Origin of the sequence: Pseudomonas asturiensis, assembly GCF_900143095.1 — a bacterium.
GTDB classification, from domain to species: domain Bacteria; phylum Pseudomonadota; class Gammaproteobacteria; order Pseudomonadales; family Pseudomonadaceae; genus Aquipseudomonas; species Aquipseudomonas asturiensis.
This window is the reverse complement of sequence record NZ_FRDA01000005.1, coordinates 1-115343: the sequence shown is the minus strand read 5'-3', so window position 1 is coordinate 115343 and position 115343 is coordinate 1. Positions and strand designations below refer to the sequence as shown.

At 59.6% G+C, this 115343-nt stretch carries 110 protein-coding genes, 1 pseudogene and 1 riboswitch; of the genes and pseudogenes, 42 read left to right on the top strand and 69 right to left on the bottom strand.

From position 1 onward, the window contains the following. Positions 1 to 87: 87 nt before the first annotated feature. The 12 genes from BUB69_RS10855 to mtnA all read right to left on the bottom strand — a co-directional run bounded on the left by BUB69_RS10855 (position 88) and on the right by mtnA (position 15694). Positions 88 to 1104, bottom strand: coding sequence for an MraY family glycosyltransferase (locus BUB69_RS10855; RefSeq protein WP_073166043.1), 1017 nt, complete (start codon positions 1102 to 1104; stop codon positions 88 to 90). Continuing rightward, positions 1097 to 2074, bottom strand: coding sequence for a UDP-glucose 4-epimerase family protein (locus BUB69_RS10850; protein ID WP_073166038.1), 978 nt, complete (start codon positions 2072 to 2074; stop codon positions 1097 to 1099). The genes BUB69_RS10855 and BUB69_RS10850 overlap by 8 nt, the downstream gene beginning before the upstream one ends. Positions 2075 to 2271: 197 nt before the next feature. Next, the gene (locus tag BUB69_RS10845; RefSeq protein ID WP_073166035.1) at positions 2272 to 3714 is read right to left on the bottom strand and encodes an MBL fold metallo-hydrolase; all 1443 of its coding nucleotides are present in this window, start codon (positions 3712 to 3714) and stop codon (positions 2272 to 2274) included. Between the two features lie 404 nt (positions 3715 to 4118). Continuing rightward, positions 4119 to 4370 (bottom strand): lipopolysaccharide assembly protein LapA domain-containing protein, encoded by a 252-nt coding sequence (locus BUB69_RS10840; RefSeq protein ID WP_073166031.1) that lies wholly within the window; start codon positions 4368 to 4370, stop codon positions 4119 to 4121. Positions 4371 to 4394: 24 nt separating this feature from the next. Then, positions 4395 to 4691 carry an integration host factor subunit beta gene (gene ihfB, locus BUB69_RS10835; RefSeq protein WP_003369729.1) on the bottom strand — a complete coding sequence of 99 codons (297 nt, stop codon included), beginning with the start codon at positions 4689 to 4691 and terminating at the stop codon, positions 4395 to 4397. A 295-nt stretch (positions 4692 to 4986) separates the two neighbouring features. After that, positions 4987 to 6672: a 30S ribosomal protein S1 gene (rpsA, locus tag BUB69_RS10830; protein ID WP_073166028.1), complete on the bottom strand. Its 1686-nt coding sequence runs from the start codon at positions 6670 to 6672 to the stop codon at positions 4987 to 4989. A 122-nt stretch (positions 6673 to 6794) separates the two neighbouring features. After that, positions 6795 to 7484: a (d)CMP kinase gene (gene cmk, locus BUB69_RS10825; protein ID WP_073166024.1), complete on the bottom strand. Its 690-nt coding sequence runs from the start codon at positions 7482 to 7484 to the stop codon at positions 6795 to 6797. Beyond that, on the bottom strand, positions 7481 to 9028 hold the full coding sequence (locus BUB69_RS10820; protein ID WP_425439364.1) for a prephenate dehydrogenase/arogenate dehydrogenase family protein: 1548 nt from the start codon (positions 9026 to 9028) through the stop codon (positions 7481 to 7483). Before BUB69_RS10820 ends, cmk begins: the two co-directional genes overlap by 4 nt. A gap of 123 nt (positions 9029 to 9151) precedes the next feature. Beyond that, on the bottom strand, positions 9152 to 10246 hold the full coding sequence (gene pheA, locus BUB69_RS10815; protein WP_024688997.1) for a prephenate dehydratase: 1095 nt from the start codon (positions 10244 to 10246) through the stop codon (positions 9152 to 9154). Beyond that, entirely contained in the window at positions 10246 to 11331 is a 1086-nt protein-coding gene (gene serC, locus BUB69_RS10810; RefSeq protein WP_024688996.1) for a 3-phosphoserine/phosphohydroxythreonine transaminase, read from the bottom strand. The genes pheA and serC overlap by 1 nt, the downstream gene beginning before the upstream one ends. Positions 11332 to 11530: 199 nt before the next feature. Beyond that, on the bottom strand, positions 11531 to 14314 hold the full coding sequence (gene gyrA / locus BUB69_RS10805) for a DNA gyrase subunit A (protein ID WP_073166021.1): 2784 nt from the start codon (positions 14312 to 14314) through the stop codon (positions 11531 to 11533). 303 nt (positions 14315 to 14617) lie between these two features. Continuing rightward, positions 14618 to 15694, bottom strand: coding sequence for an S-methyl-5-thioribose-1-phosphate isomerase (mtnA, locus tag BUB69_RS10800; RefSeq protein ID WP_073166017.1), 1077 nt, complete (start codon positions 15692 to 15694; stop codon positions 14618 to 14620). A gap of 118 nt (positions 15695 to 15812) precedes the next feature. Between mtnA and BUB69_RS10795 the strand changes: the two genes are divergently transcribed. The 5 genes from BUB69_RS10795 to BUB69_RS10775 all read left to right on the top strand — a co-directional run bounded on the left by BUB69_RS10795 (position 15813) and on the right by BUB69_RS10775 (position 20643). Continuing rightward, positions 15813 to 17165, top strand: a complete 1353-nt coding sequence (locus tag BUB69_RS10795) for a TRZ/ATZ family hydrolase (protein WP_073166014.1) — start codon at positions 15813 to 15815, stop codon at positions 17163 to 17165. A gap of 83 nt (positions 17166 to 17248) precedes the next feature. Further along, a complete protein-coding gene (gene ubiG / locus BUB69_RS10790; protein ID WP_073166011.1) occupies positions 17249 to 17947 on the top strand; it encodes a bifunctional 2-polyprenyl-6-hydroxyphenol methylase/3-demethylubiquinol 3-O-methyltransferase UbiG in 699 nt (232 codons plus the stop codon). 3 nt (positions 17948 to 17950) lie between these two features. Then, positions 17951 to 18622 carry an N-acetylmuramic acid 6-phosphate phosphatase MupP gene (gene mupP / locus BUB69_RS10785; RefSeq protein WP_073166007.1) on the top strand — a complete coding sequence of 224 codons (672 nt, stop codon included), beginning with the start codon at positions 17951 to 17953 and terminating at the stop codon, positions 18620 to 18622. Positions 18623 to 18649: 27 nt separating this feature from the next. Next, the gene (locus BUB69_RS10780) at positions 18650 to 19390 is read left to right on the top strand and encodes a YciK family oxidoreductase (protein ID WP_073166004.1); all 741 of its coding nucleotides are present in this window, start codon (positions 18650 to 18652) and stop codon (positions 19388 to 19390) included. Positions 19391 to 19716: 326 nt separating this feature from the next. Continuing rightward, positions 19717 to 20643, top strand: coding sequence for a GGDEF domain-containing protein (locus BUB69_RS10775; RefSeq protein WP_073166001.1), 927 nt, complete (start codon positions 19717 to 19719; stop codon positions 20641 to 20643). A gap of 27 nt (positions 20644 to 20670) precedes the next feature. Here BUB69_RS10775 and BUB69_RS10770 read toward each other — a convergent pair whose 3' ends face one another. The 7 genes from BUB69_RS10770 to BUB69_RS10740 all read right to left on the bottom strand — a co-directional run bounded on the left by BUB69_RS10770 (position 20671) and on the right by BUB69_RS10740 (position 28501). Further along, complete coding sequence (locus BUB69_RS10770) at positions 20671 to 21456, bottom strand: iron-containing redox enzyme family protein (RefSeq protein WP_073165998.1); 786 nt, start codon at positions 21454 to 21456, stop codon at positions 20671 to 20673. A gap of 29 nt (positions 21457 to 21485) precedes the next feature. Beyond that, entirely contained in the window at positions 21486 to 23948 is a 2463-nt protein-coding gene (locus BUB69_RS10765) for an EAL domain-containing protein (protein WP_073165994.1), read from the bottom strand. Positions 23949 to 24072: 124 nt separating this feature from the next. Continuing rightward, the gene (locus BUB69_RS10760; RefSeq protein ID WP_175561712.1) at positions 24073 to 25875 is read right to left on the bottom strand and encodes an ABC transporter ATP-binding protein; all 1803 of its coding nucleotides are present in this window, start codon (positions 25873 to 25875) and stop codon (positions 24073 to 24075) included. A gap of 16 nt (positions 25876 to 25891) precedes the next feature. Then, entirely contained in the window at positions 25892 to 26524 is a 633-nt protein-coding gene (locus tag BUB69_RS10755; protein WP_073165987.1) for a DsbA family protein, read from the bottom strand. Between the two features lie 3 nt (positions 26525 to 26527). Next, entirely contained in the window at positions 26528 to 27481 is a 954-nt protein-coding gene (gene trhO, locus BUB69_RS10750; RefSeq protein ID WP_073165982.1) for an oxygen-dependent tRNA uridine(34) hydroxylase TrhO, read from the bottom strand. A gap of 186 nt (positions 27482 to 27667) precedes the next feature. Continuing rightward, on the bottom strand, positions 27668 to 27961 hold the full coding sequence (locus BUB69_RS10745) for a BolA family protein (protein ID WP_024688983.1): 294 nt from the start codon (positions 27959 to 27961) through the stop codon (positions 27668 to 27670). Between the two features lie 12 nt (positions 27962 to 27973). Further along, positions 27974 to 28501, bottom strand: a complete 528-nt coding sequence (locus BUB69_RS10740) for a DUF2059 domain-containing protein (protein WP_024688982.1) — start codon at positions 28499 to 28501, stop codon at positions 27974 to 27976. A gap of 169 nt (positions 28502 to 28670) precedes the next feature. On the opposite strand from BUB69_RS10740, the gene BUB69_RS10735 reads away from it, so the two are divergent. Further along, entirely contained in the window at positions 28671 to 30065 is a 1395-nt protein-coding gene (locus BUB69_RS10735; protein ID WP_073165979.1) for a class II fumarate hydratase, read from the top strand. Continuing rightward, positions 30058 to 30672, top strand: a complete 615-nt coding sequence (locus BUB69_RS10730; protein WP_073165975.1) for an NAD(P)H-dependent oxidoreductase — start codon at positions 30058 to 30060, stop codon at positions 30670 to 30672. The genes BUB69_RS10735 and BUB69_RS10730 overlap by 8 nt, the downstream gene beginning before the upstream one ends. Positions 30673 to 30678: 6 nt before the next feature. Here BUB69_RS10730 and BUB69_RS10725 read toward each other — a convergent pair whose 3' ends face one another. Together BUB69_RS10725 and BUB69_RS10720 are read right to left on the bottom strand one after the other, a co-directional pair. Continuing rightward, the gene (locus BUB69_RS10725; protein ID WP_073165972.1) at positions 30679 to 31638 is read right to left on the bottom strand and encodes a DMT family transporter; all 960 of its coding nucleotides are present in this window, start codon (positions 31636 to 31638) and stop codon (positions 30679 to 30681) included. A 96-nt stretch (positions 31639 to 31734) separates the two neighbouring features. After that, the gene (locus tag BUB69_RS10720) at positions 31735 to 32340 is read right to left on the bottom strand and encodes a tRNA-uridine aminocarboxypropyltransferase (protein WP_073165969.1); all 606 of its coding nucleotides are present in this window, start codon (positions 32338 to 32340) and stop codon (positions 31735 to 31737) included. 209 nt (positions 32341 to 32549) lie between these two features. Here BUB69_RS10720 and BUB69_RS10715 point away from each other — a divergent pair, with 209 nt between their 5' ends. Beyond that, complete coding sequence (locus tag BUB69_RS10715; RefSeq protein WP_073165966.1) at positions 32550 to 32864, top strand: hypothetical protein; 315 nt, start codon at positions 32550 to 32552, stop codon at positions 32862 to 32864. An 86-nt stretch (positions 32865 to 32950) separates the two neighbouring features. Here BUB69_RS10715 and BUB69_RS29315 read toward each other — a convergent pair whose 3' ends face one another. Continuing rightward, on the bottom strand, positions 32951 to 33073 hold the full coding sequence (locus BUB69_RS29315) for a PA1414 family protein (RefSeq protein WP_122697649.1): 123 nt from the start codon (positions 33071 to 33073) through the stop codon (positions 32951 to 32953). 174 nt (positions 33074 to 33247) lie between these two features. Further along, positions 33248 to 34612, bottom strand: a complete 1365-nt coding sequence (locus BUB69_RS10710) for a DNA recombination protein RmuC (protein WP_175561710.1) — start codon at positions 34610 to 34612, stop codon at positions 33248 to 33250. 134 nt (positions 34613 to 34746) lie between these two features. On the opposite strand from BUB69_RS10710, the gene BUB69_RS28485 reads away from it, so the two are divergent. The 5 genes from BUB69_RS28485 to BUB69_RS10685 all read left to right on the top strand — a co-directional run bounded on the left by BUB69_RS28485 (position 34747) and on the right by BUB69_RS10685 (position 38606). Then, positions 34747 to 35043, top strand: a complete 297-nt coding sequence (locus BUB69_RS28485; protein ID WP_141121844.1) for a hypothetical protein — start codon at positions 34747 to 34749, stop codon at positions 35041 to 35043. Positions 35044 to 35411: 368 nt separating this feature from the next. Further along, positions 35412 to 35717 (top strand): hypothetical protein, encoded by a 306-nt coding sequence (locus BUB69_RS10700; RefSeq protein ID WP_073165956.1) that lies wholly within the window; start codon positions 35412 to 35414, stop codon positions 35715 to 35717. Between the two features lie 482 nt (positions 35718 to 36199). Further along, positions 36200 to 36424, top strand: coding sequence for a hypothetical protein (locus BUB69_RS28480; protein ID WP_024688973.1), 225 nt, complete (start codon positions 36200 to 36202; stop codon positions 36422 to 36424). Positions 36425 to 36691: 267 nt separating this feature from the next. Further along, entirely contained in the window at positions 36692 to 37171 is a 480-nt protein-coding gene (locus tag BUB69_RS10690; protein ID WP_073166729.1) for a hypothetical protein, read from the top strand. Between the two features lie 160 nt (positions 37172 to 37331). Beyond that, on the top strand, positions 37332 to 38606 hold the full coding sequence (locus tag BUB69_RS10685; RefSeq protein ID WP_163032217.1) for an OmpP1/FadL family transporter: 1275 nt from the start codon (positions 37332 to 37334) through the stop codon (positions 38604 to 38606). 125 nt (positions 38607 to 38731) lie between these two features. Here BUB69_RS10685 and BUB69_RS10680 read toward each other — a convergent pair whose 3' ends face one another. The 13 genes from BUB69_RS10680 to cobO form a co-directional block, all read right to left on the bottom strand. Next, a complete protein-coding gene (locus tag BUB69_RS10680) occupies positions 38732 to 39283 on the bottom strand; it encodes a glutathione peroxidase (protein ID WP_073165950.1) in 552 nt (183 codons plus the stop codon). 61 nt (positions 39284 to 39344) lie between these two features. Further along, a complete protein-coding gene (locus tag BUB69_RS29310) occupies positions 39345 to 39467 on the bottom strand; it encodes a hypothetical protein (RefSeq protein WP_275669787.1) in 123 nt (40 codons plus the stop codon). Next, on the bottom strand, positions 39464 to 40672 hold the full coding sequence (locus BUB69_RS10675; protein WP_073165947.1) for an MFS transporter: 1209 nt from the start codon (positions 40670 to 40672) through the stop codon (positions 39464 to 39466). Before BUB69_RS10675 ends, BUB69_RS29310 begins: the two co-directional genes overlap by 4 nt. A gap of 107 nt (positions 40673 to 40779) precedes the next feature. Next, positions 40780 to 41511, bottom strand: coding sequence for an adenosylcobinamide-GDP ribazoletransferase (locus tag BUB69_RS10670; RefSeq protein ID WP_073165944.1), 732 nt, complete (start codon positions 41509 to 41511; stop codon positions 40780 to 40782). Between the two features lies 1 nt (position 41512). Then, positions 41513 to 42085 (bottom strand): alpha-ribazole phosphatase family protein, encoded by a 573-nt coding sequence (cobC, locus tag BUB69_RS10665; protein WP_073165941.1) that lies wholly within the window; start codon positions 42083 to 42085, stop codon positions 41513 to 41515. Beyond that, the gene (gene cobT / locus BUB69_RS10660; protein WP_073165938.1) at positions 42082 to 43134 is read right to left on the bottom strand and encodes a nicotinate-nucleotide--dimethylbenzimidazole phosphoribosyltransferase; all 1053 of its coding nucleotides are present in this window, start codon (positions 43132 to 43134) and stop codon (positions 42082 to 42084) included. The genes cobC and cobT overlap by 4 nt, the downstream gene beginning before the upstream one ends. Continuing rightward, a complete protein-coding gene (gene cobU, locus BUB69_RS10655) occupies positions 43131 to 43652 on the bottom strand; it encodes a bifunctional adenosylcobinamide kinase/adenosylcobinamide-phosphate guanylyltransferase (protein ID WP_073165935.1) in 522 nt (173 codons plus the stop codon). Before cobU ends, cobT begins: the two co-directional genes overlap by 4 nt. Position 43653: 1 nt before the next feature. Next, complete coding sequence (locus BUB69_RS10650) at positions 43654 to 45114, bottom strand: cobyric acid synthase (RefSeq protein WP_073165932.1); 1461 nt, start codon at positions 45112 to 45114, stop codon at positions 43654 to 43656. Beyond that, positions 45102 to 46115 (bottom strand): threonine-phosphate decarboxylase CobD, encoded by a 1014-nt coding sequence (gene cobD, locus BUB69_RS10645; protein WP_073165929.1) that lies wholly within the window; start codon positions 46113 to 46115, stop codon positions 45102 to 45104. The genes BUB69_RS10650 and cobD overlap by 13 nt, the downstream gene beginning before the upstream one ends. Beyond that, positions 46108 to 47016: an adenosylcobinamide-phosphate synthase CbiB gene (gene cbiB / locus BUB69_RS10640; RefSeq protein ID WP_073165926.1), complete on the bottom strand. Its 909-nt coding sequence runs from the start codon at positions 47014 to 47016 to the stop codon at positions 46108 to 46110. Before cbiB ends, cobD begins: the two co-directional genes overlap by 8 nt. Beyond that, positions 47013 to 47663 (bottom strand): 5,6-dimethylbenzimidazole synthase, encoded by a 651-nt coding sequence (gene bluB, locus BUB69_RS10635; protein WP_073165922.1) that lies wholly within the window; start codon positions 47661 to 47663, stop codon positions 47013 to 47015. Before bluB ends, cbiB begins: the two co-directional genes overlap by 4 nt. Continuing rightward, on the bottom strand, positions 47660 to 48955 hold the full coding sequence (locus BUB69_RS10630; protein ID WP_073165919.1) for a cobyrinic acid a,c-diamide synthase CobB: 1296 nt from the start codon (positions 48953 to 48955) through the stop codon (positions 47660 to 47662). Before BUB69_RS10630 ends, bluB begins: the two co-directional genes overlap by 4 nt. A gap of 10 nt (positions 48956 to 48965) precedes the next feature. Beyond that, a complete protein-coding gene (gene cobO, locus BUB69_RS10625) occupies positions 48966 to 49577 on the bottom strand; it encodes a cob(I)yrinic acid a,c-diamide adenosyltransferase (RefSeq protein ID WP_073165916.1) in 612 nt (203 codons plus the stop codon). A 93-nt stretch (positions 49578 to 49670) separates the two neighbouring features. After that, positions 49671 to 49886: riboswitch (cobalamin riboswitch) on the bottom strand. 158 nt (positions 49887 to 50044) lie between these two features. Between cobO and BUB69_RS10620 the strand changes: the two genes are divergently transcribed. After that, positions 50045 to 51373: a PQQ-dependent sugar dehydrogenase gene (locus tag BUB69_RS10620; RefSeq protein WP_073165913.1), complete on the top strand. Its 1329-nt coding sequence runs from the start codon at positions 50045 to 50047 to the stop codon at positions 51371 to 51373. 171 nt (positions 51374 to 51544) lie between these two features. Here the strand turns inward: BUB69_RS10620 and BUB69_RS10615 are convergent, their stop codons facing one another. From BUB69_RS10615 to BUB69_RS10590, 6 genes are all read right to left on the bottom strand, one after another. Continuing rightward, positions 51545 to 52090, bottom strand: a complete 546-nt coding sequence (locus BUB69_RS10615; protein ID WP_073165909.1) for a C40 family peptidase — start codon at positions 52088 to 52090, stop codon at positions 51545 to 51547. An 86-nt stretch (positions 52091 to 52176) separates the two neighbouring features. Then, positions 52177 to 52899, bottom strand: a complete 723-nt coding sequence (locus BUB69_RS10610; protein ID WP_073165906.1) for a C40 family peptidase — start codon at positions 52897 to 52899, stop codon at positions 52177 to 52179. Positions 52900 to 52974: 75 nt separating this feature from the next. Beyond that, a complete protein-coding gene (locus BUB69_RS10605; protein ID WP_163032205.1) occupies positions 52975 to 53739 on the bottom strand; it encodes an NAD-dependent deacylase in 765 nt (254 codons plus the stop codon). Continuing rightward, a complete protein-coding gene (gene hda / locus BUB69_RS10600; protein ID WP_004884162.1) occupies positions 53733 to 54437 on the bottom strand; it encodes a DnaA regulatory inactivator Hda in 705 nt (234 codons plus the stop codon). Before hda ends, BUB69_RS10605 begins: the two co-directional genes overlap by 7 nt. 217 nt (positions 54438 to 54654) lie before the next feature. Further along, positions 54655 to 55728 (bottom strand): AI-2E family transporter, encoded by a 1074-nt coding sequence (locus tag BUB69_RS10595; protein WP_073165902.1) that lies wholly within the window; start codon positions 55726 to 55728, stop codon positions 54655 to 54657. 38 nt (positions 55729 to 55766) lie between these two features. Beyond that, the gene (locus tag BUB69_RS10590) at positions 55767 to 56855 is read right to left on the bottom strand and encodes a DUF2066 domain-containing protein (protein ID WP_073165899.1); all 1089 of its coding nucleotides are present in this window, start codon (positions 56853 to 56855) and stop codon (positions 55767 to 55769) included. A 495-nt stretch (positions 56856 to 57350) separates the two neighbouring features. Between BUB69_RS10590 and purM the strand changes: the two genes are divergently transcribed. The 4 genes from purM (at position 57351) to BUB69_RS10570 (ending at position 60352) form a co-directional block, all read left to right on the top strand. Then, on the top strand, positions 57351 to 58409 hold the full coding sequence (gene purM, locus BUB69_RS10585) for a phosphoribosylformylglycinamidine cyclo-ligase (RefSeq protein WP_073165895.1): 1059 nt from the start codon (positions 57351 to 57353) through the stop codon (positions 58407 to 58409). Then, entirely contained in the window at positions 58409 to 59059 is a 651-nt protein-coding gene (gene purN / locus BUB69_RS10580; protein WP_073165891.1) for a phosphoribosylglycinamide formyltransferase, read from the top strand. Before purM ends, purN begins: the two co-directional genes overlap by 1 nt. An 8-nt stretch (positions 59060 to 59067) precedes the next feature. Further along, a complete protein-coding gene (locus tag BUB69_RS10575) occupies positions 59068 to 59781 on the top strand; it encodes a DUF3108 domain-containing protein (RefSeq protein WP_073165888.1) in 714 nt (237 codons plus the stop codon). A 391-nt stretch (positions 59782 to 60172) separates the two neighbouring features. After that, the gene (locus BUB69_RS10570) at positions 60173 to 60352 is read left to right on the top strand and encodes a hypothetical protein (protein WP_024688949.1); all 180 of its coding nucleotides are present in this window, start codon (positions 60173 to 60175) and stop codon (positions 60350 to 60352) included. Between the two features lie 65 nt (positions 60353 to 60417). Here the strand turns inward: BUB69_RS10570 and BUB69_RS10565 are convergent, their stop codons facing one another. From BUB69_RS10565 to cysM, 5 genes are all read right to left on the bottom strand, one after another. Further along, positions 60418 to 60960, bottom strand: a complete 543-nt coding sequence (locus tag BUB69_RS10565) for a DUF2058 domain-containing protein (protein ID WP_073165884.1) — start codon at positions 60958 to 60960, stop codon at positions 60418 to 60420. A 26-nt stretch (positions 60961 to 60986) separates the two neighbouring features. Further along, the gene (mazG, locus tag BUB69_RS10560; protein WP_073165881.1) at positions 60987 to 61820 is read right to left on the bottom strand and encodes a nucleoside triphosphate pyrophosphohydrolase; all 834 of its coding nucleotides are present in this window, start codon (positions 61818 to 61820) and stop codon (positions 60987 to 60989) included. 76 nt (positions 61821 to 61896) lie between these two features. Continuing rightward, on the bottom strand, positions 61897 to 64140 hold the full coding sequence (gene relA / locus BUB69_RS10555; protein ID WP_073165878.1) for a GTP diphosphokinase: 2244 nt from the start codon (positions 64138 to 64140) through the stop codon (positions 61897 to 61899). A 157-nt stretch (positions 64141 to 64297) separates the two neighbouring features. Beyond that, the gene (gene rlmD, locus BUB69_RS10550) at positions 64298 to 65653 is read right to left on the bottom strand and encodes a 23S rRNA (uracil(1939)-C(5))-methyltransferase RlmD (RefSeq protein ID WP_073165874.1); all 1356 of its coding nucleotides are present in this window, start codon (positions 65651 to 65653) and stop codon (positions 64298 to 64300) included. Next, entirely contained in the window at positions 65653 to 66555 is a 903-nt protein-coding gene (cysM, locus tag BUB69_RS10545) for a cysteine synthase CysM (RefSeq protein ID WP_073165871.1), read from the bottom strand. The genes rlmD and cysM overlap by 1 nt, the downstream gene beginning before the upstream one ends. A gap of 248 nt (positions 66556 to 66803) precedes the next feature. On the opposite strand from cysM, the gene BUB69_RS10540 reads away from it, so the two are divergent. The 4 genes from BUB69_RS10540 to BUB69_RS10525 all read left to right on the top strand — a co-directional run bounded on the left by BUB69_RS10540 (position 66804) and on the right by BUB69_RS10525 (position 71671). Beyond that, positions 66804 to 69557, top strand: coding sequence for a response regulator (locus tag BUB69_RS10540; RefSeq protein WP_073165867.1), 2754 nt, complete (start codon positions 66804 to 66806; stop codon positions 69555 to 69557). Between the two features lie 237 nt (positions 69558 to 69794). Next, a complete protein-coding gene (locus tag BUB69_RS10535) occupies positions 69795 to 70784 on the top strand; it encodes a 2-hydroxyacid dehydrogenase (protein WP_073165862.1) in 990 nt (329 codons plus the stop codon). Positions 70785 to 70829: 45 nt separating this feature from the next. Then, on the top strand, positions 70830 to 71267 hold the full coding sequence (locus tag BUB69_RS10530) for a hypothetical protein (protein WP_073165859.1): 438 nt from the start codon (positions 70830 to 70832) through the stop codon (positions 71265 to 71267). Next, positions 71264 to 71671, top strand: coding sequence for an META domain-containing protein (locus BUB69_RS10525; RefSeq protein ID WP_073165856.1), 408 nt, complete (start codon positions 71264 to 71266; stop codon positions 71669 to 71671). The genes BUB69_RS10530 and BUB69_RS10525 overlap by 4 nt, the downstream gene beginning before the upstream one ends. 200 nt (positions 71672 to 71871) lie before the next feature. Here BUB69_RS10525 and BUB69_RS10520 read toward each other — a convergent pair whose 3' ends face one another. Continuing rightward, a complete protein-coding gene (locus BUB69_RS10520; protein WP_073165851.1) occupies positions 71872 to 72339 on the bottom strand; it encodes a TlpA disulfide reductase family protein in 468 nt (155 codons plus the stop codon). A 132-nt stretch (positions 72340 to 72471) separates the two neighbouring features. On the opposite strand from BUB69_RS10520, the gene arsC reads away from it, so the two are divergent. Genes arsC through BUB69_RS10500 form a run of 4 tightly spaced genes read left to right on the top strand, consistent with a single transcriptional unit; the run spans position 72472 to position 74546 of the window. Continuing rightward, on the top strand, positions 72472 to 72825 hold the full coding sequence (arsC, locus tag BUB69_RS10515) for an arsenate reductase (glutaredoxin) (protein ID WP_073165848.1): 354 nt from the start codon (positions 72472 to 72474) through the stop codon (positions 72823 to 72825). Further along, on the top strand, positions 72822 to 73427 hold the full coding sequence (wrbA, locus tag BUB69_RS10510) for an NAD(P)H:quinone oxidoreductase (protein WP_073165845.1): 606 nt from the start codon (positions 72822 to 72824) through the stop codon (positions 73425 to 73427). The genes arsC and wrbA overlap by 4 nt, the downstream gene beginning before the upstream one ends. Continuing rightward, positions 73420 to 73836, top strand: coding sequence for a DUF2069 domain-containing protein (locus BUB69_RS10505; RefSeq protein ID WP_073165842.1), 417 nt, complete (start codon positions 73420 to 73422; stop codon positions 73834 to 73836). The genes wrbA and BUB69_RS10505 overlap by 8 nt, the downstream gene beginning before the upstream one ends. Positions 73837 to 73874: 38 nt before the next feature. Further along, a complete protein-coding gene (locus BUB69_RS10500; RefSeq protein ID WP_073165838.1) occupies positions 73875 to 74546 on the top strand; it encodes a DNA-3-methyladenine glycosylase I in 672 nt (223 codons plus the stop codon). Positions 74547 to 74552: 6 nt separating this feature from the next. On the opposite strand, the gene ttcA is transcribed toward BUB69_RS10500, so the two are convergent. Next, positions 74553 to 75377, bottom strand: coding sequence for a tRNA 2-thiocytidine(32) synthetase TtcA (gene ttcA / locus BUB69_RS10495; protein WP_073165835.1), 825 nt, complete (start codon positions 75375 to 75377; stop codon positions 74553 to 74555). A 218-nt stretch (positions 75378 to 75595) separates the two neighbouring features. On the opposite strand from ttcA, the gene BUB69_RS10490 reads away from it, so the two are divergent. Then, a complete protein-coding gene (locus BUB69_RS10490; RefSeq protein ID WP_073165830.1) occupies positions 75596 to 76195 on the top strand; it encodes a Yip1 family protein in 600 nt (199 codons plus the stop codon). 121 nt (positions 76196 to 76316) lie between these two features. Beyond that, positions 76317 to 76811 (top strand): SprT family zinc-dependent metalloprotease, encoded by a 495-nt coding sequence (locus BUB69_RS10485; RefSeq protein WP_073165826.1) that lies wholly within the window; start codon positions 76317 to 76319, stop codon positions 76809 to 76811. A 67-nt stretch (positions 76812 to 76878) separates the two neighbouring features. Here the strand turns inward: BUB69_RS10485 and BUB69_RS10480 are convergent, their stop codons facing one another. From BUB69_RS10480 to BUB69_RS10465, 4 genes are all read right to left on the bottom strand, one after another. After that, positions 76879 to 78231, bottom strand: coding sequence for a dicarboxylate/amino acid:cation symporter (locus BUB69_RS10480; protein ID WP_073165821.1), 1353 nt, complete (start codon positions 78229 to 78231; stop codon positions 76879 to 76881). Positions 78232 to 78787: 556 nt separating this feature from the next. Further along, complete coding sequence (locus BUB69_RS10475; protein WP_073165818.1) at positions 78788 to 80134, bottom strand: ATP-binding protein; 1347 nt, start codon at positions 80132 to 80134, stop codon at positions 78788 to 78790. Beyond that, a complete protein-coding gene (locus BUB69_RS10470) occupies positions 80131 to 80808 on the bottom strand; it encodes a response regulator (RefSeq protein WP_024685585.1) in 678 nt (225 codons plus the stop codon). Before BUB69_RS10470 ends, BUB69_RS10475 begins: the two co-directional genes overlap by 4 nt. Before the next feature lie 27 nt (positions 80809 to 80835). Continuing rightward, positions 80836 to 81186: a hypothetical protein gene (locus BUB69_RS10465; RefSeq protein ID WP_073165815.1), complete on the bottom strand. Its 351-nt coding sequence runs from the start codon at positions 81184 to 81186 to the stop codon at positions 80836 to 80838. Positions 81187 to 81364: 178 nt separating this feature from the next. Between BUB69_RS10465 and BUB69_RS10460 the strand changes: the two genes are divergently transcribed. Together BUB69_RS10460 and BUB69_RS10455 are read left to right on the top strand one after the other, a co-directional pair. Then, positions 81365 to 82153 carry a dienelactone hydrolase family protein gene (locus BUB69_RS10460; RefSeq protein WP_073165812.1) on the top strand — a complete coding sequence of 263 codons (789 nt, stop codon included), beginning with the start codon at positions 81365 to 81367 and terminating at the stop codon, positions 82151 to 82153. Between the two features lie 298 nt (positions 82154 to 82451). Then, a complete protein-coding gene (locus BUB69_RS10455) occupies positions 82452 to 83177 on the top strand; it encodes a 4'-phosphopantetheinyl transferase family protein (protein WP_217654463.1) in 726 nt (241 codons plus the stop codon). Here the strand turns inward: BUB69_RS10455 and fhuF are convergent, their stop codons facing one another. From fhuF to BUB69_RS10440, 3 genes are all read right to left on the bottom strand, one after another. Further along, positions 83178 to 83810: a siderophore-iron reductase FhuF gene (fhuF, locus tag BUB69_RS10450; RefSeq protein ID WP_483878435.1), complete on the bottom strand. Its 633-nt coding sequence runs from the start codon at positions 83808 to 83810 to the stop codon at positions 83178 to 83180. A gap of 171 nt (positions 83811 to 83981) precedes the next feature. Continuing rightward, on the bottom strand, positions 83982 to 85592 hold the full coding sequence (locus BUB69_RS10445; protein WP_073165801.1) for an ATP-binding protein: 1611 nt from the start codon (positions 85590 to 85592) through the stop codon (positions 83982 to 83984). 5 nt (positions 85593 to 85597) lie between these two features. Continuing rightward, the gene (locus BUB69_RS10440) at positions 85598 to 86335 is read right to left on the bottom strand and encodes a response regulator (RefSeq protein ID WP_073165798.1); all 738 of its coding nucleotides are present in this window, start codon (positions 86333 to 86335) and stop codon (positions 85598 to 85600) included. 687 nt (positions 86336 to 87022) lie between these two features. On the opposite strand from BUB69_RS10440, the gene BUB69_RS10435 reads away from it, so the two are divergent. From BUB69_RS10435 to BUB69_RS10430, 3 genes are all read left to right on the top strand, one after another. Further along, positions 87023 to 89935 carry a ribonucleoside-diphosphate reductase subunit alpha gene (locus BUB69_RS10435; RefSeq protein WP_073165796.1) on the top strand — a complete coding sequence of 971 codons (2913 nt, stop codon included), beginning with the start codon at positions 87023 to 87025 and terminating at the stop codon, positions 89933 to 89935. A 309-nt stretch (positions 89936 to 90244) separates the two neighbouring features. Continuing rightward, entirely contained in the window at positions 90245 to 90415 is a 171-nt protein-coding gene (locus BUB69_RS28475; RefSeq protein ID WP_141121843.1) for a YhfG family protein, read from the top strand. Positions 90416 to 91147: 732 nt separating this feature from the next. Then, entirely contained in the window at positions 91148 to 92395 is a 1248-nt protein-coding gene (locus BUB69_RS10430) for a ribonucleotide-diphosphate reductase subunit beta (protein ID WP_024686806.1), read from the top strand. 105 nt (positions 92396 to 92500) lie between these two features. On the opposite strand, the gene BUB69_RS10425 is transcribed toward BUB69_RS10430, so the two are convergent. The 8 genes from BUB69_RS10425 to BUB69_RS10390 form a co-directional block, all read right to left on the bottom strand. After that, a complete protein-coding gene (locus BUB69_RS10425) occupies positions 92501 to 93772 on the bottom strand; it encodes an McrC family protein (RefSeq protein WP_073165784.1) in 1272 nt (423 codons plus the stop codon). Then, the gene (locus tag BUB69_RS10420; protein WP_073165777.1) at positions 93769 to 95322 is read right to left on the bottom strand and encodes an McrB family protein; all 1554 of its coding nucleotides are present in this window, start codon (positions 95320 to 95322) and stop codon (positions 93769 to 93771) included. Before BUB69_RS10420 ends, BUB69_RS10425 begins: the two co-directional genes overlap by 4 nt. A 287-nt stretch (positions 95323 to 95609) precedes the next feature. Next, positions 95610 to 96500, bottom strand: coding sequence for a phosphoenolpyruvate mutase (gene aepX / locus BUB69_RS10415; protein WP_073165771.1), 891 nt, complete (start codon positions 96498 to 96500; stop codon positions 95610 to 95612). Between the two features lie 59 nt (positions 96501 to 96559). Further along, positions 96560 to 97405, bottom strand: a complete 846-nt coding sequence (locus tag BUB69_RS10410) for a hypothetical protein (protein WP_073165769.1) — start codon at positions 97403 to 97405, stop codon at positions 96560 to 96562. Between the two features lie 117 nt (positions 97406 to 97522). Beyond that, positions 97523 to 98755, bottom strand: coding sequence for a pyridoxal phosphate-dependent aminotransferase (locus BUB69_RS10405; protein ID WP_073165757.1), 1233 nt, complete (start codon positions 98753 to 98755; stop codon positions 97523 to 97525). Positions 98756 to 98978: 223 nt separating this feature from the next. After that, positions 98979 to 100220 (bottom strand): MFS transporter, encoded by a 1242-nt coding sequence (locus BUB69_RS10400; protein ID WP_073165755.1) that lies wholly within the window; start codon positions 100218 to 100220, stop codon positions 98979 to 98981. Between the two features lie 64 nt (positions 100221 to 100284). Further along, the gene (locus BUB69_RS10395; RefSeq protein WP_073165750.1) at positions 100285 to 101109 is read right to left on the bottom strand and encodes a hypothetical protein; all 825 of its coding nucleotides are present in this window, start codon (positions 101107 to 101109) and stop codon (positions 100285 to 100287) included. 2 nt (positions 101110 to 101111) lie between these two features. Next, complete coding sequence (locus tag BUB69_RS10390; protein ID WP_073165749.1) at positions 101112 to 102356, bottom strand: MFS transporter; 1245 nt, start codon at positions 102354 to 102356, stop codon at positions 101112 to 101114. A gap of 95 nt (positions 102357 to 102451) precedes the next feature. Between BUB69_RS10390 and BUB69_RS10385 the strand changes: the two genes are divergently transcribed. From BUB69_RS10385 to BUB69_RS10365, 5 genes are all read left to right on the top strand, one after another. After that, positions 102452 to 103354, top strand: coding sequence for a LysR family transcriptional regulator (locus BUB69_RS10385; protein WP_073165748.1), 903 nt, complete (start codon positions 102452 to 102454; stop codon positions 103352 to 103354). Positions 103355 to 103538: 184 nt separating this feature from the next. Next, positions 103539 to 104882, top strand: coding sequence for a DUF7256 domain-containing protein (locus BUB69_RS10380; RefSeq protein WP_084537079.1), 1344 nt, complete (start codon positions 103539 to 103541; stop codon positions 104880 to 104882). Positions 104883 to 105040: 158 nt separating this feature from the next. Beyond that, a complete protein-coding gene (locus BUB69_RS10375; protein WP_073165747.1) occupies positions 105041 to 105526 on the top strand; it encodes an Hcp family type VI secretion system effector in 486 nt (161 codons plus the stop codon). Then, positions 105523 to 106242 (top strand): DUF4225 domain-containing protein, encoded by a 720-nt coding sequence (locus BUB69_RS10370; RefSeq protein ID WP_073165738.1) that lies wholly within the window; start codon positions 105523 to 105525, stop codon positions 106240 to 106242. The genes BUB69_RS10375 and BUB69_RS10370 overlap by 4 nt, the downstream gene beginning before the upstream one ends. After that, positions 106235 to 106570, top strand: a complete 336-nt coding sequence (locus BUB69_RS10365; protein ID WP_073165736.1) for a hypothetical protein — start codon at positions 106235 to 106237, stop codon at positions 106568 to 106570. Before BUB69_RS10370 ends, BUB69_RS10365 begins: the two co-directional genes overlap by 8 nt. 112 nt (positions 106571 to 106682) lie before the next feature. Here the strand turns inward: BUB69_RS10365 and BUB69_RS10360 are convergent, their stop codons facing one another. Both BUB69_RS10360 and BUB69_RS29580 read right to left on the bottom strand, forming a co-directional pair. Beyond that, the gene (locus BUB69_RS10360) at positions 106683 to 107717 is read right to left on the bottom strand and encodes a methyl-accepting chemotaxis protein (RefSeq protein WP_425439363.1); all 1035 of its coding nucleotides are present in this window, start codon (positions 107715 to 107717) and stop codon (positions 106683 to 106685) included. A gap of 249 nt (positions 107718 to 107966) precedes the next feature. Further along, positions 107967 to 108236 (bottom strand): annotated as a pseudogene (locus tag BUB69_RS29580) (PAS domain-containing protein); the annotation flags it as partial. Positions 108237 to 108539: 303 nt separating this feature from the next. Between BUB69_RS29580 and BUB69_RS10355 the strand changes: the two are divergent. Both BUB69_RS10355 and BUB69_RS10350 read left to right on the top strand, forming a co-directional pair. Further along, complete coding sequence (locus BUB69_RS10355) at positions 108540 to 108914, top strand: topoisomerase DNA-binding C4 zinc finger domain-containing protein (RefSeq protein WP_073165732.1); 375 nt, start codon at positions 108540 to 108542, stop codon at positions 108912 to 108914. An 88-nt stretch (positions 108915 to 109002) separates the two neighbouring features. Continuing rightward, positions 109003 to 109587 carry a DcrB/PsbP domain-containing protein gene (locus BUB69_RS10350; RefSeq protein WP_073165730.1) on the top strand — a complete coding sequence of 195 codons (585 nt, stop codon included), beginning with the start codon at positions 109003 to 109005 and terminating at the stop codon, positions 109585 to 109587. 210 nt (positions 109588 to 109797) lie between these two features. On the opposite strand, the gene BUB69_RS10345 is transcribed toward BUB69_RS10350, so the two are convergent. Then, positions 109798 to 110706, bottom strand: a complete 909-nt coding sequence (locus BUB69_RS10345; protein WP_073165729.1) for a LysR family transcriptional regulator — start codon at positions 110704 to 110706, stop codon at positions 109798 to 109800. Between the two features lie 112 nt (positions 110707 to 110818). On the opposite strand from BUB69_RS10345, the gene BUB69_RS10340 reads away from it, so the two are divergent. Both BUB69_RS10340 and BUB69_RS10335 read left to right on the top strand, forming a co-directional pair. Further along, complete coding sequence (locus BUB69_RS10340; protein WP_073165728.1) at positions 110819 to 112021, top strand: MFS transporter; 1203 nt, start codon at positions 110819 to 110821, stop codon at positions 112019 to 112021. A 255-nt stretch (positions 112022 to 112276) separates the two neighbouring features. Then, on the top strand, positions 112277 to 113347 hold the full coding sequence (locus tag BUB69_RS10335; RefSeq protein WP_073165727.1) for a diguanylate cyclase: 1071 nt from the start codon (positions 112277 to 112279) through the stop codon (positions 113345 to 113347). Positions 113348 to 113351: 4 nt separating this feature from the next. Here the strand turns inward: BUB69_RS10335 and BUB69_RS10330 are convergent, their stop codons facing one another. Both BUB69_RS10330 and BUB69_RS10320 read right to left on the bottom strand, forming a co-directional pair. Then, positions 113352 to 114224, bottom strand: a complete 873-nt coding sequence (locus BUB69_RS10330) for a hypothetical protein (protein WP_073165722.1) — start codon at positions 114222 to 114224, stop codon at positions 113352 to 113354. Between the two features lie 887 nt (positions 114225 to 115111). Beyond that, positions 115112 to 115343, bottom strand: a 232-nt coding sequence (locus tag BUB69_RS10320; RefSeq protein ID WP_141121842.1) for a transposase, incomplete at its 5' end; no start/stop codon positions are given.

Genomic DNA, 115343 nt, shown 5'->3' with positions numbered 1-115343 from the left:
AGCTCCTCTGCCCTGGCTGTAAATCAGCACCGAAATTCGGTCTCTATGTAGCGTTTCACGGTATAGGACAACCCATAGTCCATTTCGTTAACTGCGCTCGGGCTGACCGGCGTTGAATCGCAACGCAATTATCACCAGCGGCGCATAGGCCACCGTGACCCATGTCATGCCGTCTCCCCCCATCAAAGCCACCCACAAGGCAATGGGCAGCAGCCAGACGATGTTGATAAGACCAACGGCCAGCGTTACGGGAAGATGCCTGCCGTAGTGGCGTGACGCAAACTGATAGGCGTGGCTGCGATGAGCCTCGTAGACCTTGTCGCCACGAAAGAGACGACGCAGCAGCGTCACCGTCGCGTCCACCACAAACACGCCCAGCAGGATCAACCAGACCCAGAATAGCTGAGGTGCCGACCAGGAAGCCTGAACAGAAAGTATTCCGAGCACGATGCCGAGAAATCCACTGCCGGCGTCGCCCATGAATATCCGTGCTGGCGGGAAATTCCAGTACAGAAATCCGACGACCGAAGCAGCCAGGAGCAACGGCCCCCACAACAACTCATTAAAGCCGCTCAGGGCGTAGACAAGGCTGATGCCGCCACACACCGTGACCGCCTCGACACTCGCGATCCCGTCGATGCCATCCATGAAGTTGTACAGGTTGAGCATCCAGACCAGATAGAAGACAGCCAGAACATGGCCAACCACGCCCAGATCGAAGGTCATGCTCATCAGGCTGATCGGCGCCAGTCCGCCCGACCACAGTAATGCCCAGACAGCCGCCGCGAAGTGTCCCAGCAGGCGCCAGCGCGCAGCGATGTGACCATGATCGTCCATGAAACCGATAATCGCCACCAGACCACCTGCGCCAATCAGCGCGATCAACGCGTTAACAGATATCAGGCCTGCCTGCGACAAGGCCGCCAACGCCAGTACAAACGCTATTACAATCGAAACGCCGCCGCCTCTGGGGGTTGGAATGGAATGCGAGCTACGGGCATTAGGCACGTCCATAAGGCTCCTGGACAGCGCATACCTGCGAAGCAGGGCCGTCAAACACAGCGAAAGAAAAGCGACAGCCGCGATCGATAGCCACTCAAGCATGGGTGTGTTCCAGATAATACAGAGCAGTCTCTTTCATCGCGTCTTCGAACTTGAGGGGAGGAGCCCAATCGAGCAGGGTACGGGTTTTGTCGATATCGACCTGAAGAGAGCCGCACAGGCGCTCGGAAAAGCCCTTTTTTCCAAGCATTGCAGCGGCAACGTGCAACGCCTTCGCCGGAACAGGCAGCAAACGTGCAGGCTTGCCCAGCGCCCTCCCCATCTGCCTCAAGAGCTGGGTGGTGGAAACATCGTGCCCATCACTGACCAGAAACGTCTGATCGGCAGCTGCCGGATGACGGATACAGGTCACGACGAGATCCACCAGATTGCCCAGAGAGACCAGGCTTCGACGATTATCGATCGCCCCCAATGGCAACGGCACGCCCTTGGCTAGCCAGCGCATCATGTTCAGGAAATTGGCCTTTACGCCTGGCCCGTAGACCAGAACCGGGCGAATGATCACAACCTCCATCCCGGTACGCGTCGCCAGCTCACGCAGCCCCTTCTCAGCCTGGTGTTTGGACAAGCCGTAGGGATCCTCGGGATGACAGACGTCATCAGCACGGAATGGGCGGCCCGAAACGGTTGATTCGCCATTGACCTTGATCGAGCTGAGAAAAATGAAACGCCTGACACCTGCCGCCGCGGCTTGCTCGGCAAGATTGAGCGTTGCAGCAACGTTGGTACGAAAGTATTCCTGTTCGGGCGCTGCGGCTGAATCGTTCAACACATGAACCCGGGCAGCACAATGAATGACGGCATCAACCCCCGCCACAAATGAAGCCCATTGATTATCCGGGGCAAGCGACCCGACCGTTATCGCGTCGATGCGGTCGCTGCAGGGTTTATACGTCCCTCGAACCGCCACTCGCACGCGCGCGGCAGTGTGCTCGATCAGATGACGAACGACCGCACCGCCAATGAAGCCCGTTGCACCTGTTATCGCAACCCACCCGGCCTCATCAGCCATATCACAACGCCTGTTCAAAGCCTGTGAATATTACTTGGATGAGGCAATTTAGCAACCGTAATAACAGTCCGCACTTCGAGCCCTTGCGACGGTAAACAGGCAGAATGGCATTTATTACCAGCGGCTTCGGACTACGCACCGTGAACAAATGAGTAAGTTACATGAGCCGATACAGGCTCGCCTTATCATGGGTGCGTTCAAGGAATAAACAGTTTCAACGGACGTTTATCCAGCGAATATTTGCGTTGCAGTTTATGTCCCAGTGATCTCTTTGCAGCGGCCTCGCCATGAACCAAACGTATCTGTGCAGGCCACTGCTTCATGCCTGTAACAAACTCCACCAGACCCGCTTGATCAGCGTGCGCCGAATACCCGCTTACCGTTGAGACACCTGCACGAATGTCAAAGCGCTCTCGATCGAGTTCAACGTACCCGCCTTGCGGGCCGTACGCCTGAATCGCTGCACCTGGCGTGCCCTTGGCCTGATAACCGACAAACAGAACGTTATGACGCGTGTCACCCAGCATGGCCTTGAGGTAGTTGACGATACGTCCCCCTGCGCACATGCCGTTGCCGGCAATAACGATGGCCGGGCGTGCGGTGCTGGCCAGATAGTTGATCGTCTGCAGGTGCTGGCTGTGTGTATCGATCGTGACGAGTTGGGAGAAGCCCAGAGGCGCTCGGCCTTGCCCCAGACGCTCCCGTGCGTCTTCATCCCAATAGTCGGAGAACGACTGGTACACCTTGGTAAATCTGCTGGCCAGCGGCGAATCGAGGATGATCGGTAGTTGCGGCCAGTCCATGGCGACCGCCTCGCCGCTCCGTGGGTCGACAGTACTGCTGACCAGCCTATCACCTGCCAACGACTTGCGGCGAAGGATATCCTCCAGCTCGTACAGCAACTCCTGGGTGCGTCCGATACTGAATGCAGGAATCAGCACCGTGCCGTTATCTTCCAGCGCCTTGTCAATGAGCGCTTCGAGACGGTGTTGCCGGGTGCTTCGATCTTCGTGAAGACGATCGCCGTAAGTACTTTCCAGCACCAGAATATCGGCACACTCAGGCGATTCGGGAGCAGGCAGCATGGGGGTGTGGGACGCCCCCAGGTCGCCCGAAAACACCACACGCTGCGAGCGGCCCTCCAGCGGATAGGTGAGATCACATTCAATGTATGCCGACCCGAGGATATGACCGGCGCGCTGTAGACGCACCTTGCAGTGCAGCGACTCTGTGGCCACCAGATCGAACCAGGTATTGAAAGGCAACGCGATGATGCGCTTGCCAATGGCTTCCAGCTGACGATCGACCCGTACAGCGTCATGACCGGACTCCAGCTTCAGGATGTCCTCCATCACCAGCGGCAACAAGTGGGCACTGGGTTCGCTGCACAGAATCGGCCCCTTGTACCCACTCGCCAGCAACTCGGGAATACGCCCCACATGATCGTTGTGCACATGGGTGACCAGCAGCGCCTTGATGTCCGCCGGGGAAAACCCGAACGCCTCAACGCCATTGCGCTCCCGGACCTGTGTGGACCCACAATCAATCAACAGACTGTTTGCGGCGTCCATGCAAAGCTGATGGCAAGAACCCGTCACGGTCTCTACGGCACCATGGTGTATGAGTTGCGGATAAGACATTCAACGACCCTTCATGTAAAGACCAGACGCAGTGCCAGGTACGCACTCGCGCAATAAGCCGGGGGTATTCTGCATTTGAATAAGGGGCTTTCAAGTCTTGACATAGAGGATCAAAGCCAAAGAAAAATCAGCCTTGATTGGACGACAGACGGATGAGCCATATAAACACTGACCATTCCATTACTATGCATGTATTTCCTACAGCATATAAGAATAATCAAGCGTGAGAAGTTGAATATTCCTACAGCAATATAAGAACAATTAAATGAGCACACACGAGCTTCGCCGCCTGGATTGACACCGCGAGACATGCACTGAAAGAAGCAGAAAACGTTTTAAGGCAGCGAGGGAACGCAGGAGAAGAAGTACTTCAGGCAGCCGGACCTGCATCCGGCGACGCCTGTTTATTCGGACTTGATGGATCGAGTGTATAGCGTGCGTTTTTTGCGGAAACTGGCGAGCCATGCCAGAACCGGACCGATCAGCATGCCCAGCAAAAGCGCCAGGACCACCGGTACGGCAAAGGGGAGCGCTGGCGCTGACCAGCCAAAAAAGACCAACGCGACGGTTTGCTGGTTTTCAAGCACAAATACAGTGGTTGCCAGCACGACAAACAGCACAATGGCGATGACAACGACTCGTTTGAATATGCGCATCAGATGATCCTTTGTCTGGCGACCTCAGAGGCCCTCTTCTTCATCTTCATTCACCCGATCCCTCAATTCCTTGCCCGGCTTGAAGTGGGGAACAAATTTACCGTCCAGACTGACAGACTGGCCCGTCTTGGGGTTACGGCCTACACGCGGTGCGCGGTAATGCAAAGAGAAGCTGCCGAACCCACGAATCTCGATACGGTCGCCCGTTGCGAGGCACTGTGACATCTGTTCAAGCATGGTCTTGATAGCCAACTCGACATCCTTGGATGAGAGCAGCCCTTGATGGGTGACAATTCGTTCGATCAACTCCGACTTCGTCATATTTTTCCCTTCTTTTTCAAGCAGCTAGGTCAGCGCTCCGAAGGTTTTAGCATGGCCGGATGAATTTGAACAGCCCATCTCTTGACTTATGTGAAGCCGTGTCAACGGCTCACGAACGCATGACGTGCGTATGACACCTGACAGGTACAGCATAGGGATTGACGAGAACACAAGAAGGACGCGGCCTGAGAGGTCGCTGGAGACGTTTTTCGGGTTCAGCCGTGGGCTGGAAAGGCTTAAAAACAAGACGTAAAAAAGGGCGACCGAAGTCGCCCTTTTTATGGTCAAGCAGAACTTAGTTCTGTTTTTCCATCTGCGCGCGCAGCAGGTCACCAATGGTGGTAGGACCAGTGCTTTCAGCAGTTTCAGGCTTGCTACGCAGGCTCTGAATCGCTTCTTTCTCGTCTTCAACGTCTTTCGACTTGATGGACAAGCTGATTACGCGGCTCTTGCGGTCAACGCTGATGATCTTGGCTTCGATCTCTTCGCCTTCTTTCAGAACGTTACGCGCATCTTCAACGCGGTCACGGCTGATTTCGGAGGCTTTGAGGGTCGCTTCGATGTCGTCGGCCAGAGTGATGATGGCGCCTTTGGCGTCAACTTCTTTAACGATACCGCGGACGATTGCGCCTTTGTCATTGACAGTGACGTACTCGGAGAACGGATCGCTTTCCAGCTGCTTGATACCCAGCGAGATGCGCTCACGCTCTGGATCAACAGACAGGATCACAGTGTCGAGCTCGTCGCCCTTCTTGAAACGACGTACGGCTTCTTCGCCCACTTCGTTCCAGGAGATGTCGGACAGGTGAACCAGACCGTCGATGCCGCCGTCCAGACCAATGAAGATACCGAAATCGGTGATCGACTTGATGGTGCCGGAGATCTTGTCGCCCTTGTTGAACTGGCCAGAGAAATCTTCCCACGGGTTAGATTTGCACTGCTTGATGCCAAGGGAGATACGACGACGCTCTTCGTCGATGTCCAGAACCATGACTTCCACTTCATCGCCAACCTGAACGACTTTCGATGGGTGGATGTTCTTGTTGGTCCAGTCCATTTCGGAAACGTGTACCAGGCCTTCCACGCCTTCTTCCAGCTCTGCGAAGCAGCCGTAGTCGGTCAGGTTGGTAACACGCGCGGTGACGCGAGTGCCTTCCGGGTAACGAGCCTTGATAGCAACCCATGGGTCTTCGCCCAGTTGCTTCAGGCCCAGGGAAACACGATTGCGCTCGCGATCGTACTTCAGGACTTTTACATCAATCTCATCGCCAACGTTGACGATTTCCGATGGATGCTTGATGCGCTTCCAGGCCATGTCGGTGATGTGCAGCAGGCCATCGACGCCACCCAGATCGACGAATGCGCCGTAATCGGTGAGGTTCTTGACGATACCTTTGACTTGTTGACCTTCCTGCAGGGACTCGAGCAGAGCTTCGCGCTCGGCACTGTTCTCGGCTTCCAGGACACTGCGACGGGAAACGACAACGTTGTTGCGCTTCTGGTCCAGCTTGATGACCTTGAACTCGAGCTCTTTGCCTTCCAGGTGAGTCGTGTCGCGCACAGGGCGAACGTCAACCAGAGAACCAGGCAGGAACGCACGGATGCCGTTAACGTCGACAGTGAAGCCGCCTTTAACCTTACCGTTGATAACGCCCTTGACCACTTCTTCAGCTGCGAAAGCTGCTTCCAGAACAATCCAGCACTCAGCGCGCTTGGCTTTTTCGCGGGACAGCTTGGTTTCGCCAAAGCCGTCTTCGACCGCGTCGAGCGCAACGTGCACTTCGTCACCGACCTTGATGGTCAGCTCGCCAGCGTCGTTGTAGAACTGCTCGAGCGGGATGACGCCCTCGGACTTCAGGCCAGCGTGTACAGTTACCCAATCGCCGTCGATGTCGACAACGATACCGGTAATGATTGCGCCCGGCTGAAGGTTCAGGGTTTTTAGGCTTTCTTCAAAAAGTTCTGCAAAGCTTTCGCTCATTTTAATTCCTGTTGATCAAGGGCGAAGGATACGCCCATCTGCCACGCTCCAGACAACGTGGGTTTCGTTCATATAAAAGGAAGCTTGCAGGACGGGGTCTGGTCTCCTGCACAGCTCCTTGATCATCCGGCGATATCGCGCAGGGCGACTTCACTCAGGATGCGTTCCAGCACCTGCTCGATGGACAATTCGGTGGAATCCAGCTGTATGGCGTCGTGCGCCGGCTTGAGCGGGGCTACCGCTCGCTGGGTGTCACGCTCGTCGCGTGCACTTATCTCATCTAGCAGACTCGACAGACTAACATCATCGCCCTTGGCCTTCAACTGCAAGTAACGACGACGCGCACGCTCCTCGGCGCTGGCCGTCAGAAAAATCTTCAAGGGTGCATCAGGGAAAACCACGGTACCCATGTCGCGGCCATCCGCCACGAGGCCCGGTTCTTCCTGAAACGCGCGCTGGCGTTGCAGCAGCGCATCACGCACCGCTGGCAACGAAGCCACTTGCGAGGCGCCGCTGCCAACCTGCTCGTTGCGAATGGCGTGAGTCACGTCTTCGCCTTCAAGAACAATGCGCTGACCCTGCCCTGCCGCCGACGCTTCAAACTGCACGTCGAGGTGCGCAGCCAGGAGCTTGAGCGCCTCTTCATTGGTCAGATCGACGCCATGATTGCGCGCTGCAAATGCCAGCAGGCGATACAGCGCGCCCGAATCGAGCAGGCACCAGCCCAGCTTTCTGGCCAACAATCCGGCCACGGTGCCCTTCCCGGAGCCGCTGGGTCCGTCGATGGTTATAACAGGTGCTTTGATCTTCACTTTATGTCCTCTTGCGCTACATGCAGGCCGACTTGAGCGCACAGCGCCAGAAAATTGGAAAACGATGGAGCAAAATGCGCGTGATCGTGAACATGAACAGGAGCAGACGCCCGCAATGACGCCACGCCGAACGCCATGGCAATCCGCTGATTGCCACGCACATCAATGTTGCCACCACTCAGCACGCCGCCTTCGACGATGATGCCGTCCGGCGCAACTTCAACCTCGATACCCAGTGCCAGCAAGCCATCAGCCACCACCCGCACGACTTCAAGCTCCGTGCCGCGCAACTCCTGAGCCCCGCGCAGAATGGTACGCCCTTGCGCGCAGGCTGCTGCAATACAGAGCACCGGAAATTCATCAATGGCCAGTGGAACCAGCGCTTCGGGAATGTCGACACCCTTGAGCCGCGCGCTGCGTACCTGAACATCTGCAACAGGCCCACCGCCTTCTTCGCGAGCGGCATGCAACACGATATCGCCGCCCATCAGGCGCAGAATATCGATCACGCCCACGCACGCAGCGTCCATGCTGACGCCTTCGAGCAGCAGATCCGAATCTGCACTGATGGACGCCGCAACCATGAAAAGTGCCGCAGAAGCGATATCCACAGGCCCGCCAATGCGATGACTGACGTTGCCACCGACCGCCGCCTGGCCATTGGACGCGTCGACACCCCTGGGCTCGACGTGCGCCCTGAGCGCCAGGATGCGACCGAAATGTTCGCGCGCAGCGCGGGCACGGGTGAACACTTTCAGCAACTGAGCACCGTCACCCGCATCGACTGCGTCACGCAGGGCATCGAGGTCGCTGCGAAACGTATCGAGCGTGCGCAATACCGCCTCGCGATTGGCGAGAAAAATGTCATGCCACATGACCGGATCACTACCGGCAATACGCGTGAAATCACGGAAACCGCCGGCGGCGTACCTGAATATTTCCAGATTTTCATTACGTTTTGCCAACGAATCGACCAGACCGAATGCCAGCAGGTGCGGCAGGTGGCTGGTAGCGGCCAGTACCTCATCGTGACGCTCGACCTGCATGTGCTCGACATCAGCGCCCAGCTCCGACCACAGTCGATCAACCAGGGCCACAGCATCCGGGTCGGTTTCGGCCAAAGGCGTCAGAATGACCTTGTGCCTGCGAAACAGCGCAGCGTTGGAGGCTTCTACACCGCTCTGCTCCGAGCCCGCAATCGGATGCCCGGGAACGAAGCGCGACGGCATGCCGCCAAACGCCTGGCAAGCCGCGCGAACCACATTGCCCTTGGCGCTGCCGACATCGGTCAGTACCGCGTTACCCAGCTCAAGAGGTGCCAGCAATGCCAGCAGCTTTTCCATCGCCAGAATCGGGACCGCCAACTGAATCACATCGGCACCGCAGCACGCCGCCGCCAGATCCTCTTCACAGCGATCCACGACCCCCAACTCAACTGCCAGCTTGCGTGATTGAGGATCAAGGTCGACGCCGACCACTTCACGGCACAGGCCGCTCTCACGCACCCCTTTGGCAAAGGAGCCGCCGATCAGGCCGAGTCCCACGACCACCAGGCGTCCGACGATCGGGCCGCTCGCTTGCTTTGAGCTGACCTCAACCACGCGCAAAACCCTTCAAGCCTTCGCAGCCCATCAGGACGAAAAAATGACCACTCATGTAACGCCCCTTCAAAGAACCGCTTTCGGGTAGGAACCCAGCACCTTCAAGGCAACGGCTTCATGACTGATCTGCTCCAGCACCGCCTTGACCAGTGGGTCCTGGTGATGCCCTACGAAATCGATGAAAAACACGTAGGTCCACTTTCCGCTACGCGACGGACGGGTTTCGATACGCGTCAAATCCAGGCCGTTTTCGTGGAAAGGCACCAGCAGCTCGTGCAAGGCCCCCGGCTTGTTGCTCATCGACACGATGATCGAGGTCTTGTCGTCGCCGGTCGGCGGGACTTCCTGGTTGCCGATGATGAGAAAACGCGTGGAGTTGTCCGGGCGGTCTTCGATCTTTTCAGCCAGACGCGTCAGACCATAAAGACCGGCCGCCATGTCACCGGCAATGGCGGCGGAATTCCACTCACCCTTGACGCGCTTGGCGGCTTCGGCGTTGCTGGCAACAGCGACGCGCTCCACGTTCGGATAATGCGCATCCAGCCATTTGCGGCACTGGGCCAACGACTGCGCGTGGGAGTAAATGCGCGAGATACTTTCAGTCTTGGTGCTTTCACCGACCAGCAGGTGGTGGTGAATACGCAATTCGACTTCGCCACAGATGACCATGTCGTGTTCAAGAAAGCTGTCGAGCGTGTGGTTGACCGCACCTTCGGTGGAGTTTTCCACCGGCACGACACCAAAATTCACGGCACCGGCTACCACTTCCCGGAACACTTCATCGATAGCCGCCATGGGCAGACTGATGACCGCATGACCGAAGTGTTTCATGGCCGCGGCCTGGGTAAAGGTGCCTTCAGGCCCCAGGTAGGCGACTTTCAAGGGCTGCTCGAGCGCCAGGCAGGAAGACATGATTTCGCGAAACAGACGCGCCATCTCTTCGTTACTCAGGGGACCGCGATTACGCGCCATGACACGCTTGAGCACTGCCGCCTCACGCTCCGGGCGGTAGAACACAGGCGCTTCACCTTCCGCCAGGGAGGACATCTTGACCCGAGCGACTTCCTGCGCACAGCGGGCACGCTCGCTGATCAGCTCCAGAACCTTTTCGTCCAGGCTGTCGATGCGGACGCGCAGCGCCTTGAGTTCCTGTTCGGACATCAGCCGTGCTCCTTCTCGAAATCTTTCATGTAGGCCACCAATGCGTTGACCGCATTGATGTCCACTGCGTTATAGATGGACGCGCGCATGCCACCGACCGAACGATGGCCCTTGAGGTTGAGCAGACCGGCAGCGTCGGCACCCGCCAGGAATGGCTTGTCCAGACGATCATCGGCCAGGCGGAACGGCACGTTCATCCAGGAGCGGTCCGGCTTGTTGATCGGGTTGCTGTACAGCTCGCTGGCGTCAATGAAGTCGTACAGTGTGCGCTGCTTGATGTCATTGAGCTTGCCAATAGCCTCGACGCCGCCCTGCTCCTTGAGCCACTCGAAGACCAGACCCGACAGGTACCAGGCCAGCGTCGGCGGGGTGTTGTACATCGAGCCGTTATCGGCCGCGACCTTGTAGTTGAGCATGGTCGGGCACAGCGAGCGGGCGCGACCCAGCAGGTCTTCGCGGATGATCACCACGACCACGCCGCTCGGGCCAATGTTCTTCTGGGCACCGGCGTAGATCATGCCGAAACGGGAGATGTCCACAGGACGCGACAGGATGTCCGAGGACATGTCAGCGACCAGCGGCACATCACCGGTTTCCGGAATCCAGTTGAATTCCAGACCACCAATGGTTTCGTTCGGCGCGTAATGAACATAGGCCGCGTCTTTGGACAGCTTCCACTCGTTCTGACCAGGAATAGCGAAGTAATCGTAAGGCTTGGCGCTGGCCGCCACGTTGACCGTGCCGTAACGCGACGCCTCTTCAATCGCCTTCTGCGACCAGATACCCGTATCGATGTAGTCAGCCTTGCCGTTTTCAGGCAACAGGTTCAACGCAATCTGCGCGAACTGCTGACTGGCACCGCCCTGCAGGAACAGCACTTTGTAATTGGAGGGAATGGACAGCAGGTCGCGCAGATCCTGTTCGGCCTTGGTGGCGATGGAGACGAACTCATCGCTGCGATGGCTCATTTCCATGACCGACAGGCCCTTGCCGTGCCAGTCCAGGAGTTCGGCCTGGGCACGCAGCAGAACAGCTTCAGGAAGCGCAGCAGGACCTGCGCAGAAGTTAAAGGCTCGCTTGCTCATATCCACTCTCGTCAAATACGTTTGGGTCTGTACGCACTGTCTTGCCGAAACGTGCCTGGGACGTCTAGACGCCCGGCAGCTTGCGCGCAAATTCTGAATCGTCCGTAGCGCCGGCCGAATGTCGCAAGGGCTGGACTTGTCTGAAATGCATATGCACCCACAGACGAGCCAGCCCTTACCTGATTTACGTTACAGCTTATTAGTCCTGCGATTCATCGTCATCCGATGCAGCGTCGATTTGCAGCTCGTCACCGGCTTCGCCAGGTTCAGAGGCGTCAGCGATCAGAGCCTCTACGCCCTCTTCGCCTTCAAGCAGCTCTTCGCCTTCAACTTCAGATGGCTCCTGAACACGCTCCAGACCGACCAGCTTCTCGTCGCTGGCCAGCTTGATCAGGGTGACGCCTTGAGTGTTACGACCCAGGCTGGAGACCTCGCCGACGCGGGTCCGCACCAAGGTGCCCTGGTCGGAGATCAACATGATTTCCTCACCATCGAGCACCTGGACTGCACCGACCAGACGACCGTTACGCTCGTTGCTGACCATGGCGATCACGCCCTGACCGCCACGTTTGTACTCAGGGAACTCGGAAATGGCCGTTCGCTTGCCGTAGCCGCGCTCGGAGGCGGTCAGAATCTGGCTGCCCTCTTCCGGGATCAGCATGGAAATCAGCTTCTGGCCTTCCGGCAGACGCATGCCGCGAACACCGCGAGCGGTACGGCCCATGGCACGAACGTCGGACTCCTTGAAGCGCGTGACCTTGCCGCCGTCGGAGAACAGCATGATTTCCTGCTCGCCATCGGTGATGGCAGCGGAGATCAGGATATCGCCTTCGTCCAGTTCCAGCGCAATCAGGCCCGAGCTACGCTGACGGCTGAATGCCACCAGCGGGGTCTTCTTGACCGTACCGTTGGCCGTGGACATGAAGATGAACGGTGCCTTCTTCTTGTCGGCAGCCTTGATGCGTGCCTTGCGCTCTTCTTCGGTCTCGTCGCTGTTCTGCGCGTCGTCCAGCTCGCCCTCGAGGGCTTCGCCTTCTTCGTCAGCCCGCTTGCGCATGGCTTCCAGATCGACCGGCAACATGGTGGTGATGTATTCGCCGTCACTCAGCGGCAGCAGGTTGACCAGCGGACGACCACGGGCGGCGCGGGACGCTTCCGGAATCTCGTAGGTCTTGAGCCAGTACACCTTGCCCTTGCTGGAGAACATCAACAGCGTGGTGTGGCTGTTGGCAACCAGCAGGTGAGCAATGTAGTCCTCATCCTTGATACCGGTCGCCGACTTGCCTTTGCCGCCACGGCGCTGCGCCTGATAGACCGCCAGAGGTTGGGTCTTGGCATAGCCGCCGTGGGAAATGGTCACGACGCGCTCTTCTTCGGTGATCAGGTCACCCAGGGTCAGGTCCAGACGTGCATCGAGAATCTCGGTGCGACGGGCATCGCCGTATTCTGCGCGGATCAGTTCCAGCTCTTCACGGATGACTTCCATCAGGCGGACGGCGCTGTTCAGGATGCGGATCAGCTCGCCGATCTGAGTCAGGATTTCCTGATACTCGCCCAGCAGCTTCTCGTGCTCCAGACCGGTCAGACGGTGCAGACGCAGCTCCAGAATGGCCTGAGCCTGTTCCGGCGACAGGAAATACTTGCCGTCGCGCAGACCATACTGAGGATCGAGGTTCTCCGGACGGCACGAATCGGCCCCGGCGCGCTCGACCATCTCGACCACGGCGCTCGATTCCCAAGGCGTGCTGATCAGCGCTTCCTTGGCTTCGGCAGGCGTCGGCGAAGCCTTGATGAGGGCGATGACCGGATCAATGTTGGACAGCGCAACCGCCTGACCTTCAAGGATATGGCCGCGCTCGCGGGCCTTGCGCAGTTCGAATACGGTGCGACGGGTGACGACTTCGCGACGGTGGCGAACGAAAGCTTCCAGCAGGTCCTTAAGGTTCAGGATCCGCGGACGGCCGTCGATCAGCGCAACGATGTTGATGCCGAACACGCTCTGCAGCTGGGTCTGGGCGTAGAGGTTATTGAGGATGACCTCAGGCACTTCGCCACGACGCAGCTCGATGACCACACGCATACCGTCCTTGTCGGACTCGTCGCGCAGCTCGGTGATGCCTTCGAGCTTTTTCTCTTTTACCAGCTCGGCGATCTTTTCGATCAGACGCGCCTTGTTCAGCTGGTAAGGCAATTCGGTGATGACGATCTGCTGACGACCACCGACCTTGTCGATGTCTTCGACGATCGAGCGGGCACGCATATAAATGCGGCCACGGCCGGTGCGATAGGCTTCGATGATGCCGGCGCGACCGTTGATGATCGCGGCCGTCGGGAAGTCAGGGCCCGGGATGTACTGCATCAATTCGTCGACCGTCAACTCGGGGTTGTCGATCAGCGCCAGGCAACCGTCGATGACTTCGCCCAGGTTGTGCGGCGGAATGTTGGTCGCCATGCCCACGGCGATACCGCTGGAGCCGTTGACCAGCAGGTTGGGAATACGGGTCGGCATGACCGCGGGGATCATTTCGGTGCCGTCGTAGTTCGGCACCCAGTCAACGGTTTCCTTGTGCAGGTCGGCCAGCAGCTCGTGAGCCAGCTTGGTCATGCGCACTTCGGTGTATCGCATGGCCGCCGCGTTGTCGCCGTCGACCGAACCGAAGTTGCCCTGGCCGTCGACCAGCAGGTAACGCAGCGAGAATGGCTGAGCCATACGAACGATGGTGTCGTACACGGCCGTGTCGCCGTGCGGGTGGTACTTACCGATCACGTCACCAACCACACGGGCGGATTTCTTGTACGGCTTGTTCCAGTCGTTACCCAGTTCGCTCATCGCGAACAACACGCGCCGGTGCACGGGCTTCAAGCCATCGCGCGCATCGGGCAGTGCTCGACCGACGATAACGCTCATTGCGTAGTCGAGGTAGGACTGTTTCAGCTCGTCTTCGATATTGACCGGGAGGATTTCTTTGGCCAGTTCGCCCATGAGAAGCCTGATTCCTTTTTCTGGTGAAACCTCGCAAACCCATTCGGGGTAAACGAAGCTCGCCGTTGCCAGCAGGTGCGGGGCAACGACTTACGACAAATCAATGAGTTAAGCCTTGGATCTGCGCAGTGTGGGCACCTGTAAATAGCGCCTCTGGAAACCGCCGGATGTTACCACAATCGCCGAGGTGCTCACATCCTTTGCAAGCGCTGAAAACGAGCCATGTGCGCGCAGGACGCCTGAGAGGCGCTTACAGGCCCGTTCAGCCGCGACACATCACTAACCCCAAGCGAGCATAAAACCTCAGTGGAGGTGTTTGCGGCTCATCAACTGGGCCATCTTGGCGGTATCGGGACGCTCGACAATCCCCTTCTCGGTCACGATGGCATCGATCAGGTCCGCAGGCGTCACATCGAATACTGGATTGAACGCATCGATATCGGCACCGACCCGCTGGCCGCCCACCTCGAGCAGCTCACGACCGTCGCGCTCCTCAATGACGATGTCTTCGCCACTGGCCATTTCCATGTCGATGGTCGAACTCGGCGCGACCACCATGAAACGCACGCCGTGGTGCATGGCAGCGACCGCCAGTTGATACGTACCGATCTTGTTCGCCACGTCGCCATTGGCCGTGATGCGGTCGGCGCCAACGATGACCCAGGTGATGCCCTTGGTGCGCATCAGGTGGGCCGCAGCGGAGTCCGCGTTCAGGGTCACGGGAATGCCCTCGTTGGCCAGCTCCCAGGCGGTCAGCCGGGAACCCTGCAGCCAGGGCCGCGTTTCGTCGGCGTAGACCCGCTCGATCATGCCTTCCAGATGCGCGGCGCGAATCACACCCAATGCCGTACCAAAGCCGCCGGTGGCCAGCGCGCCTGTATTGCAGTGGGTCAGCACGGTCTGCAGGTTGCCTTGATGCTTGCGGATCAGGTCGGCACCGAGCTGCGCCATGGTCAGGTTGGCTTCGCGGTCACTGAGGTGAATGGCCACGGCTTCGGCTTGCAGAATCGCCAGCGGATCGTCAGTCGCCTTGATGCGCTTCAGGCGGTCACGCATCCGGTTCAGGGCCCAGAACAGGTTGACCGCCGTAGGGCGCGAATCCGCAAGCTGCGCGAAATCCACTTCCAGTGCCTGGCGCCAGTCACCGCCTGCCGCAATCCGTGCCCGGGCACCCAGCACCACGCCATACGCAGCACTGATACCGATGGCTGGCGCACCGCGCACGACCATCGAACGAATGGCCTCGGCCACGCCGGCCGCCGTGGTGTAGGCGTGCCAGGTTTCCTCGAACGGCAGCACCCGCTGATCCAGCAGGTACAGAGCGTCATCTCGCCAATCGATGGCCTTTACCTTCTCCGCAGCCAACAGTCGATCGCGCATCGCCCACTCCATCTTGAAATCCAAAGCCAGAATCAAAAGCGGCTGATTATAGCGAGCCGCCCGCCAAGACGCTCGGGTATACTTCGCCGTCACCGTAATAAGCTCTGGAAACCTTGTCATGCCGAACGCCACAGCCCCGCTCGACCTTTTGCTACTGCCCACCTGGCTGGTACCGGTCGAGCCTGCAGGGGTGGTCCTCAAGGAGCACGGCATCGGCATACGCGACGGGCTTATCGTCTATATCGGCCCCAGGGCCGAGGCACTGAAGCTGAGCGCATCGCAGGTTCAGGAGCTTCCACAGACGCTGCTTGCCCCCGGCCTGATCAATGCCCACGGCCACGCCGCCATGACCCTGTTTCGCGGGCTGGCAGACGACCTGCCATTGATGACCTGGCTGCAGGACCACATCTGGCCTGCCGAAGGCAAATGGGTCGATGAAGACTTCGTGCGTGATGGCACCGACCTGGCCATCGCCGAGCAGCTCAAGGGCGGCATCACCTGCTTCTCCGACATGTACTTTTACCCCAAGGTCGCCGCTGAGCGGGTGCATGTCAGTGGCATGCGCGCCCAGATCACGGTGCCGGTGCTGGACTTTCCGATTCCCGGTGCCCGCACCACCGACGAAGCGTTGCACGCCGGGATCGAGCTGTTCAACGACCTCGCTCACCATCCGCGGATCAAGATTGCCTTCGGCCCACACGCGCCTTATACCGTGGGTGACGAGAACCTGGAGAAGGTGCGGGTCATCGCCGATGAACTTGACGCCACCATCCAGATGCATGTCCATGAGACAGCGTTCGAGGTCGCGCAAGCCGTCGAGCAGCATCAGGAACGACCGCTGGCGCGCCTGCATCGCCTGGGCATGCTCGGACCGCGTTTTCAGGCCGTACACATGACCCAGATCAGCGATGACGACCTGGCCCTGCTGGTCGAGAGCAATACCCACATCATCCACTGCCCCGAGTCCAACCTGAAGCTGGCCAGCGGTTTCTGTCCGGTCGAGCGTCTGTGGCAGGCCGGCGTCAATGTGGCCGTCGGCACCGATGGCGCAGCCAGCAACAATGACCTGGACCTGCTGGGAGAAACCCGCACCGCCGCCCTGCTCGCCAAGGCCGTTGCCGGCTCGGCGACCGCCCTGGATGCCCACCGGGCGCTGCGCATGGCGACGCTCAATGGCGCACGGGCGCTGGGCATCCAGGCTGAAACCGGCTCGCTGGAGCTGGGCAAAGCCGCCGACATGGTCGCGTTCGACCTGTCCGGCCTGGCCCAGCAGCCCATCTACGACGCGGTTTCCCAGCTTATATATGCAACAGGCCGCGACTGTGTGAGCCACGTCTGGGTCGCCGGCAAACCCCTGCTCGAAGATCGCCGCCTGACCCGGATGGACGAACAGGCGCTGCGCGACACGGCCATGGCCTGGGGTCGGCGCATTAGCGGACAAACGTCCGGGCACGGCAAAGAAGCGCGCTGACCGATCAAACCGAACAGAAGACTGTCTGGTTATCTATAGCCGGACAGATGAAAACCGAATTTCAAGTTCAAGAGGCATACCCCATGAGCAACGTCGACCGCGCAGAAATCGCCAAATTCGAGGCCCTGGCCCATCGCTGGTGGGACCGCGAGAGCGAATTCAAGCCGCTGCACGATATCAATCCGCTGCGCGTCAACTGGATCGACGAACGCGTCAATCTGGCGGGCAAGAAGGTCCTCGACGTCGGCTGCGGCGGCGGCATCCTCAGTGAAGCCATGGCGCTGCGGGGCGCAACCGTGACCGGTATCGACATGGGCGAAGCGCCATTGGCCGTTGCCCAGTTGCACCAGCTGGAGTCGGGTGTCAGCGTCGAGTATCGGCAGATCACCGCCGAAGACATGGCCGAGGAAATGCCCGAGCAATTCGACGTGGTGACCTGCCTGGAAATGCTGGAACACGTGCCGGACCCATCCTCGGTGATTCGCGCCTGCTACCGCATGGTCAAGCCGGGCGGCCAGGTCTTCTTCTCGACCATCAACCGCAACCCGAAGGCCTACCTGTTCGCCGTAGTCGGTGCCGAGTACATTCTGGGCCTGCTGCCGCGCGGCACGCACGACTTCAAGAAGTTCATCCGCCCCTCCGAGCTGGGTGCCTGGAGCCGCGATGCCGGCCTGCAGGTCAAGGATATCATCGGCCTGACCTACAACCCGCTGACCAAACACTACAAGCTGGCCTCGGATGTCGACGTCAACTACATGATCCAGACCCTTCGGGAGGCCTAAGGCATGCGCTTGAGAGCGGTTTTATTCGACATGGACGGCACACTGCTCGACACCGCACCGGACTTCATCGCCATTTCCCAGGCGATGCTGGCTGATCGCGGTTTTCCGGCAGTGTCGGACAAGCTGATTCGCGATGAAATATCAGGCGGCGCCAAAGCCATGGTCGCAGCGACCTTCGCGATGTCACCGAACGAGCCGGAATTCGAGGCCCTGCGCCTGGAGTTTCTGGAGCGCTATCAACGCGACTGCGCCGTGCACAGCAAGCTGTTCGACGGCATGGCCGAGCTGCTGGCCGATATCGAGAAGGCCGGACTGATCTGGGGCGTGGTCACCAACAAGCCGGTACGGTTTGCCGAACCGATCATGCAGCAGCTCGGCCTGGCCGAACGCTCGGCGCTGCTGATCTGCCCGGATCACGTCACACACAGCAAGCCCCATCCTGAGCCGTTGATCCTGGCGTGCAAAAGGCTGGAGCTGGATCCCGCCAGCGTCCTGTTCGTCGGCGACGATCTGCGCGACATCGAATCCGGTCGCGACGCAGGCACCCGAACGGCCGCCGTGCGCTACGGTTATATCCACCCTAACGACAATCCCGATCACTGGGGCGCTGACGTCGTGGTCGATCACCCGCTGGAACTGCGCAAGGTGCTGGATAACGCCCTGTGCAGTTGCTGAGCCGCAAACAATCGTTCGAGGTCTTTCATGTTTGACTATTCCGCTCGCCCGGGCCTGCTCAAGGACCGGGTGATTCTGGTGACCGGCGCTGGCCGCGGCATTGGTGCTGCCGCAGCAAAAACCTACGCAGCACACGGTGCCACCGTCCTGCTGCTGGGCAAAACCGAAGCCAACCTCACGCAGGTCTACGACGAGATCGAAGCCTGCGATCAGCCGCAGCCTGTGGTTATCCCGTTCGATCTCGAGACTGCCCTGCCGCAACAGTATGCAGAGCTGGCGATGATGATCGAAACCGAGTTCGGCCATCTCCACGGCCTGCTGCACAACGCCTCGATCATCGGTCCGCGCACCCCGCTGGAGCAGCTATCCAGCGAGGAGTTCGCACGCGTGATGCACGTCAACGTCAATGCGACGTTCATGCTCACTCAGGCGTTGCTGCCACTGCTCAAGCGTGCAGAAGACGCCTCGGTGGTGTTCACCTCCAGCAGCGTCGGCCGCAAGGGCCGTGCCCACTGGGGCGCCTATGGCGTGTCGAAGTTCGCCACCGAAGGCCTGATGCAGACCCTGGCCGACGAGCTGGAAGGCGTTACTGGCGTGCGCGCCAACAGCATCAACCCCGGCGGCACCCGCACCCGCATGCGCGCCCAGGCCTACCCGGCGGAAAACCCGCTGAACAATCCCGCCCCGGAAGAAATCATGCCGGTGTATCTGTACCTGATGGGACCGGACAGCAACAACGTCAATGGACAGGCATTGAACGCGCAGTAAGGCTCGTCAAACAGCCGATAAAGCACCTTCGGCGTTGAACTGCCTCGCAGCGGATACACGACCATGGGAGGCAACTTGCCGGTGATCGCGTCAGTTCAGCCACTGACGCATCGCCGCAAGAGACGAATCGCCAGTCAGCCGCCTTCCAACCGTTGCACTGCTGCGCCACGAAGCTCCGTCAAGAAGTCGCCGTCCCCAGGATCACCTGCTGCCTGCGCACTACGCTAACCCACTGATTTTAAATATCCCGGCCGATAAATGAACCGAATGGCACGACTTTCGCTCTAACCCTGCCAAGCCAGTCATACGTGCTGAGGAGCGAAGAGATGATTTCTCTTACCCAGACCCATGCAATCGATTTCGATACTGCCAGGTTGCAGCGCCTGGGGTTTCAACATCGTCCCAATGCCGTACTGCCGCCCGTTACTCTGCCTGAGCTGATCAAACAGCTAGGCCTGCAACTGCAGACCAGCCTTGAAGCAGAACGCATACTGACACTGTTCTTCCAGGGCATTCAGCGACTGCTGCCGCTGAGCGGTGTTGTGTATCGGCATGCAGAAAGCGACCTGCACCTGAGGCTGGGCGAGGACGCGTCGTTCATCACTCACTTTCATTTGCGTCATGAAGGCGAAGACATCGGGCAACTGGAGTTCCAGACGGCCGAACCCTTCGACGCGCAGCAGATGAGCGACGTTGAAAGCCTGCTCGCCTGCCTGCTGTATCCATTGCTCAATGCCCTGCTGTATCGAATCGCCACGCAAAGCGCATTGCGCGATCCGCTGACCAGTACCGGCAATCGCATATCGATGGATCAGAACCTGCCGCGCGAAGTGGACATCGCGCGTCGCCACAAGCAACCGTTGTCCGTGCTGATGCTCGACATTGATCATTTCAAGAAAGTGAACGACCGTTACGGCCATCAAATGGGCGATGAAGTGCTCCGAACCATCGCCGTCACGCTCAAGACACAGTTGCGTAACGTAGACCGGATATTTCGCTATGGCGGGGAAGAGTTCGTCGTGATTCTGTCCAACACTGACGGCGATGGCGCTGCATTGGTAGGCGAGCGCCTGCGTCAGGCCGTTCTGGACCTGGAGTTTGACCAGACGGCTCCCGACCTCGCGATGACCATGAGCCTGGGCTGCTCGACACTGCTGTCGGCAGAAACCGCCGACAGCCTGTTACGACGGGCAGACGACGCCCTCTACGTTGCAAAACGTCAGGGTCGCAACCGCCTGGCAATCGCCAGCTGACGGCGGGGACAGCCCCTGACGGCGTGTTCAGGCCTCCACGGCCGTTGCACGCTCACGCGCTGGCTTGACCTTCTCCAGCTGCATACAGCGTTCCAGAAACAGGTACATGTAGTCATAGCTCTTGGTAACCGCCTGACGCAGCTCGGCCTGCAACTGCACGCTGGCCTCATTACCGACCAGTGTACAAATGATCTCCAGCGCCTCCCAAGGGTGCGCATCATCATATTGAGCATGCATCTTGAGCCATTTCATGGCTTTCTTGCGCGTGTCTTCAGGAAATGCGTCGGCATAGGCACCGGTCGAACACACCACCGCCGACCACTCGCCGGTTGCCCCCTCGATGGCGTAGTTAGTGGCAGCCATGGCCACCGCCAATGAGTCCGAAGAACTGGTCTGCCAGCACCAGTGACTGAGTGCGTGCAGCTCTGGCGAAACCTGCTGGTCATGCAGGTTCTCAAGTGTCACGTCGTGGGCAGCGCACCAGTTGACCCAATAGTCGGCATGATTGAGTTCGACACGGATGTTACGCATCAACCAGCGGCGCGCCATGTCTTCACCAGGATGACGACCAAAGCGGGTCTTGGTCAGGTTCTTGGCCATGTACACCGCAAACTGCTCAACCACGGGCCAGCCACCGATCAGGTAATGGCGCATGATTTTAGGGCTCAGGGTTGCATCACGCATTTTCTGGTACAGCTCGTGCTCAACCACGCGGGCCTTTGCCGGGGCGCAGTCCTTGATCAGCTTTTGGGCCCAGGCCGGATAACTGCTGGCTTCCATGAGCGGACCGGTTCTGTTGAAAGTGTCGATCACTGTGTGGCTCCTTGTAGTGGCTATACGATTTAACTGAACGTTCCCGGTGAATGGAACATTAACGGGACGGGTCGAAGCGGGGGTGCGTAGAGGCTTTCGCACGTGAACAGCGTCGGACGACCTATCAGGTACCCCTGAGCAAAATCCACGCCCATTTCCTTCAGCACGGATTCAATCTGAGGTGTTTCTACAAACTCGGCGATCGTGCGCTTACCCATCACATGCCCAATGTTGTTGATGACCTCGACCATGGCCTGGTTGATCGGGTTATCGAGCATGTCCTTGACGAAACTGCCGTCGATCTTCAGGAAGTCGACCGGCAGGTGTTTGAGGTAGGCAAAAGACGACATGCCTGCACAAAAATCGTCCAGCGAAAACAGACAGCCGAGGGCTTTCAATTCATTGATGAATCGAATGGCGTTGCCCAGATCGGCAATGGCGCTGGTTTCGGTGATTTCAAAGCAGATCATGTCAGGCGCAACACCGAACGTTCTGAACTGCAGTTTCAGGTAATCGAGAAAGGCATCGTCACCGATGCTCGACCCGGACAGATTGATCGCACACAGCGCCTGCGGTGCCTGATGCCGTTCCTCGCTCATGCATCGGGCGATAACCTGAAACACGTTATGCACGACCCACCGGTCAAGTGTAGTCATTAATCCGTAGCGCTCGGCAGCAGGAATGAAGCTGTCGGGCGCAACCATGCGCCCGGACTCATCGCGCAGACGAAGCAGGATCTCGATATGCCTCACACTGTCGCCGTGGGGCTGAATCGATGCGATTTCCTGCGCAAACAGGCAAAACCGATTTTCATCCATGGCAATGTGCAATCGCTGAATCCAGGCCATCTCCCCTGAGCGCATCGACAGTGTCGTATCGTCGAGACGGTAGACCTGAACCCGATTGCGCCCCTTTTCCTTGGCCATGTAGCACGCCATGTCTGCTGCGCAAAGGTTGGCTTCAAGCGTAGCCGGCGCGTCCCCCAGATGCACCAGACCGACGCTGACGGTAGTGACGAAGGGTCGACCTTTCCACATGAAATGCAGGTTCTGCACTATCTGACGCAGCGTCTCGGCAATTTCGTGGGCCTTGTTGGCAGGACAGTCGGTCAACAGCACGCCAAATTCGTCGCCGCCCAACCGGGCCAGGGTGTCGCCGTCGCGTAAGCCCTGGGGCAGTGCCCGACAAATATGCCGCAACAGCTCGTCGCCCGCTGCGTGCCCGCTGGTGTCGTTGACCAGCTTGAATTGGTCGAGATCCAGGAACATCAGGCAATGACTCGCGTAGCCAGTATCGCCTTTGTTCAACACGTGCTGGAGACGACGCTCGAACTCACTGCGGTTGACCAGCCCGGTCAGCGCGTCATGGGCCGCCTGCCAGGACAGGTTGGCGATGTACTGGCGCTCCTGCGTCATGTCGTGGAGCACCAATACCGCGCCGCTGACGACCCCTTCGGAGTAGATCGGTGATCCCACCAGCGCAACCGAAACCGTACTGCCATCGAGCCGCTGTATCAGCTTGCTGTTGGCGCTGCCGCCCTTGAGCTTGCCACCCAGGATGTGATCAATCAGGGTCGAGCTGTCACGCTGATCGTTCTCGTCCAGCAGGTTGAACAGCGCGGCCAGCGGCAAACCGATGGCCTGGCCGTTTTTCCAGTGGGTCAGACCTTCGGCGGCGGGATTCATGTAGACGATGGCGCCGTTCATGTCCGTGGTGATGACCCCGTCACCAATCGACTCCAGGGTAATCTGCGCCCGCTCCCGCTCCAGCTGGAGGGCATCGGCAAACAGGCGGCGCTGGGCAATCAGCTTACGCACCCTCAGAAAGGCCAGAAGGATCAGCAACACCGCGGTCACCAGATTGATCCCGACCAGCAGCTTCAGAATGAACCTGGAGCCCTCGCCAAGCGCGTCACTGAACGCTTTGGCAGCAGGTGCCACGCCTTCGTTGATGGCATTGATCTGCGCCCGCCATTGCTCCATTTCGGCCGGACTCACCGCCCCTTCACGAATCCGCGTATGAATCTGTCCGGCCAGACTGTCGAGCTGGACGAGATAGTCATCCCCTACGGCCCAGAACCGGATAGCGGTTTTCATGAAGCTGAAATCGTGAAAGTTGAGGTACATCCAGATAATGCCCGAGGCATCGTCCGGGTGATTGCCGCCCTGAATGATTCCGGCTCTGGCATCGGAAAGCGATGGAACGGGCCTGTCCAGTGCTTCGCGCAGCGCATGTCCGCCCTGCGGAACCGCAATGGCCTGCTGGTATTTCAGATAATCACGTTCGTCGTGCCAGTTGGCGTAGAGACTCAGATAATGAATGGCATCTTTCTGACCCTTGGACCACAGGCTCTCGCCGACGACGTAGCTGCGCACCGCAGACATGGTGTAAAGGCTGACGCATCCCAGCAGCGCCTGGAACAGCGCGACCGCAATGAAAGGCCACACGATGCCTGTCAGGCGGGGCTTGGGAAAGGTCCATGGTTGCTTCATGGGTTCGCGTCACCACATGCCTGAAAAGATCGTCCTGAGCAGAGCCTAGGCTAAATCCATCAGTGATGGCACATGATTTTTTCAAATTTGAAACATCCATGCCGCAAAGGGGCGGGATCGTGTCTCAGCTTTGTTGCAGATAGCCATACAGTTTGGCGTAAAGACCGCCTTCTTCGATCAACTGCTGATGGCCACCCTCTTCGGCGATGCGCCCGCCATCGAATACCAGTACCCGGTCGGCCTGTTTAACGGCGGAAAGACGATGTGCAATGATCAGCGTGGTACGACTGCGCAGGAAGCGCGTCAGCGCCAGATGGAGGTTGTACTCGGTGGCGGCGTCGAGTGCTGAGGTCGCCTCGTCGAGGATGACGACCTTGGGATCGGAGAGCACCATTCGCGCGATCGCCATTCGCTGGCGCTGCCCACCAGACAAGCGCACCCCGGAGCGTCCGACGACACTGTCCAGTCCGGCCGGCAACTCCCGAACCACAGATTCCAGCTGCGCCACTTCCAGCGCCCGCCAGCAGGCTTCGTCGGTGCATTCGCGGCCCATGGTCAGGTTGGCGCGAACGGTGTCGTTAAACAGTGCCGGATGTTGCAGAACCACCGCAACGTTTTCACGAACCCGTTCAAGACCGATGTCCTGCTGAGCCACACCGCCGAAACGGATGGTTCCGTTCTGAGCGGTATACAGGCCCAACAACAGTTGCACCAGTGTGCTCTTGCCCCCGCCGCTGGCGCCCACGATGGCCACCTTCTCGCCCGGCGCGATCGACAGGTTCAATTGATCCAGCACCAGCTCGTCGCCATAACCGAAACTCAGACCCCGCACTTCGATGCCGACGGTTTCCTGACCGGTGAAAGGGTCAGCGCTACCGGTGTATTGAGGCTCGTCGCCCCGGGCAAGCAGCTCATTGATGCGAGTCAGGGCACCGCCGGCCGCGTAATAGGCGTACTGCAGATTAAGCAGTTGCTCCACCGGAGCCATCATGAACCACAGGTAGCTGAACACAGCCAGCATCTGGCCGATGGACAGGTCGGAGAACAGCACCGTGAGCATCGCCGCGGCACGAAAGATGTCGATTCCGAACTGAAACAACAGCCCACTGGCACGTCCGGAAGCGTCGCTCTTCCATTGCGAGTTAACGGCATAGTCACGCACTTCCCTGGCTTTGACACCCAGCCGACCGAGAAAAAAACCCTGACGGTTGCCCGCGCGCACTTCCTGTATTGCGTCCAGGGTCTCGCTCAGGGCCTGAGTGAAACGCGAGGTGCTGTCGTTTTCCAGTTTCTTCAGGTGTTTGACCCGCTTGCCCAGTCTGACCGTGGCAAAGATCACCAACGGGTTGAACAGCATGATCAGCAGCGCCAGCTTCCAGTGCATCCACATCAGGATGCCGGCCGTGCCCGCCAGGGTCAGCGTGGCCACCAGAAGACGGCTGAGGGTTTCGCCGACGAACTTGTCCAGCGTGTCCAGATCGGTGACCAGGTGGGTAGTGACCGTGCCGCTGCCCAGGCTTTCGTATTCGCGCAGGGAAATACGCTTGAGGCGCTCGATCAGGCGCAGGCGGATGCGATAGACGATGTCCTTTGACAGCCGGGCGAACAACCGCGCCTGCAGAACGCTGAACAGCAAGGCCCCGGCTCGCAGCACCAGTGTCAACAGCAGCATCAGGCCGATATAGCCGGCCGCTTTCTGCAGGCTGTCCGGTAACAGGTGATCCATGACCTTCAACGCTGCATCGCCGCGCCCCAGCAATACCTCATCCACCAGCAAGGGCAGCAGCAACGGGATGGGCACACTGCACAGCGTCGCCATGACGGCGACACCATTGGCTATCCACAAAGCTTTTTTATGGCGCAGTGCCAGCCGACGAATTTCGGCCCAGCTCAAGCGGTCATTGCGTGTGTCGTTGGCAGCTGGCAGGCCGTCGGTGGAGTCATCACGCACTGGCCGCACGCTCCAGCCAACGGCCGAGCAATGGCGACAGCGCACTCAAGGGTTGATAGCCGTTGGTCAGCAGGGCCAGTTGGCCGTTGCGCTCGGCCAGCAAGGTCGGAAAACCTGCAATACCCAGATCCTGTGACCAGGCGAAATCGGCTGCCGTGGCCGCCTGCTGCTCGACACTGTCGAACGCGTCGGCGAACCGTTGGCGTGAAAGCCCGGCCTGTTCGGCAAGTTCGGCCAGAATGGCAGGCCGCGTCACATCACAACCCTGAGCATAAAACGCCTGCTGAATCAGCTTGACCAGTTCCCAGGCTTGCTGCGGGTCAAGAGACCGTGCTGCGGTGACGGCCAGGCACGCGGGCGTGGTGTCATACACGAAGCCTTCCGGCAAGGCACCCTCGCGCAGGAACGTCTGGCCGGTGGCTTCCTCGACCGCCTGCCAGTGTTCAAGAATGTAGCGTCGCTTGGAGGCTTCGAGCGGCGAGGACTCCGAGCGCAGTCCGCCCATCACCAGATGCAGCGACACTCCCGCCGCCCTAGCCTGTTGCACCAGCGCATCGGCAACCGGAGCAAAGCCCCAGCACCAGGAGCACATAGGGTCCATGACATAGATCAGGCGGGCGGACATGGCTCAGGCCTCGGATGGCAAACGGTAGTTACGACCGATGGGGTGTGGCTGGTTACGCGCCTTGGCCAGTTCGATCTGCTTTTGCCGATCAATGGCACTGCGGCGGGTTTTCTCGCTCAACGAATCCCAGCAATGCGGGCAACTCACGCCCGGCGAGTAATGCTCGCTGGCGCGGTCTTCAGCGCTGATCGGCGTGCGACAGGCATGGCACTGATCGTAATCGCCTTCGGTGAGGTCGTGGCGCACGGTGACACGATTGTCGAAGACAAAACAGTCCCCGCGCCACTGGCTTTGCTCTTGGGGCACTTCTTCAAGGTATTTGAGAATGCCACCCTTGAGGTGATACACCTCTTCAAAGCCCTCGCCCAGCATGTAGCTGGAGGCTTTTTCGCAGCGAATGCCACCGGTGCAGAACATCGCAACCTTCTTGTGCACGGCCGGATCGAAGTGCTCTTTTATGTAATCGGGAAATTCGCGGAACGACGTGGTCTTGGGGTCGATCGCACCTTCGAACGTGCCGATGGAGACCTCGTAGTCATTGCGTGTGTCGATCAGCAACACCTCGGGATCGGCGATCAGGTCGTTCCAGTCCTTGGGCTCGACATACGTACCGACAGCCTTGTTGGGATCGACGCCTTCAACGCCCAGGGTCACGATCTCTTTCTTGAGCTTGACCTTGGTGCGATAGAACGGCTGCTCGTCGCAATAGGATTCCTTGTGGTCGATATCGACCAGACGCGGGTCGCTGCGCAACCACACCATCAGGCCGTCGATACCTTCGCGGCTGCCGGAAACCGTGCCATTGATGCCTTCTTCGGCGATCAGCAAGGTGCCCTTGATGCCGTTATCGACCATGGCCTGCAGCAGCGGCTCACGGAACGCGACGTAATCGCTGAGGGTGACGAATTTGTATAGCGCAGCCACGACGATCGGCTGACTGATCGACTGTTGAGTCATGTATCTCTCCAGGTGGCGACCCTCGCAAAGGGCCTACCGGACATTGAATGCTGAACGAAAAAACGCACCGGCCAGGCGGCGCGGTGCGGATTCTAGCAAAACCGGGGTTGTGCAGGTATGTCGCGGCGTTGATTTGAATCAATGCTGATTTGAATCAACCACCCGACAACCCAGGCACGCTAGCGGTCAATGACCGCCAGCGCACGTCGGCGAGGCTGGCGCTGAGCCTGTCTTCGCCCACTCCTCTGGAGTATAGGTGTGCAGGGCCAGGGCGTGGAACTCGCCCATCAGGGCACCCAGCGTGGCGTACACCTTCTGGTGACGCTTGACCGAGTTAAGGCCCTGAAACTGGTCACTGACCAGAATGGCCTTGTAGTGCGTCTGCTCACCGCGACTGTGCATGTGGCTCTCGTCGAGCACTTGCAAGTGGTGCGGCTGCAGCAACGCCAGTGCCGACTCGATACGTGTCTGCATGGTCATGACGGGATTCGCTTAAGGCTTCTTGGCCGGAGCCGGAGCAGCGGCTTTGGCAGGTTCCAGTTCGGCGGTCATGTCGGCGAGCAGCTTGTTGACGACCGGCACTGCGCTTTCCAGCTTGCCCTGGGTCAACTGGGCCGATTGCTGGGCCAGTTCAGGCATTTTGGTCATCACTTTCTTGCCCAGTGGCGACTGGTAGAACGCAACCAGGTCCTTGAGCTCGCTTTCGGTGAAGTTGGCGGTGTAGAGCTTGACCATTTCAGGTTTCAGCTTGTTCCAGCCAATGGCCTGGTCCAGTGCGGTGTTGGCTTTGGCCTGATACGTCTCAAGCAAAGCCTTTTTCGAGGCTGGAGCCTTGGTTTCGGCGAAGCGCTGGGCAAACATCTGCTGTACTTGTGCATAGACCGGAGCGCCCAGGCGATCGGCGTTGGCGAGCTTCAGGAACGTTTCGGCACTCGCATTGTGACTGGCGGTGTCGGCAAGGACCTGACCACTGGCGCAGACCAGAGCTACCGCTGTACAGATGGCACGAAGACGGGTCATCGAGTTTCCTTATCTAGCAAACGAGGCATTACCCCAGGGCCGACCATTCTGCGCTTATGTAGCCTTTTGGCTCAACCCCCCGGTTCGCCGAGCGGTTAAAAAGCGATGCTCGGGAACCCTGCCTCCATCTGGACACCTAACCTGCAATGCACTTAAAGGAGTAAGCACAGTGAGCCGCACAGAAACCGATAGCATTGGCCCGATCGAAGTCCCTGAAGACGCTTATTGGGGAGCCCAGACCCAACGCTCACTGATCAACTTCGCCATCGGCGATCAACGCATGCCGCTGCCGGTGTTGCACGCACTGACACTGATCAAGAAAGCCGCCGCCCGCGTCAATAACCGTAACGGCGACCTGCCCGCCGACGTCGCCCGTCTGATTGAACAGGCCGCCGACGAAGTGCTTGCCGGTCAGCATGACGCGCAGTTTCCGCTGGTGGTCTGGCAGACCGGCAGTGGCACGCAGAGCAACATGAACGTCAATGAAGTGATTGCCGGGCGCGCCAATGAACTGGCAGGCCAGGGCCGGGGCGGCAAATCGCCAGTACATCCTAACGATCACGTCAATCGCTCGCAAAGCTCCAACGACTGCTTCCCGACTGCCATGCACATCGCCACGGCGCAGGCGGTGAAAGAAAAGCTGTTGCCGGCGATTGCCGAGCTGTCCACGGGTCTCGCCGAGCAATCGGCGCGCCACATGAAGCTGGTCAAGACCGGCCGCACGCACATGATGGACGCCACGCCGATCACCTTCGGCCAGGAACTGTCGGGCTTTGTCGCTCAACTGGACTACGCGGAAAAAGCCATCCGCGCCGCGCTGCCAGCGGTGTATGAACTGGCTCAGGGCGGCACCGCCGTGGGCACCGGGCTGAATTCGCCCAAGGGCTTCGCCGAAGCTGTGGCTGCCGAACTGGCTGCCTTGTCCGGGCTGCCCTTCGTCACCGCGCCCAACAAGTTCGCGGCGTTGGCGGGTCACGAGCCACTCACCGCGCTGTCCGGTGCACTCAAGACCCTGGCTGTGGCACTGATGAAAATCGCCAACGACCTGCGCCTGCTTGGTTCCGGACCTCGCGCGGGGCTGGCCGAAGTGCGCCTGCCCGCCAATGAGCCCGGCAGCTCGATCATGCCAGGCAAAGTCAACCCGACGCAGTGCGAGGCGCTGTCGATGCTGGCGTGTCAGGTCATGGGCAATGACGTGACCATCGGCTTTGCCGCGAGCCAGGGCCACTTGCAGCTCAACGTCTACAAACCGGTGATCATTCATAACATTCTGCAGTCGATCCGTTTGCTGGCCGACGGCTGCAGCAACTTCAACGAGCACTGCATTGCCGGCATGGAACCTGACGCGGAAAAAATGGCGGAGCACCTGGAACGCGGCCTGATGCTGGTGACCGCACTGAACCCGCACATTGGCTACGACAAGTCGGCCCAGATTGCCAAAAAGGCCTACAGCGACGGCCTGACCCTGCGTGAAGCTGCGCTGGAGCTGGGCTTTCTGACCGATGAAGAGTTCGACGCCTGGGTACGCCCGGACAAGATGCTCGAGGCTGGCAGCAATGGCTGACGCCAAAAGTGGCGCCACGCCGCTGGAAGGCAGCGGCAAACGCATCCTGATGGTCTATGGCACGCCAAAGACCACGAGCTTGTGCCACGCCCTCGGCGAAGCCTACTCACAAGGTGCGCGCAGTGAAGGGCATGTGGTGCGGGTCTTGAAGCTGGGGGAGCTGGATTTCGATCCGATCCTGCATCACGGCTACGAACAAAGCCAGGCGCTGGAGCACGACCTGCTCGAAGCCCAGCGGCAGATTCACTGGGCTGAGCATCTGGTGTTCGTCTATCCGGTCTGGTGGGGTGGACTGCCCGCGCTGCTGACCGGGTTTTTCGACCGGGTCCTGACGCCAGGTTTTGCCTTCAAGGCCCACGGACGCCGGCATCCCTCCAACGAACTGCTCAGAGGCCGGACCGCAGAGTTGCTGGTGACCATGGACACCCCGCCCCGCTACTTCCACTGGATTTACGGTGCGCCGGCACATCGGCAGATGATTCGCACAATTCTTGCGTTCTGCGGGATAAAGACCCGGCGTCTGACGGAATTCGCGCCGGTGCGCACCTCGACCGAAGAGCAGCGGCAACAGTGGCTTCATCAGGCGCTCGCTCTGGGCAAGCGCTGAATCGCTTCAAGCCTGCGCCAGCCTGGCCCTTCTCGCCCTGAGCCCCGCAACCAGTGACGGCCCTAGGGCCGTCAGGGCCGACCCCAGGACCACCAGCAACGCACCGCCATAACCCAGCGCATTGATCTCTTCGGCCTGCACATAGGTTGGCCACAGCCAGGCGGCAATTGCCACCGTGCCCAATGTGATCAACGGCGTCAGCGCCAGTGTCGCGCTTACACGAGAGGCCTCCCAGTGCGCCAGCGCTTCGGCGAAAGCACCATACGCCACAAGCGTGTTCAGGCAGCATGCGAGCAACAGCCAGCCTTGCAGCGGGCTCAGTTGCAAGGCCTCGGCAGGATGCGCCCACGGCGTGATCAAGAGCGCGCAGAACAGGTAGATCACCATCATGACCTGCAATGAATTCCACACCGTCAGCAGTTGCTTCTGGCTTAACCCGTAGAAGGTCCAGACCACCGACGCCGTCAGCACGATCAGCACACCCAGGGTGTAATCACCCAACGACGTGAGCAACTCGACCAGCCGCTGATTGAAAAACAGCCCGAAGCCGACCAGCAATATCGCAAGACCGATGCCCTGCCCGATACTGAAACGCTCCTTGAACAGAAAGATGCTGCTGATCAGCAACAGAATCGGGCCGATCTGAATCAACAGCTGTGTCGTACCGGGGCTCAGCATGCGCAGACCGACCAGGTACAGCATGTAATTACCCACCAACCCGAGCACGGCCAGTAGCACCAGCACCTTGCCCCGACGCCCCAGCAACGTGAAGCTGGGCAACCGCTTGACCGACGCCAGCCATATAAACAGCACGGAACCGGACACCAGTAACCTGAACCAGGTGACAGTCACCGGGTCCATGGTATGCAGCACCTGTTTGAGTTTGACGGGCAAAATGCCCCAGAGCAGCGCAGTCAACAACGCAAGGCAGAGGCCATACACCCAGCGGCCAGAAGAGATGTGCATCACAGGTTCCGAAAGAGTCAGGACAAGCTCTTCATTCTAGGCGCTGATCCGAAAAGCAACAGTTACAGCTGCACAGCGTTATGACCCCGAAGTGTTTTATTCACGTTCACGCAAGCCGTGATTGCGCCGATAGGTTTCGCTGCCCATGGCCTGAATCTGGCCGTCTATCAACGCGTCGAACGGTTTGAGCAGCGCTTCGAAGGTCGCAGGGGCTTCGAGCGTCTGCAAGGCATGGACGATTGCCTCAAGGGTGGACAACGCATCCGGTCCTGGCGCTTTGCGCAGGCGATAACGCGACGCCGGAACATCACCAAGCGTTACCCTCGGCAAGGCGGCCAGCAGCGGATTCAGGTGCAGTAGCTTGCGCGCCTTGCGCCAGGTGCCGTCGGGCACCACCAACAGGGTGGGCAGCGCCTCGGCAGACTGACACTCCAGCGGTTGAGCCCCCTCCCCCGGAAACAGCAGACGAGCCTGATAGCCCGGCGGACTGAGCAAGCCCTCCAGGTCGTCGAATACTTCCCCGACCTTTATTTGCGCATGGGTCAGTCCGAGCGCGGCCAGACGTGCAGTGTTCAGTGCATGTCCCGCCTCGCTCGTGTGCTGCAATATCAGCACACGGGTTCGGCTGTCCAGCTGCGGAATCAAGGCGCACAGGCAATGAGCGTCAGGGCGCAGGCAACGTTCACATCGGGCGCGGGGCATCGGTTTTTTACTACTCTTTCTGAAGGCGCTGGCACGACATCGGATGGCACTCTCTGCCGTCTGTCGCGTAACGCGGCAGTTTAAACAACTCGGCGCCTTTGCGCCGACGCAATGGGCGGCTGCGCTTTGGATTTCAGCTAGCCTCAATACACAGGGCTGGTGACATGAAGTCCCCCTATTGGATCACACGATCAACATCAGGGGCTCTCATGAATCGCGAGGGGATCAAACAAAGGGTGCTGGATGCGCTGGGCATCATTCTGGTGGACAAGGCTGAGATCCGCGATGAAGCCACGTTCCGGGACCTGGTACTGGACGACGCCGACGTAAACGAGCTGTTCAGCCAGTTGGGGCACGAATTCAATTTCGAGTTTCCCGAGTTCATTCGCCAGCGCGCGCTCAATCGACCTGAGCACCTGTCGTTACCCATGGTGGTGGACCTGATTCTGTTGATGCAGCAGGAATCGTCACAAGAGGGGGAAGGTCAGGAGAACAAACACCGCCGCGCCCCATGGCGACAGTGACACAACACCTTTATATCGGGACGCTGGTGCGCCCCGATGCCATGGCGTTTTTGCACTGCCCTGGCGGCAGCACATGCGGGTCGGGCCTAGCGGCGCGGACGACGACGTGGGTCTTCAGTACGAACCGGTATCGGCTGTAGTTTCGGACGTTCGATCAGACCCAGCGCGACACCCAGATCATGGAGCCATTCTTGCAGTTTGCTGTTCATAAAGCCCCCTTAAGGGAAAACACGGCAACCAACCTGTGCTGATCACTCAATAGAGATCATAGAAGCTTGTCATTGGTTCGCCGAGCATTACGGAAAACAATTTTCCCGATATTGGCAATGTGACATCTGTGGAGCTTTCCATCTAGTCTTTGCGACGGACGGACATGTGCCCGCTCACTCCGGCAACCGGACCAGTCCTTCCTCGTCGGTCATCGCGCGCTCCAGCAGATCAGCCGGCAGGCTCTTGCTGGCACGGGCGCCCAGCAGCTTGAGCTGTTCGCTGCGACTGACCAGATTGCCACGCCCGTCCGTCAGCTTGTTGCGCGCCGCCGAATACGCTTTATCCAGTTGCTGAAGGCGGCTGCCCACTTCGTCCAGATCCTGAATGAACAGCACGAACTTGTCGTACAGCCAGCCCGCGCGCTCGGCGATCTCCCGCGCATTCTGGCTCTGACGCTCCTGCTTCCACAGGCTGTCGATCACACGCAAGGTTGCCAGAAGCGTTGTAGGGCTGACGATCACGATGTTTCGGTCGAAGGCTTCCTGAAAGAGGGTCGGCTCGGCCTGAAGCGCCGCGGAAAAGGCCGCTTCGATAGGCACGAAAAGCAGCACGAAATCCAGGCTGTGCAGCCCTTCAAGCCGCTTGTAATCCTTGCCTGAAAGCCCTTTGACGTGGTTACGCAGCGACAGTACATGCTGTTTCAGCGCCGCCTGACCGATCACGTCGTCATCTGCCGAAACGTATTGCTGATAAGCCGTGAGACTGACCTTGGCGTCGACCACGACCTGTTTGTCACCCGGCAGCATGATCAGCACGTCTGGCTGGAAGCGCTCCCCGTCGGGTCCCTTGAGGCTGACCTGGGTCTGGTATTCCCGGCCCTTTTCCAGGCCTGCGTGCTCAAGCACCCGCTCCAGAATCAGCTCACCCCAGTTACCTTGAGTCTTCTGGCCCTTGAGCGCGCGCGTCAGGTTGGTGGCCTCGTCGCTCAGGCGCAGATTGAGCTGCTGCAGGCGCTCCAGCTCCTTGGCCAGAGAGAACCTCTCGCGGGCCTCGTTCTGATAGCTTTCTTCGACGCGTTTCTCGAACGACTGAATCCGCTCCTTCAAGGGTGTGAGCAATTGTCCCAGTTGCTGCTGACTGGTCTCGGCGAAGCGCTGCTCACGCTCGTCGAAAATCTTGCCGGCCAGTTCCGCGAACTGGGCACGCAACTTATCGCGCGAACCCTGAAGGTCGTTCAACCGTTGCTGGTGACTGTCCTGCTGCTCGCGCAACTCCGCAGCAAGGGCAGCGCATTGCGCGTCGAGACGACGCAACTCGCTTTCTTTCGCCGCCCGCTCCTGAACCCAGCCCTGAGCAACGTCGCGAGCGTTATCACATTCCTGACGCAACAACTCGACCTCACGGCGCAAGGCCGCCAGGTCCGCCTGCTTGGCCGCATTGGCCTGACCAAGGTCACTGATCTCGTCGCGGGCAGCGTCCAGCTGGGCATTGAGACCGTCCTGTGCCATCTGCGCCGTGCTCAGACGCTCATCCAGCAGCGCTGTCTCGGCATCGCGGCGCGTCAGTTGACCGTGCAGATGCCAGACCCAGGCCAGCAGCGGTAACGCCGCCGCACCGAGCCCGACCAACAGGCTGTTCAAGTCAAATGCCATAACGACTCCATGCAGGCCGAATGAATGCCAGCCGCATTATGCGTAAAGCCTTCACAAAAATAGACAGTGCATCAACAGCAGCGCCGCGAACAGGCTTTGATAGACAGCGCGGGGGCGAATCGGGGGACGAGATTCTACTCGCTTTCGATGGCGGGTACACGTTCAATTCACAGCCTGTTTCAATCGGACAATCCACAGAAGCTGTGGATAACTCAGTGGACAACCCCCCTTTAACCCGCGCAAACGTAGACAGAATGGGGCTTGCGCTCAAACTGACGATTTTTTCACCAGTTAAAAAAAACGATGTTTTTCATTGACTTAATAATTCACCATCATAAATCAAGCCCTTAGCGAAGCATGTGACAGTGATGTGGCAGCTTGTAGCGCTAATGTGCACAACTCAAAAACGACCGATTTCAACGGGTCTGAAAAAGCCGCGCAGATAAGCGTCAACTGCACACCATTCTCAATGAACACGCGGCTTTCAGTGTGCTTCTTACCCTGCAAGAACCCGGTCGCGTGCCTGATCATTGCGCACGCACCATGGCATAACGCCCTGCCCGCGACATAATGCGTGTGGCGCTGTCCAAGGCCGTGCTTGAAGCACAGCTCGCGGATTATCATCGCGGTCTTTGCTGCTACGCACTTTTTCTCGGAACACTTTCTCGGAACGCTAAGGGACACGATGAGAGAAGTAGTGAAGTTCTTCGTGCTGCTGATGGCTGTCTGCGCCATTGCCATTGGCGCGAGCATCGTTTTGCCGCCTCCAGACGGCGGCGTTTTCGCCTATACCGTGCTGTTGTCGGCGATCGCTGTCGCGCTGATCATCTGCAGCGATCTGAGCAGAGGGCGTATCAACGAGGTCGGGGACATCATGCGTGCTATCGAAAAGCGCAAACCGTTGCGCCTGACCATCGCGGCCTACCTGCTCGGCTGCTCGATGGTCGCCTCTGCCACGGTGCTGCTCTATCGCATTGTCGGGCACTGGTAACGGAATTATTTTCTTGACCCGCTTGCAATCCATTCAAACCTCCAATAGCATAGCCGCCGTTAGTACCAAGCTGAAAATCAATTCCGGTCGACAAGTCCCCCAGTGTTAGCTCTTTTCAAAGAAAGAGAATGCTGGCTACAAGGGATCGACCACCTCGATGGTTTCCAGGCATGATCCTTTCGCATATGTGAGCCAGCTTGGCCGCAGTGCAGTTACGGCTATCATGTTCTGCTTCAACCAGCCTGCAATTGATCAGGATCTTCACCCGGAGCGTCGAACCTTTGCTCCTGTTGTGTTGCCTGCCCTCCTAAGTACCTACCAGCCAGCCAGAGCGCCAAACGATAAAGCGCGCTTCAACTGACTGTCTTGTTCCAGTCAGGTTCTTCGCCCAGCCAGGCCTTACTACCCAATGCCGGCCCGCGTTTACTGGAATCTTTATTTTTGCACGGTATTGTTCCGTGTTGATTCAGGAAACACCTAACATGACTCACCATAACCAGACCCAACACGCCATTCATACGCTGACCAACGCGTTCGCACCACTGAATTGCCTGATCATGGCCGCCCGTAAAGGCTGCTTCAGCTTCACCATCGTCAACGAGCATGGCATCGCCCGTCACAGCGAGCGCCTGTACCCCGATCAGTACGCCAGCGCCGAGCCGCTGCAGGCCGTGATCGAGCGTACCCGCCAGGCCCTTACCGCCTGAGACGAACGCCTCGCTGAACGACCAGAACCTCGCCCCCACAGGCGAGGTTTTTTATTGCCTGAAATCTCCGGACCGGCTGGCGAGTTAATCGCTAACCGATCTATCCACTGATCGGCAAAGCCGCAAACAATTTAAAAACAGGCCTTTACACCGTAAATCTGACACTACACTTCAACTCAGGCGACCCAAGGCCGCTCCCGGCAGTCCTGCCTGTACGCTCCATGTATCAAGGACCGTCGGTCACCTTTCATGAGCGCCGACAGTATTATGGGTATCGCAGCCATAGAATTATGCCGTCACGTCATCCGCCCTACTCTTATTTACCTTGATCGTCGCAGCCACCGCGCCGAATCACTGCTGCTAGGGATCGCAGCCAGCCAGTCCGCCCTGGGCGCAGAGCTCGACAGCCGGCGCGGACATGGCCTGTACCGCATCCCCGAGCCCAGGCATCGGCAACTGTGGGACGACTACCTGGCACGGGACCCCGATCTGGCCAGTCGCGTGCGTGGCCTGGCCAGCCAACGTGCCTTTCTCAGCGGTCCGCACCTGGAACTCACCGTCAACCTGCGCTACTCCACCGCCATCGCCTGGATGATGATCGAAGCACAAAACACTTCGCTGCCCAGAGAAGACGATCCCATCGCCATGGCCCGAATATGGAAAAAAGTGTTTCAACCTCATGGCCGACTGCGGGATTTTGTCGCTTGCTGGAACGCCAGTGTCGCGCCCCTTTATTTACCGGCATGAGTGAAACTCATGAATTCGGAGTTCGGGGCATTTCGCCACATAATTTAAGGATTGTCCTACAAGAATAGCTCTAAATCGGGCTCCTCAGCCTATAGCGCGCCGTCGAAAATGTTGGTAATTTCCGACCGGTGATCACCAAGGAGTTCTAATAATGAAAACAATGACAAAAGTAATGAACAGGACAACACTGGGCCTGGCTATCGGCCTCGCCTCTTCTCAGCTATTCGCTGCCGGTTTCGCACTCAACGAACAAAGCATCAGCGGCATGGGCACCGGTTTCGCCGGCCGCTCTTCTTCGGCCGATGACGCAAGCACCGTTTTTGGCAACCCTGCCGGCATGTCCCGCCTGAAACGCGAAGAAGTCAGCTTTGGCGCAGCAGCGGTGATCGCCAAGACCAATATCGACAACGGTCGCGGCACCTTCGGCGGCAGCAACGACGGCGACATGGTGCCCTTGGTGGGCGTACCGATGGGCTACTACGTCAAGCCGATCGATGATCACTGGGCATTCGGCCTGGGCGTTTATGCACCTTTCGGTCTGGTGACCGACTATGAAAGCGGCTTCGCCGGTCGCTACTGGGCCGACAAGAGCCACGTTCAGGTTGTGACCTTCCAGCCGACCGTGAGCTACGCCTTCAATGACAAGGTGTCCATCGGTTTCGGTCCGACCATCAACCGCATCGACGGCGAACTGACCTCCTCCACACTGAACGCCGCGACACCGGGCCGTAACGACGGCAAGGTCAAGATCGAAGGCGACGATACCGCGCTGGGCTTCAACGCCGGTATCCTGGTTCAGGCAACCGATACCACACGCCTGGGCCTGACCTACCACTCCAAGGTCGACTACAAGCTCAAGGGCAAGACCAAGATCGAAGGCTCAGGCTTTGGTCCGTTCGGCGGCCAGAAGTACGACGCCTCGCTGGACATCTCCACGCCTGAGTCGGTGGACTTCTCCATCACCCAACAGATCGACGAGAACTGGACGGTCTACGCAGGCAGCACCTGGACTCGCTGGAGCCGCCTGACCGACATCACCGTCAACAACGACGGCGTTCCCGCGCAATTGGGCGGCTCGGCAGGTCCGATCGGTCGCATCTCCGAAGAGCAGGACTGGCACGACACCTGGGCGCACGCCATCGGTGCTTCGTACAAGGTCAACAAGGAATGGACACTGCGCACGGGCTTCTCCGTGGATCAGTCGCCAACCAACAACGTCAACCGCTCTCCACGCATCCCGACCGGCGACCGCAAGATCGTCAGCTTTGGCGCTGGCTGGAGCCCGACCGACGACCTGACCATCGACGTGGCCTACTCGTACCTGCGTGAAGATGAAGCCAAGATCCGCAACAGCAGCGCTACCAAAGGCTCGTACAGCGCTGACTTCCGCAACACTGCGCACGGCCTCGGCACTTCGGTTACCTATCGCTTCTGAGGGCTGACTGACCACCGGCTGACAAAAAGCCCGCACATCCTCAAGGATGGCGGGCTTTTTTTGCCTTCAATTCGCGCTGCCGAACCACACGCAGAGCATCCTGAAAGGCGTTATCACGCAAAGCCTCAGGGCTTGGACGCAATCGCCTTCTCAATCGCCGCAATCAACTCAGGATCATCCGGCTTGGTCATGCTGGAGAAGTTGGCGACCACGTTGCCCTGACGATCCACCACGTACTTGTAGAAATTCCAGCGTGGGGCGCTGCTCTGTTCGGCGAGCACTTTGAACAGGTGGGTGGCGTCGTCGCCTCGCACGGCCTGCGGCTCGGTCATGGTGAAGGTCACACCGTAATTGACGTAGCAGACCTTGGCGGTCTCTTCTCCGTCCTTGGCTTCCTGCTTGAAGTCATTGGACGGCACGCCAAGCACTTCAAGGCCCTGCCCCTTGTAGCGCTGGCTCAGTTCCTCAAGGCCTTTGAACTGCGGGGCGAAGCCGCAGAAGCTGGCGGTATTGACGACCACCATCGGCTTGCCTGCATAGCGCTGGCACAGGTCGATGTTTTCCTTGGAACGCAGCTTGGGCAGCTCACCTTGCAGCAGTGCCGGGCACTCGGCGGCCATGACGGTGCCGCTCATGGCCAGCAGCAGGAAGGGAATCGATATAAAGCGAGTGTTCATCAAGGCGTCCCTGGAGTTGGTGGCTGTCTGCAGACACGCTACCCCAACAGACGCCTTCTGCCTAGCAAGCGCCCATGCCCAGTTGCAACGCAGCCAGCCCCACGTGCTGCCATCCCCACCAGACCAGCGCCAGCACTGCGACGCCCGAGGCGAGCGCTGCCCATAGAGGCCAGTGCCTGTTCACACGACACTCGCCTGCGCCTGCAAACGCGCCACAGGGCGCTCGCGCACCGGCCAGTTGAGGGCTGCGGCCAACAGACTGAGCAGGATCGATACTTGCCAGATCAAGTCGTAGCTCCCGGTATGGTCATACACCAGCCCGCCCAGCCAGCCACCGAGAAACGCGCCCAACTGGTGGAACAGGAAGACGATACCACCCAGCATCGACAGATTGCGCACCCCGAACAGGGTCGCGACCGTACCGTTGGTCAGCGGCACCGTAGACAGCCACAGCAGCCCCATGGCCACCCCGAACAGGTAGGCCGTGGTCTGGCTGAGGGGAATCCACAGGAACAGCACGATCACCACTGCACGCAACAAGTACAGCATCGTCAGCAATCTTGGCTTGGACATGCGCCCACCCAGCCAGCCCGCCGTGTAGGTGCCGAAAATATTGAACAGGCCGATCAGCGCCAGCACCGTGGTGCCCACTTTGGCGGGCAAGTGCTGGTCGACCAGATAGGCGGGCAAATGCACGCCGATGAACACCACCTGAAAACCACAGACGAAGAAGCCCAACGCCAGCAGCCAGAAGCCTGAGTGCGAGCAGGCTTCGCGCAATGCTTCGCCCAGTGTCTGCTGAACGCCCACCGATTCGGTCGGCTTGTCCTTGAGCATGCCCACCAGCGGCAGGATCAGCGCGACCATCACGCCCAACACCAGCAAAGCGCCGGACCAGCCCAGCCAGCCGATCAGGCCCAGCGTGCCGGGCAACATGGCGAACTGGCCGAACGAGCCGGCCGCGCTGGCAATACCCATGCCCATGCTACGTTTCTCGGCGGGCAAGGCTCGTCCTACAACGCCGAGGATGACGGAAAATGAAGTACCGGACAGACCGATACCGATCAGCAACCCCGCGCTCAGCGACAGACTCATTGGCGAGTCCGCCATGCTCATGCACGCAAGGCCAACGGCATACAGCACGCCTCCCACGAACACGACCCTGGCCGCGCCAAAGCGGTCCGCCAGCGCTCCGGCAAACGGCTGCGCCAGGCCCCACATCAGGTTTTGCAAGGCGATGGCGAAGGCAAACACCTCACGCCCCCAACCGAAATCCGCGCTCATGGGTGCCAGAAACAGCCCGAACCCGTGTCGTGTTCCCAGCGAAAGCGCAAGAATCAAGGCACTCCCGAGCAATATCCAGCCACTGGTACGCCAGACCGATGTCATTGTTAGAGTGCTCCCTGACCAGAAATGCGTGGATATGCCCGTAAATCGATAAACGCGAAACTACGCCTGGGTGCAGGAGCCTGTCAATCGCTTATCGGGGGGGGCGCTCAGAGCAGCACCATCGCCAGCAATACTGCGACTTCCAGCAACTCAAGCAACGCGCCAGCGGTGTCGCCCGTTGTGCCGCCCAGACGTCGGATCATCACCTGACGCAACCACAGAAAACAGACCATCGAGACCATCACGGCAGCCAGCCCCGACCAGCCGGCCAACAGGACACAGGCCGCCACACAGGTCAGCAACACTCGGCGAGCAGCGCCACGCGGCAAGTGATCCGACAGCGCCTGCCCCAGCCCGCCAGCGCGCACATAGGGCGTACTCAGAAACAGACCCAGCATTGCGCTGCGCCCGATCAGTGGCGCCAGCAGCAGTGCGAGGCTATGGTGGCTTTCGATCAGTGCCAGAATGGCGGTGAACTTGAGCAATAACACCAACACCAGCGTGACCACGGCTATCGGCCCGCTGCGCGGGTCCTTCATGATGGTCAGGGTTCGCTCGCGATCCCCGAAGCCTCCCAGCCAGGCATCGGCGCTGTCTGCCAGACCGTCCAGGTGCAAACCGCCGCTGAGCAGCACCCAGGCGCAGAGCAGCAACGCAGCGTGCAGCATGGGCGGCGCGCCATTGAGCAAGGCGTTCAGGCCCATCAATACGCTGCCGAACAGCACACCCACCAAGGGGTAGAACAACAGTGAGCGTCCCGTTTCCTCTGGACGCGGCATGCCGGGCAGGCGAATCGGAAAGCTGCCAAGAAATTGCAGAGCGATCCAGAATGGCAGCATGTCAGGCCTCCGTCAGAACGCCATCAGCGGCAACATCGATCGACAGCAGCGCGCCGTGGCCCACCACCACTTGCAACAACTGCTCACGCGGCAACCCTCGCGCCTGCGCCAGCAACAAGCGCATCACGCCGCCATGACTGACCAGCAACACCCGCTCACCGGCATACATGTCATACAGACGCTGCACAGCGCCGATAACGCGTGCTGAGAAATCGATCACCGGCTCGCCACCGGGGGGAGTAAACGTGTACGGGTCATTCCAGAACAACCCCAGCCCCTCGGCATCCGTTTCCATCAACTGCGCAGCGCTGTGACCTTCCCATTCACCGAAGTGCAGCTCTTGCAGCCCTGGCTCAAGCTGCAGAGGTAACGAAAGACGCTCAGCCAGCTCTTCAGAGAAGCGCGCGCAGCGTTGCAGCGGGGAACTGATGATCCGCTGCCACGGCCCGGCCTCAGAGACTGCCGAACGCATCTGTTGCCAGCCGGGTTCGGTCAACGCGTCGTCGAGGCTGCCGCGCAGACCACCACCCAGTTCGGTTTCACCATGACGCAGCATGTCCAGGCGCAAGCTCATGCCGGACGGTCCGACACGCTGGCCTCAGCAAAGGTCGACATGCCGTTGTGCAGCGCGCAGGCCATGCGCACCAATGGAACGGCCAGCGCCGCTCCACTGCCCTCGCCCAGGCGCAAACCCAGGTCCAGCAGCGGCTCGGCCTGCAGGGTTTCCAGCACATGACGATGACCTGTTTCAGCACCGCGATGGCCGAACAGCAGCCAATGGCGACACGACGGATTCAGGCGTACGGCCACCAGCGCAGCCACGCTGCAGATAAAACCATCGACCAGCGCCACGATCCCTTCCTGCGCACACGCCAGGTAAGCGCCCGTCAACGCGGCAATCTCGAAGCCGCCAAGGCTTAGCAGGCTGTGCAGCGGATCACCCATATGCTCGGCGTGCAGCTTGAGTGCACGCTCAATGACCTGAGTCTTGTGCTCGATGCCTTCAGCGTTTAGCCCGGTGCCCGGACCGACCAGCAGTTGCGCGGCGCATTCGAGCATCGAGCAGGCAACCGCACTGGCTGCGGTAGTATTGCCGATCCCCATTTCGCCACCGATGAACAGCTCGGTTCCGACGGCCTTGGCGCGCAGCACGCTGTCGCGTCCGGCCTGCAGGGCTGAAAACCCTTGCTCGGCAGTCATGGCCGGACCCTGGACAAAGTTGGCGGTGCCCGCACCCAGACGCAAGTGGCGCACGCCCGGCAGATCAACCGGCAACACCGTGCCCAGATCCACGACATCCAGTTGCGCCGAAAGCTGCTGGGCCAGGACGCTGATGGCCGCGCCACCGTTGACGAAGTTATGCAGCATCTGGCCGGTGACGGCCTGTGGGTAGGCCGACACACCTTCAGCCACCACACCGTGATCGCCCGCGAAAATCGCGATCCATACCTGATCGGCCTTGGGGCGTTCGCGCCCCTGCAGACCGGCGAGCTGCACGGCAAGCCGCTCCAGTTGCGCCAGCGAGCCGGCCGGCTTGGTCAGTTGTTGTTGACGGAGCAGAGCCGCTTCACGCATCGGCACATCAATGGCCTGCGCGGGCTCGAGCCACCAGGAGTTACTCATAGCGCGGTTCCTTTAAGAGTCAGGGGCAAGCCAGCCACGGTCAACACCACTCGCTGGCAACACTCGGCCAGGGATTGGTGCAACAGGCCGGCTTCGTCGACGTAGCGGCGGGTCAGCTCACCGAGGGGCACGACGCCCAGCCCGGTTTCGTTGCTGACAAAAATGATTTCACCCGGCAGCGCAGCCAGGCAATCGAGCAGTGCATCGCGTTCTTGCGTCAGGCGCTCCGGATTTTCAAGCATCAGCAGGTTGGTCAGCCACAACGTCAGGCAATCCACCAGCAGGCATTGATCGGGCGCTGCATGGTCTTGCAGCACGCGCGCCAGTTCGATCGGTTCTTCCACCAAGCCCCAGTGGTCGGGGCGACGGGCACGGTGGCTCGCGACGCGATGATTCATCTCACCGTCCAGCGGTTGACTGGTGGCGATGTAGGTCACGCTCAGGCCCGTATCGGCGGCCAGTTTCTCGGCCAGACGGCTCTTGCCGGAGCGCGCACCGCCCAGAATCAGTTGCAGCATGTCAGTTCGCCTCCAGGCCGCACAGTTGACGCAGCAATGTACCGTCCAGGTGTTTTTCCACCAGATCCGCCAGACGCTCGATGTCTCGCTCGCGCAGGGCGTGATAATCCACCTGCTGCACGTCGTGCAAGCCCGCCCAGCGCAGCAAGGCGCTGCACGCGGCAGGCGACTCGAAGAGGCCATGCAGATAGGTACCCAGAATCTGCCCGTCGGTGCTTTGCGCGCCATCACAACGACCGTCGTCCAGCCGAACGGCGGCCTGCTCCAGCGCCAGGCCCGTGGTAACACCGGCGTGAATCTCGTAGCCGCTGACTTCTGCGTCCTCCAGCGTCAGGCGTCCACGCACATTGCGCAGCTGTTTCTCGGACTCAAGCACCGTGCTCATGGCCAGCAGGCCAAGGCCCGGACTCGACCCCGCAGCGCCCTCCAGACCCAGCGGATCATGCATTTGCTCGCCGAGCATCTGCAGCCCGCCACAGATGCCCATCAGCTTGCCGCCGTAGCGCAGATGGCGCTGAATGGCGTCTTCCCAGCCATTGGCGCGCAGGTAAGCCAGGTCACTGCGCACGCTTTTCGAGCCAGGCAGAATGATCAGGTCGGCAGGCGGTATCGCCTGGCCAGGCCCGATGAATTGCAGGTTGACCTGCGGATGCAGGCGTAGCGGGTCAAAATCGGTGTGGTTACTGATGCGTGGTAACACCGGCACCACCACATTCAGCACCTGCTCGACCTTGTCGGTCTGACGCTGATCAAGACCGTCTTCGGCTTCCAGATGCAGGTCCATGACGTAGGGCAGCACGCCGACCACCGGTTTGCCGGTGCGCGCTTCCAGCCAGTCCAGGCCCGGTTGCAGCAGCGCAATGTCGCCGCGAAACCGGTTGATGATGAAGCCCTTGACCCGTGCCTGTTCGCTGGGCGAGAGCAACTCCAGCGTACCCACCAGATGCGCAAAGACGCCGCCACGGTTGATGTCGGCAATCAGCAACACCGGGCAATCAACCGCTTCGGCGAACCCCATGTTGGCAATGTCGTTGGCGCGCAGATTGATCTCGGCGGGCGAGCCGGCACCTTCGACCATGACCACCGGGTAGCGCTGGCCCAGCCGCTCGTGGGACTCCAGCACAGCGCGCATGGCGATCTCTTTATAGCTGTGATACGCCACCGCATTCATGGTGGTGACGGCGCGACCATGGATGATGACCTGCGCGCCGGTGTCGCTGTTGGGTTTGAGTAACACCGGGTTCATGTCGGTATGCGGCGCCAGGTAACAGGCTTGAGCCTGAACCGCCTGGGCCCGTCCGATCTCGCCACCGTCAGCGGTCACGGCGCTGTTGAGCGCCATGTTCTGCGGCTTGAACGGCACGACCTCGACGCCTTGCCGCGTCAACCAGCGGCACAGGGCCGTCACCAGCGTGCTTTTACCGGCATCGGACGTGGTGCCTTGTACCATCAACGTGGCCATGGAGATTCCTTGCGGTATTCAAACAGGACAGTGTGCAGGCGCCGCCAGTCGGCTTCATCCAGAGGCAGCCCGAAACGCAGGCTGGACGCTTCCGGGGTCTGGCCCTCAAACAGGCGCAACAACACGCCACGCCGGGCGCAGAACTCATAGATGGCCTGGGCCTCAGCGGTGACCAGCCATTGGAATAAGGCACAGCCACCGTGGGGTGCCAGGCCGTACGACTCAAGCAACGCCACCAGACGATCACGCGCCTGATCAGTGCGTAAACGCTGTTGCGCCTGCCCCTCGCGATCACGCAGGCAGGCTTGCCCCAGAATCCGCGTCGGCCCGCTGACAGCCCAGGGTCCGATTTCCTGAGCCAGCAGCCTGAGCAAGCCAGGCTCGGCCAGCACGAAGCCGAGCCTGACCCCGGCCAACCCAAAGAACTTGCCGAACGAACGCAGGACGATCAACCCGATGCGCCAGGTCTCGGCCGCCAGACTGAGCGCTGGCGTGTTGTCCATGAACGCCTCGTCCACCACCAGCCAGCCGCCCCGCTCCGCCAGTCGCGCATGCCACTCCAGCAGGCGTTCGGCGCTCAGGTGCAGGCCTGTCGGGTTGTTGGGGTTGACCACCACCAGTACGTCGAGACTGTCGAGAAAGTAGTCCACTTCATGCTCGCCGACCTCGCGCACCATGAAGCCACTCTTGCGCCAGGCATGCGCGTGCTCGGCGTAGCAGGGTGACAGCACACCGACCCGGCCAGCACTGCGCACCCGCGGAAGCGCCTGAATCGCCGCCTGCGAGCCAGGCACCGACAGCACCTGCGGCACGCCATAGTAGGCGCAGGCCGCGGCCTCAAGCCCGTCGTCGGTCTCGGGCAGTCGCGCCCAGGCGCGCAGGGGAATGTCCGGCACCGGCCATGACCACGGCGCGATACCGGTGGATAAATCCAGCCAGTTGGCCTGATCAATGCCGTAATGCTGCGCCGCTGCGCGCAATCGCCCGCCGTGCTCAAGCATAGAATTCGGTCCCGACGCACAGCACCAGCAACCACAGCCAGACGCCGCGCTGCACCAGCTCCCAGCCACGATCGATGGAGTGCGCGTCGGCAGGTACACCTTCGCCCAATTTAGGGCGTTGATGCAGTTCACCGTGATAGATCGCCGCGCCGCCCAGCTCGACGCCCAAGGCACCTGCGCCGGCGGCCATCACCGGGCCTGCGTTGGGGCTGTCCCAGGTAGGTCCCTGAGTGCGCCAGCAGCGGATCGCAAGGCGGGTCTTGCCCAGTAACGCGTAAGTCAACGCCACCAGTCGGGCAGGTATGTAGTTGAGCAGGTCGTCGATTTTTGCCGCTGCCCAGCCGAAACGCTCGAAGCGCTCATTGCGATAGCCCCACATGGCGTCGAGGGTATTGCTCAAGCGATAAAGCACCACGCCAGGGACACCGGCCACGACAAACCAGAACAGCGCGGCGAACACTGCGTCGCTACCGTTTTCAAGCACCGACTCGGTGGCGGCGCGTGCCACTTCGGTGGCGTCCAGTTCGCGGGTCTCGCGACTGACCAGATAGCCGACCCGACGGCGCGCCTCCTCCAGGTCATCGCTGCGCAGGGCCTGAGCCACGGGCTGTACATGTTCGCCGAGGCTGCGCATGCCGAGCGCGCAGTACAGCGCCAGTATTTCAATCAGCCAGCCCACGAAGGGTGCCCAGCTCAGCAGTGTGGCCAACAGCGTCAGCGGTATCACCGCCACGAACCAGGCCGTGACGCCATGACTGCGCCAGCCTCGACCGCCACTGTTGAAACGCTGCTCCAGGCGATTGGCAAAACGTCCGAACGCCACCAGTGGATGACCGCGTTTCGGCTCGCCCAGCAGCGCATCCAGCGCAACCCCGGCCACGCTCAACAGCGCCACACTCATTGACCCACTCCCCATTGATTCTCATACAACAGCTCTTGCAGCGGACGCGCCTGCGCCCAGCCTTCCAGCACCAGCATGGGCGCGGGATAAAATTCTTTCACCGGCCCCAGGCACAGAATCGCCAGCGGCTTGGCCCCTTCCGGCATGGCCAGCAGATCAGCCAGCGCGTCCGGGTCGAACAACGAGACCCAGCCCATGCCGAGCCCTTCTGCCCGTGCGGCCAGCCAGAGGTTCTGAATCGCGCAGGACAGTGACGCCATGTCCATTTCCGGCAAGGTCCGACGACCGAAAATGTGTTGCTCGCGCCCTTCCATCAGCGCGGCCACCAGCACTTCGGCGCAGTCGTTGATGCCTTCGACCTTGAGCTTCATGAACTCGTCGGTGCGCTCGCCCAACGCTTCGGCCGTACGGATTCGCTCTTCTTCCACCTGCGCCTGCATCTTGCTGCGCAGGACCGGATCGCTGATCCGGATGAATCGCCAGGGCTGCATCAGGCCGACGCTGGGTGCCTGATGAGCAGCCTCCAGCAACCTGACCAACAGCTCGGGGGATACGCTGCCCCCAATGAAGTGACGCATGTCGCGGCGCTCGGCAATCGCGCGATACACCGCTGCCCGTTCTTGATCGTTGAACGCGTGCCCGGTCATGGTTTGAACAGAGCCGCAATCGCCTGTGGGCAGGACGGGAAATAGAAATGGACGTAAGAAGCGGTCAGGCGGCCGTCACGGTAGACCGCTTCGGCTCCGCGTCCGCCATTAGGGCTGACCCCTCGAGCAATCGGCTGCAGCTCGGTGGTGGTCAGCGAGTGGTGATAGGTGTGGCCGCGCAGCTCGCCCTCAGGCAGCTCGACAGATTGCAGGGCCAGCGCCGCCAGCCGTTTCTGCATCGCGGCTTCGCCTGCCAGGAGACCCACCAGTCTGGCGCGCACGCCCTCGACGTCGATTAGGGCATCCAGCAGATACAGCATGCCGCCGCACTCGGCCAGCAGGGGTTTACCTGCCGCATGGTGCGCCCTGATGTCGGCCAGCATCGTGGAATTGGCAGACAGCTCGACGTGGTGCAGTTCTGGATAGCCGCCGGGCAGGTAGAGGCTGTCGGTTTCGGGCAGATGGCTGTCGTGGATTGGCGAGAAGAACGTCAGTTCTGCGCCCATATTGCGCAGCAGGTCAAGGCTGGCGCCGTAGGTGAACGCAAAGGCCTCGTCATGCGCTATCGCAATACGTACGCCGTCCAGCAGCGGCAGGATCTCGATCGGGTCGGGAGCGGTGAACGTCACCGCTGGCGGCAAGGACACTTCGCAGGTGCTGGCCAGCGCAGCCGCCGCCATGTCCAGACGCAGGTCCAGATCATTGAGCTCGTTGGCCTGCACCAGTCCCAGATGCCGGCTGGGCAGCTCGAAACCGGTTTCCCGGGACAACGCACCGTACCAGCGCAAGCCTTCGGTCAGGCTGTTTTCCAGCAGTTGCGCATGACGTACGGTGCCGACGCGGTTGGCCAGCACCCCGGCAAAGGGCAGGTCAGGCTGGTAACGCGCCAGTCCCAGGGCCAGAGCACCGAAGGTCTGCGCCATGGCCGTGCCGTCAATCACGCCGAGCACCGGCACACCGAAGTGGCGCGCCAGATCGGCGCTCGACGGCGTGCCATCGAACAGCCCCATCACGCCTTCGATCAGAATCAGGTCGGCTTCGCCGGCTGCCTCCCAGAGCAAACGGCGACTCTCGTCTGCACCGACCATCCACAAGTCCAGCTGATACACCGGCGCGCCGCTCGCGCGCTCCAGAATCATCGGATCGAGAAAGTCCGGGCCGCACTTGAAGACCCGGACCTTGCGGCCCTGATTACGATGCAGGCGGGCCAGTGCCGCCGTGACGGTGGTTTTGCCCTGACCAGACGCAGGTGCGGCGATCAATACGGCGGGGCAATCCCTGGGGGTTCTCATGATCGGCCACTCATAACTCGATACCTTTCTGTGCCCGAATGCCGGACTGGAACGCGTGCTTGACCACACCGATATCGGAAACGGTATCGGCCAGGTCGATCAATTCGGGTTTGGCACCACGGCCAGTCACCACCACATGCTGCATGGGTGGGCGGGCCTGCAGGTCGCTCAATACTTGCTCAAGGTCCAGATAGCCATGCTTGAGGGCGATGTTCAACTCATCGAGTACCACCAGACCAATAGCCGGGTCGCGCAGCATTTCCAGACTCACGGCCCAGGCGGCTTCGGCCGCAGCGATGTCGCGCTGGCGATCCTGGGTTTCCCAGGTGAAGCCTTCGCCCATCACGTGGTAGCGCACCTGCTCGGGGAAACGGCGGAAGAACATCTCTTCGCCAGTGCTATTACGGCCCTTGATGAACTGCACCACGCCGCACTGCATGCCATGACCCATGGCGCGCGCGAGCATGCCGAACGCCGAACTGCTCTTGCCCTTGCCGTTGCCGGTCAGTACCAGTATCAGGCCGCATTCATTTGGAGAGCTGGCGATACGCTCATCCATCACGGCTTTCTTGCGCAGCATGCGCGCCAGATGGCGTTCGTCGCGTTCGGGGGATTCGTTCATCTCGGCTCTCCGCTTTGGGGGGTCGCGAAAGCAGACGGAAGGACAGCACTGAACAGCACGGCAACGCCCTGCACAGAGCATCACCCTCCGTGATGCCATTGAGTATTTCAGGCCGGTCTCCGGGCTCATGAGCGGGTCATCCCGGCTGCACGCCTTCCCGTGTCGAAACACAGTGGCACGATGCGCAGCCTTGACTCATTTACCGTTGCGGGGGCAGCGCCGGAATCGGATCGAATGACCCTCACCGGCTTCCCTGTTTCACCCTGCCAATCGGGAAGATTGCAGAGCACCTGAAACAAACCGCGAAGGGTAGAGGGTTGGGGATGGAGCGTCAATCGACACTGCAGCGTAATGGCATATAGGCCATTCACTTGCATGGCGCAGCCAATCCCTGCACACAATTGAACCTCAGCGAACGGGGTGTCTCTATCCCTTACGGACCCAGCCTTTTTCGATGGAGATTCACCATGTTCAAAATCAGACCACAGTACGCCGTAATGCTTCTGCTCGCAGGCGGCCTTGCGGCATGCGGCGAGTCTTCGACCCTGCAGGTCTCGGACGGAACGGGACCCTCTCCGAAATTGCCGGAACCCAACAAGACGCTGATTCCGACGGTCAATATCGCCCCGGCCATCGGCTGGGACAAAGACGCCAAACCGGTGGCCGCGCCAGGCACGCAGGTCGGCGCCTTCGCCGAACATCTGGATCACCCCCGCTGGCTCTACGTGCTGCCCAACGGCGACGTGCTGGTCGCCGAAACCAATTCGCCGGCCAAGCCGGATGACGGCAAAGGCATTCGTGGCTGGGTCATGGAAAAGGTCATGGGCCGCGCCGGTGCAGGCGTGCCGAGTGCCAACCGCATCACGCTGCTGCGCGACACCAACCATGACGGTGTCGCCGAAACCCGCAGCGTCTTTCTGCAGAATCTCAACTCGCCGTTTGGCATGACCCTGGTCGGCAACAAGCTGTATGTGGCCGATACCGACCGCCTGATCAGCTTCCCGTATGAAAGCGGCCAGACCTCGATCAGCGCTCAGCCGACCAAAGTGGTCGACCTGCCGGGCGGCACGCTGAATCACCACTGGACCAAAAACGTCATTGCCAGCAAGGACGGCAGCAAGCTTTACGTCACCGTCGGCTCCAACAGCAATGTGGCCGAGAACGGTATGGACAAGGAAGAAGGCCGCGCGGCGATCTGGGAAGTGGACGCCGCCACCGGCAGCCATCGCATCTTCGCCTCGGGACTGCGCAACCCCAACGGCATGGACTGGGAACCGACCACCGGCAAGCTATGGACCGCCGTCAACGAGCGTGACGAGATCGGCAGCGACCTGGTGCCCGATTACGTGACTTCAGTGCAGGATGGTGGCTTCTATGGCTGGCCTTACAGCTATTACGGCCAGCACGTCGACGCGCGCGTCAAGCCGCAGAACCCGGCTCTGGTCGCCAAGGCCGTCGCCCCGGACTATGCGGTCGGCCCGCACACTGCTTCATTGGGTCTGGTTTTTGCCGATGGCAAAACCCTTGCAGCACCGTTCAATGAAGGGCTGTTCATCGGCCAGCACGGTTCCTGGAACCGTAAACCGCACAGTGGCTACAAGGTGGTGTTCGTACCGTTCAGCGGCGGTAAACCCAATGGCGCGCCAGTGGATGTACTGACCGGCTTTCTCAACAGCGACGAAAAAGCCATGGGCCGTCCGGTCGGTGTGGTGAATGACCATCACGGCGGACTGCTGGTGGCTGATGACGTAGGCAACAAGATCTGGCGGGTGACGTCGGTGAAGGCGGCTCAGTAGATAGAAGAGGCCTCAGGGAGTAAGTTTGTGGGAGGCGGCTTTGCCGGCGATGGGGCTATTTCAGGCGCTGAGAGCGCTGGCTAAGAAACCGAATCGCCGACAAGCCGCCTCCCAAACTCCCTGCCAACTGCCAGACATCGGCAGGCGCTTGCACCATCGAAACGGCTGTAATCAGGGACGATTCTGCGCCAGGTTCGACGGCTGGATCACACGCTTGGCGTTGAGGTAGGCTTTCTGCCAATACGGTTTGTCGAGGCTGTCGAGCTTGACGGTGCCGCCGGTGGCAGGGGCATGTACGAAGCGGCCCTCCCCGACGTAGATGCCGGCATGGGAGACCTGCGAGCCACCCGAGGTGGCGAAGAACACCAGATCCCCTGACTGCAATTGCTCGCGGCGCACATCTGGCGCGCCCATCACGACCATGTCGCGGGTCGAACGAGGCAGCGAGATACCGGCCGCATCACGATAGACATAGCCGATCAGACCACTGCAATCGAAACCCGAATCCGGCGTGTTGCCACCCCAGCGGTAAGGCGTGCCAACCAGACCCAACGCACGAAACAGCACGTCTTCGGCAGCCGGAGAAAGAATCTGGGGAGGTGCGGTGACCACCGGACGCTGAACGATCCGCGGCGAGGCAGGCGGCGGCGGTGCGCTGGCACAAGCGCCCAGCAACGCAGCCAAGGAAAGAACCATCAGGCGCAAAGCAATCGACATAACCACAACAACCTGATCTGGATGCGGCTTACGCTGCCGAGAAGCTCAAAAACGCAGACAGGCCACTGGCCTGTCTGCGTATCCCATTATTTACGGCGTTTTACGACGGTCTTGACTGTAGTCGAAGTCATGGCGGTTGTCTGCGTGGCTTCGACAGGGGCTTTCACGGCAACCGTGCCAGGAGCCATTGCCAGCGGACGCTTGGCTTCGATGAAGGTCTTGCTCCAGTAGGCGTCATCGAGGCTGTCGATGCGCACACCGCCACTGCGACGGCTGCTGGAATGAATGAACTGGTCGTTGCCTGCGTAGATCGCCGCATGGCTGACACGTCCACGGCCGCGTGTGCTGAAGAACAGCAGATCACCCGGTTTGAGATTGTTACGCGAGACCAGAGGTGCATCGACGTTGATCATTTCGCGCGTGGAGCGTGGCAGGTTCATGCCAGCCTCTTCACGAAACAGGTAGCCGATGAAACCGCTGCAATCGAAACCCGAACGGGTCGACGTGCCGCCGAACTGGTAACGCGTACCGATCAGGGCCTTGCCACGTTCAAGGATACTGTCGGCCAGAACCGGCAGTTTGTAGGATTGGTTGTCAGAGAACTGAGCCAGCTCGTCTTCGGTGGCCAGTTCGTCCTGCAGGGTGGCGGCGTCGGCGCGATGGGCAGCGGACTGTGCAGTGACGGTGTTCTGGTAACGAGGCTTTGGCTGAACCTGATCGTGCTGCGCAACCGGCATATTGGCCGAGCAACCGAACAGGAACGTAACGAGTGCGAGTGGCACGAGGGGTGCGAAGCGAACAACTTGCATGAGCACGACCGTGGCTGAACTGTTAAGAAGGCGAGACTATGCCCGCTATGAAAGTGATTTGCAAATTCAATCGAACTAAATGTGACTTATCAGTTTTTCCATGACATGTGCCGCCCTGCACTTCAAAAAGACGTCCATTTGCGCGCTGTGATCGGTTGGCTCAGGATTGATTTCCGCCGTAAAACCCCCGGAAACCCGGGTCCTGATCACAGGTTCATGGATATACGGGAAGCTCGCCGTGGTGCCGATGCTCACCACGGCGTCATAGCCTTTAGCCAGTTGTTCATACAGTGTTTCCAGGGCTCGTTCCGGGAGCATTTCCTGAAAAAGAACGACGGACGGTCGCAAAACGCCACCACAGATGGAGCACAGCGGCGGCAAAGGGCGATCGAGGTGTTCACTCAGCCCTGCATCCTGCGCGCCGCACGACTGGCAGAACAGCGGCGACATCTGCCCATGGATCTCGATCAGCCTGTCTGGAGGGCTACCGGCGGCGCGATGGTAGCCATCGACGTTTTGGGTCAGCACCCAGCACTCAGGTTTGATGCGCTGCAATTGAGCGATGGCGTAATGCGCAGAGTTGGGCTGGCCACCCAGACAGGCCTTGCCCAGTTGGGCGATGTACTTCCAGCACAACGCAGGATCGCGGCGCAGCATCGGCCCGGACAACGCCACCTCTATCGGCAGGCCATCGTCGGTTCTGCCGTTATAGAGCCCGCCAACGCCACGGTAGGTCGGCAAACCTGAATCGGCCGAAAGACCTGCACCGGTAATGATCAGGATCCGCTGTGCATGACGCAGTGCGGCTGCCGTTTGGAGCAACAGCGCCTCGTCTACCACCCAAGCGTCTCTTTGAGAAAGGGAATGGTGAGCTTGCGCTTCTCCTGAAGCGACGCCTGGTCCAGGCGCTCCAGCAATTCGAACAGCGCGCTCATGCTGCGGGTGCCGCGCGTGAGGATGAAATGCCCGACTTCGTCGGTCAGGTGCAGGCCGCGGCGCGAGGCACGCAGTTGCAGGGCACGCAGCTTGTCTTCATCGGACAGGCCACGCATCTGGAACACCAGCGCCATGGTCAGGCGAGACTTGAGGTCCGGTAGCTTGACCGGCAGTTCACGTGGCGACTTGGACGCCGCAATCAACAGGCGTCGGCCACTGTCACGCAGGCGGTTGAACAGATGGAACAGGGCCTCTTCCCACTCTGGCTTGCCAACCACCGCCTGCAGGTCGTCCAGGCACACCAGCTCGTACTGTTCCAGATGATCGAACAGCTCGATGCCTTCATCAATGACTTCGGCCAACGGCAGATAAACCGCAGGCTCGCCCATCTGCTCGAACCGCAGGCAGGCCGCCTGCAGCAGATGCGTGCGCCCCACCCCGTCCTTGCCCCATAGATAGATGAGGCTTTCCGTCCACCCGGCGTCGGCTTCGCACAGCCGCTCGACATAGCCGAGTGCAGCGGCATTGGCGCCTGGATAGTAATTGACGAAAGTGGCGTCATCACGCAGACGCACACTCAGGGGCAGCTGAATCGGTTTCATGCTGACTAGCGGTTCATGCGAACCGCCAAGGGCCTCTGTGTAAAGTGCGCAAAGTTTATACCCGTGACGCTGGTCGCACAATGCGACAGACCCCAAGCAAAATCAAAGGGTTGCGTCAGGCCGTGTAAAGCGAAGGTACGTATTCGGTGTTTTGCGCCTCTCGATGGACAACGCATCTGCCCATCAAGAGGTTCATGGCATCAAGGCTCAAAAGCCCTCACAAATCGGGGTCTTCGGCCCCGGCGTAGATTTCCGAATCCTTGTAAACGTCATGAACATGGCGCACCAGCACCATGATCACGGCCGCTACCGGCAAGGCCAGCAGGATGCCGGTAAAGCCGAACAGTTCGCCACCGGCAAGGATCGCGAAGATCACCGCCACCGGGTGCAGACCGATGCGATCGCCCACCAGCAAGGGGGTGAGCACCATGCCTTCCAGCGCCTGGCCGATCATGAACACCGCTACGATGCCCATCATCGGATACAGATCGCCGCCGAACTGGAACAAACCGGCCACCAGCGCCGAACCGATCCCGATCACGAACCCCATATAAGGCACGATGGCCGCAAGACCGGCGATCACACCGATCAACAACCCCAGCTCCAGCCCGACCAGCATCAGACCCGCAGCGTAGATCACGCCAAGGCCGACCATGACCAGCAACTGGCCGCGAATGAACGCGCCCAGCACTTCATGACACTCACCCGCCAGCTTGACGATCTGCCCTTCGCGTTGACGAGGCAACAGACCGCGAATCTTGCCCATCATCACGTCCCAGTCGCGCAGCAGGTAGAAGCACACCACCGGGATCAGCACCAGATTGGTCAGCCAGCCGATCAGCGCCAGACTCGACGCCGTGGCCTGCGACAGGACGATGGAAACGATGTCGCCCGCCTGTCCCATGTGCTCGGACAACGCAGCCTTGATCTTGTCGAACTTCCAGAACCCGTCAGACAGCCCGAACTTGGCCTGCACCCACGGTAAGGCGGAATGCTGTAGCCAGTCGAGCATCTGCGGTGCCAGCTCGTACAACCGATACAACTGCTTGGCGAGCATCGGCACCAGCACCAGCAGCAGCGCCATCAGCACCAGTGTGAACAGGCCAAAGACCGCCACCACGCTAAGCGTGCGCGACATCCCCGCCCGCTCCAGGCGATCCACCAGCGGATCGCCCATGTAGGCCAGTAACAGCGCCACCAGAAACGGGGTGAGGATCGTGTGCAGCAGCACCACGAATACCACCACAAGGGCCAGTCCGCCGATCCAGAACCAACGTCGCGTATCAGTCATCAATGTCTCTCAACCCAAGTAAAAGTGCGCTTGCCGGATTACCAGCGGAAATACAGTTGTGGCGCAGCCGCCGGGACAATCATGGGAGCTGTCGCCGATGCAGGTGCCGTGGCAGGTGCGGACGCATCGACCGGTGCAGCAGGCGCAGGCGGTGTTGCCGTTGCAGCCGCCTCGCTCGCCGGCACTTCCTGAAGTTTAGCCAGCGACATTTGCGAACGAAGCTGATCGGCGCTGCCGTTGACTTCGAATGTCACGCGATCCCCTTCGACCAGCTTCACGCGTACCCCGAACGGATCGAGTAACTGCAGCAGTTGCGCGTAACGCTCAAGGTTCATGCCCTGCACCTGCATGAGCAGGCCGGTGGCTTCCCCTGGTTTGGCCACGAAACGTGGGGCCAGACGCTGACTGACTGCCAGCATCACCGCATCGGCCAACGCCTCGGAACTGGCGCCGGTCGCGGCGCCCTGCTCGCGCTGCTCACCCAGCCACAGACGCCACTTGCCTTGCCATTGCCCGGCTTCCTCGCGGGCATGCACCGCCAGAATCGCATCGGCACCATAGCGCTCCGACGCTTCCTTGAGCGGCGCAGCGTCGGTGCCCTCCAGTGTCTTGGCGGTGCCGATGCCCTGCTCGCTCAGGTCAGCCAGCGGCAAACGCAGCGGCAGCCCCCGGTGCTGGGCAGCGCGGCGCAGCGGCTCGGCCGATGCCTGACCGTCGCCGACGAGATTGGAGCCTTCGACCGAGTCATTCAGCCACCAGCCCAGGATCGACGGGCGGTTACTGCCCCAGATCGGCAGACCCGCCTGGCGCAGTGCACGATCAGTGGTGGCCGGGTCGAAATCGACCAGCAGGGTTTCAGGCGGCCCCGCTTCATAGCCGTATTGGCTGATGATCTGCTGGGGATCCTTGCGCAGCGCAGCGATTGCCGCCCCTTGAGCGGCCTTGGCGTCGCCGGTCAGGCGCAATACCAGTGTGTCGACGGCCGCCTGAGTGGCCCGTGTACGTTCATCAGGCGACTGGCCGCTGACCGGTTCGCGTACCTGATAGAGATTGTTCACTGTTTCGGCGAGGGTCGGCAGGCTGAACAGGGACAGGCAGCCGACTAAAAGAATTCTGGAAAAACGCATGGACAGTTCCCGAACGGAAAAAAGTAAAGAACAGCAGTCTCAGGAGGGGTTCGAATGGCGTGATAAGCCCAGGCTCTGTACGTAAAGTCGGCGAGCGAAGGTCAGGCAAGGCAAAAACAGGCGAGGAAGCGGAGTCTACGTGTTGTAAATGAGCATTCCGAGCCTGTTTTTAACGCAGCATCACCGAGCGCAGCACTTTACGTACAGAGCCTAGGACAGCGGTTCGCCACCATTCATTCAATCCCCCTTTAAAGTACACCCTAAACGTTTGCAGACGAACCGACAGGGCTCACCCTGCGCGGTTTATTTTGTAGAACGCCCTCCTACCGTCGGCGCAAGGATGGCCCCACGAAGGCAAGCCTGATAAAATCGCGCGCCTTCGCAGACCGGCAATCGCGATGACCCAACCTGGCACTGCGCACCTGGCGCCTTGCTGAACGGGACCCACTGCAGCGGTCGATACCTCCGAATCCCCCCTAAAGGCCTGGATTTTTTATGAGCAAGCAACCCTCCCTGAGCTACAAAGACGCCGGTGTAGACATCGACGCCGGTGAAGCATTGGTCGAACGCATCAAGAGCGTGGCCAAGCGCACCAAGCGTCCGGAAGTCATGGGCGGCCTGGGAGGTTTCGGCGCCCTCTGCGAAATCCCGGCTGGCTACAAGCAACCCGTGCTGGTTTCCGGCACCGACGGCGTCGGCACCAAGCTGCGCCTGGCGCTGAACCTGAACAAACACGACAGCATCGGCATCGACCTGGTGGCCATGTGCGTCAACGACCTGGTGGTCTGCGGTGCCGAGCCGCTGTTCTTCCTGGACTACTACGCCACCGGCAAACTGAACGTCGACACCGCCGCTCAGGTCGTGACCGGCATCGGCGCTGGCTGCGAACTGGCCGGTTGCTCGCTGGTGGGCGGTGAAACCGCTGAAATGCCAGGCATGTACGAAGGCGAAGACTACGACCTGGCCGGTTTCTGCGTTGGCGTCGTCGAGAAAGCTGAAATCATCGACGGCACCAAGGTCGCTGCTGGCGACGCGCTGCTGGCACTGCCGTCTTCCGGCCCGCACTCCAACGGTTACTCGCTGATCCGCAAGATCATCGAAGTGGCGGGTGCCGACATCGAGAACATCCAGCTGGACGGCAAACCATTGACCGAACTGCTGATGGCCCCGACCCGCATCTACGTGAAGCCGTTGCTCAAGCTCATCAAGGAAACCGGTGCCGTCAAGGCCATGGCCCACATCACCGGTGGTGGCCTGCTGGACAACATCCCGCGCGTTCTGCCACAAGGCGCTCAGGCCGTGGTCGACGTCGCCAGCTGGCAGCGTCCGGCCGTATTCGACTGGTTGCAGCAGCAGGGCAACGTTGAGGAAAACGAAATGCACCGCGTGCTGAACTGCGGCGTGGGCATGGTGATCTGCGTGGCGCAGGAGCATGTCGAAACCGCGCTGAACGTGCTGCGCGAAGCGGGCGAGCAGCCATGGGTGATCGGCCAGATCGCCACTGCCGCCGAAGGTGCAGCGCAAGTCGAGCTGAAAAACCTCAAGGCGCATTGATGTCAGCCACCTGCGATGTCGTGGTGCTGCTTTCCGGCACCGGTGGCAACCTGCAAGCGATGATCGACAGTTTCAGGGACGGGGCCAGCCCCGTCCGCATCCGCGCTGTCATCTCCAACCGTGATGATGCCTTCGGCCTGCAACGCGCCAGAGACGCAGGCATCGAGACCTGCGTGCTGGACCACAAGGCGTATGACGGACGCGAAGCCTTCGATGCCGCGCTGGTCGAGCTGATCGACGCCTTCCAGCCCCGGCTGGTGGTACTGGCCGGTTTCATGCGCATCCTCAGCGCGGGCTTCGTCCGCCACTACCAGGGTCGCCTGCTCAACATCCACCCTTCCCTGCTGCCGCGCTACAAAGGTCTGCACACCCATCAGCGGGTGCTGGAGGCCGGCGATGCCGAACATGGTTGCAGCGTGCATTTCGTGACCGAGGAACTCGATGGCGGCCCTCTGGTCGTACAGGCAGTTATTTCGGTACAGTTGCACGACACGCCCACCACGCTTGCGCAACGGGTGCACGTTCAGGAACACCGTATCTACCCACTGGCAATACGCTGGTTTGCCGAAGGCAGACTGACACTGGGCGAGAACGGCGCATTACTGGACGATGAGCTACTCCCGGCCAGCGGCCATTTGATTCAACCCTAGGAGATACTATGCGTCGCGCTCTGCTCTTCGCTTTCGCTCTGCTCGCCTTGCCTGCTGCACAGGCCGCAGACCTTCAACCCTTCTCCGCCAGCTACACCGCCGACTGGAAGCAACTGCCCATGAGCGGTACGGCAGAACGCAGCCTTGAAGCCGGCCCCAACGGCACCTGGACCCTGAACTTCAAGGCGTCGATGATGATCGCCAGCCTGACCGAAGTCAGCACCCTGAAAGTCGACAAGGAAACCCTGCTGCCGCAGACCTATACCTTCGAGCGCAGTGGCCTGGGCAAGTCGAAGAAAGTGGACCTGGCGTTCGACTGGAACACCAAGTTCGTGACCGGCACCGACCGTGGCGATGCGATCAAGCTGCCGCTCAACCGTGGCATTCTCGACAAATCCACTTACCAGCTCGCCTTGCAGCATGACGTGGCTGCCGGCAAGAAGAGCATGAGTTATCAGGTGGTGGACGGCGATGAAGTCGACACTTACGACTTCCGCGTGCTGGGCTCGGAGAAAGTCGACACCAAAGCTGGCCAGGTCGATGCGATCAAGGTCGAGCGCGTACGCGATCCGACACAAAGCAAGCGCATCACCGTGCTGTGGTTCGCCAAGGACTGGGATTACCTGCTGGTCCGTCTGCAACAGGTCGAGACCGACGGCAAGGAATACAACATCATGCTGCAGGACGGCACGGTGAACGGCAAGCCTGTCAAAGGCAGCTGATTGACGTGACTCCCTGCTGCACAGAGCCCCGCAATGCGGGGCTTTTTATTGCCTGGTGTTCAGCCCCCGCACGATCAGGTTACCGATCGCTGCCACGTTCTGCATGGCAATGCCCCTCGGGACGCTCCGCGTCCGATCTGCCAGGCGCCAACGTTTGTGGCAGTTGTGCCACCCCGCAAGACACATGAAAAATCCTTCATTTAACCGTGACTTACCCGCAGCCCACGGTTTTCAAGGGCTGAGGCACGACGATCAATTTTTGACCAGCCGGGAACCTGAACAGCCTATTTACTTAGCCAGCTAACAGATTCTATAAAAGAGTCCTGCGACACATCGCCGCAGTATCCAGAGGCCTAACCATTAAGGCCATTAAAGTCAGGAGCTAACTACTATGACTGTCAGAGTTACTGAACGCGACGACGCCCACCTCTCTCACGAAGCCGTTGCCGACGGCATCCAGATCTGGGACGTGCATCAACAGGATCAACTGGTCGGCATGTTTCACATAGAATCCGAGGCCTATCGGTACAAGGAAGAGCTGGAAGCCCTGGAAAACCAGCGCAACCACTAAACGCATTTTCAGAATTGAAGAAAGACAAAACCCGCTCAAGGCGGGTTTTGTCATGCTGGTCTTCACTACCACATGAGGTCGTCAGGCACCTGGTAGGCGGCGTACGGATCGTCTGCATCCGGCGCTTCGGTCGGTGTGTTGAGCAACACGATCCGGCGCGGATCGCGCTCCTGAATCTTCAGGGCCGCTTCACGCGGGATGATCTCGTAACCGCCGCCATGATGAACAATGGCCAGCGAGCCGCTGCTGAGCTTATTGCGCACCAGCGCGTTGACCGAGATACGCTTGACCTTCTTGTCATCAACGAAGTTGTAGTAATCCTCGGTGGTCAGCTTGGGCAGACGCGAGGCCTCGATCAGTTGCTTGACCTGCGCAGCACGGGCTTTCTGCTCGACCTTTTCCTGCTGCTGACGATTGAGCTCCTGATCGCGTTTGACCTTCTCGGCCAGCGCTTCCTGAGCCGCACGCTTCTGCGAATCATCGACCTGAGCCTGCCCCTTGTGCACCAGGCGCTGCTCTTTCTGCTTGTCCTTGCTGACCTGCTTGGCCTGCTTCTGGTTGACCAGCCCTGCCTTGAGCAGCTGATCACGAAGTGAAATACCCGCCATCTCTTTTCTCTCTCTTAAGCAACCACTCAGCCGCAGCGGGGTGCGTTTTTTTCCTGACGTTTGGCCTCGCCCCACAGCGCGTCCATGTCTTCGAGGCTGCAATCCTCGATGGGCCGCTGGGCGTGGCGCAAAGCCTGTTCAATGAATCGGAAGCGTCTGTCGAATTTGCTGTTGGCCGAGCGTAACGCAGTTTCCGGGTCAACTTTAAGGTGTCGGGCCAGATTCACCACACCAAACAGCAGATCGCCGATTTCTTCAGCGATGCCTTCGGCGTCATTATCGACCATCGCTTCGAGCACTTCATCGAGTTCTTCGCGGACCTTGTCGATCACCGGCAGTGCGGCGGGCCAGTCGAAACCCACCTGCGAGGCACGCTTTTGCAACTTGGTAGCGCGACTCAATGCAGGCAGAGCAACGGGCACGTCGTCGAGCAGGGACAACTGCTCGGGCGCAGATGACTTTTCTGCGCGTTCCTCGGCCTTGATCTCGTCCCAGCGCCGATTGACCTCTTCGTCGCTCAGACGCGGGGTTTCCATGGGCGCATACAGCTCGCCGGTCGGGAACACATGGGGGTGACGACGCAGCAACTTGCGCACAATGCCATCGACCACACTGTCGAACTCGAAGCGCCCCTCTTCCTTGGCCAGATGAGCATAGAACACCACCTGAAACAGCAGGTCGCCCAACTCGCCCTGAAGCTGATCGAAATCGCCCTGCTCTATGGCGTCGGCCACTTCGTAGGCTTCTTCGAGCGTGTGCGGCACGATGGTGGCGTAGGTCTGCTTCAGATCCCAAGGGCAACCGTATTGCGGATCGCGCAACCGGGCCATGAGGTGCAGCAGGTCTTGAAGTGTGTGCATTGCAAAATCTCTTTTACCGCTGCGCCACCACTGCCGGTCAGTACCCGGACAGTGGTGGCCTAAGGAGAGCCCTGAATCAAGGCGTCCGGTTACGGCGCGTTTCGATGATGTTCGGCAACTGGGAAATGCGTCCCAGCAACCGGCCCAGCGCGTCCAGACCCGGAATTTCGATGGTCAGCGACATGAGCGCGGTGTTGTCTTCCTTATTGGAGCGCGTATTGACCGCCAGCACGTTGATCCGCTCGTTGAGCAGCACCTGGGTCACGTCACGCAACAGACCTGAACGGTCGTAGGCACGAATGATGATGTCCACCGGATAGGTGAGCACCGGCACCGGCCCCCAACTGACCTGAATGATCCGCTCGGGCTCGCGCCCGCCCAGTTGCAGCACCGAAGCGCAGTCCTGACGGTGAATGCTCACACCGCGCCCTTGAGTGATATAACCGACAATGGCATCGCCCGGCAGCGGCTGGCAGCAACCGGCCATCTGCGTCATCAGGTTGCCCACGCCCTGGATCTGGATATCGCCACGCTTGCCCGGCTTGTACCCCGTGGCCTTGCGCGGGATCAGCTCCAGCTGTTCGTTCATCCGATCCGGCTCGACCTGCTGCTGAGCCAGGTTGACCAGTTGCGCCAGACGCAAATCACCGGCACCCAGTGCGGCGAACATGTCATCAGCGGTCTTGTGATTGGCCTTGTCGGCGAGCTTGTCGAAATCGACCTGCGGCAGGGCCAGACGCGCCAGCTCGCGCTCGAGCAAGGTTCTGCCGGCCGCGACGTTCTGATCACGGGCCTGCAGCTTGAACCAGTGAACGATCTTGGCCCGCGCCCGCGAGGTGGTGATGTAACCCAGGTTCGAGTTCAGCCAGTCGCGGCTCGGCGTACCGTGCTTGCTGGTGATGATCTCGACCTGCTCGCCAGTCTGCAGGCTGTAGTTGAGCGGTACGATCCGGCCGTTGATCTTCGCACCACGGCAGTTGTGGCCGATTTCGGTGTGTACCCGGTAGGCGAAGTCCAGCGGCGTCGCGCCCTTGGGCAGGTCGATGGCATGGCCGTCGGGGGTGAATACGTAGACGCGGTCGGGCTCTATGTCGACGCGCAACTGCTCGGCCAGCCCGCCAATGTCGCCCAGTTCCTCGTGCCATTCGAGGACCTGGCGCAACCAGGAGATTTTCTCTTCGTAATGGTTGGAGCCGGATTTAACGTCAGTGCCCTTGTAGCGCCAGTGCGCGCAGACGCCGAGTTCGGCCTCTTCGTGCATCGAATGGGTACGGATCTGAACTTCCAGCACCTTGCCTTCCGGCCCGATGACGGCCGTGTGCAGCGAGCGGTAACCGTTTTCCTTGGGGTTGGCGATGTAGTCGTCGAACTCCTTGGGAATGTGCCGCCACAAGGTGTGCACAATGCCCAGCGCGGTATAGCAGTCGCGCATTTCCGGGACCAGTACACGCACCGCGCGCACGTCGTAGATCTGGCTGAAAGCCAGCCCCTTGCGCTGCATTTTGCGCCAGATGGAATAGATGTGCTTGGCACGGCCGCTGATGTCGGCCTTGACGCCGGTGGCCAGCAGTTCGTTTTCCAGCTGGGACATCACGTCACTGATGAACCGCTCGCGGTCCAGTCGACGCTCGTGCAACAGCTTGGCGATCTGCTTGTACTGTTCAGGCTCAAGGTAGCGGAAAGACAGGTCTTCCAGCTCCCACTTGATATGCCCGATGCCCAGACGATGGGCCAGTGGCGCATAGATATCGAAGACTTCCCGGGCCACACGGTTGCGCTTTTCGTCGTCGGCGTTTTTCACCGCACGAATGGCGCAGGTACGCTCGGCCAGCTTGATCAGCGCGACGCGTACATCGTCGACCATCGCCACCAGCATCTTGCGCAGGTTCTCGACCTGAGCCTGACTGCCCAGCACCAGCGACTGGCGCGGGCTGAGACTGGCGCTGATCGCGGCCATGCGAAGCACGCCGTCGATCAGCTTGGCAACCGTCGCGCCAAAATGCTGCTCGACATCCGGCAACGGGATCACGCCTTCGCGCACGCCACGGTAGATGACCGCCGCGACCAGCGAATCCTGATCCAGCTTGAGGTCAGCCAGGATCTCCGCGATTTCCAGACCGGTCTGAAAACTGGAGGTGCCGTCTGCCCAGTGATTCTTCAGTGCCTTGTCGTTGTGCTCGGCTTGCCGGGCGAACTCACAGGCCTTTTTCATGACTTCCCGGTCCAGGACCAGGTCGACGCTGACAATATGATCAAGCCATGCGTCGAGGTTGATACTGCCGTCTGTGTTTATCGGCTGGTGCGCTCTCACCTGTACCATGCTGCTTACCTTCCCTACGGCGCGATGAATAGCGCCATCAGTCGCCAGCCTTCTGAGCGAATGCCACTTGCCGGGCAAGCAAGGACCGACATTCGCGGGCCAGTCGGATTAAATGAGATTCCCTGTCAGCAGCTGACTCGATCCAATGAACCGCCACTCACTTACTCATTTCAAATAAAGCCATCGCCTCGACATGCGCCGTCTGAGGAAACATATCGAGAATTCCGGCACGTTTCAGTCTGTAGCCCTGATTGACCAGTTCGACCGTATCACGGGCCAAAGTTGCCGGGTTGCATGACACATAGAGCAACCGTTGGGCGCCTGATTTCCTGATCTGGCGAACCACTTCAAATGCACCGTCACGCGGTGGGTCCAAGAGTACCGCAGAAAACCCCTCGGCTGCCCAGTTCGCGTTCGTCAGCGGCTGCGAAAGATCCGCCTGAAAAAACTGCACGTTGTGCAGATCATTACTCATGGCGTTTATCGACGCACGTTCGACCATGGTCGCAACGCCCTCGACAGCCACCACTTCCTTCGCCACTCCGGCCAGCGGCAAGGCGAAATTGCCAAGCCCGCAGAACAGGTCCATAACCCGCTCATCGGCCGCAGGTGCCAGCCAGTCCAGCGCCTGTTCGATCATCGCGGTATTGACCGCTGCGTTGACCTGAATGAAATCACCCGGACGCCATTCCAGTTCCAGATTCCACGGTTCCAGGCGATAACCCAGCTCATCACCGGCGTTCGCCGGTTGCGGATCGCCCTCGCCGTGCAGCCACAATTGCGCGCCGTGATCGGCACAAAATGCCTTGAGGAGGGTCAGATCAGCCTCGGCCAGCGGCGCGGTGTGGCGCAGCAGCACGGCCGTTGCTGAACCACTGAACAGCTCGACATGCCCGAGCGCCTGAGGCTTGCTCAGACGGCGCAGCATGGCAGGCAGTTGCGTCATGATCGGTTGCAAGGCCTGTACCAGCACCGGGCATTCCTCGATGCTGACGATGTCCTGACTGGCCGTCGCGCGAAAGCCGACATCGAGCCGTTTGGCCTTGATGTCCCAGCGTACAGCGACCCGAGCGCGCCTGCGGTAGGCCAGTTCGGAACCACTCAGGGGCGCTGCCCATTCCTGCGGTACGACATTGGCCACCCGCAACAATTGCTCGGCAAGCATGCGCTGTTTCAGGGCAAGCTGTTCGTCATGAGGCACGTGTTGCACGCTGCACCCCCCGCAACGCCCGAAGTGCTTGCACACGGGTGGGCGACGCATTTCACTGGCGGTGAACACCCGCTCGGTGCGCGCTTCGACTACCTTGCCGCGCGCATTGAGCACCCGCGCTTCGACCTCTTCGCCCGCCAGACTGCCCGCGACGAACCAGGTTCTGCCTTCCAGAAACGCAATGCCGCGTCCGTCATCCGACAGACGCTCGATGATCAGGCGCTGTTTTTTTCCAACAGGCACCTGCACGGTCTTGACGCCGCCGGTCGGCTGGAAGCGCAGTCCTCTCTCATGCTTGGCCATCAGTTGGGCGCGTCGTAAATGCCAGTCGACAGGTAACGGTCGCCTCGGTCACAGATGATTGCCACGATCACGGCGTTTTCGACTTCGCGGGAGATGCGCAGCATGCCCGCCACCGAACCACCCGATGAGACACCACAGAAGATGCCTTCTTCACGGGCCAGACGACGCATGGTTTCTTCGGCTTCGGTCTGGCCCATGTCGATGATGCGGTCCACACGGTCAGCCTGATAGATTTTCGGCAGGTACTCGTATGGCCAGCGGCGGATGCCGGGAATCGACGCGCCTTCCATCGGTTGCAGACCGACGATCTGTACCTCGGGATTTTGCTCCTTGAGGTAGCGCGATGTGCCCATGATGGTGCCGGTGGTGCCCATGGAACTGACGAAATGGGTAATGGTGCCGCCAGTCTGCTTCCAGAGTTCCGGACCGGTGGAGGTGTAGTGCGCCTCAGGATTGTCGCCGTTGGCGAACTGATCCAGCACCTTGCCGCGACCTTCGGCCTGCATGCGCTCGGCCAGATCACGAGCACCTTCCATGCCTTCTTCCTTGCTGACCAGGATCAGCTCGGCCCCGTAAGCGGTCATCGCCGCCTTGCGCTCGGCGCTGGAGTTGTCCGGCATGATCAGGATCATGCGATAGCCTTTGATCGCGGCGGCCATGGCCAGGGCGATACCGGTGTTACCGGAAGTGGCTTCGATCAGAGTGTCACCGGCGTGGATCTGGCCGCGAAGTTCGGCGCGCGTGATCATCGACAGCGCAGGACGGTCTTTGACCGAGCCTGCGGGGTTGTTACCTTCAAGCTTCAACAAGAGGGTATTGCTGGTGTGACCCGCCATGCGTTGCAGACGCACGAGCGGGGTGTTGCCGACGCAATCGGCAATGGTTTGATACTGCAGGGTCATGGCGTATTCGCAATCCAGACTGCGGGGGCGCCTATCATAACGGCAAACGCTCAAACCCCATATCACGCAAAGTGCGCGACCTATAACCAAAAGACATAACGAACCCCCTTGCTGTCGAGCGCACATCGACCACCACACTAATCTGCCCAGGCTGTCGGTAAATGGCTAAACTCATTCCCTTGTGCCGATAGGGCCAGGCGACTGTTGCCTGATATCGACGGACTGATACCGGTTGCTGGAGAGAGAGCGTGCTGACCAAGCTGGGCATAAAAGGCCGCGTATTACTGTTGACGATTCTGCCCGCCAGCCTGATGGCGGCAGTGCTTGGCAGTTACTTCACCTGGATGCAACTGTACGAACTGCAGAGCCAGTTATTGCAGCGCGGCGAAATGATCGCTCAGGAGCTGGCACCGCTGTCGGCCAATGCGCTGGGCCGCAAGGATAAGATCCTGCTGAGCCGCATCGCGACCCAGACACTCGAACAGGCCGACGTGCGCGCCGTGTCGTTTCTGGATGTGGACCGCAGCGTTCTGGCCCATGCCGGGCCAACCATGATCAGCCCCTCGCCAATTGGCAACAGCTCGCAACTGCTCAACTCGTCCGGCAATGATGCGACCCGCTATCTGCTGCCAGTGTTCGGGCATCAGCGTCATCTCACCAGCCCGATCATTCCTGCCGAAGCCGATACGCTGATGGGCTGGGTAGAGCTTGAAATCTCCCACAACGGTACGCTGCTGCGTGGCTACCGGAGCCTGTTCGCCAGTCTGTTGTTGATCGCCAGTGGCCTGGCCGTCACGGCCATTCTGGCGGTGCGCATGAGCCGCACCATCAACGGCCCGCTGAGCCAGATCAAGCAGGCCGTGTCGCAGCTCAAGGACGGTAACCTGGAAACACGCTTGCCGCCGCTCGGCAGTCGGGAACTGGATGAACTCGCCTCGGGCATCAACCGCATGGCCGCGACCCTGCAGAATGCGCAGGAAGAACTGCAGATGAGCATTGACCAGGCGACCGAGGACGTCAGGCAGAATCTGGAGACCATCGAAATCCAGAACATCGAACTGGACCTGGCCCGTAAGGAGGCCCTCGAAGCCAGCCGGATCAAATCCGAATTTCTGGCCAACATGAGCCACGAAATCCGCACGCCGCTCAATGGCATTCTCGGCTTTACCCACTTGCTGCAAAAAAGCGAACTGACGCCACGTCAGTACGACTACCTGGGCACCATCGAAAAGTCTGCGGATAACCTGCTGGCCATCATCAACGAAATTCTCGACTTCTCGAAAATCGAGGCCGGCAAACTGGTGCTGGACAATATTCCGTTCAACCTGCGCGACCTGTTGCAAGACACCCTGACCATTCTCGCCCCGGCGGCCCACGCCAAACAGCTGGAGCTGGTCAGTCTCGTGTACCGCGACACTCCACTGGCGCTGTCGGGCGATCCGCTGCGTCTGCGGCAGATCCTGACCAACCTGGTCAGCAACGCGATCAAGTTCACCCGCGAAGGCACCATCGTCGCCCGAGCGATGCTTGAGGATGAAACCGAGGAAACCGCCCAGCTGCGCATCAGCGTGCAGGACACCGGCATCGGGCTGTCCAGTCAGGATGTGCGGGCACTGTTTCAGGCGTTCAGCCAGGCCGACAATTCCCTCTCCCGACAACCGGGGGGCACAGGTCTGGGACTGGTGATTTCCAAACGCCTGATCGAGCAGATGGGTGGCGAGATCGGTGTGGACAGTACGCCCGGCGAAGGCTCGGAGTTCTGGATCAGCCTGAGCCTGCCCAAGGCTCGCGAGGACAAGGAAGAAACTGCCAATCAGCCCCTCGACGGGCTGCGCGCTGCCGTGCTTGAACACCATGACCTGGCGCGCCAGGCACTGGAACATCAATTGGAGGATTGCGGACTGCAGACACTGGTTTTCAATAACCTTGAGAACCTGCTCAACGGCGTGACGGCCGCGCATCAGACGCCGCTGGCCATCGACCTTGCCGTGCTGGGCGTGACCGCGCTGGAAATCTCGCCCGAGCGCCTGCGCCAGCACATCTGGGACCTGGAAAACCTCAACTGCAAAGTCATGGTCCTGTGCCCGACCACCGAGCATGCGCTGTTTCAGCTGTCGGTACATGACGTGTATACCCAACTGCAGGCCAAGCCCGCCTGCACCCGAAAACTGCAGAAGGCACTGTCCGAGCTGATCGCGCCCAGGGCGGTTCGCACCGACATCAGCCTGCCACTCTCGAGCCGGCCGCCTCGCGTGCTGTGCGTGGATGACAACCCGGCCAACCTGTTGCTGGTGCAGACCCTGCTCGAAGACATGGGCGCCGAAGTCGTCGCGGTGGACGGAGGTTACGCCGCCGTCAGCGCTGTGCAGCAGGAGGCGTTCGATCTGGTACTGATGGACGTGCAGATGCCGGGCATGGACGGCTGCCAGGCCACTGAGGCGATTCGCGCCTGGGAAACCGAACGCAATCAGTCCTCGCTGCCGATTGTCGCCCTCACGGCGCACGCCATGGCCAATGAAAAACGCTCGCTGCTGCAAAGCGGCATGGACGATTACCTGACCAAGCCCATCAGTGAACGGCAGCTGGCGCAGGTGGTGCTCAAGTGGACCGGGCTGGCGCTGCGCAATCCGATACCCGAACGTCAGGCTGAGAACGTTGAAGCGCACGTCGGCCCACTGGTGCTGGACCATGAAGAAGGACTGCGACTGGCGGCGGGCAAAGCCGATCTGGCAGCTGACATGCTGGCCATGCTGCTGGCCTCGCTGGACGCCGACCGCGAGGCCATTCGTGCTGCACGTGCCAGCGACGACATTCAAGGCATCATCGAACGTGTTCACCGCCTGCACGGCGCGACCCGTTATTGCGGCGTCCCGCAACTGCGCGCTGCCTGCCAGCGCACCGAGACCCTGCTCAAACAGGACGCGCCGCACACCGAAGACGCGCTGGACGACCTGGACAAGGCTATCACCCGACTGGCCGCCGAGGCCCGGGTGACGGCTTGATCTTAAAGAGCCCTTTTAAAGCGCCGGACTGAATGCATACCCCGTGAGAGGCGGCTTGCCGGCGATGGCGTCAGTTCAGCCACCTAGAGGGCGCTGCAGAAAAAGCATCGCCGGCAAGCCGCCTCCCACAGTCCGTTGGTTGCCGAAAATTTGTGTACAACGCTACGCGTACCGGGCGGCATGCGAACGCTAAGCATTGGCACGATCAATTTTTGATTCCGCAAAAGGACCCTCCCCATGCGTGTACTCATCTACAGCAGTCAGGAATACGACCGCGCCAGTTTTCTCGCTGAACGGCTGCCAGAGGGGTTGGATCTGACCTTTCAGCCCGCGCGCCTGACCCTCGAAACCGTCGCCCTGGCCGACGGCTTCGAGGTGGTCTGTGCGTTCATCAATGACGAGCTCAGTGCCCCGATACTGGAGCGGCTAGCTGCAGGCGGTACACGCCTGATCGCGCTGCGCTCGGCCGGTTTCAACCATGTGGACCTGCCCACGGCGCAGCGCCTGGGATTGAGTGTGGTGCGGGTTCCGGCGTATTCGCCGCATGCCGTGGCCGAGCATGCGGTGGCACTGATCCTGTCGCTCAACCGCCACCTGCACCGCGCCTGCAACCGGACCCGCGATGGCGATTTCAGCCTGCATGGCCTGACGGGGTTCGATCTGGTGGGCAAGACCGTCGGCGTGGTCGGCACCGGCCAGATCGGCGTGACGTTCGCAAAAATCATGGCCGGGTTCGGCTGCAAATTGATCGCCCATGACCCCTTCCCCGCTCCCGACGTTGCAGCACTGGGCGCGCAGTACATGAGCCTGCCCGACCTGCTGGCGCAGGCGCAGATCATCAGCCTGCACTGCCCGTTGACCGAACAGACCCGCCACCTGATCAACGAACAATCGCTGGCGACCCTGCAACCTGGCGCCATGCTGATCAACACCGGACGCGGCGCACTGGTGGAAACGCCCGCGCTGATCAACGCGCTGAAAAGCGGCCAACTCGGTTATCTGGGGCTGGACGTGTACGAAGAGGAAGCCCAGCTGTTTTTCGCGGACCGTTCCGACCTGCCGTTGCAGGATGACGTGCTGGCGCGCCTGCTGACCTTCCCCAACGTCATCGTGACGGCGCACCAGGCCTTCCTGACCAAAGAGGCACTGGGCGCCATCGCCCGCACGACGCTGGACAACATTGTCGCCTGGTCGGCGGGTACGCCGCAGAATCGGGTAGAGGGTTAACCTCGCGCCCGTGCATGTTAGGATGCGCGCAATTTTGGAGGACCCATGGCCGAACACGATTTCCGCTACAGCATGCTCAACCCGCAACACACGCTGACCGAATGCCGCACCCTGGGACCTGGTCGCTATCAGGTCACCGGCAACGGCGGCTCGATCCACAACAACGACCAACTGTTGGTGACCATCAAGGGCAGCAAGAGCCTTTACATGCGTCTGTCGGTCGAGAAAGTCCGGCACCTGATCAACCCGCCCGGGCAATGGGTGGCGGTAGCCCACGGTCCGGTCTTCGACGAACTGGCAATCCATGAGTGGCAGGTCCACTGCGACCGCTGCAACGCGGAGTTGAAGTTCGAGTTCATGGTCGAGAGCAAGCTGGGCGTCAAAGCGCAGAAACCTGCCGCCACCGCCCGCATTGCGGAACTGGGCTGGAAAACCGAAGGCGAGAAGCATTTCTGCAAGAAGTGCCAGGGGCCAGCGGCATGAGACAGTGGTTACTTGCAAGCCTGATCGGTAGCGCACTGTTGGCAGGCTGCGCGACGCAGACGCCGACCATTCAGCAGGACCGAAGCTATGTGATGGAGTGGATCGGTGAACGTCCGCTGATCGACAACAGCCGCCTGACCATGACACTCGGTGCCGACGGTCGCGCTTATGGCAACGCGGGCTGCAATCACTGGTTTGCACCTTACAGTTTGCGGGACGGCACCATCAGCTTCGGTGCCCTGGGCAAGACCCGCAAGATGTGTGCACCGGCGCTGATGGAGCAGGAACAGCGTTTCCTGAAATCCATGTCCACCGTGCAACGCTGGGACATCTCGCCGATTCAGCAATTGCGTTTGTGGCCGGCTGAAGGCAAGCCGCTGCGGTTCTGGCTGGAAGAGAGCTGATAAAAAACGGCTGAACAAACACCTTCTTTGTGGGAAGCGACTTGCCGGCGATGGCATCAATTCAGCCGATGACAGGTCGCCTGAAAAACCGGATCGCCGGCAAACCGCTTCTTATCAAACAACCTGTAACTGACTGAAGAAACGCGATCAAAGACGTGGTGGCGCCTCCCACCGTCTGCGCTCAGATCGTCAGCCTTGAATCACCCTTCCCCACGCAGCGTCTTGAGCTTCTGGATCACGGTCGCAGCAGACTGTTCGCCCAGCAACTGCTCACGCATCTTGCCCTTGTCGTCGATGATGTACGTCACCGGCAACGCCTCGGACGGCGGCAGGTCGTAGCGCTCGGCCGGGTCCTGCGCCAGCACGGTGAATTTGATGCCCAGCGCGTCCGCGGCCTTTTTCAGCTCGTCGCCCTGCAGGTTGTCGAAGTTGACGCCCAGCACCGTGACCTTCTTGTCCTTCAACTGCTCGGACAAGGTATTGAATTCAGGGATCTCCGTCCGGCACGGCCCGCACCATTCGGCCCAGTAGTTCACCACCAGCCAGTGGCCATCAATGCGCTCGCTGGACACCTTCTGGCCGTTCTGGTCCGCGCCCAGATCCACGCCACACCCGCTGAGCAGCAAACTGCCGATAAGCGTCACCGCTGCTGCCAATCGCCTTACCATCTGTGCTTCCTTCCTCGACTCTGAAGACCGGTTACTTATGACCGCGAATACGACTATTGACCACTCGATATGTCGAACAGTGCCCTCGCGTGGGTAGAATACGCGCCACTCCCAGCAATATGCGACCTGCAAATGACCGATCTGACGCTGTATCACAACCCGCGCTGCACCAAATCCCGCGGCGCGCTGGAACTGCTTCAGGCCCGCGGCCTGACTCCTGACGTCGTCCTGTACCTGGAAACACCGCCGGATGCCGCACAACTCCGCCAACTGCTGGGCAAGCTGGGCATAACTGCACGGCAACTGCTGCGCACTGGCGAAGACGACTACAAACACTTAAACCTGGCTGACCCGAGCCTGAACGATGAGCAATTGATCGCCGCCATGGCTGCCCATCCGAAACTGATCGAACGACCGATACTGGTGGTTGGCGACAAGGCCATCATTGGCCGTCCACCCGAGAACGTTCTGGAGCTATTGCCATGAGCACGCCTTACATTCTGGTTCTGTATTACAGCCGAAACGGTTCCACCAGCGAAATGGCCCGCCAGATCGCCCGGGGTATTGAGCTGGGCGGCATGGAAGCGCGACTGCGCACTGTGCCTGCCATCTCCGCCGACTGCGAAGCAACCGCGCCCGGCATTCCGGAAAACGGCGCGCTGTACGCCAGCCTCGATGACCTCAAGCACTGCTCCGGCCTGGCGCTGGGCAGCCCGACCCGGTTCGGCAACATGGCCGCGCCGCTCAAGTACTTTCTCGACGGCACCAGCAACCTGTGGCTGACCGGCGCATTGGTCGGCAAGCCCGCCAGCGTGTTCACCTCCACCGCCAGCCTGCACGGCGGTCAGGAAACCACCTTGATGTCCATGCTGCTGCCGCTGCTGCACCATGGCATGCTGGTCATGGGCCTGCCGTACAGCGAATCGGCGCTACTGGAAACCACCGGCGGCGGCACGCCTTACGGCGCAAGCCACCACGCAGGTGCCGACGGCAAGCGCCCGCTGGACCGTCACGAAACCGACCTGTGTCGCGCCCTGGGCCAACGTCTGGCGAAGACCGCGCTGCAACTGGACGCTCCGCGTGGCTAAAACGCCCAAGGCGCTGCCAGCCAGGGAATGGCTGGAACCACGGGTGCGTGTCAGCCGGGCCATCAGCCTGATCTGTTTTCTGGGCATGATCGCGCTGCTGTCGGTGTATTACCTGCTGTTTGCCGACCTGCACGGGGCACGTCCAGGCGTGATTCTGGCCATCGAACTGCTGCCGCTGCTGATTCTGACACCGGGCATGCTCGGCGGCAGCCCGCGCGGCCATTCGTGGACGTGTTTTGTCATCAATGTGTACTTCATCAAAGGCGCGATAGCCGCTTTTGATTCGAACCGCTGGCAATTTGGTGTGCTTGAAATGGCGACCAGCATGGCGGTGTTCATCAGCGCGCTGCTCTACGTGCGCTGGCGCTATCAGCTAAATCGCAAACTTGCGGCGCTCGGGCAGGTCTGAACCCTCGACCTGCCTTTTGACTGTCCTTTGGAGAACCGATGCACGATTACAAATGGCTGAACGAGTATTGCCTGAACCGTTTCGGCTCCGCCAAAGCACTGGAAGCCCATCTACCCACACCCAAAACGCCCAAACAGCTGCAAGCCATCAGCGCTGACCGCTACTTGTCTACCCTTGCCCTGCGCGTGTTTCGAGCCGGTCTCAAACACAGCCTTGTGGACTCCAAATGGCCGGCGTTCGAAGAGGTATTCTTTCGCTTCGACCCCGAAAAAGTCGTCTTGATGGGGGCCGACCACCTGGAGCGCCTGATGCAGGATGCGCGCATCATTCGCCACCTGGGCAAGCTCAAGAGCGTGCCACGCAACGCGCAACTGATCCTGGACATCGAACAGGAACACGGCAGTTTCGGCCAGTTCATCGCCCAGTGGCCTGTCGATAACATCACCGGGCTGTGGCAGTACCTGGCCAAGCACGGTAACCAGATGGGCGGGCTGTCCGCGCCGCGCTTCCTGCGCATGGTGGGCAAAGACACGTTCATTCCCAGCTACGACGTGGTGGCAGCGCTGAACGCGCAGGACATCGTCGACAAAGTGCCGACCAGCAAACGCGATCAGGCCATCGTGCAGGATGCGTTCAATCAGTGGCACGCCGAAAGTGGCAGGCCGATGTGCCAGCTGTCAGCCATGCTGGCGTTCACCGTCAACCACTGATCACGCTCAGATATTGACCACGTTGACGAACCGCGAAGCAGCGGTCTCGTCGATGCGCAGCTGGGTGAAATCGAACAGGTTGCGGTCGGCCAGTTGCGACGGCTGCACATTTTGCAGGGCGCGGAAGATGCTTTCGGTGCGGCCTGGCGTTTTGCGTTCCCAGTCCTGAAGCATGTCCTTGACCACCTGGCGCTGCAGGTTTTCCTGCGAGCCGCACAGGTTGCACGGGATGATCGGAAACTCTTTGAAATCCGAATAGCGTTGAATGTCACTCTCGTGGCAGTAAGCCAGCGGACGGATCACCACGTTGCGGCCATCGTCAGCACGCAGCTTGGGCGGCATGGCCTTGAGCGAACCGTTGAAGAACAGGTTGAGGAAGAAGGTCTCGACGATATCGTCGCGGTGATGACCCAGCGCCATTTTGGTCGCGCCGATCTCGTCGGCGAAGGTGTACAGCGTGCCGCGGCGCAGGCGCGAGCACAGCGAGCAGGTGGTCTTGCCCTCAGGAATCAATTCCTTGACCACCGAATAGGTGTCTTTCTCGACGATGTGGTATTCGACGCCCAGCGCTTTCAGGTATGCCGGCAGCACATGCTCGGGAAAGCCGGGCTGCTTCTGGTCCATGTTCACGGCGACAATGTCGAACTTGATCGGCGCGACTTTCTGCAAGTGCATCAGCACATCCAGCATGGTGTAACTGTCCTTGCCACCGGACAGGCAGACCATGACCTTGTCACCCTCCTCAATCATGTTGAAGTCGGCAACCGCTTCGCCGGCCAGCCGACGCAGGCGTTTCTGCAGTTTGTTCTGATTGACTGAAAGGGTGCCCATGTACTGGTGGTATCCGCTGACGATGACAGTGAGAAAAGGCGGCCATTTTACGCAAAACCGCGAGCGGGTTAAACAAGGCGCTTGTGTGGACACTCAGTGCCGTGAGCTATTAACAGCGAGCCGCACATCACCAAACGCTCTAAGCCTACGGTGATATCGACGGGCGAGGTTTCTATACTGATCGATGAAGGCGAATCCGACTATCGGGGAGTACGCTCATGATCCATCACGTCTGGGGGCTGTTCACGCACCCCGATCGGGAATGGAAGCAGATCCGTGGCGAGGAAGAGACCATCGGCCACCTGTACCTCACGCACACGTTGATTCTAGCCGCCATTCCAGTCGTTTCAGCTTATATAGGCACCACGCAGGTGGGCTGGGTGATCGGCGAGCGTCCGCCGGTCATGCTCACCCATGGCAGCGCGATGGGCATGGCGATCATGTCCTACCTCTCCATGCTGGCCGGGGTGGGCGTCATGGGCAGCTTCATTCACTGGATGGCGCGCACCTATGACGCCACGCCAACACTCGCACACTGCATCGCATTCACCACCTACACAGCCACGCCACTGTTCTTCGGCGGACTGGCGGCGCTCTATCCGCACCTGTGGCTGGGCATGGTGGTGGGGACAGCAGCGGTCTGTTACACGGTGTACCTGCTTTACGTCGGCCTGCCGACCTTCATGAATCTGCCTTCTGAAGAGGGTTTCATGTTCTCCAGTTCCGTACTGGCGGTCGGTCTGGTGGTACTGGTTGCAATCATGGCGTTTACCGTTGTGCTCTGGGGTATCGGAATAGGTCCGCAATACACCCATTGAGCATGCGCTGAGCGGGTCTGCCAAGGCGCAGGCCTGTCCATGTCAATGACCATCTGGCGGCTGACATTTTCAGCTGCCCCCCACATTCCGGCATACTGGGCGCATTGGAGAGCCACACAGCATGCCCGAGCAACTCAATTCCCGCGTCGAAATCTGCTATCAACAAGCCGAAGCCTTCTTTAAACGCACGTTCAAACGGCCGGTCGTCAGCTTCAAGCTGCGCGGTCAGAAAGCGGGCGTTGCCCATTTGCACGAGAACCTGCTGCGCTTCAATCCGCAGCTTTATCAGGAGAACGCCGAGGATTTCCTGCGCCAGACGGTGCCGCATGAAGTCGCGCACCTGATCGCCCATCAACTGTTCGGTGGCAGCATTCAGCCGCATGGCGAAGAGTGGCAGTTGATCATGCGCGGCGTGTACGAACTGCCGCCCAACCGCTGCCACACCTACGCCGTCAAGCGTCGCAGCGTGACGCGCTACATCTATCGCTGCCCGTGCGCCGACAGCGACTTCCCGTTCACCGCCCAGCGCCACAGCATGGTCAGCAAGGGTCGGCGCTATCTGTGCAGACGCTGCCGTCAGACGCTGGTGTTCAGTGGCGAAACGAGAACCGAGTAGCGGCCGCTGAACCGCAGGCGTAAAAAAACCCATCCGAAGATGGGTTTTTTTCATGGCCTGATGATGATCAGACTGTTTTACCGGTGTTCACAGCATTGGCTGGAGTCGGACCTTCAGCGACGCCCAGATCGTCTTCAGGACGGGTTTCCAGAATCGCGGAACCGCCGGAAGCCAGCTCGGACTGCAGCTTGTCGGTGTCCAGCTCGCCAACCCACTTGGCAACCACGACGGTGGCAACAGCGTTACCCACCAGGTTGGTCAGGGCGCGGGCTTCGGACATGAAGCGGTCGATACCCAGGATCAGCGCCAGACCGGCAACCGGCAGGTGGCCAACAGCCGACAGGGTTGCAGCCAGAACGATGAAGCCGCTACCGGTCACGCCAGCAGCACCTTTGGACGACAGCAGCAGAACCAGCAGCAGGGTGATCTGGTGAGTGATGTCCATGTGGGTGTTGGTCGCCTGAGCGATGAACACGGCCGCCATGGTCAGGTAGATCGACGTACCGTCCAGGTTGAACGAGTAGCCAGTCGGGATAACCAGACCCACGACAGACTTCTGGGCACCCAGACGCTCCATCTTGATCAGCATGCGTGGCAGGGCCGATTCCGACGAGGACGTACCCAGTACGATCAACAGTTCTTCACGGATGTAGCGAACCAGTTTGAAGACGCTGAAACCGTGCGCGCGGCAGATGGCGCCCAGCACGATCACCACAAACAGGAAGCAGGTGATGTAGAAGCAGATCATCAACTGACCCAACTGCACCAGCGAGCTCACGCCGTAGGCACCGATGGTGAAGGCCATGGCACCGAACGCACCGACGGGTGCCAGCTTCATGATCATGTTGATGATGTTGAACATCACGTGAGCGAAGCGATCGATGAAGTCCAGGACCGGCTTGCCATAAGCACCCAGGCGATGCAGGGCGAAACCGAAGATCACCGAGAACATCAGGACTTGCAGGATATCGCCGTTGGCGAACGCGCCGACGATGGTGTTCGGGATCACGTTGAGGATAAAGCCGACGATGCTCTGGTCTTTACTGGCGGTTACATAAGCCGCGATCTTGGAGGCGTCCAGGGTGCTGACGTCGATGTTCATGCCGGCGCCCGGCTGGACCACGTTCACAACGATCAGGCCGATCAACAGGGCGATGGTCGAAACGATTTCGAAGTACAGCAGTGCGTAGCCACCGGTCTTGCCGACCGACTTCATGTTCTGCATGCCGGCGATGCCGCTCACGACCGTACAGAAGATGATGGGGGCGATCACCATCTTGATCAGCTTGATGAACCCGTCACCCAGCGGCTTGAGGGCCTTGCCGGTATCAGGGTAGAAGTGGCCGATCAGGATACCGATAACAATCGCTACGATTACCTGAAAATAGAGAGATTTGTAGATGGGCTGACGAGTCGTCATTGCAGTTATCCTCAAGGGCGTCGTCGGCATCTTCACCGGATGCGCGCGAGCCTATAAAGCGCTAACCCTCCTGCATTGGAGGGATTTGTTTTGTCGAGCTGCGCAAGGCAGACCTCTGCTGGATATATAGCAATAGGCGTGCCATGGAGGCAAAGGACATCAGCACCACGGATTACAAGGGCGCCAGGCTGACGATAGCCTTAAACGGAAAAAAGCGGTGGCGGTTTTCCGCCGTAACGAGCTAAAAACCCGGCTGCAGTGGCGGGTATCCGCCTTGTGCAGCGAGTACTGGATCGGACGCGGGCCGTCCTGAGCGGCCTATCCACGCAGAGCACTCGTCGTTACACACCAGCATTGCTGCAACCAACGGACGGGGGGAGGCGGCATGCCGGCGATGCTTGTTCCGAAGTGACCTATCAGTGACTGAACTGACGCCATCGCCGGCAAGCCGCCTCCCCCACGGGGTCTGCATCGTGTCAGGGACTTGCGTTTGGACCCCGTTTTGCGGGCCTTCCGCAACTGTGCATAACGCTCCGCGTCACATTCAGCCCCCCACCTACTCCGGCATGAAATGAATCCTGAACGCGGCCCCTCCGAGTGACGAATCATCCAGCGTCAGCCGGGCGCTGTAGCTTTCGATGATGTCCTTGACCACCGCCAGGCCAATGCCTTGCCCCGGGTTCTGGCGATCAAGCCGTTCGCCGCGCTCGAGAATCCGTGCCCGCTGGTGCTGCGGGACGCCAGGCCCGTCGTCTTCGATGCACAACTCATCGCCTGACGCAGACTCGGTGAAGCTGACGCGAACCTCGCTCAGGCACAGGCGATAGGCGTTTTCCAGCAGGTTGCCGAGCATTTCCAGCAACGCGCCCTCTTCCATATGCACCTGGCAATGCGCCGACAGGTCCAGCGTGACCTTGACCCGCTTGTCGCGGTACACCTTGTCCAACGTATTGCACAGGCTTTCGACTACCGGCCGCAGCATCACGTGATGGCGCACCAGCCCGCTCTTGCGCAGGCTCGCACGTTGCAACTGATAACCGATCTGCTGACTCATGCGCTCGATCTGCGATTGCAGCACCCGCGCCTGTTCGACATCCTCGGGACGTTTGGCGATGTTTTCGCTGACGCCTTGCAACACCGCCAGCGGGGTTTTCAGGCTATGCGCAAGGTCGCCCAGCGAGTCACGATAACGGGCGCGCTGCTCGCGCTCACTGCGCAACAAGCGGTTGAGCGAGTCGGTCAGGCGCAACAGCTCGCTGGGGTGTTTTTCGCTCAGGCTGTCACGCGCACCGGTTTCCACTTCATCAAGCTCCTGGCTCAGCCCTCGGAGCGCTCGCAGCCCCCAGGTCAGGCCACCCCACAACAGGCCCAGCAGCACCAGCAAGGCCGTGCCGAAGCCCAGATAGAGCTTCTGACGCAAACCATTGATGGTTTCCTGATAGCCGCGCAACGGCTGAACCGCGACGATACTGAAGGCGGCGTTGCGGCCGCCCAGCAGGCGAATCTCGACGTCGTAGACGAAGTACTCGTCGCCGTTGATTTCCTTGATCTTGGTGAACTGACTGCCCTGCCCGTCGTAACTTGGGTGGTAATCGATGTCCATCCCTTCGGTGGACAGCGAACGCCAGACCATCTGCCCCTGACGGTTATAGATGTAGCCCATCAGACGGCTGCCGGGCAGGTTGAACTGTTCGCCCGGCAACAGCGACGGCATCATCAGGTGATCGTCCTCGACGCGCGCCGCCGAGATCATCGTGGTGACGTCCGACGCCAGCCGCTGTTCGATCGCGCCACGCAACGCCAGGCTGAAACCGCTCTGCAGCGCAGGCAGCATCAGCAGCATGAAAATGACCGCAAGGGTCACAGCGCCCAGCATCAGGCGCAGGCGCAGCGAACGAATCACGTACAGCGCTCAGTGAACAGGTAGCCCATGCCGCGCACGGTCTCGATCGGTTTGAAGGCCACGCTGCTGTCCAGTTTGCGACGCAGACGGCCAACCAGCACCTCGATCACGTTCGGATCGCGCTCGTCATCGTCAGGGTACAGCTGCTCCATCAGACGCTCCTTGGGCACCACCTGCTGGTGATGGAGCATCAGGTATTCGAGGATGCGGTATTCGTACGCCGTCAGTGCCAGCGGCTGCTCGGACAGCGCGGCCTGTTTGCGATTGAGGTCCAGCAGCAGCGGCCCGGCCGTGATCGTGGATTGAATGAAACCGCTGGAGCGGCGTAACAGCGCATTCAGACGCGCCTCCAGCTCTTCGAACTGAAACGGCTTGACCACATAGTCATCGGCGCCTGCGGCCAGCCCTTCGACCTTGTCCTGCCAGTTGCCGCGCGCGGTCAGGATCAGGATCGGAAACGATTTGCCCAACGCACGCAACTGACGGATCAGGTCCAGCCCGCCGATACCCGGCAGCCCCAGGTCGATCACCGCCAGGTCGTGGTTGAACTGCGCGACCTGATACAACGCCTCTTCGGCATTGGCCACCGCTTCCACCACATGCCCCGCCTCGGTAAGACGTGTACGCAGGTGATGACGCAACAGTGCTTCATCCTCGACCACCAACAACTTCATGCAGCCCTCCCAGGCACAGCCCCAACCTCAAGACAAGGAATGAAACGACATCGTCGCATCGGTACTCAACAGCCGGGCGCTGACGGGCACACGCTGTTTTACATCATAGCTGCCGAGCAGGATTTCACGGCTGACGGGCACGCCATTGTGAGTGCCCGACAGACTGCCGTAAACCGGCGGCGAATAGAGCGTCCCCGCAGACACATTCAGCTGGTTTTGCTGACCGAGCCCGTGGCCCCAGCCGCTGGCATCGTCGTGCCGTTCACTGGTCTTGCCGAACTCGATGCGCGTCAGGTCAAGCCTGCCGTCACCAGCCTGTGCTGCTGCACTGCCACCCAGAAAAGCCAAGGCCAGGAAAAACTTGTTGATGCTCAACATAAGGACTCCTTTTGCGCTCGGGGACGCTATCAAGGTACGACTCCACAGTAATCGGGCCGGCCTGAACCCCGACTGAACGCTGCATGAACCTGCGCTGAACAGTGTTTGAGGCCACGCACAGCAGAATCGGCTATCGTTGCCGTTCAATGCGACACCCCCACTCAAGAAGGAGCTGAACATGCGCGTGTGGATGGCAATGATCATGATGGGCCTTACCGGGCTCGCTCAGGCCGCGATCAAGACCGAACAGGTTGATTACAAGAGTGCCGATGGCACGAAACTGGTGGGTTACTACGCCTACGACGATGCGATAAAAGGCCCGCGCCCCGGTGTACTGGTGGTTCACGAGTGGTGGGGTTTGAATGACTACGCCAAGCGTCGTGCCCGCGACCTGGCTGCGCTGGGCTACAGCGCCATGGCCATCGACATGTACGGCGAAGGCAAGAACACCGAACACCCGAACGATGCCATGGCGTTCATGCAGGCAGCCCTCAAGGACAGCGACGCGGCCAACAAGCGTTTTGATGCAGGCCTTGAGCAGTTGAAGAAACAGCCGCAGACCGATCCGGCCAAAATTGCCGCCATTGGTTATTGCTTCGGCGGCAAGATTGTCCTGGACGCAGCCCGTCGCGGTGAGCCGCTGCGAGGCGTGGTCAGCTTCCACGGCGCGCTGGTCACCAACAGTCCGGCCAAACCCGGCATCAAGGTGCCCATGCTGGTCGAGCACGGCGCCAAGGACAGCATGGTCACGCCTGAGAACGTGGCGGCCTTCAAGAAGGAAATGGACGACGCCAAAGCCGACTACAAATTCGTCAGCATCGAAGGCGCCAAACACGGCTTCACCAACCCCGACGCCGACCGCCTGAGCCACGGCGAACACGGTGGCCCGGACATCGGCTACGACAAGGCTGCTGACCAGAGCTCGTGGTCGGACATGCAGGTATTCTTCAAGAAAATCTTTGGTTGATTGATCGCAAATGATCGTTCCCATGCTCCGCGCTCAGCGTTATACACAGGTCCGGAAGAGGCGCAAAACGGGGCCATGACGAAAGTGTCTGACTGAAGGCGTGCCCCGTGAGAGACGGCTTGCCGGCGATGGCGTCAGTTCAGTCGCCCATCGGTCGCTTCAGAAAAAGCATCGCCGGCAAGCCGCCTCCCACCGTCCGTGGTTGCGGCAAGACTTGTGTATCACGATGAGCGTTGGAGTATGGGAACGATCACTGCAAGCCTTCCCTCAAGCCTGATCCCCCGGCAAAATGCCGCTCATGACTCAATTCCCGCCCCTCCCCGCCTGCTGCCCTGAACTCATCCAACACTGGCCGCTGCCTCAGGCGGTGCCAGGCGCGGTGCTGGTCAGTGGCCATTTCGACCCACTCAAACTGGCCAACGGCGACTTTCTGCGCTGTGCGGTCGACACGCCTGCCAGCATTCAGCGCTCGGTTGCCAAGCGCCAGGCCGAGTTCCTTGCCGGTCGCCTGTGTGCCCGCGATGCGCTGCGCAGGCTGGATGGGCGTCAACACAGCCCCGACATTGGTGAAGACCGTGCGCCGGTCTGGCCTGCCGATGTCTGCGGTTCCATCACGCACAGCAAGGGCTGGGCCGCAGCCGTCGTGGCGCACAGGCAGCAGTGGCGCGGACTGGGGCTGGATACCGAAAATCTGCTGAGCCACGACCGCGCCTCGCGCCTGGCCGGGGAGATCCTGACCGCCAATGAGCTGGCAGATATGGCTAAAGGGCCGGAAGACAAGATCGCCCTTCGTGTGACCCTGACCTTCTCGATCAAGGAGGCGCTGTTCAAGGCACTGTATCCCCTCGTGCAAAAACGCTTCTATTTCGAGGACGCCGAGCTGCTGGAATGGTCCGATGACGGCCGCGCCCGCCTGCGCCTGCTGATGGACCTGTCCAGTGAATGGCACCACGGCAAGGAACTGGACGGCCAATTCAGCCTGCAAGGCGATAACCTGCTGAGCCTGATCGCCGTTACTGCTTAATCAGTCAGGCAATGGGCAGTGCTCACAGCGCCCGACCCACTCCACCCGATAACTGAGGCAACAGGCCTTGCGCTGCCTGCGCGGCGCCTCGCCATCCGCCTGCTGTTTATACGTCACTGCCTGAAACAAGGGATTGATCCGGCCATCCGGACGCTTGCGCTCGGTCAATAGCGCGCATCCGCCATCCGCCTCAGTCAGACAGCTTTCCAGCGTGTCCCCGGCGCTGCTCCATAACACACGGCTCGCCAGCCCGCCGTAGCGGCTCAGTGTGTTGATAAAAGGCTGCAGGTTATCGTCGAGCAAGCCTGCAAAACGCTGAAATGGATCGTGCTGATCCTGCTGAGACACTTCGCCGTCTCCCGCAAACCGGATGCCCACCGGGATACCGCGCTCATCCAGCTCAAGCGCGATGTATTCAAGCTGCAACGGGTAATGACGATTGTGTACAAGGCTGGCCGACAGTACCGCGGGAATAAGCTGCATGAAGTAATACTTGGCCCACTGCGAGACCAGCACCGGCAAATGACTGGGCATCAGCTCTGCGCCATAGAGGTCCAGCAACAGCGCATCCAGTCGCTCGGTACGCAGCAGATCGGGCATTGCTACAGATTGCTCGCGAAGACGATGTTTCAAGCGGACCCTCTCAAGCGACTATAAGACGCTCATGCCGTTGTGGGAGGCGGCTTGCCGCCGATTCGGTTTTTCAGGCGGCCAGTCACTGACTGACCTGACGCCATCGCCGGCAAGCCGCCTCCCACAATTCGATGTGCTGCGACATAGCGGCATCCGCCATAAACGCTCGGCTCACCTCGGTGCCTGCGTGCGCGGCCAGGACAGGCTGAAACACGCGCCGCCCAGGCTCACGCTGCGTCCGATCAGGGCGCGGCCTTCATGCCAGTTGATGATGCGCCGGACAATCGACAACCCCAGCCCGTGCCCACCCGAAGCCCGCGTACGGCTGTCGTCGATGCGCATGAAGGGCGTGAAGATCTGCTCCCACGCGTCTTCCGGCACGCCGGGGCCGTCGTCGTCCACCTCAATCCGGCAGCGTTGTGCGCCCAGACGATAACTGATGGACACCTGGGTGTCGGCATGACGCATCGCGTTGCTGACCAGATTCTGCAACGCCCGATGCATATAGCGCGGTTCGGCCTCGACCCAGGCGGCTTCGCCTGGTGCTGCCGTGACGCATTCACCTCGCGAAACCCGTACATCCGCGCGTAACGGTGCCAGTTCGGCAATCACTTGATCGATCAACGCATCCAGGTCGATGCGCTGGAAATTCAACGTCGGCGCACCCTGCTCAAGCCGTGCGTAGGTCAGCATCTCATCCACCAGCTTGTCGAGATCCTGAATGTCGCTGTCCATGCCGCGCATGTACTTGAGGCGCGCCTCAGGTGTGGTCGCGTCGCTGACCATCTCCAGACCGAAACGCAAACGCGCCACCGGCGTGCGCAATTCATGGGACACCGCGCGCACCAGTTCACGCTGAATCATCAGCGAGCGCTGCAAGTGCTCGGCCATGCTGTTGAAGGCTGCCGCCAGGCGCCCGACCGAATCGGAGCCCTCGGTGGGTACGCGGGTTTGCAGGCTGCCCTGGGCAATCAGCGTGGCGGCCGCTTCCAGCTCCAGCACTCGCCGCTCCAGTCTGCGCACCAGCAGATACACCACCAGCCCGATGAAACACAGCCCCAACAAGGCAATCAACACCAGCCATTGCAACGGGTAGGGATTCATTTGATAGAGCGGGCCGATTTCCAGAACCCAGTTAGTGTCGACGATCCCGGCCAGTACGCGAATCGAATCGCCGCCCTTGCCCAGCGCCATGACCGTGTCGCCTTCATAAATGCGGCGGCGCTGGTCGTCATCCAGGTCTGCCTGATCCAGCGCCAGCAGGTGCATGTCAAAACCAAAACCCTTGTCGACACGCAGCGCCTGCAAACGCGCTGGCTGCTCATCGACCGGAAAGCGCACCAATTCATCGATCAACAGATAGATGGTCGCCCGCGCCAGTTGCTCGGTGATCTGCTGCACCTCGCCACTCAGCAGCAGCGGCTCTTTATCGCTCAACTGGCGATAGACCTTCGCCGCGTGTGGGCCGATCTGCTCGACCACCACTTGCCCACGCGCCAGACGACTGCGGGCGCTGCTGTCCAGTTGCGCCTGCTCAACGCTTTGCAGACTCAGCGGAATGCCCAACAACCGCTCCCAGACCGCCAGGGCACGGCGGCGCTCGACGCTGTTGAGGGCAATCAGGTTATCGGCCATGACCGTGAACGTGCCGTGGGCCAGACGCTCACGGTATTGCTCGCCACGCGCCTGGTTGAGGCCATGCAGTGCAAGCATGCCGAGCAAGGCCACCAGCACCAGAACACCGAGCATGCCGCCATAAATACGCAGAAAGATCGAATTCATGAACGTCAGCCGCTGAACACGTGGCCGCTCATGTCCTGCGCTGCTTCGGGCACGAACAGGTAGCCCTTGCTGCGCACGGTCTTGATCAGGCGCGGATGGATGGGGTCGTCGCCGATCTTGGGGCGGATGCGCGAGATACGTACGTCGATCGAGCGGTCCTGCCCGTCGTAGCCCACGCCGCGCAGTGCAGTGAAGATTTCCTCGCGTGACAGCGTGCGCCCGGCGTTGGCCACCAACAGCCACAACAGGTCGAACTCGGCACCGGTCAGTTCGATGCTCTGCTCGCCTAGCCACGCCTCGCGCAGAGCGTTGTCCACCACCAGCGGCCCGAACACCAGCCGGCGCAGTTCGGCTGCAGGTACCTGCGGCGCTTCACTGCGACGCAACAAGGCATGAATGCGCGCCAACAGCACGCGTGGATGAACCGGCTTGCAGACAAAATCATCCGCGCCGGTATCGAGACCCTGAATATGATCAGTGTCGTCGGTGCGCGCGGTGAGCATCAGGATCGGGCCTTCGTAACGATCACGCACCTTACGACAGATACTGAAACCGTCCTCGCCAGGCAGCATCAGGTCGAGGATCACCAGATCGGGCTGCTCGTCCATGATGCGCTCCGCCGCCAGCGCACCATTGCCTTCAATACTGACATTCAGGCCGTTGTTCTGCAGGTAGTCGCAGGTCAACTGCGCCAATCGCTGGTCGTCTTCGACAATGAGCACCTGCCAGGTGTGTGGCTCCACGAACGGCTTCCTTTTTATCGTTATTGAAATGCCGATTCAGGCATCGCTGCATCAGGCGAATGTCCGGCGATTGTAGCAACCGCGCAGCAAAGCACACGACATGCCAGATCGCCCTTGCAGATGGCTTTTTTTGTGATAGGGTTCGCGCCCGCAAAAATCGGCCCCGGCCTCGAGACATCTGTAAAAAACAGTGACAAACGGTCCGACGCAGCAGCCATGCGGCCTACACGCGTTGTAGGTCTTTCATACACAAAGTACTCACAAGTTTATCCACAGGTCGTACGTTGCAATTGATGTCCAAAACGCATTATCTTGTAGCCCGACCCGCAGCGACACCCTACATGTAGGGTTTTCTGCCAAAACTCCAGCACAAGTCAAACGAGAAATTCAAGCACTTTTCTTACGTTTGTGGGGTTGAACTTTAAGACGTATTCGGTAACCAAACCGCTCGCGCTTCCCTCAGGCGATCCGGTACACGTCTTGCAATATAGAACCTGCATGCTGCAACAGATTTGCAAGGGATCGGGCATATGACCCGGTCCCTTTTTGACTTCAAAACCCGGCAGCGGTGACATCCCCGCTGCCACCTCCGTTTTGGAGTCTTGAGTCGCCCGTTTGGCGACTCATTGCCAAAGCGGAACGGTGGGCAGCCATGCCCGAACAAACTTAAAGAACGTGGAGACACCCATGCAAACAGACACAACTCGCGAGAACTCGCCGACCACAGCGCCGCTGACGAACCAGGCCCAACAGGACCTGTCCGCGACCGCTCCTGGTCAACTGCGCGTGATCAAGCGTAACGGCACTGTCGTCGCGTACACCGATGACAAGATCACCGTCGCCATCACCAAGGCGTTTCTTGCAGTTGAGGGCGGCGCTGCTGCCGCCTCGTCGCGCATCCACGACACCGTTGCCCGCCTGACCGAACAGGTCACGGCCACCTTCAAGCGTCGCATGCCTTCGGGCGGCACCATCCACATCGAAGAAATCCAGGACCAGGTCGAACTGGCCCTGATGCGCGCCGGCGAGCAAAAAGTCGCTCGCGATTACGTCATCTACCGTGATTCGCGTGCCAAGGAACGTGCCGTTCGCTCGCCCGAAGCCGAAGTCCAGGCTCATCCTTCGATCCGCATCACCCGCGCTGACGGCAGCTTCGCGCCGCTGGACATGGGCCGCCTGAACACCATCGTCACCGAAGCGTGCGAAGGCCTGGCTGAAGTCGACGCCGCGCTGATCCAGAACGAAACCCTGAAAAACCTGTACGACGGCGTTGCGCTGAAAGACGTCAACACGGCGCTGGTGATGACTGCCCGTACGCTGGTCGAGCGCGAGCCGAACTACTCGTTCGTGACCGCCCGCCTGTTGATGGACACCCTGCGCGCCGAAGGCCTGAGTTTCCTGGAAGTGGCCGAGAGCGCCACTCACCACGAAATGGCCGACCTGTACGCCAAGGCGCTGCCTGCCTACGTCGCCACCGGTATCAAGTACGAACTGCTCAACCCTGTGCTGGCCGAATTCGACCTCGAGAAACTGGGCAAGGCGATCAACCACGAGCGCGATCAGCAGTTCACGTACCTGGGCCTGCAAACCCTGTACGACCGTTACTTCATCCACAAGGATGGCGTGCGTTTCGAACTGCCGCAGATCTTCTTCATGCGCGTGGCCATGGGCCTGGCTATCGAAGAGAAAGCCCGTGAAGACCGCGCCATCGAGTTCTACAACCTGCTGTCGTCGTTCGACTACATGTCGTCGACCCCGACGCTGTTCAACGCAGGCACCCTGCGTCCACAGCTGTCCAGTTGCTACCTGACCACCGTGCCGGATGACCTGTCGGGCATCTACCACGCGATCCACGACAACGCCATGCTGTCCAAATTTGCAGGCGGCCTGGGCAACGACTGGACGCCGGTTCGTGCGTTGGGCTCGTACATCAAGGGCACCAACGGCAAATCGCAAGGCGTCGTGCCGTTCCTCAAAGTGGTCAACGACACCGCAGTAGCAGTCAACCAGGGCGGCAAGCGCAAAGGCGCTGTCTGTGCCTACCTGGAAACCTGGCACATGGACATCGAAGAGTTCATCGAGCTGCGCAAGAACACCGGTGATGACCGTCGTCGTACCCACGACATGAACACTGCCAACTGGATCCCTGACCTGTTCATGAAGCGCGTCTTCGATGACGGCCCGTGGACCCTGTTCTCGCCCTCCGAAGTACCGGACCTGCACGACCTGACCGGCCGCGCCTTCCAGGAACGTTACGAGTACTACGAAGCGCTGACCGAGTACCCAGGCAAGATCAAGCTGTTCAAGACCATCCAGGCCAAGGATCTGTGGCGCAAGATGCTCTCGATGCTGTTCGAAACCGGCCACCCATGGCTGACCTTCAAAGACCCGTGCAACCTGCGCAGCCCGCAGCAGCACGTGGGCGTGGTTCACAGCTCGAACCTGTGCACCGAGATCACCCTGAACACCAACAAGGACGAGATCGCAGTCTGCAACCTGGGCTCGATCAACCTGCCGAACCACATCGTCAACGGCAAACTGGACACCGACAAGCTCAAGCGCACCGTCGACGTAGCCGTTCGCATGCTCGATAACGTCATCGACATCAACTACTACTCCGTGCCGCAGGCCAAGAACTCCAACCTGCGCCACCGTCCGGTCGGCCTGGGCATCATGGGCTTCCAGGACGCGCTGTACCTGCAGCACATCCCGTACGGTTCCGATGCAGCTGTGCAGTTCGCCGACACGTCCATGGAAGCGGTCAGCTACTACGCCATCCAGGCATCCTGCGACCTGGCCGACGAGCGTGGCGCTTACGAGACGTTCCAGGGTTCGCTGTGGTCCAAGGGCATCCTGCCGCTGGATTCGCAACAGATCCTGATCGAGCAGCGCGGCGAGAAGTACATCGACGTCGACCTGAAGGAAACCCTGGACTGGGCACCGGTTCGTGCCCGTGTGCAGAAAGGTATCCGTAACTCGAACATCATGGCCATCGCACCGACCGCCACCATCGCCAACATCACCGGCGTGTCGCAGTCGATCGAACCGACCTACCAGAACCTGTACGTGAAATCGAACCTGTCGGGCGAATTCACCGTGATCAACCCGTACCTGGTTCGCGACCTCAAGGCACGCGACCTGTGGGACGCGGTCATGATCAACGACCTGAAGTACTACGACGGTTCGGTGCAACAGATCGAGCGCATTCCGCAGGAGCTCAAAGAGCTGTATGCGACGGCCTTCGAAGTGGACACCAAATGGATCGTCGACGCGGCGAGCCGTCGCCAGAAGTGGATCGACCAGGCTCAGTCCCTGAACCTGTACATCGCTGGCGCATCGGGCAAGAAGCTGGACGTGACCTACCGCATGGCCTGGTACCGTGGTCTGAAAACCACTTACTACCTCCGTGCCCTGGCCGCGACCAGCACCGAGAAATCGACCGTCAACACCGGCAAGCTCAACGCCGTATCGAGCGGCGGCCACGGCCCGGACGACTCAGCCATCACCGCCCCACGCCCAACCGAAGCAGCACCGGCCGGTCCTGCACCGGTTCCAAAGGCTTGCGCCATTGACGAGCCGGATTGCGAGGCTTGCCAGTAAAGCTGAGCGTCTGAGCGTCTTACAGCAGTAAACAGAAAGCCCCTTTTCAGGGGCTTTCTGTTAAGTGGGGGAATGAGTTCTGAGCTTGCCAATAGAGTCTGAATCCATCTCACTGGATGATTCCGGTTGTGCCAATGCTCTGCGCTGGCATCCCGCCCGGGACGCCCGACGGCCCATTGAGTCTGAAAACAAGATGCCTGACTGAGCCCCACCGTCTGCGCTAAACCATCAAACAGCCAGACAAAGCCCCCTCCAACCCACCCCATTTTTTAGCTACACTCACCTCTTCACGAAAACAGAGTCTCATTCATGCCGACGCTCTCAATTCAGGCCAAAAAAGCTCACTTTGCCAAGGTACGCCGATCCAATTACGCAGCCAGCTTGCGCTTGGAAGGCTATAGCACCACGCCACTCGATGCCGAGCGACCTCTTGCGACCCGCGAAGAACTTTTGAATATCTACCGCAATAAGCAGGCCTGATACTCAACGTATAAGAATCGCGGCGAAATCAATCCTGCCCTGAACGTCATCATAAAAGCGGATCCCAAATCAGCTTCCCTGCAGCAACTGCGAGTAAACCGCTCGTCGACTCACGCATAAATCCACAGCAAAAATCAGCGCCGAACCAGCCCCCAAATCATCCCCGCGAAACTCTCATCACGCCGAGAAGCCCAGTGGCCGTAGCGCGGAAGAAATCTGCCCGTTACCAATCAGTGAAAAGGCCATTTATATGCGGCAACGCAGCCAGTTGCCCAAAACCGGCAAGCACTATATCCTGCGTTTCTAAATTTAAAAAACACTAGATAAGGGATTCAGCTGAATTTCCTGCTGTTTTCGGCAAGGTGGAAAGCGATGCCGAAGCTGAAGAGAAAAAAGCGTGAATCACCCGCCGAAATCTACTTTCGGGTCAACAAGTGTCGGGCAAAATCTGTATAATCCCGCGCTCGCTTCAGGGTACTCGAATGACAATTTTCACCAGCAAAATTGCATCACCTCAAAGCTATCCAGATCAATCGCTTTGCTCGCCTGCAGGGCTTTGCCACGGCAGCAAACCGAGCGGACGACCGGCGAGGCCCTAACCGGTCAATCGCAGCATCACAAGAAAGCCTCAATTTTCAGTACCTGCGTTTTCGACCTGACGACGTGGGCACTTCACACCTTAAAATCTAACCACGGTCGCTACGGCGATCCTCAAGCGGGAGCCTCATCACCATGCTGAGCTGGGACGAATTCGATAAAGAAGACGGCGAAGTCGTCGCTAAAGCGACCAACGCCGGTCACGCCAACGAGGCCAACATGGATCGCCTCGACAGCGCCGGTGGTGCTGCGGCTCAAGAAGCCCGCGCCGTTACCGCCAACGACTCCGCTGCACTGATCCGCGCCAAGAAAGCGCTGGACGCACTGGACGTCGCCGAAGGTCTGGCCGAACTCGAAGGCGCCAGCGCTCGCGTTGCCGTTGACGAAAAGATGATGATCAACTGCCGCGCCGACCTGAACCAGCTCGTACCATTCAAGTACGATTGGGCCTGGCAGAAGTACCTGGATGGTTGCGCAAACCACTGGATGCCGCAAGAAGTCAACATGACCGCCGACATCGCCCTCTGGAAAAACCCGGAAGGCCTGACCGACGACGAGCGCCGCATCGTCATGCGCAACCTGGGCTTCTTCTCCACCGCTGACTCGCTGGTTGCCAACAACCTCGTACTGGCCGTGTACCGCCTGATCACCAACCCGGAGTGCCGCCAGTACATCCTGCGCCAGGCCTTCGAAGAGGCGATCCACACCCACGCGTACCAGTACTGCATCGAATCGCTGGCCATGGATGAAGGCGAGATCTTCAACATGTACCACGAGATTCCATCGGTCGCGAAAAAAGCCGCCTGGGGCCTGAAGTACACCCGTTCGATCTCCGATCCGAAGTTCGAAACCGGCACCGTCGACACCGACAAAGAACTGCTGCGCAACCTGATCGCCTACTACTGCGTACTGGAAGGCATCTTCTTCTACTGCGGCTTCACCCAGATCCTGTCCATGGGCCGCCGCAACAAGATGACCGGCGTCGCCGAGCAGTTCCAGTACATCCTGCGCGACGAATCCATGCACCTGAACTTCGGCATCGACGTGATCAACCAGATCAAGATCGAAAACCCGCACCTGTGGGATGCCGAGATGAAAGAAGAAGCCACGCAGATGATCCTGCAAGGCACCCAGCTGGAAATCGAATACGCCCGTGACACCATGCCACGCGGCGTACTGGGCATGAACGCGGCCATGATGGAGGACTACCTCAAGTTCATCGCCAACCGTCGCCTGAGCCAGATCGGCTTGAAGGAAGAGTACCCAGGTACCACCAACCCGTTCCCATGGATGAGTGAGATCATGGACTTGAAGAAAGAGAAGAACTTCTTCGAGACTCGGGTGATTGAGTATCAGACAGGTGGGGCGTTGAGCTGGGATTGATAGTCCGGCTTTGAGCCAGCGGTAATGAAAAAGCCAGGAGCGGAAGCTGCCTGGCTTTTTAGTTAAGAAAGAACGCAATCGCTCGTCAGACCCGCCACAGCGCAATCAATCTTCTTTAATGCATGTATCAGAGCCCCACACAATACGCCCTGTTTCAATATCGAACGGTAATACCCAGAGTTTCAATTCATGCGAAAATTCAAACCTGGATAACGCCTTTTGAAACGAAACCCGCATTGGATAAACCAAGACCAACTCACCCTGCCCCCCTAAATACTTCTGCCCATAAGCCAACATTTGATAGAAGTCGTCTTGATTCAAACCGTAATTCTTTCTGCCAGGCTCACCATCCAGACGCTTCCATTTGGTATCAAGCACCCATTTTTTCTCACCCTGGGTGATCATCAAATCAGGCCTAAGCTGAAAAACCTTCTTTCCTTGATGCGTACACAAAAACTCGCTGCTGGGTTGCACATACAACGTTGCATCAGCCGGCAAAGAGTCCCTCAAACAGGCAGCTACATAACGCTCAAACAGCTTCTCCATCGGAAATAGCAAGCTCATACCTTGCCACTCCCCTGCAACCGCTAAGGGCGTTTGCTGTTGAATGATCAGTTCACACCAAGGCTTTACAGGTTGGTAATGAGCCATTAGGCGATCATGACGCCATTGCTTGAAATCCTGTGCAGTGTCTCGGCTGTCAGGAATCTCCAGCAGCATCGAACGCAGTTCATGAGAGAGGCGCCAGTTGCTTGGGTCTTGTGTGGTCTTGCAGACGATATCAAGTGCGGTTTTAAGCAGGCGATTTTCTGCTCTGTCCGGAAGGAATACGTCATGGCGTATTTGGAAATGATGCTGTCGGCCGGGAGGCTGGCGCATCTGACGTGCTGTGTTCAGTTGCCCGCGCAGGTAACGTTGCTCTTCTTCAACGCGCTGATAGTCGAACCGTAGGCCGCGTTTGATGAGGTGGTCGAGCGCGTCGAGAAAGCTGCTCATCACCCACTCGGTCAACGGCGCATCAAAACGTTGAAGTGCCGTTGCGCCGACTTTGCGATTCGGGAGGTCTAAAGACTTCTGAATCATGCGCCTTAGCAAGACACGGCTTTGCTGGATGCAGTCGCCATCTTCAAAGTGTTTAGGCAGGATCTCGATGCGCGTACCGCAGGGTGTTTCCAATGCGCCGACGTAGTTATCGAGTTTCAGCCATCGACGATCCTCAATCTGCACCAACGCAGCCCCAGCCTTGCTGAAGCGCGCATTGAGTTCACAGAGCCAATCGAAAGCCGAGGGCGACACCTGAGCAATGTCCAGGGTCGGACTGTGAATATGGCTGGTGGTAAGCCGGGCATATTCACGAACCGTCAGGGTGGTTTTCACCTTTGCGATTCGCTCAGAAATTTAATGATTTTGCGGCCGAGGCTTCGAGTGTTGAGCTCAGTCCCGGTAGCGGACAAGATTGAAACACCCTGCTTACCGGCTATCTCTCGCAACAGGGGTTTTGCAGGTTCGATGCGTTTGCCATCGCGATAAACCTTAATTTGGCCGTCGGCTGCTTGCTGAATATCTACACCGTCTGTCCTCACATCATCAGCTTGAAAAGAAGTGACGGGGTTCAGGGTATGGTCAATGACACCGAGATACGACTTGATGTTTTTGAACGCAGCGGGGTTCACATCCCACTGCTCGTTGTTCTGATTGATGGTCACGGCATCGCCGAACAAGACGCCCATGTCTCGAATTGGCTGGATCAGAAAACGGTCTTCGGGAGCCTTGCGCTGATCATTGAGTACCCACTGAATGCGCTGCCAATCTTCAAAAAAATACTCTTGAAGCAGCGGCAGGATTTGGCCACGGAAAATACGCTCTAGCCGCTCCAACGTAGTGTCATCCTTGAGCGGTATGAAGTACGCATGTCCAAGGCGGTGATCGCGATCGAGCAACGCCTCAATGCGCAGGTTCAGCACGCTCAGCAACTCGTCGATTGCGACACCCTCGACCTCCACACCATCTAGCAACTCAGGGCTAGGCGGCACTTCAATAAAAGTAAAACGACGTCGAAGAGCAATATCCATCGCTGCCAGTGACCGGTCGGCGGTGTTCATGGTGCCGATCAAATAGACGTTACCTGGAATACTGAAGCGTTCTTTGGAGTAAGGCAGCGTCACCTCCAACGCTTCATCTGCCCCCGCTCGTTTGGATGGCTCGATAAGCGTAATAAGCTCACCAAAGATGCGTGAAACGTTGCCACGGTTGATCTCATCAATGATCAGGACTTTGGCGCTGCGTTGTTGAGGATGGCTCGGCTCAAACAGACCCTCTTCATTCTTACCAAGCATGTGCTCGACCATTGAGGGTAAGAAATTCTTGTACCCATTCACTAGAAACGGATCAAGGATTGAACCAGGCACCTTTTTGTCCCACCGACCATTCCCCAGCTCTTCAAGCGTGAAGGTTCCTTCATCTACGTGCGACGCCAGTGTGTTCAGTAGACTCATGCCAATGGGCAGATGTTTGCCTTGGGGTTTTTCAATCTCAACGACATCAGGGGTCGCCCGGGTCACTTTATAGCCAGTGCCATATCGATCACCGACTTTGAATGCTCGATATTTTCCGTTCGGCTCGCCAGAAGCTGCCTCGCACAGGCTTTTGAAGACACCCGGCACAACCTCATAACGCAACTGGCCCTGCTCATCGGTGGAAGCACGCAGTCCTTCGACAAAGTCCTCATAACTAAAGCTTTGGTGAAACGTGACAAAGCGCACGTCGCCTAAGTCCAGCAGTTCATCAAACCGCTTCTTCCAAGCTGTTCGATCATTTGGGTGACTGGCGAGAAAAGGCTGATCAAGGATCTGCAACGTCGCTTCGACTGTGGCGTAGGTTTTCCCCGTACCGGGCGGACCGAAGAAAATCTGATTGAGCGAAGGCATTGCGGAACGTCCTTGTAGGAAAATTCCGTCAACAGTATCTAGATTGCCAGCATGGGTAAAGCGACGGGTTGGTCGTTCTGGAGATTGTGTAAGGACCCACGAATGTGACGCGGGAAATCTCGGACTGCGGCAGTCGCTCACTTATGAGGTGGTGGCGCTCAGCCTTGCCGGTATTTCGAGGGGGTTGAATGCGACGACGTGGCCGTGACACTGGATCACGGCCCGTTTCTGAATCGTCTGATGCCTGGATCAGGATTTCAAGCGACTGCGGTAGTCGCTGATCACACTCACCGAGTCCCCGGCACCAAATCCAGTATTTCATCGATCCCCAGGCAGCGTGGCTCCACTTCCAGCGTTCGGCCGTTTGCCAGTATGCCGACGGCGATGTCGCGCATGGCCAGGTAGGCGCTGCGCAGCATGTGGTTGGCGTAGATCACGGCGTTGAATCCGGCGGTTTCCAGTACGTCGAAGCGCAGGTGGGCGTAGCTGGTGGGGACGCAGATCAATGGCACGTGCGGGCAATGCGGGCGGAAGCGTTTGGCGAAGTCGAGGATCTCCTGGCCGTCTTTTTCGCGGCTGTGAATCATGATGCCGTCGGCACCGGCATCGACGTAGGCCATGCAGCGCTCGATGGCGTCGTCCATGCCTTTGCCGAGGATCAGGCTTTCGCAGCGTGCGATGATCAGCAGCCCGCCGCTGTTGCGGTTATTGCAGCCTGCACGGATTTTCTCGCAGAACTCTTCGATGGATTCCTGTTGCTGGCTGACGCTGGTGCCGAACAGTGAGTTTTTCTTGAGGCCGCACTTGTCTTCGATCACCACGGCCGAGACGCCAGCGCGCTCCAGCATTTTGATGTGAATTGCGAAGTGCTCGGGTTTGCCGCCGGTGTCGGCGTCGAAGATCAGCGGCATGGAGCAGACGTCGAAAATCTCGCGGATGCCGTGCAATCGGTTGCTGGGCGAGAGGATTTCAATGTCCGGCAGTCCGCGCTGGGTCGAGTCGGTCAACGAGCTTGACCAGATGGCGTCGTAGGAAACGCTCTGCCCTGCCGTGGGTTCAAATCGCGCGCGCTCGGCCAGTAACGCGGACATCGGGCTATGGGCTTCAAGCACGCGAAGGCAACGCTTGCTCTGCAGCAGCGCGGCCAGATTGGTTCGGCGGGTGTCGATGTCCATCATACGAATCCAGGCTCCTTTTTATTATCGGGGGTAGTCAGGCAACGCGGTTGCGGGCGGCCTTAATCCCAGGCGGGCATTTCGCTTTTCAGGACAGACGCCATCTTGCCGAGGTGCTCGCAGGCTCGGGTCACATACTCCCGGGACAGGCGCTCGATACGTCGATAGTTGATGGGCTGCTCCGTGGCGCTGGCGTAGAGTTTCAGGGCTTCTGCCGCATGTTTGAAATGCCGGGCCTCGACACTTCCGCAGTGAACGCTGAGGAAGGCGGCAACCCGATTGGCCTCGCCGGAGGGATAACCGCGGACCTCCCTGAGCCACTGCTTCCACATCGGCGTCATGAGGTTGTACTCGCCGGTATTGAACAGCTCCGTCATCGCCATCATTTCAAGCGCTTCGATGAGGTTGGGTGCCAAGGGCCGTGTCTGGCCTACCCAGCTGGAAAACTCTTTGGTGATAGGGTCGAGAAAGCGGTCCTGAAGACGCCAGTCATCGGAGCCGCAAATGGCAGACGCCATGCGGTAATAGAGTTTGGAGTGGTGGGGATGGCCATGCATTTCGCCGAGGCCTACGTCTTCGACGATGATTTCCCCACAGTGCCGAGCCGCTGCGAGCATCTGCAGTTTGGCGTCGTCACTCAATGACTCGGACTCCTGAAGAATCCGCACGATAATGCTCGATACGGCATGCGCAGCGCCGTCCGGGCTTCTCCAGCCGCAAAAGAAGGTGCATAGCGAAGACTCGGTCCATTGACTGGACGTCATTTCGGTATAGGTATCGCAATAGGCGTCCAGTTTGTCTGGATGGGCATGGAAACCGCTCATTAATGCGTAAACAAGGTGCCTGTCCTCGACATCCGTCAACGCTTGATCCACGTATGAAATAAAGTGCCGCGTGAGTAGTTCCATGACCGCTTCCTTATGAGACAAGAGAGACCAGGGTGTTACCAATCAATGCTACAACTGCGAGTTAATCATTCGGGACACCTACACTGGCGCTGTGTTGCAGTCGTTCAATAACAGCGCTTATTCATCCAGCGTCACTTCCGACATGAACTGCCCCAGACGCGTAAGTCCTTGAACAAGTTCTTCGCGCCCTACGGCATATGAGAGCCTGATGCACGCTGGCGCACCGCATCCCGAACCGGGCACTACGGCAATGTGCGCCTCGGTCAATAACAGTTCGGCCAGGTGATCGACATCACGAATCACCGTCCCCAGGTAGTTGCCACCCAAATGCCGCGCCACATTAATGAACAGATAAAACGCGCCCTCCGCCGGCGCGCAGGTCACGCCATTGACGTAACTGAGGCAGATAAGAGCGGCCTGCAGTTGTTGATCGAGAAAGATGTTCACCTCGCGCACGAAGTCTGTTGAATCCGCTTTCAAGGTTTTCAGCGCTGCGTATTGGGACAGGCTGCTGGGGTTGGACGTGGTGTGCCCCTGAAGGTTGTGCATGGCCGCCACCACTTCGGCTGGCGCGCACACATACCCCACGCGCCAACCGGTGACGGCATGGCTCTTGGAAAAGGAGTCCACCAGCAAGGTCTGGTTCTTCAGGGCCGGAAACAGCGACACGATGTTGTGGTGCTCATGAGGATGGCGCACCAGCTTGCGGTAGCACTCGTCGAACACCACCCACAGTTGGTGATCGAAGGCGAGCTGCGCAATCAGCAGCAGCTGTTCTCGTTGGTAGACCGTGCCCGTAGGGTTGTTGGGCGTATTGATCACGATCATGCGAGTGCGCGGGGAAATCGCCTGCTCGACCGCCTTGCAGGTCAGGCGATAGTCGTCGTCTCGGGTGTCGACGAATACCGGGACCGCTCCCGCCAGCAGAATCTGTGTGGGGAAAGTCTCCCAGTAAGGCACCGGCACGATGACTTCGTCGCCCGGGTTGAGCAGCACCATGGCGGCATTGAACAGCGCTTGCTTGGCGCCGGCCGTTACGGCCACTTCGCGGGCTGAAAACGCGACACCGCAGCGCTGGCTGACCTCTTCTGCCAATGCCTCGCGCAATGCAGGCAGTCCAATCGGAGGGGTGTAACAGTTTTGCGAGCGCGTCACCGCTTCAATGGCGCCAGCCTTCATTGTCTGGCTGGCATCGAATGACAATTCGCCTGCCGCGAAGTTAATGATCTTGATACCGCTTTCTTTCAGGGCATTGGCTTTACTGCGCATACTGGAAGTGCCCGGTGCGCGAAGTTCGAGCGTTCGACGGGCGAGCGGCAATTGAATTACAGCGGGCGGTTTATTATTCATTCTTATACCTGCCAAACGATTCAAACAACGTATTGAAACAGCGCACTTCAAGACAGCACGACACTGCGTTGCCGCCCGGACTTACTGACAGTTTGATGACATCCCGTCAGACGAGCCAATACTATTTACGTCGTTATTGATACTGAAAACGAAACAGGGAGCCTGGACACGATTTGTTGTAATGCATACAACCGAGTTCATGCGCCAGGCGATCGTAAACCCACTATAAACCCGGTGCATGCCCGGATTGAGCATCAGCGTCCAGTCCCTTCTGTACGAACCAGGACAACGGCAATGTCAGCAACAGCATGGCGGCCAGCAGCATGACCGCGATGGGCACGCCGATCATGTCGCCAAGCCCGCCGAACAGGATCGGGGCCAGCGCCCCGCCGCCAATCGTGCCGGTGTAGAACACGGCAAACGCCTGATCACGCTTGCTGGGTCCCGCCAGATCCGGCACAGCGCCGTACAGCACAGACGAGGTGCCATTCAGCGCCAGGCCGAGCAGAGGCAGCACCAGCATCAAGCCGAAGAATGGCAGGTACACCGACATGACGATCAACACCGCCGTGGTGAACTCCGTCAGCCACACCGTCTTCACCATACCAATGCGCGCGCCCAGATAGCCGCATAGCAACTTGCCGAACGCGCCACCCACGAACAGCATCGTCAAGGCCAGACCGATGCCCGCCGTGCTCGCCCCCTTTTCCTTCAACAGAAACGGCAGGAACGTGAGAAAGCCCATGCGCACGGCGCTGTCCAGTGTGCCGGTGACGATCAGTGCGCGCAGGCCGCTGACCGACCCCTTGCCCATCGCCACCTTGGACGCTTTGGATTTCATGGGCGCAGCACGGGTGCGAGCCGGAATCAGCCACCACAGCAAACCCGCAGCGACCAGTCCCAGCCCCCCCAATAACGTGACACTGGCCCGCCAGCTAATGACCGTCAGCAACAGACCGATCAGACCCGGCACCAGCATCTTGCCGATGTCACCGGCGAAGTTGTACTGAGACAAGGCCTCCTTCACACCACCGCCAGCTTCATGGCTGTCGGTGATCAAAGACGAAGCCAGCGGGTGCTGCGTGCTGGCGCCCAGGCCTCCCAGCAACAGCGCCAACAGCAAGACCGTCAACCCGCCCGCCTGCCCCGCCAGCAGGTACGCAAACCCTGCCAGCGCAGTGCCTCCCACCAGCAACCGGTCGCGCCCCCAGCGTCTGGCAGCACGACTGGCCAGCAACTGGAAACCCGCCGTCATCCCGGCGTATGCGCCGCGCAACAGACCGATCTGCGCGTAGCTCATGCCAAACTGCAATTGCCAGATCGGCAACAGCACATAGATGACGTCGGTCAGACCGTCGTGAACCGCGTGAGCGCCGCACCCGGCCACCAGTGAACGGCGACGGGCAGACGCCTCGGCAGGTGCCGGCGTGTGCAAAGGGGCGGTTTGAGCATTCAGGTCGGTCATCGTCGTCAAAGGCTTGTAGTGAAGCGCCCATATCACGCAGCGCCCCGTGTGGGGCGTTGCTCAGTCAGTGCATCAGCCGTGCGCAGTCCATCATCACATGCGCCTTACGGCGCAGGTACTCGGAGAAGATACTGCGCGCCGCCTCAGGATCGATCTCAATCTGCTGCGCTTCGACAAACTCGCTGATCGCGGCGACCGCGTGCGCGAAATGGTTACTTTCAGTGCCCCCGGTGTGCACCGTGACCCATGCCACCGTGGCGCGGACCCGTGAATCGGGTATGCCCATGTCGCGCACGAACCACTGCGCATACAGAGGATGAATCAACTCGACCTCACCGTGGGTGTACACCTCATGAACCAGCGTCGTCAGCAGGCCCTGCATCAGGTCGCGATCGCGCAGGCGACGGGTGTCGGTCCAGTCCTTGAAGGTCTGCGCCGAGGGCAGGCAGTTCTCTCGCAACAACCACTGATCGTCGCCACACAATGGCGTGGCCATGTTGTAGAACAGATCGGCATGCTGGGTGTTGCCCAGGGCGCCCAGGTCTTCGTCGGTAATGCGTTGCAGACTGCCGCACGCCTTGTAGATCTGCCGGGCAACCTCGGGGTCCTGTTCTGCACGGGCCATTAACGTCAGCCGATTGGCCAGGCCGGACACGCTGGCCGCAGAATTGTTGGTCTTCGACCAGCTGGCAAAGAACTTGCGCAGCACCGCAGGCGAATGGCGACGCGAGGTGAGCTTCTTAAAGGCTTCCTCGATGCTCGCCAGCGCCTCTTCCTGCTCCCAGAATGCCTCGAACAATGCATGTTTCAGGGCACTGGCGGGCATGTCGTTCAATACCGGCTCAATGATTTTCAACAACTGACTCTGCTGCGCCACAACGTTACTCATGATCACCTCCTGTAACCGTTATTATCGGATGACGAATCGGGCAAATTAATCGGCTTGGACGTTGCAGGTGCGGCAAGCGGATTTCGGCGATCGGCTCTGGCAGGCTTCCAGCCGGCGAGGCCGATCAATAGCGACAACAGTTGCGATCCCATGATCAGCGCCACGCATCCATGCCAGCCCCAGTGATTCCAGATCATCGCGGGCACCACAGCGCCGAAGCTGCCGCCCAGGTAGTACGCGGTCAGGTACAGGCCGACCGCGCCGGACTTGTTGGGCCCGGCGGTCGCGGCAATGAATGCGTTGGCAGACGCCTGAGCGAGAAAAACCCCTGTCGAACTCAAGGCCAGACCCAGCACGATCAGCCACAACGAAGGCATTAACGTGAGGATTGAGCCGCACACACCCAGCAACGCGGCCCCGGTCAAGAGTTCCGATTGCGGCCTGGACTTGCTCAGGCGTCCGGCAATCGGAATGACCACCAGCGCCAGCAGGAACACCGCATAGATAGCGCCCAGCGCCGCAGCGCCCAGGTTGAATGGCGCCTGACCGAGATGCAGACCGGCGTAGGTAAAGGTCGCGACCTGTGAGAACAGCACGCAAAACCCGACGCCATAAGCGGCCAGCAACGGCTTGCGGCATAACTCGCGATAACCGCTCAGCCGCACAGGTGATGCCTTGGGGGTTGCCAGCGAATCTCCCGGCATCAGAATGTGAATCGCCAGCCCCACCACCAAGCCCAGCACCGCCAGCAATTCAAAAGCCTCGCGCCAGCCCGCGTATTGGGTCATGGTCCCCGACACGAAGCGCCCGGCAAAACCACCGAGCACCGTGCCGGCCACGTACAGGCTGGTGATTTCGGTCACGGCTCCGCCTTTCCAGCGGTCACCGATGTAAGCCACGCTGGTGGCAAAGACCACCGGAATCAACATGCCTTCCAGAAAGCGCCAGATCAGCAACTCGGCAAAGCTGCTCGCGTGGGCCGCAAACAGCGCAGGCACCGCCAGCATCACTGCTGCGACGACAATCACCGAGCGTTGCTCGAAGCGACCGGTCAGGCGGCTGATAAAAGGCGCGGTCAAGGCGACGGCCAGCGTGGTGACCGTGATGCTCCAACCCGCTTGTCTGGCGCTCACCTCAAAACTCCGGGCCAGTTCCTGAAGAATGCTCTGGGTCGAATAAAGATTGAGAAAGGCCGCACATCCACACAAAAAAAGCGCGACGCGAGCGTTATGCAGGCGCGAATTCATGAGACCTCTCGTTTTATTCGGGTGGGTCTTTATAGAATGAGCCGCTCTGCCAACACCAATACCGAATTCAGACCGATCAATACCCAGGGAACAGGATGCTCGACTTACGCAAGTTACGTTACTTTTTGACGGTCGCTGAAGAACTGCACTTCGGCCGTGCAGCGCTGCGCCTGCACCTTGCGCAACCGCCGTTGACGCGACAGATTTCGGCGCTGGAAGCCGAGCTGGGTTTTCGCCTGTTCGACCGCACCAGCCGTACGGTCACGCTGACTGCGCAAGGCCGGCATTTCCTGCCCTACGCCCGCGCCGTACTGGATCAGGCCCACCTGACGGAAGTCATTGCCGGCAAGCTGGCAGCGGGAGAAGCCGGGCAACTGGTACTGGGTTACGCCAGTTCGATTGCGCTGTCAGACCTGTTCAGCCAGACCATCCAGGCCTTCGCGCAACGCTTCCCCGAAGTGCAATTGACCTTGGTGGAAAGTGCCTCAAGCAGCCTGTACTCGCAGGTGCTGGATGGCCGCATCGACATCGGCCTCAGCCGCTTGCAGCCCGAGCGTGAACAGACCGACGTGCAGGTCCTGTCGCTGATGGAAGAACCCTTGGTGGCCGCCCTTGCCTGCGATAACCCGCTGGCCAGCCAGGACGACGTGACCCTTGAGCAACTCAGCAATTACCCGCTGATCCTGTTCCCGGCCGACTATGGCTCCGGGCTCAACGAATCGATTCGCCATCTGTACCGCCATAATGACCTCCCCCTGCGCCCAGGTCCGTCCGGCCGCCAGATCACCTCAATCATCGCCTTGGTGGCCGCTGGCCAAGGCGTCGCCCTGGTGCCGGAATGCACCCGCACACTGGCCAAGACAGGCGTAGTCTACCGACCACTCGCCGAGCCGGAGGCGCGCGTGCATTTGTTGATGCTGGCCAGGACGCAAGGGCGCTCGCTGTTGGTTGAGGCGTTTATGGCGGTAGTGGATGAGGTTTTGGGGAGAGGGGTGTGAGTCGATCTTCAGAGGCTCGCGATGGTATCAACCCAGGCGCTGAATGATTGCTTCAACAATCGCCTGGCTGGACAGCAGCCAGACCACATGCGTGCCTAGAAGAAATAGCGTTTTAGCACTCATGACGTTGCTATGCTCTGCAATCCCGCCATGATGCCGCTGACTGTCCCGAGGAACCAAAGACATGAACGTTGCCAAGATCGTAGCGCTGCGCCCCGGCATGCCAAAAGACGCACTGGACGGGCTGACAGGCGAGTATGGGTTGTCGTTTTCTGAAAGCGGGTATCTGCTGGGCGTCCATGATCTGGGTTATGGGGCCAGGGTAGACGCACAGGGCGTGCTGGGGACCGTCAGCTTTTACCGGTCGTTTCCCAGGGAGCAGTTGATCGAGCGTCTCCACATCGGTATGCCGCTCGCGGAGGCCCAGACTGCAAGACCTGATATGAAACCTGCTGCTGGCGGGCCTGATGATCCACCCGAATGGCTGACCTTCAAGGATCGCACGGACGATGCATTCGAACTGCTCGTGCGGGTGACGGAGAACAGGATTCTGGCCATCGAGATTTCAAAGCCGGGGGCGATCTATCCGGAGCCTGTAAAACTGTTGGCCGACCCGAGTCTGACGGTGGCCTATGATCTGGTTCGCGATCCTCAACAGCGTCTACCCGCAACCGGGCGTGGCGCTGAGTGGAGCGGCGGCTGGAGCCTCGGGCTGCCGCCGGGCATCACGACCGAACAATGGCCGCTGAGCCCGATCATGGGGCATCCTCTGCGTCACGCCTTCACGCTCTACGTCCCGCAGCCATACCGCAAGCAAGGTGCTGAGCGGGTCGCGTTCTGCCTGTTCGTTGACGATCAGATGGAGGAGCTGTCGCCGAGCAGCGAGGTCGAAGACTTCTTCGACTCGCCGCTGCTGTCCACGCCTCCCGATGACGAGGCGTTGCTCCCCTTCTGGACCCACCGTCACGCTCGACACGCCTCACATTTCGACATGACCGACATACTGGGCACACACTACGTCGCCATCTGGCTGACCCAGGCAGAGTTTGACGGCGCACTGTGTAACCCCCCGGATCTGCGCGACAACCCGCTGCTGACAGGCACGCCGGGATGGCTGGACAAGAGCTACGCCGACCACTATCGGTATGCCACCGTGCGCAATCACGATGCCGAAGCCTATTCATGGCTAGCGGGCGAAGGGTGCGCAGCAGGTCTGGATACAGCGTTCGCCATCAAGGCACAGGTGCGCGAAGACGATCCTAACGTCGGCAAACCACCCCGCGAGTGGGACGATGAATGTGAACACAGCGGCTACATCCGGCCCTACGTGACCGAGGAAGGCGAGGCCCTTGGCCTGGACCGGTTTGCAAACCGCAACCACTTGGGCGGCACCATGTATCCGGTGCAAGGGTATCCCGAGTTTGGCCCTTACTACCTCGAGTTTGAAGAGGACTTCGGCGGCTTCAACTTCGGCAGCGGCAACTGCCAGATTGATCTGGAGAAGATGGAGCTGGACTGGGCGTGCTAGGGATTGCTGCCGGGTGTTAAGTGCGTTGAAGCGCCTTGGGCCCTGCGTGGATCACAAGATTATTATCTTTCGCCGGAAGCGTTTTCGGACGCTTCCTACATTCTTTCCAAAAACCCGAAAATAAACTGCTCGTCCTCATCAATCAGGACGATTGCAGCATGGCTAATCACGGGTACATGACGATCACCAGCGACACGCGAGGGGTTCTGTCAACAGGCTGCTCAAGCGTGACTTCGATTGGCAACAGCTGCCAGGTCGATCATGTTGACGAAATCATGGTGCTGTCGTTCACGCACAACATGGCCAACATCGACAACATCAAACACGCCACCCACCGCCCCATCGTCATCACCAAATACGTCGACAAGTCATCTCCCCTGCTCGGTCAGGTGCTCGCCAACAGAGAGCCCATCAATTGCACGATCGACTTTTACCGCACGTCGCCAGCAGGCGCTCAAGACAAGTTCTACACCATTGAACTGCGCGAATGCATCATCGCGGACCTGACCCTCGACATGCCCCACGCGATATTACAAAACGACGCCGAACCCCAGGAGCATGTCGCTATCCGTTACCGCGACATCATCTGGACCCACCACCTCGCGAACACCTCCGGCTATGCCTCCTGGATCGCAGAGCAATGAGCCTGCCGGACAGGCGCACCACTGGAAAACATGACCTGTGGCGAGTCAGGGAAGCCGCCAGTCATCTCGCAGGGCAAGCCTGTACGCTGTCGGCACGGCACATCAACGATGGCACGCTGCGCCTGCAATTCAATCGGGAAGTGGCCTACTACGCCCGCTCCATTGTGCGGGATGTCGAGGCCGGGACGAAAAGTGTTGATGAGGGGCTGAGGGCGATAAAGGCAGAGCAAAACGGGCTGATAAGGCAGTCGTCCGACATTGCGCAGAAAACTGTAGGCCTGGCTGCCGGTGTACTGCAGGTAACGGGTGGCGTTGGTATCTGTTACGCGTCCGCGGGCATGCTTTGCGCAGTGTTTGGCGGCGCAATGATTGCTCACGGTGCAAACAATATTTATGAAAACGGACGAAACCTGCTGGAGGATCGCTCTGATGTTGAAGGTCCGGTTAGAAAAGGTTATCAGGCGGTTGCAAAAATGGCAGGGAAACGGGAGTGCGCAGGTAATACCGTTTACGGAGTCGCTGATTTAGGACTTTCCGCTTATGGCGTTTTTCGTCTTGTCGTCAAGCCTGATGCATGGCGCCTTTTCAAGTACTACGACGCAGACAAAATCAGAGCCTATAAGACTACACCGCTTGCTGTACTTGTCATTGAACGGGCATCAGACACCGTGACGGCCGCTTCAGTTTTTGATCAGCTGAGTTGCCTGTATGAGTAACTTCAGCGTGTACCTTATCTTTATGGTCACCACGACCCTCTTTTATTTTCCTGCGTTCTGGGCAAGGTATGCGCTTTCTGGGCATCATTTTTCGGCACCCAAATTATGGGGCTTCATCATCTATAACGTAGCCTGCGGACATGTTCATTTTAAGTTCGCGAGCCTCGGCACGCTGCCCTTTCTTGGCACAGTCGATAACTCAGTGCTGGGCTGGATCTCGCTTTTCATGGTGATCGCTCATGCACTATCGCTGCCCTCACCCAAAGAGAGAAAACGTTTTTTTTACAAGCCCGCGCGTTTGAAATTCAAGCTGTGGAAACATCACTGATCACACGATAAGCAAACACTCGTGCAATGAGTCCCGGCGCCGTCTCAACTCAAGTAAAACCTGACCCACTGCATAAAGACTGCTTTTGTGGGAGCGAGCCTGCTCGCGAAGACTACCGACTAAACCGCTCCGCCAGACTATGCAGGTACTCCGCCATGTGCTCCAGCTCGCTGCTGATCTGCGAGCCTTGTTGAGCCTGGCCGGCGCTTTGGTCGCAGAGTTGAGCGATGCGGGTGATTTGCTGGCTGATGTTTTCCGCAACATGGCTCTGCTCTTCCGACGCCGAGGCCATTTGCTGGCTCATGCCCGTGATACGGGTGACCGACTGGCTGATGCCATCGAGTGCCTTTTGCACGGCCTCGACACTGGCGACGCTTTCCAGCGAGATCTGCTCGCCTTTGTTGGCAGTCTGTACTGCGCGGGCGGCGCCGTCGCGCAACGAAGTAATGATCTGCTGAATCTGTTCGGTGGAGGACTGCGTGCGCGACGCCAGCGAGCGGACTTCATCGGCAACTACCGCAAAGCCTCGGCCCTGTTCGCCCGCACGTGCAGCTTCGATGGCTGCGTTGAGCGCCAGCAGGTTGGTTTGCTGGGCAATCGAGGTAATCACGTCGACCACACTGCCGATCGACTGCGTGGCGCTGGCCAGGTCACCGACCGCCTGACCGATCTCGGTCACGGAGTTGGCCATGTGCCGAATCGCCAGCAGGCTTTCATCGGCCAGACCACGTCCCTGCTGAGCCAGTTTGTCGGCCTCTTCAGCGGCATGGGCGGTGTTCTGTACGTTGTGGGTGACTTCCTGAATGGTCGCCGCCATCTGGTTGATGGCAGTGGCCGACTGGTCCGCTTCGCTGCGCTGTTGATCCAGCGATTCGGCCTGACGAATCGACAGTTGGGCCGACTGCCCGGCGTGCGCCCTGACGCTCTCGCCGGTATCGGCCAGGCGGGTCAAGGCGGTTTGCAAACGCGCTTCTTCACTGAGCATGGCCAGGTCAAGCTGCGCCTGCGGGCCACGATTGTCGCTGTAGGTCAGGGCAACCAACGCGCTGCTGAACGCCTTGGGGTGTTCGTCGAGGGTTTTGCGGATGCTGTTGCGCTGGCGGACTTCAAGAAAGCTGCCCAACGCGATCAGTACGACCAGAATCATGCCGAACGACGCGGTGTCGTCCAGCAGATAAACGCCGACTATCAAGGCCAGAGCACACAAAATCATCGGTAACTGGCGGACGAGATGATAGGCCGCCGTGCTGGCGCTGGAGACTGCGGACTTGCCCGCGCGCAAGCGGGCATACAGTGCTTCGGCACGACGTACCTGGTCTCGAGTCGGCAGCGAACGAACAGATTCATAACCGACGATACGGCCGTTTTCATAAACGGCGGTGACGTAGGCACTGACCCAGTAGTAATCGCCCTGCTTGGATCGGTTTTTCACCACGCCCATCCAGGGTTTGCCCTGTTTGATGGTTTCCCACATATGGGCGAACACCGAGGCTGGCATGTCCGGGTGACGCACCAGGTTGTGGGGCTGCCCCACCAGCTCTTCGCGCGTGAAACCGCTGAGCGCGACGAAGGCGTCGTTGCAATAGGTGATGTGGCTGTTGAGGTCGGTCGTGGAGATAAGGCGCTCAGACGCGGGAAAGGTTCGCTCGGTCTGAGTAACAGGCATATTGACGCGCATGAATAGATCCACTCCCTGATAACTGCACAGTAGCCCGGGTCAGTTCTGAAGGTGTAGCACAGCCCTTCAAAGTAACAACCAACGTTCTGCTTTTTGTATCGCCCCAATCGCACGGGCCTTTAGCAGCCTTTAGCAATTAACGCTCAGGCACTGAGCCCGGCGTAAACGACAGGGTTGGCCAGCATGACGCGTGCTGGCTGAACGAAGACCTGCAAGGCAGCTTTACTTCGGCGTCGTGAACTATGCACCATGCCTGTTGATAAGCACTGACCCAAGGCATGAAAACCCGAAATGGCACGCAAGAATCCATCCCCCTTGCCAGAAATCCTCAACGTCATACGCCGATTGTTCGGGGTGTTGCGCAAAGGCATGGGTTCACGCCACAGCCATGAACATCCCGTCGAGCCTCCACCGCGACCAGAGTCGCCGCCGACGGTGGCGCCCGTCAGCAAGCCACCTGCCCACAACACGACCCGGCTGCGCAAAAAGCCGCATCGACCCGCTATCTCCAAGCCCGAGCCCAAGCCCGCAACGCCCGGTTGTCCGCACTGCAAAAAGCCGATGGTGATCAAAGTGGCTCGTACCGGCAAAAATGCCGGGGAGTTCTGGGGATGTGCGGCGTATCCCAAATGCCGTGGGATACGGCCTATTTTTCGCAAGGATTAAGGGAATTGCGGCACTTTTCTCCGTCTGCCTGCTCACATTCCCCAGTCACACTGCTATCTATCTGTCATCAGACAATCAGGGAGTTCCAATGCGGTCTTTCAGTTTCAAGGCAATCGCGATGTGCGTGGCGCTGTTCGGCGCTCAGGGAATCGTCAGTGTTCAAGCGGCCACCAACGCACCTGCAGCCACCTCCACTGCGGCTCAAAAAGCTTCATTGCTGGGCGGCAAACTGGCATTTACGTTGCCAGCCGGGTACGTGCAAGGCGAGATGCCAGAGATCGATGCCAATGCCAAAGCGCAGGGCGTGAGCGGTGCGCTTTACTCCAACGCCGCCGACAAGCGCGTGGTCATCGTGACCGAAACCCCGATCCCGATGGGCGTGCAGGCCAGCGACAACGACAGCGTGGTACTTGAGGGTCTGGTGACTGGCATCCTTGCCCAGCAAAGCACTGGCTACAAGGACTTCAAGAAACTGGGTGAGAAGAAAATCGTCAAGAAGAACGGCCTGGGTATCCGCCAGCTCGACACCTCGGCAACCATGAGCGATGCGCAGGTCTTGAGCACCACGATCATGGCCGCATCCGGCACGCGTGCGGCGATTCTCAACGTGGTGTCCAACGCTAAAAACCCGAAAGAGCATGCTGCACTGGTAAAAGCAGTTATCGGTCAGTAACGATCGGGCCCGAACGCGGATCGCTCGATACCCAGTCGACGCGAGCCGATCCGCGCTTCTTCCTGCCTACTTGCGCCCTTCGACCCTCATTCGCAGGCGAACCTGCAGATCACGATAACTAACAGCGGCAGGTAAATCGTGGCGACTTTCTGTTATCTGAGCGTGCGCGTGACGCTTGCGCACCGCAGCCTGATCGCTTACGCCGGTCAATCACTCAACACGCAGTGCACCTGATAGCAGCTCGATCAGACCTTGCACCTTGGGCAAGGCCTCACGGCTGCGGGGCCAGGCCAGATGTAACGCCAAACCTTCGGTAGAGAGGTCTGGAAGTATTTCCACCAGCTCGCCGCGTTGCAGTTGATCCTTGATCAGCCAGGTTGCCAGTTGCGCGATGCCAAACCCCGACGTCACGGCAGCGACCAGCGCTTCGCCATTGCCCACCACGATACGCGCCTCGATCACACGCGTTTCCGGCTGCCCTTGTGCGTCGATAAACAGCCACGGGCTGATGCTGCCATCCCCGCGTCCGAACAGGATGCACGCATGGTCGACCAGCTCATCGAACGTACGAGGCATGCCGTGGCGATGCAGGTAAGCAGGCGCTGCACAAAAGATCACGCGCTCGGTGCCCAGATAGCGATGGCCCAGACCGGCAGGCCAGACCTGAGGCCCGCCGATGCGCACGGCAAGGTCGACGCCCTCCTCCAGAATATCGACGAAGCGGTCCGTGAACGTCACGCGCGGGCGAAGTCTGGGATGGTTTTCAGTGAACGCCAGGATCAACGGCAGCACGTGCTGTCGGCCAAAGGTCGCGGGCAGGTCGATGCGCAGCAATCCGGCAGGCTCGCGGCGTTGCGCGGCCAGGGCAGTTTCTGCGTCTTCAAGCTCGGCCAGCATACGAGTGCACACCGCAAGGTAAGCCGCACCCTCTTCGCTCAGTGACAGGCTGCGGGTCGTGCGCTGAAACAAGCGCATGCCCAGACGGTTTTCCAGGCGGGCCACGCTTTTGCTGACGGCAGAGTTGGTCAGATTGAGGCGCTCGGCAGCGGCAGTAAAACTGCCCGCATGCGCAACCGCAACAAACGTTTCAATGCCTTTAAGACGATCCGTGGACAGCACAACACTTTCCCCAATTAGTGAAATAGATTCCATAATGCATGGAATATTTACCAAAGATAGGAATTACCTTCTGCAATAAGCTGTCGCACTTATTTCTAACGGGTTTTGTGTCATGCCGTCTCTTGAAACAACTACCGCGGGCGCTACGGGCGAACGCTCGACAGGCGCGGGTCTGTCCATCGCTATCCTGGCCCTGGCCGGCTTTGTGATCGTCACCACCGAGTTTCTGATCATCGGCCTGCTCCCGGCCATGGCCCGAGACCTGGGCATCTCCATTTCCACAGCCGGTCTTCTGGTCACGCTGTTTGCCTTCACCGTGATGCTGTTCGGGCCACCTCTGACAGCGATGCTGTCGCACCTGGACCGCAAACGGACCTTCATCGTCATTCTGCTGATTTTCGCGGCGTCCAATGCGCTGGCGGCGATGTCCAGCAACCTGTGGGTGCTGGCTCTGGCGCGTTTCATCCCGGCACTGGCGCTGCCCGTGTTCTGGGGCACGGCCAGCGAAACCGCAAGCATGATGGCTGGCCCCAGGCAGGCGGGCAAAGCAGTGGCGCAGGTCTACCTGGGCATCTCGGCCGCCATGCTGTTCGGCATTCCACTAGGAACAGTATTTGCCGACGCAGTAGGCTGGCGCGGTGCGTTTTGGGCATTGACGCTGCTGTCGGCTCTGATGGCGCTGCTGCTGGCCCTCTCGATGCCAAAAATGGCGCGTACGAAGAAGGTCGGCCTGGCTCAGCAAGCACGTATCCTGCGTGATCCCTACTTCATCGCCAATCTGCTGCTGTCGATCCTGCTGTTTACTGCGATGTTTGGCGCCTACACCTATCTGGCAGACACCCTTGAGCGCATCGCAGGTATCGAATCGGCGCAGGTGGGCTGGTGGCTGATGGGCTTCGGTGCGGTAGGCCTGATCGGCAATGCGCTGGGCGGCCGCTATGTGGATCGCAGCCCGTTGGGCTCGACCATGGTATTCGCTCTGCTGCTGGCGTTGGGCATGAGCGCCAGCGTTCCGGCTGCCGGCTCCATGCCGTTGCTGGCCGTGGTGCTGGTGATATGGGGTATTGCGCACACAGCCCTGTTCCCGATCTGCCAGATCCGCGTGATGAACGCCGCGCCTCATGCCCAGGCCCTGGCAGGAACGTTGAATGTGTCCGCCGCCAACGCGGGCATCGGGCTGGGCTCCATCATCGGTGGCTTCACCATCGAACATCTGGGTCTGCAAGCGGTGGGCTACGTGGCGGCCATCGTCGCCCTGCTGGCGATCGCACTGGCCTGGATGACCAAGCTTCGCAGCGCCAAGGCAACAATCTGACTCAGTCCGACGAGCAAATCGGTGTGATCACTGGCAGCCGGTCTGACCGAGAACGGCTGTCAGAGGCTCAAGCAGATGGCTGCCTATCAATGGCTGATGACTTTCGCTCAAAACGCGTACGCTCAATGAACTCGACTAACCTTCATCAAATAATGGCAATTTGATCTTCACACGACCTGAGCAAAGCCTCAAACTCAGGCCTTTCGGTCAAGAGGGAGATGTCTGACCGGTTCTACACCATGTCCGGTACAGGCTATGAACGTATATCAGGGGAGAGGCCAGGCATTTGCCAAGCGAATTTACGCACCCAGAACACTTGGGGTCGGCGTAGGTTTCGTGACGGTTGCGGTCTCTCTTTTTCATGTAAACGCTGCGCTCTGGCTATGGCCGCTGGCAATCTTCAATGCCCTCATCTGGCCGCACCTTGCTTATCGACTGGCCCGAGCATCACGCGAACCGTACAAGGCCGAATGGCGCAATCTTCTGGCTGACTCACTGGCCGGTGGTTTCTGGATAGGGGCCATGGGGTTCAGCATTTTGCCCAGCGCCACTGTCGTGGCGATGATGGCGATGCACAACATGGCGGCAGCAGGTCCCCGTTTGATGCTGCGGGGCCTGATCGCACAAGCCGTCGGCGTGCTTGTCGCCCTGCTGGTACTCAACCCTGCCGTGCACCTGGACAGCAATCCGGCGCAGATGTATGCCTGCCTTCCGGTCTTGATGATCTATCCGATTTTCATTGGCTGGATGAGCCATCAGGTCACGATCAAACTGTCCGAGCACCGCAACGTCCTGCGCAGGCTCAGCCGTACCGACAGCCTGACCGGACTGCTGAACCACGGTGCGTGGAAAGACCTGTTGGACATCGAGTTTGCCAAAAGCCAGGAGCTGAAACAGACGTGCACGGTGGCACTGATCGACATCGACCACTTCAAGCTGATCAACGATACTTACGGGCACCTCGTCGGCGATACCGTCCTGCAGAACATCAGCCAGGCGCTGATGGAGAACCTGCGAGACGGCGATCTCACCGGGCGATGTGGCGGCGACGAGTTCTGCATCATCCTGCCGGACACCAATCAGGTTCAGGCCAGGGAAATACTTGAACGCCTGCGTCTGGCCATCGACGAGCTTACCTATTCGTTGCACCAGGACCTCAAGGTAAGCCTCAGCATCGGCATTGCGGCTTACGCTGACTCGCTGGCCGACACCTCCATCTGGCTGCACGAAGCCGACAAGGCGCTGTATCTTGCCAAGAGCACGGGCCGCAACCGGGTGGTCGTCGCCGATACAGAAGACTGCTCCACGATGGGTGTTCAGACCTAACGGGCTATCGTTTGTCCTTGAACAACAGCGCGAACAGTGATGAAAAGCTCTTGACCCCCATCGCTTGAAACAACGCCTGGCGCAGATCGGCGCGCAGGGATTCCAGAGTGATAGGTTTGGGTTTTGTTGATTTTTTTGTGAAGTGCCCGGTCTCTAAATGATCGGCTTCGCCCAACACACGTTTATCCTTTGAGCGCGTCATTATAAAGTTGTCTTTCTTGTATTCGTACGCCGAAAATGCTGACTCAGAGAATGAACGATCAAGACCTGCTTCTGAAAACCTTTTGATCACCTGTTCCATGAAGTCGAAATCATTATGGTGCATCGCACCGTAGTCCTTATCCGTTATAAATCGAACGAACCCCTGATCCAATCGGGTGGACGTAAGTGCCGTGCTACTCAGAATACGCTGGGCAGTCGCTGCATCCTTTTCGGTAAAGCTGTAATACATCGCATGTCCGTCCTTATCGAACACCTTCCCTTGATTCAGCCGCCCGACTGTTCTGCCGTCGTCATGCTCGCGGTAACTGGCAAGGTTTAGGCCCAGGCTGTCGACGTACTTCAGGTCCATGCTGTTGTCTCTGGCCCATTCGTAAACTTCACCGAGAAATCTTCTGTCATCACGGGTAAGAAATGCCACGTAATTCATTGAAGTGCCCATCTGCGTTTTACCCAACTGCGGCGCGTTGCGATCAGGGTCAGTCATACCAAAGAGGCGATGCTTGAGCAGGGCTTGACCGCTAATTTTAAATGTGTCACGCGTGTCAGACGCTGCTGGAAAGTCCCTCCTGGCCGGAACCTCTTTTGAGACCTGCGTTCTGTTTTCAAGTTGGAGAAGCGCAGACCGTACTTCAGAACTGGGATTTGCAACTCTCATACACACCCTCTCCTTAACCCCCTGACGAAAATCGCCAGAGGGTGACTCCTTAGTGGCTCAAGTGAAAAGTGACGCTCTCTGTGCCAAGCGGTTTGCTAGACCATGGACCCTCTTCGGCTCTGTGCCTGATCAACACATCTGTCGCATAGCTATACCCGTACTTATTGAATAACTCAGTGCTCCCACTCAGACCTGGAGTGATGGGTTCGCAATGCGAGTTGTGGACGCCGCCTCTGCGATAACAGATTTCTGCTGTCTCTCCTGTGCTTTCTGGAAATACAGTCGCCGACCATGACAGCCTTCGTAATCGAGAGCTCATGGCGGCACCACGCGGATACTCAGAAAGCTTTAATTGGTGCCGAGTGAATGCGTTATGACCCGGCCCCATAATGTTGGTAGGTGTCCGAGTAGTCGTCACCGAAAAATCAGCTGCCACGCTGGCAACCGAGACAAACAGCAACGCTACAGGCAATAACTTTTTCATACGTAAAATCCTTATTTATAAGATCCGGCGAGCTGCGCACTCAACGGTGAGTCAGCGCCGAAAGACTGTTTTTTAAACTTGTGATCCCGGGTCCGCAGCCGTCATCTCGCGCCCCTTGAATAAAAGTACTCGTATCAGCCTTGCCGAATGTTATAAATAAATACCACATGAAAACATTTATAAAACCTGCACTTATACCCACTCATACGCGACGCCTGCTTTCACACCCCTTACTTCTCACAGAGACATCGCATTGTTAAAAAACAAGGCAAGTGCTAGGGATGCTCCGATCAACTTGCCGCGCGTCAGCGGCAAGTCGAAAATGCACTCGGCAAACAGCGCTATTCGCTGAAAATGGCCTGGTGCAGCCTGCGTTGAGGGCATTTTCGCCCTGTTTCCCTTGTTAAACGCGCAACTCACCCATACCCATCAGCTGTTTTCGAGCCATCCACAGATTCGACAGGGCGAACAGCGTGGTCAGCTGAGCTGTGTTTTTCACCAGCCCACGAAAGCGCACTTTCACGTAGCCAAACTGACGCTTGATTACGCGAAACGGATGCTCGACCTTGGCCCGTGTTTGAGCTTTGCAGTACTCGATCTTGCGCTTGGCCTTGTAGAGCACGCTGCGTTTATTG

Coding starts and splice junctions, on each gene's coding strand:
- BUB69_RS10855 (WP_073166043.1), bottom strand. CDS start 1,104: ATGCTTGAGTGGCTATCGATCGCGGCTGTCGCTTTTCTTTCGCTGTGT.
- BUB69_RS10850 (WP_073166038.1), bottom strand. CDS start 2,074: ATGGCTGATGAGGCCGGGTGGGTTGCGATAACAGGTGCAACGGGCTTC.
- BUB69_RS10845 (WP_073166035.1), bottom strand. CDS start 3,714: ATGTCTTATCCGCAACTCATACACCATGGTGCCGTAGAGACCGTGACG.
- BUB69_RS10840 (WP_073166031.1), bottom strand. CDS start 4,370: ATGCGCATATTCAAACGAGTCGTTGTCATCGCCATTGTGCTGTTTGTC.
- ihfB (WP_003369729.1), bottom strand. CDS start 4,691: ATGACGAAGTCGGAGTTGATCGAACGAATTGTCACCCATCAAGGGCTG.
- rpsA (WP_073166028.1), bottom strand. CDS start 6,672: ATGAGCGAAAGCTTTGCAGAACTTTTTGAAGAAAGCCTAAAAACCCTG.
- pheA (WP_024688997.1), bottom strand. CDS start 10,246: ATGTCCGAACAGGAACTCAAGGCGCTGCGCGTCCGCATCGACAGCCTG.
- serC (WP_024688996.1), bottom strand. CDS start 11,331: ATGAGCAAGCGAGCCTTTAACTTCTGCGCAGGTCCTGCTGCGCTTCCT.
- gyrA (WP_073166021.1), bottom strand. CDS start 14,314: ATGGGCGAACTGGCCAAAGAAATCCTCCCGGTCAATATCGAAGACGAG.
- mtnA (WP_073166017.1), bottom strand. CDS start 15,694: ATGCGCGATCGACTGTTGGCTGCGGAGAAGGTAAAGGCCATCGATTGG.
- BUB69_RS10795 (WP_073166014.1), top strand. CDS start 15,813: ATGCCGAACGCCACAGCCCCGCTCGACCTTTTGCTACTGCCCACCTGG.
- ubiG (WP_073166011.1), top strand. CDS start 17,249: ATGAGCAACGTCGACCGCGCAGAAATCGCCAAATTCGAGGCCCTGGCC.
- mupP (WP_073166007.1), top strand. CDS start 17,951: ATGCGCTTGAGAGCGGTTTTATTCGACATGGACGGCACACTGCTCGAC.
- BUB69_RS10780 (WP_073166004.1), top strand. CDS start 18,650: ATGTTTGACTATTCCGCTCGCCCGGGCCTGCTCAAGGACCGGGTGATT.
- BUB69_RS10775 (WP_073166001.1), top strand. CDS start 19,717: ATGATTTCTCTTACCCAGACCCATGCAATCGATTTCGATACTGCCAGG.
- BUB69_RS10765 (WP_073165994.1), bottom strand. CDS start 23,948: ATGAAGCAACCATGGACCTTTCCCAAGCCCCGCCTGACAGGCATCGTG.
- BUB69_RS10755 (WP_073165987.1), bottom strand. CDS start 26,524: ATGTCCGCCCGCCTGATCTATGTCATGGACCCTATGTGCTCCTGGTGC.
- trhO (WP_073165982.1), bottom strand. CDS start 27,481: ATGACTCAACAGTCGATCAGTCAGCCGATCGTCGTGGCTGCGCTATAC.
- BUB69_RS10745 (WP_024688983.1), bottom strand. CDS start 27,961: ATGACCATGCAGACACGTATCGAGTCGGCACTGGCGTTGCTGCAGCCG.
- BUB69_RS10740 (WP_024688982.1), bottom strand. CDS start 28,501: ATGACCCGTCTTCGTGCCATCTGTACAGCGGTAGCTCTGGTCTGCGCC.
- BUB69_RS10730 (WP_073165975.1), top strand. CDS start 30,058: ATGGCTGACGCCAAAAGTGGCGCCACGCCGCTGGAAGGCAGCGGCAAA.
- BUB69_RS10725 (WP_073165972.1), bottom strand. CDS start 31,638: ATGCACATCTCTTCTGGCCGCTGGGTGTATGGCCTCTGCCTTGCGTTG.
- BUB69_RS10720 (WP_073165969.1), bottom strand. CDS start 32,340: ATGCCCCGCGCCCGATGTGAACGTTGCCTGCGCCCTGACGCTCATTGC.
- BUB69_RS10715 (WP_073165966.1), top strand. CDS start 32,550: ATGAATCGCGAGGGGATCAAACAAAGGGTGCTGGATGCGCTGGGCATC.
- BUB69_RS29315 (WP_122697649.1), bottom strand. CDS start 33,073: ATGAACAGCAAACTGCAAGAATGGCTCCATGATCTGGGTGTCGCGCTG.
- BUB69_RS28485 (WP_141121844.1), top strand. CDS start 34,747: ATGAATGCCAGCCGCATTATGCGTAAAGCCTTCACAAAAATAGACAGT.
- BUB69_RS10700 (WP_073165956.1), top strand. CDS start 35,412: ATGAGAGAAGTAGTGAAGTTCTTCGTGCTGCTGATGGCTGTCTGCGCC.
- BUB69_RS28480 (WP_024688973.1), top strand. CDS start 36,200: ATGACTCACCATAACCAGACCCAACACGCCATTCATACGCTGACCAAC.
- BUB69_RS10690 (WP_073166729.1), top strand. CDS start 36,692: ATGGGTATCGCAGCCATAGAATTATGCCGTCACGTCATCCGCCCTACT.
- BUB69_RS10685 (WP_163032217.1), top strand. CDS start 37,332: ATGACAAAAGTAATGAACAGGACAACACTGGGCCTGGCTATCGGCCTC.
- BUB69_RS10680 (WP_073165950.1), bottom strand. CDS start 39,283: ATGAACACTCGCTTTATATCGATTCCCTTCCTGCTGCTGGCCATGAGC.
- BUB69_RS10675 (WP_073165947.1), bottom strand. CDS start 40,672: ATGACATCGGTCTGGCGTACCAGTGGCTGGATATTGCTCGGGAGTGCC.
- BUB69_RS10670 (WP_073165944.1), bottom strand. CDS start 41,511: ATGCTGCCATTCTGGATCGCTCTGCAATTTCTTGGCAGCTTTCCGATT.
- cobC (WP_073165941.1), bottom strand. CDS start 42,085: ATGAGCTTGCGCCTGGACATGCTGCGTCATGGTGAAACCGAACTGGGT.
- cobT (WP_073165938.1), bottom strand. CDS start 43,134: ATGAGTAACTCCTGGTGGCTCGAGCCCGCGCAGGCCATTGATGTGCCG.
- cobU (WP_073165935.1), bottom strand. CDS start 43,652: ATGCTGCAACTGATTCTGGGCGGTGCGCGCTCCGGCAAGAGCCGTCTG.
- BUB69_RS10650 (WP_073165932.1), bottom strand. CDS start 45,114: ATGGCCACGTTGATGGTACAAGGCACCACGTCCGATGCCGGTAAAAGC.
- cobD (WP_073165929.1), bottom strand. CDS start 46,115: ATGCTTGAGCACGGCGGGCGATTGCGCGCAGCGGCGCAGCATTACGGC.
- cbiB (WP_073165926.1), bottom strand. CDS start 47,016: ATGAGTGTGGCGCTGTTGAGCGTGGCCGGGGTTGCGCTGGATGCGCTG.
- bluB (WP_073165922.1), bottom strand. CDS start 47,663: ATGACCGGGCACGCGTTCAACGATCAAGAACGGGCAGCGGTGTATCGC.
- BUB69_RS10630 (WP_073165919.1), bottom strand. CDS start 48,955: ATGAGAACCCCCAGGGATTGCCCCGCCGTATTGATCGCCGCACCTGCG.
- cobO (WP_073165916.1), bottom strand. CDS start 49,577: ATGAACGAATCCCCCGAACGCGACGAACGCCATCTGGCGCGCATGCTG.
- BUB69_RS10620 (WP_073165913.1), top strand. CDS start 50,045: ATGTTCAAAATCAGACCACAGTACGCCGTAATGCTTCTGCTCGCAGGC.
- BUB69_RS10615 (WP_073165909.1), bottom strand. CDS start 52,090: ATGTCGATTGCTTTGCGCCTGATGGTTCTTTCCTTGGCTGCGTTGCTG.
- BUB69_RS10610 (WP_073165906.1), bottom strand. CDS start 52,899: ATGCAAGTTGTTCGCTTCGCACCCCTCGTGCCACTCGCACTCGTTACG.
- hda (WP_004884162.1), bottom strand. CDS start 54,437: ATGAAACCGATTCAGCTGCCCCTGAGTGTGCGTCTGCGTGATGACGCC.
- BUB69_RS10595 (WP_073165902.1), bottom strand. CDS start 55,728: ATGACTGATACGCGACGTTGGTTCTGGATCGGCGGACTGGCCCTTGTG.
- BUB69_RS10590 (WP_073165899.1), bottom strand. CDS start 56,855: ATGCGTTTTTCCAGAATTCTTTTAGTCGGCTGCCTGTCCCTGTTCAGC.
- purM (WP_073165895.1), top strand. CDS start 57,351: ATGAGCAAGCAACCCTCCCTGAGCTACAAAGACGCCGGTGTAGACATC.
- purN (WP_073165891.1), top strand. CDS start 58,409: ATGTCAGCCACCTGCGATGTCGTGGTGCTGCTTTCCGGCACCGGTGGC.
- BUB69_RS10575 (WP_073165888.1), top strand. CDS start 59,068: ATGCGTCGCGCTCTGCTCTTCGCTTTCGCTCTGCTCGCCTTGCCTGCT.
- BUB69_RS10570 (WP_024688949.1), top strand. CDS start 60,173: ATGACTGTCAGAGTTACTGAACGCGACGACGCCCACCTCTCTCACGAA.
- BUB69_RS10565 (WP_073165884.1), bottom strand. CDS start 60,960: ATGGCGGGTATTTCACTTCGTGATCAGCTGCTCAAGGCAGGGCTGGTC.
- mazG (WP_073165881.1), bottom strand. CDS start 61,820: ATGCACACACTTCAAGACCTGCTGCACCTCATGGCCCGGTTGCGCGAT.
- relA (WP_073165878.1), bottom strand. CDS start 64,140: ATGGTACAGGTGAGAGCGCACCAGCCGATAAACACAGACGGCAGTATC.
- rlmD (WP_073165874.1), bottom strand. CDS start 65,653: ATGGCCAAGCATGAGAGAGGACTGCGCTTCCAGCCGACCGGCGGCGTC.
- cysM (WP_073165871.1), bottom strand. CDS start 66,555: ATGACCCTGCAGTATCAAACCATTGCCGATTGCGTCGGCAACACCCCG.
- BUB69_RS10535 (WP_073165862.1), top strand. CDS start 69,795: ATGCGTGTACTCATCTACAGCAGTCAGGAATACGACCGCGCCAGTTTT.
- BUB69_RS10530 (WP_073165859.1), top strand. CDS start 70,830: ATGGCCGAACACGATTTCCGCTACAGCATGCTCAACCCGCAACACACG.
- BUB69_RS10525 (WP_073165856.1), top strand. CDS start 71,264: ATGAGACAGTGGTTACTTGCAAGCCTGATCGGTAGCGCACTGTTGGCA.
- BUB69_RS10520 (WP_073165851.1), bottom strand. CDS start 72,339: ATGGTAAGGCGATTGGCAGCAGCGGTGACGCTTATCGGCAGTTTGCTG.
- arsC (WP_073165848.1), top strand. CDS start 72,472: ATGACCGATCTGACGCTGTATCACAACCCGCGCTGCACCAAATCCCGC.
- wrbA (WP_073165845.1), top strand. CDS start 72,822: ATGAGCACGCCTTACATTCTGGTTCTGTATTACAGCCGAAACGGTTCC.
- BUB69_RS10500 (WP_073165838.1), top strand. CDS start 73,875: ATGCACGATTACAAATGGCTGAACGAGTATTGCCTGAACCGTTTCGGC.
- ttcA (WP_073165835.1), bottom strand. CDS start 75,377: ATGGGCACCCTTTCAGTCAATCAGAACAAACTGCAGAAACGCCTGCGT.
- BUB69_RS10490 (WP_073165830.1), top strand. CDS start 75,596: ATGATCCATCACGTCTGGGGGCTGTTCACGCACCCCGATCGGGAATGG.
- BUB69_RS10485 (WP_073165826.1), top strand. CDS start 76,317: ATGCCCGAGCAACTCAATTCCCGCGTCGAAATCTGCTATCAACAAGCC.
- BUB69_RS10480 (WP_073165821.1), bottom strand. CDS start 78,231: ATGACGACTCGTCAGCCCATCTACAAATCTCTCTATTTTCAGGTAATC.
- BUB69_RS10470 (WP_024685585.1), bottom strand. CDS start 80,808: ATGAAGTTGTTGGTGGTCGAGGATGAAGCACTGTTGCGTCATCACCTG.
- BUB69_RS10465 (WP_073165815.1), bottom strand. CDS start 81,186: ATGTTGAGCATCAACAAGTTTTTCCTGGCCTTGGCTTTTCTGGGTGGC.
- BUB69_RS10460 (WP_073165812.1), top strand. CDS start 81,365: ATGCGCGTGTGGATGGCAATGATCATGATGGGCCTTACCGGGCTCGCT.
- BUB69_RS10455 (WP_217654463.1), top strand. CDS start 82,452: ATGACTCAATTCCCGCCCCTCCCCGCCTGCTGCCCTGAACTCATCCAA.
- BUB69_RS10445 (WP_073165801.1), bottom strand. CDS start 85,592: ATGAATTCGATCTTTCTGCGTATTTATGGCGGCATGCTCGGTGTTCTG.
- BUB69_RS10435 (WP_073165796.1), top strand. CDS start 87,023: ATGCAAACAGACACAACTCGCGAGAACTCGCCGACCACAGCGCCGCTG.
- BUB69_RS28475 (WP_141121843.1), top strand. CDS start 90,245: ATGCCGACGCTCTCAATTCAGGCCAAAAAAGCTCACTTTGCCAAGGTA.
- BUB69_RS10430 (WP_024686806.1), top strand. CDS start 91,148: ATGCTGAGCTGGGACGAATTCGATAAAGAAGACGGCGAAGTCGTCGCT.
- BUB69_RS10420 (WP_073165777.1), bottom strand. CDS start 95,322: ATGCCTTCGCTCAATCAGATTTTCTTCGGTCCGCCCGGTACGGGGAAA.
- aepX (WP_073165771.1), bottom strand. CDS start 96,500: ATGATGGACATCGACACCCGCCGAACCAATCTGGCCGCGCTGCTGCAG.
- BUB69_RS10410 (WP_073165769.1), bottom strand. CDS start 97,405: ATGGAACTACTCACGCGGCACTTTATTTCATACGTGGATCAAGCGTTG.
- BUB69_RS10405 (WP_073165757.1), bottom strand. CDS start 98,755: ATGAATAATAAACCGCCCGCTGTAATTCAATTGCCGCTCGCCCGTCGA.
- BUB69_RS10400 (WP_073165755.1), bottom strand. CDS start 100,220: ATGACCGACCTGAATGCTCAAACCGCCCCTTTGCACACGCCGGCACCT.
- BUB69_RS10395 (WP_073165750.1), bottom strand. CDS start 101,109: ATGAGTAACGTTGTGGCGCAGCAGAGTCAGTTGTTGAAAATCATTGAG.
- BUB69_RS10390 (WP_073165749.1), bottom strand. CDS start 102,356: ATGAATTCGCGCCTGCATAACGCTCGCGTCGCGCTTTTTTTGTGTGGA.
- BUB69_RS10385 (WP_073165748.1), top strand. CDS start 102,452: ATGCTCGACTTACGCAAGTTACGTTACTTTTTGACGGTCGCTGAAGAA.
- BUB69_RS10380 (WP_084537079.1), top strand. CDS start 103,539: ATGAACGTTGCCAAGATCGTAGCGCTGCGCCCCGGCATGCCAAAAGAC.
- BUB69_RS10375 (WP_073165747.1), top strand. CDS start 105,041: ATGGCTAATCACGGGTACATGACGATCACCAGCGACACGCGAGGGGTT.
- BUB69_RS10370 (WP_073165738.1), top strand. CDS start 105,523: ATGAGCCTGCCGGACAGGCGCACCACTGGAAAACATGACCTGTGGCGA.
- BUB69_RS10365 (WP_073165736.1), top strand. CDS start 106,235: ATGAGTAACTTCAGCGTGTACCTTATCTTTATGGTCACCACGACCCTC.
- BUB69_RS10360 (WP_425439363.1), bottom strand. CDS start 107,717: ATGATTCTGGTCGTACTGATCGCGTTGGGCAGCTTTCTTGAAGTCCGC.
- BUB69_RS10355 (WP_073165732.1), top strand. CDS start 108,540: ATGGCACGCAAGAATCCATCCCCCTTGCCAGAAATCCTCAACGTCATA.
- BUB69_RS10350 (WP_073165730.1), top strand. CDS start 109,003: ATGCGGTCTTTCAGTTTCAAGGCAATCGCGATGTGCGTGGCGCTGTTC.
- BUB69_RS10340 (WP_073165728.1), top strand. CDS start 110,819: ATGCCGTCTCTTGAAACAACTACCGCGGGCGCTACGGGCGAACGCTCG.
- BUB69_RS10335 (WP_073165727.1), top strand. CDS start 112,277: ATGAACGTATATCAGGGGAGAGGCCAGGCATTTGCCAAGCGAATTTAC.
- BUB69_RS10330 (WP_073165722.1), bottom strand. CDS start 114,224: ATGAGAGTTGCAAATCCCAGTTCTGAAGTACGGTCTGCGCTTCTCCAA.